Source organism: Calothrix sp. NIES-2100, from assembly GCF_963875285.1.
Classification (GTDB): Bacteria; Cyanobacteriota; Cyanobacteriia; order Cyanobacteriales; family Nostocaceae; genus Aulosira.
This window is the reverse complement of the sequence record NZ_CAWNLA010000001.1, coordinates 6,385,659-6,501,001: the sequence shown is the minus strand read 5'-3', so window position 1 is coordinate 6,501,001 and position 115,343 is coordinate 6,385,659. Positions and strand designations below refer to the sequence as shown.

Annotated in this window: 72 protein-coding genes and 2 pseudogenes (2 of these 74 cut by a window edge); 31 read left to right on the top strand and 43 right to left on the bottom strand. The window is 41.2% G+C overall.

Annotated elements, in window-relative coordinates:
- The 9 genes from AACU32_RS26320 to AACU32_RS26280 all read right to left on the bottom strand — a co-directional run.
- Window positions 1-1,155: the 5' portion of a glucose-1-phosphate adenylyltransferase gene (locus tag AACU32_RS26320; RefSeq protein ID WP_096604122.1), read on the bottom strand. The gene continues 135 nt to the left of window position 1, outside the view; 1,155 of the gene's 1,290 nt are visible here — the first part of the coding sequence; the start codon lies at window positions 1,153-1,155; the stop codon falls past the left edge of the window.
- Between the two features lie 406 nt (window positions 1,156-1,561).
- Entirely contained in the window at window positions 1,562-1,861 is a 300-nt protein-coding gene (locus AACU32_RS26315) for a hypothetical protein (protein ID WP_096604121.1), read from the bottom strand.
- A gap of 156 nt (window positions 1,862-2,017) precedes the next feature.
- Window positions 2,018-4,129, bottom strand: a complete 2,112-nt coding sequence (locus tag AACU32_RS26310; RefSeq protein ID WP_096604120.1) for an O-linked N-acetylglucosamine transferase, SPINDLY family protein — start codon at window positions 4,127-4,129, stop codon at window positions 2,018-2,020.
- A gap of 183 nt (window positions 4,130-4,312) precedes the next feature.
- The gene (locus AACU32_RS26305) at window positions 4,313-4,552 is read right to left on the bottom strand and encodes a hypothetical protein (protein ID WP_096604119.1); all 240 of its coding nucleotides are present in this window, start codon (window positions 4,550-4,552) and stop codon (window positions 4,313-4,315) included.
- A gap of 376 nt (window positions 4,553-4,928) precedes the next feature.
- Entirely contained in the window at window positions 4,929-5,159 is a 231-nt protein-coding gene (locus AACU32_RS26300; RefSeq protein WP_339378288.1) for a hypothetical protein, read from the bottom strand.
- 330 nt (window positions 5,160-5,489) lie between these two features.
- Complete coding sequence (locus AACU32_RS26295) at window positions 5,490-6,293, bottom strand: DUF928 domain-containing protein (RefSeq protein ID WP_096604117.1); 804 nt, start codon at window positions 6,291-6,293, stop codon at window positions 5,490-5,492.
- Between the two features lie 52 nt (window positions 6,294-6,345).
- On the bottom strand, window positions 6,346-8,691 hold the full coding sequence (locus AACU32_RS26290) for a CHASE2 domain-containing protein (RefSeq protein ID WP_096604116.1): 2,346 nt from the start codon (window positions 8,689-8,691) through the stop codon (window positions 6,346-6,348).
- 234 nt (window positions 8,692-8,925) lie between these two features.
- Entirely contained in the window at window positions 8,926-9,894 is a 969-nt protein-coding gene (locus AACU32_RS26285) for a DUF1822 family protein (RefSeq protein ID WP_096604115.1), read from the bottom strand.
- A gap of 429 nt (window positions 9,895-10,323) precedes the next feature.
- The gene (locus tag AACU32_RS26280) at window positions 10,324-13,023 is read right to left on the bottom strand and encodes a CHAT domain-containing protein (protein WP_096604114.1); all 2,700 of its coding nucleotides are present in this window, start codon (window positions 13,021-13,023) and stop codon (window positions 10,324-10,326) included.
- A gap of 167 nt (window positions 13,024-13,190) precedes the next feature.
- Here AACU32_RS26280 and AACU32_RS26275 point away from each other — a divergent pair, with 167 nt between their 5' ends.
- Genes AACU32_RS26275 through AACU32_RS26265 form a run of 3 tightly spaced genes read left to right on the top strand, consistent with a single transcriptional unit; the run spans window position 13,191 to window position 18,861 of the window.
- A complete protein-coding gene (locus AACU32_RS26275; RefSeq protein WP_096604113.1) occupies window positions 13,191-16,130 on the top strand; it encodes a PAS domain-containing protein in 2,940 nt (979 codons plus the stop codon).
- Entirely contained in the window at window positions 16,124-16,573 is a 450-nt protein-coding gene (locus AACU32_RS26270; protein WP_445223193.1) for a response regulator, read from the top strand. Before AACU32_RS26275 ends, AACU32_RS26270 begins: the two co-directional genes overlap by 7 nt.
- A 5-nt stretch (window positions 16,574-16,578) precedes the next feature.
- The gene (locus tag AACU32_RS26265; protein WP_096604112.1) at window positions 16,579-18,861 is read left to right on the top strand and encodes a hybrid sensor histidine kinase/response regulator; all 2,283 of its coding nucleotides are present in this window, start codon (window positions 16,579-16,581) and stop codon (window positions 18,859-18,861) included.
- Window positions 18,862-19,021: 160 nt separating this feature from the next.
- Here AACU32_RS26265 and AACU32_RS26260 read toward each other — a convergent pair whose 3' ends face one another.
- From AACU32_RS26260 to AACU32_RS26215, 10 genes are all read right to left on the bottom strand, one after another.
- Window positions 19,022-21,043 carry an ABC transporter ATP-binding protein/permease gene (locus tag AACU32_RS26260; protein WP_096604111.1) on the bottom strand — a complete coding sequence of 674 codons (2,022 nt, stop codon included), beginning with the start codon at window positions 21,041-21,043 and terminating at the stop codon, window positions 19,022-19,024.
- A gap of 88 nt (window positions 21,044-21,131) precedes the next feature.
- Window positions 21,132-21,968: a pyrroline-5-carboxylate reductase gene (gene proC, locus AACU32_RS26255; protein WP_096604110.1), complete on the bottom strand. Its 837-nt coding sequence runs from the start codon at window positions 21,966-21,968 to the stop codon at window positions 21,132-21,134.
- A gap of 37 nt (window positions 21,969-22,005) precedes the next feature.
- Complete coding sequence (locus AACU32_RS26250) at window positions 22,006-22,881, bottom strand: cupin-like domain-containing protein (RefSeq protein ID WP_339378287.1); 876 nt, start codon at window positions 22,879-22,881, stop codon at window positions 22,006-22,008.
- A gap of 36 nt (window positions 22,882-22,917) precedes the next feature.
- Window positions 22,918-24,021, bottom strand: coding sequence for a zinc-binding dehydrogenase (locus tag AACU32_RS26245; RefSeq protein WP_096604108.1), 1,104 nt, complete (start codon window positions 24,019-24,021; stop codon window positions 22,918-22,920).
- A 47-nt stretch (window positions 24,022-24,068) separates the two neighbouring features.
- Entirely contained in the window at window positions 24,069-24,866 is a 798-nt protein-coding gene (locus AACU32_RS26240) for a 2OG-Fe(II)-dependent halogenase WelO5 family protein (protein ID WP_096604107.1), read from the bottom strand.
- 81 nt (window positions 24,867-24,947) lie between these two features.
- Window positions 24,948-35,462 carry a non-ribosomal peptide synthetase gene (locus AACU32_RS26235; RefSeq protein ID WP_096604106.1) on the bottom strand — a complete coding sequence of 3,505 codons (10,515 nt, stop codon included), beginning with the start codon at window positions 35,460-35,462 and terminating at the stop codon, window positions 24,948-24,950.
- Window positions 35,463-35,516: 54 nt separating this feature from the next.
- Entirely contained in the window at window positions 35,517-39,791 is a 4,275-nt protein-coding gene (locus AACU32_RS26230) for a type I polyketide synthase (RefSeq protein ID WP_096604105.1), read from the bottom strand.
- Complete coding sequence (locus AACU32_RS26225) at window positions 39,788-49,810, bottom strand: non-ribosomal peptide synthetase (RefSeq protein ID WP_096604104.1); 10,023 nt, start codon at window positions 49,808-49,810, stop codon at window positions 39,788-39,790. Before AACU32_RS26225 ends, AACU32_RS26230 begins: the two co-directional genes overlap by 4 nt.
- On the bottom strand, window positions 49,807-53,244 hold the full coding sequence (locus AACU32_RS26220; protein ID WP_096604103.1) for a non-ribosomal peptide synthetase: 3,438 nt from the start codon (window positions 53,242-53,244) through the stop codon (window positions 49,807-49,809). The genes AACU32_RS26225 and AACU32_RS26220 overlap by 4 nt, the downstream gene beginning before the upstream one ends.
- The gene (locus AACU32_RS26215) at window positions 53,241-57,488 is read right to left on the bottom strand and encodes an SDR family NAD(P)-dependent oxidoreductase (protein WP_096604102.1); all 4,248 of its coding nucleotides are present in this window, start codon (window positions 57,486-57,488) and stop codon (window positions 53,241-53,243) included. Before AACU32_RS26215 ends, AACU32_RS26220 begins: the two co-directional genes overlap by 4 nt.
- 685 nt (window positions 57,489-58,173) lie before the next feature.
- Here AACU32_RS26215 and AACU32_RS26210 point away from each other — a divergent pair.
- From AACU32_RS26210 to AACU32_RS26170, 9 genes are all read left to right on the top strand, one after another.
- Complete coding sequence (locus AACU32_RS26210) at window positions 58,174-58,323, top strand: microviridin/marinostatin family tricyclic proteinase inhibitor (protein ID WP_096604101.1); 150 nt, start codon at window positions 58,174-58,176, stop codon at window positions 58,321-58,323.
- A gap of 305 nt (window positions 58,324-58,628) precedes the next feature.
- On the top strand, window positions 58,629-59,621 hold the full coding sequence (locus tag AACU32_RS26205; protein ID WP_096604100.1) for an MvdC family ATP-grasp ribosomal peptide maturase: 993 nt from the start codon (window positions 58,629-58,631) through the stop codon (window positions 59,619-59,621).
- Window positions 59,622-59,710: 89 nt separating this feature from the next.
- Window positions 59,711-60,688, top strand: a complete 978-nt coding sequence (locus tag AACU32_RS26200; RefSeq protein WP_096604099.1) for an MvdD family ATP-grasp ribosomal peptide maturase — start codon at window positions 59,711-59,713, stop codon at window positions 60,686-60,688.
- Window positions 60,689-60,899: 211 nt separating this feature from the next.
- Window positions 60,900-62,990, top strand: a complete 2,091-nt coding sequence (locus AACU32_RS26195) for a patatin-like phospholipase family protein (RefSeq protein ID WP_096604098.1) — start codon at window positions 60,900-60,902, stop codon at window positions 62,988-62,990.
- A 127-nt stretch (window positions 62,991-63,117) separates the two neighbouring features.
- Window positions 63,118-63,522, top strand: a complete 405-nt coding sequence (locus AACU32_RS26190; protein ID WP_096604097.1) for a hypothetical protein — start codon at window positions 63,118-63,120, stop codon at window positions 63,520-63,522.
- Window positions 63,523-63,679: 157 nt separating this feature from the next.
- Complete coding sequence (locus AACU32_RS26185) at window positions 63,680-65,701, top strand: ABC transporter ATP-binding protein/permease (protein ID WP_096604096.1); 2,022 nt, start codon at window positions 63,680-63,682, stop codon at window positions 65,699-65,701.
- A gap of 129 nt (window positions 65,702-65,830) precedes the next feature.
- Entirely contained in the window at window positions 65,831-67,525 is a 1,695-nt protein-coding gene (locus tag AACU32_RS26180) for a GUN4 domain-containing protein (protein WP_096604095.1), read from the top strand.
- A gap of 778 nt (window positions 67,526-68,303) precedes the next feature.
- A complete protein-coding gene (locus AACU32_RS26175; RefSeq protein ID WP_096604094.1) occupies window positions 68,304-69,023 on the top strand; it encodes a class I SAM-dependent methyltransferase in 720 nt (239 codons plus the stop codon).
- 162 nt (window positions 69,024-69,185) lie between these two features.
- Window positions 69,186-71,066: an ABC transporter ATP-binding protein gene (locus AACU32_RS26170; RefSeq protein ID WP_096604093.1), complete on the top strand. Its 1,881-nt coding sequence runs from the start codon at window positions 69,186-69,188 to the stop codon at window positions 71,064-71,066.
- A 37-nt stretch (window positions 71,067-71,103) separates the two neighbouring features.
- Here the strand turns inward: AACU32_RS26170 and AACU32_RS26165 are convergent, their stop codons facing one another.
- From AACU32_RS26165 to AACU32_RS26145, 5 genes are all read right to left on the bottom strand, one after another.
- Window positions 71,104-71,835 carry a PoNe immunity protein domain-containing protein gene (locus AACU32_RS26165; protein ID WP_096604092.1) on the bottom strand — a complete coding sequence of 244 codons (732 nt, stop codon included), beginning with the start codon at window positions 71,833-71,835 and terminating at the stop codon, window positions 71,104-71,106.
- A 75-nt stretch (window positions 71,836-71,910) separates the two neighbouring features.
- Window positions 71,911-72,042 carry a hypothetical protein gene (locus tag AACU32_RS26160; RefSeq protein ID WP_339378286.1) on the bottom strand — a complete coding sequence of 44 codons (132 nt, stop codon included), beginning with the start codon at window positions 72,040-72,042 and terminating at the stop codon, window positions 71,911-71,913.
- A 209-nt stretch (window positions 72,043-72,251) separates the two neighbouring features.
- Window positions 72,252-72,824: a signal peptidase I gene (gene lepB, locus AACU32_RS26155; RefSeq protein ID WP_096604091.1), complete on the bottom strand. Its 573-nt coding sequence runs from the start codon at window positions 72,822-72,824 to the stop codon at window positions 72,252-72,254.
- Window positions 72,825-73,473: 649 nt separating this feature from the next.
- Window positions 73,474-74,403 (bottom strand): cyclase family protein, encoded by a 930-nt coding sequence (locus AACU32_RS26150; protein WP_096604090.1) that lies wholly within the window; start codon window positions 74,401-74,403, stop codon window positions 73,474-73,476.
- 75 nt (window positions 74,404-74,478) lie between these two features.
- A complete protein-coding gene (locus AACU32_RS26145) occupies window positions 74,479-74,904 on the bottom strand; it encodes a DUF1877 family protein (RefSeq protein ID WP_339378285.1) in 426 nt (141 codons plus the stop codon).
- Window positions 74,905-74,988: 84 nt separating this feature from the next.
- On the opposite strand from AACU32_RS26145, the gene AACU32_RS26140 reads away from it, so the two are divergent.
- Window positions 74,989-75,378, top strand: a complete 390-nt coding sequence (locus AACU32_RS26140) for a VOC family protein (protein WP_096604088.1) — start codon at window positions 74,989-74,991, stop codon at window positions 75,376-75,378.
- A gap of 59 nt (window positions 75,379-75,437) precedes the next feature.
- A complete protein-coding gene (gene ylqF, locus AACU32_RS26135) occupies window positions 75,438-76,319 on the top strand; it encodes a ribosome biogenesis GTPase YlqF (RefSeq protein ID WP_096604087.1) in 882 nt (293 codons plus the stop codon).
- A gap of 142 nt (window positions 76,320-76,461) precedes the next feature.
- On the opposite strand, the gene AACU32_RS26130 is transcribed toward ylqF, so the two are convergent.
- The gene (locus AACU32_RS26130; RefSeq protein ID WP_096604086.1) at window positions 76,462-77,934 is read right to left on the bottom strand and encodes a serine/threonine-protein kinase; all 1,473 of its coding nucleotides are present in this window, start codon (window positions 77,932-77,934) and stop codon (window positions 76,462-76,464) included.
- A 247-nt stretch (window positions 77,935-78,181) separates the two neighbouring features.
- Here AACU32_RS26130 and AACU32_RS26125 point away from each other — a divergent pair, with 247 nt between their 5' ends.
- The 4 genes from AACU32_RS26125 to AACU32_RS26110 all read left to right on the top strand — a co-directional run bounded on the left by AACU32_RS26125 (window position 78,182) and on the right by AACU32_RS26110 (window position 84,567).
- Window positions 78,182-79,807, top strand: a complete 1,626-nt coding sequence (locus AACU32_RS26125; RefSeq protein ID WP_096604085.1) for an adenylate/guanylate cyclase domain-containing protein — start codon at window positions 78,182-78,184, stop codon at window positions 79,805-79,807.
- Between the two features lie 298 nt (window positions 79,808-80,105).
- Entirely contained in the window at window positions 80,106-80,990 is an 885-nt protein-coding gene (locus AACU32_RS26120; protein WP_096604084.1) for a DUF4351 domain-containing protein, read from the top strand.
- Between the two features lie 430 nt (window positions 80,991-81,420).
- Window positions 81,421-82,788: an NAD-dependent succinate-semialdehyde dehydrogenase gene (locus AACU32_RS26115; RefSeq protein ID WP_096604083.1), complete on the top strand. Its 1,368-nt coding sequence runs from the start codon at window positions 81,421-81,423 to the stop codon at window positions 82,786-82,788.
- Between the two features lie 135 nt (window positions 82,789-82,923).
- On the top strand, window positions 82,924-84,567 hold the full coding sequence (locus AACU32_RS26110; RefSeq protein ID WP_096604082.1) for an acetolactate synthase large subunit: 1,644 nt from the start codon (window positions 82,924-82,926) through the stop codon (window positions 84,565-84,567).
- Window positions 84,568-84,978: 411 nt separating this feature from the next.
- On the opposite strand, the gene AACU32_RS26105 is transcribed toward AACU32_RS26110, so the two are convergent.
- A complete protein-coding gene (locus AACU32_RS26105) occupies window positions 84,979-85,290 on the bottom strand; it encodes a TRADD-N-associated membrane domain-containing protein (protein WP_096604081.1) in 312 nt (103 codons plus the stop codon).
- 189 nt (window positions 85,291-85,479) lie between these two features.
- Between AACU32_RS26105 and AACU32_RS26100 the strand changes: the two genes are divergently transcribed.
- From AACU32_RS26100 to AACU32_RS26090, 3 genes are all read left to right on the top strand, one after another.
- Window positions 85,480-86,583 carry an ATP-binding protein gene (locus tag AACU32_RS26100; RefSeq protein ID WP_096604080.1) on the top strand — a complete coding sequence of 368 codons (1,104 nt, stop codon included), beginning with the start codon at window positions 85,480-85,482 and terminating at the stop codon, window positions 86,581-86,583.
- 2 nt (window positions 86,584-86,585) lie between these two features.
- The gene (locus AACU32_RS26095; protein WP_096604079.1) at window positions 86,586-86,804 is read left to right on the top strand and encodes a hypothetical protein; all 219 of its coding nucleotides are present in this window, start codon (window positions 86,586-86,588) and stop codon (window positions 86,802-86,804) included.
- Window positions 86,805-87,036: 232 nt separating this feature from the next.
- Window positions 87,037-87,324 carry a GIY-YIG nuclease family protein gene (locus AACU32_RS26090; protein WP_339378284.1) on the top strand — a complete coding sequence of 96 codons (288 nt, stop codon included), beginning with the start codon at window positions 87,037-87,039 and terminating at the stop codon, window positions 87,322-87,324.
- A 532-nt stretch (window positions 87,325-87,856) separates the two neighbouring features.
- Here AACU32_RS26090 and AACU32_RS26085 read toward each other — a convergent pair.
- The gene (locus AACU32_RS26085) at window positions 87,857-88,225 is read right to left on the bottom strand and encodes a hypothetical protein (protein WP_096604077.1); all 369 of its coding nucleotides are present in this window, start codon (window positions 88,223-88,225) and stop codon (window positions 87,857-87,859) included.
- A gap of 119 nt (window positions 88,226-88,344) precedes the next feature.
- Here AACU32_RS26085 and AACU32_RS26080 point away from each other — a divergent pair, with 119 nt between their 5' ends.
- On the top strand, window positions 88,345-90,819 hold the full coding sequence (locus AACU32_RS26080; RefSeq protein WP_339378283.1) for an nSTAND1 domain-containing NTPase: 2,475 nt from the start codon (window positions 88,345-88,347) through the stop codon (window positions 90,817-90,819).
- A 116-nt stretch (window positions 90,820-90,935) separates the two neighbouring features.
- Here the strand turns inward: AACU32_RS26080 and fahA are convergent, their stop codons facing one another.
- Window positions 90,936-92,255 (bottom strand): fumarylacetoacetase, encoded by a 1,320-nt coding sequence (gene fahA, locus AACU32_RS26075; RefSeq protein WP_096604075.1) that lies wholly within the window; start codon window positions 92,253-92,255, stop codon window positions 90,936-90,938.
- Between the two features lie 214 nt (window positions 92,256-92,469).
- Here fahA and AACU32_RS26070 point away from each other — a divergent pair, with 214 nt between their 5' ends.
- Complete coding sequence (locus tag AACU32_RS26070) at window positions 92,470-92,775, top strand: hypothetical protein (protein WP_445223192.1); 306 nt, start codon at window positions 92,470-92,472, stop codon at window positions 92,773-92,775.
- 72 nt (window positions 92,776-92,847) lie between these two features.
- Here AACU32_RS26070 and AACU32_RS26065 read toward each other — a convergent pair whose 3' ends face one another.
- The 8 genes from AACU32_RS26065 to AACU32_RS26030 form a co-directional block, all read right to left on the bottom strand.
- On the bottom strand, window positions 92,848-93,237 hold the full coding sequence (locus tag AACU32_RS26065; RefSeq protein ID WP_096604074.1) for a response regulator: 390 nt from the start codon (window positions 93,235-93,237) through the stop codon (window positions 92,848-92,850).
- 29 nt (window positions 93,238-93,266) lie between these two features.
- Complete coding sequence (locus AACU32_RS26060) at window positions 93,267-93,749, bottom strand: response regulator (protein ID WP_096608180.1); 483 nt, start codon at window positions 93,747-93,749, stop codon at window positions 93,267-93,269.
- A gap of 287 nt (window positions 93,750-94,036) precedes the next feature.
- The gene (locus AACU32_RS26055; RefSeq protein WP_096604073.1) at window positions 94,037-94,450 is read right to left on the bottom strand and encodes a response regulator; all 414 of its coding nucleotides are present in this window, start codon (window positions 94,448-94,450) and stop codon (window positions 94,037-94,039) included.
- Window positions 94,451-94,565: 115 nt separating this feature from the next.
- Window positions 94,566-94,934 carry a response regulator transcription factor gene (locus tag AACU32_RS26050; protein ID WP_096604072.1) on the bottom strand — a complete coding sequence of 123 codons (369 nt, stop codon included), beginning with the start codon at window positions 94,932-94,934 and terminating at the stop codon, window positions 94,566-94,568.
- Window positions 94,935-95,038: 104 nt separating this feature from the next.
- Entirely contained in the window at window positions 95,039-95,416 is a 378-nt protein-coding gene (locus tag AACU32_RS26045; RefSeq protein WP_096604071.1) for a response regulator, read from the bottom strand.
- A 145-nt stretch (window positions 95,417-95,561) separates the two neighbouring features.
- Window positions 95,562-100,679: a PAS domain S-box protein gene (locus AACU32_RS26040; RefSeq protein ID WP_096604070.1), complete on the bottom strand. Its 5,118-nt coding sequence runs from the start codon at window positions 100,677-100,679 to the stop codon at window positions 95,562-95,564.
- A 3-nt stretch (window positions 100,680-100,682) separates the two neighbouring features.
- Window positions 100,683-102,545, bottom strand: coding sequence for a response regulator (locus AACU32_RS26035; protein ID WP_096604069.1), 1,863 nt, complete (start codon window positions 102,543-102,545; stop codon window positions 100,683-100,685).
- A gap of 443 nt (window positions 102,546-102,988) precedes the next feature.
- Window positions 102,989-104,338, bottom strand: coding sequence for a cytochrome P450 (locus tag AACU32_RS26030; RefSeq protein WP_096604068.1), 1,350 nt, complete (start codon window positions 104,336-104,338; stop codon window positions 102,989-102,991).
- 244 nt (window positions 104,339-104,582) lie between these two features.
- Between AACU32_RS26030 and AACU32_RS26025 the strand changes: the two genes are divergently transcribed.
- Both AACU32_RS26025 and AACU32_RS26020 read left to right on the top strand, forming a co-directional pair.
- A complete protein-coding gene (locus tag AACU32_RS26025; RefSeq protein ID WP_096604067.1) occupies window positions 104,583-105,215 on the top strand; it encodes a ParA family protein in 633 nt (210 codons plus the stop codon).
- Complete coding sequence (locus AACU32_RS26020; protein WP_339378282.1) at window positions 105,215-105,883, top strand: hypothetical protein; 669 nt, start codon at window positions 105,215-105,217, stop codon at window positions 105,881-105,883. Before AACU32_RS26025 ends, AACU32_RS26020 begins: the two co-directional genes overlap by 1 nt.
- 515 nt (window positions 105,884-106,398) lie before the next feature.
- On the opposite strand, the pseudogene AACU32_RS26015 reads toward AACU32_RS26020, so the two are convergent.
- From AACU32_RS26015 to AACU32_RS25990, 6 genes and pseudogenes are all read right to left on the bottom strand, one after another.
- A pseudogene (locus tag AACU32_RS26015) lies at window positions 106,399-107,507 on the bottom strand (ISAs1 family transposase).
- A gap of 274 nt (window positions 107,508-107,781) precedes the next feature.
- Window positions 107,782-108,465 carry a Crp/Fnr family transcriptional regulator gene (locus AACU32_RS26010; RefSeq protein ID WP_096604064.1) on the bottom strand — a complete coding sequence of 228 codons (684 nt, stop codon included), beginning with the start codon at window positions 108,463-108,465 and terminating at the stop codon, window positions 107,782-107,784.
- A gap of 342 nt (window positions 108,466-108,807) precedes the next feature.
- On the bottom strand, window positions 108,808-110,028 hold the full coding sequence (locus tag AACU32_RS26005; RefSeq protein ID WP_096604063.1) for a GspE/PulE/PilB domain-containing protein: 1,221 nt from the start codon (window positions 110,026-110,028) through the stop codon (window positions 108,808-108,810).
- A 278-nt stretch (window positions 110,029-110,306) separates the two neighbouring features.
- Entirely contained in the window at window positions 110,307-111,494 is a 1,188-nt protein-coding gene (locus tag AACU32_RS26000) for a HetZ-related protein 2 (protein WP_096604062.1), read from the bottom strand.
- Window positions 111,495-112,312: 818 nt separating this feature from the next.
- Complete coding sequence (locus AACU32_RS25995; RefSeq protein WP_096604061.1) at window positions 112,313-112,666, bottom strand: carbon dioxide-concentrating mechanism protein CcmK; 354 nt, start codon at window positions 112,664-112,666, stop codon at window positions 112,313-112,315.
- A gap of 85 nt (window positions 112,667-112,751) precedes the next feature.
- Window positions 112,752-113,063, bottom strand: a complete 312-nt coding sequence (locus AACU32_RS25990) for a carbon dioxide-concentrating mechanism protein CcmK (RefSeq protein ID WP_096604060.1) — start codon at window positions 113,061-113,063, stop codon at window positions 112,752-112,754.
- A gap of 220 nt (window positions 113,064-113,283) precedes the next feature.
- Here AACU32_RS25990 and AACU32_RS25985 point away from each other — a divergent pair, with 220 nt between their 5' ends.
- The 6 genes and pseudogenes from AACU32_RS25985 to AACU32_RS25960 all read left to right on the top strand — a co-directional run.
- Window positions 113,284-113,535, top strand: a complete 252-nt coding sequence (locus tag AACU32_RS25985; protein ID WP_339378281.1) for a hypothetical protein — start codon at window positions 113,284-113,286, stop codon at window positions 113,533-113,535.
- A gap of 252 nt (window positions 113,536-113,787) precedes the next feature.
- Window positions 113,788-113,979 carry a hypothetical protein gene (locus AACU32_RS25980; RefSeq protein WP_339378280.1) on the top strand — a complete coding sequence of 64 codons (192 nt, stop codon included), beginning with the start codon at window positions 113,788-113,790 and terminating at the stop codon, window positions 113,977-113,979.
- The gene (locus tag AACU32_RS25975; RefSeq protein WP_096604058.1) at window positions 113,969-114,442 is read left to right on the top strand and encodes a PIN domain-containing protein; all 474 of its coding nucleotides are present in this window, start codon (window positions 113,969-113,971) and stop codon (window positions 114,440-114,442) included. The genes AACU32_RS25980 and AACU32_RS25975 overlap by 11 nt, the downstream gene beginning before the upstream one ends.
- On the top strand, window positions 114,426-114,692 hold the full coding sequence (locus tag AACU32_RS25970; RefSeq protein WP_096604057.1) for a BrnA antitoxin family protein: 267 nt from the start codon (window positions 114,426-114,428) through the stop codon (window positions 114,690-114,692). The genes AACU32_RS25975 and AACU32_RS25970 overlap by 17 nt, the downstream gene beginning before the upstream one ends.
- Before the next feature lie 111 nt (window positions 114,693-114,803).
- Window positions 114,804-115,013 carry a toxin-antitoxin system, antitoxin component, Xre family protein gene (locus AACU32_RS25965; RefSeq protein WP_096604056.1) on the top strand — a complete coding sequence of 70 codons (210 nt, stop codon included), beginning with the start codon at window positions 114,804-114,806 and terminating at the stop codon, window positions 115,011-115,013.
- Between the two features lie 109 nt (window positions 115,014-115,122).
- Window positions 115,123-115,341, top strand: a pseudogene (locus AACU32_RS25960) (type II toxin-antitoxin system PemK/MazF family toxin); the annotation flags it as partial.
- Here the strand turns inward: AACU32_RS25960 and AACU32_RS25955 are convergent.
- On the bottom strand, window positions 115,318-115,343 hold the final stretch of the coding sequence (locus tag AACU32_RS25955) for a type II toxin-antitoxin system prevent-host-death family antitoxin (RefSeq protein ID WP_096604055.1). Its footprint extends 247 nt past the window's final position; only the last 26 of its 273 coding nucleotides appear in the window; its start codon lies off the right edge, out of view — the gene reads right to left on this strand; its stop codon occupies window positions 115,318-115,320. The pseudogene AACU32_RS25960 and the gene AACU32_RS25955 overlap by 24 nt on opposite strands.

The window sequence follows — 115,343 nt, the reverse complement described above, 5'->3', positions numbered from 1 at the left end:
GCGGGCGTTTTTATCAACAATGGCACGGCGAATTATTGTATCTGCACAAATGCCTACAGAAACCTCATCGCTGAACAAGTCACATTGGCGTTCGACAGATGGCTGGTAAAAATCAGCACCCATAATTAGGCTATCTTCGATGATGCTACCAGATTCAACTCGCGATCGCACGCCCAATACTGAGTGAGCGATGCGGCAATTTTTGAGCATACAACCTTCACCAATCAGTGATTGGGTGATTTGACAGTCTAACATCTTCGTGGGAGGCAAGTAACGAGCGCGGGTGTAAATTGGCGCTTCTTCATCATAGAAGCTAAAAGGCGGTTGGGGTTGCTCAGTCAAGGCTAAGTTGGCATTATAAAATGCCTCTATGGTTCCGATATCTTCCCAGTAACCATCAAACAAGTAGGCTTGAACGTTGTAATCTTTAGCAGCATCAGGAATGATCTCTTTACCAAAATCTGTACTTTCTACAGATTCTCGCAATAACTTGACCAAAACATCTTTTTTAAAGACATAAATCCCCATCGAAGCGATGTAGGGTTGGAATTGGGCTTGTTCTTTGCTCAATCCCAGAATGGTGGTATCGACGCGCATTTTTGCTAAAGCTTCGCCTTTGGGTTTTTCACTAAAGTCTATTACCCTACCGGATTGATCGATTTTCATCAAACCAAAATCGGAGGCGCGGCGGTCGTCGATGGGGATCACAGACAGAGTAATATCCGCGCCTGTTTCTCTATGGCGTTGGACAAATTCGCGGTAATCCATCCGATAGAGATGATCGCCTGAGAGAATCAAGTATTCTTCTGCATCCCATTCCTCTAACAGCCAGATATACTGACGCACGGCATCGGCTGTGCCTTGGAACCAGTTGGGGTTTTCCGGGGTTTGCTGTGCTGCCAATACTTCGACAAAGCCTTCGCTGAAGCCACTAAAATTGTAGGCACGAGCAATGTGACGATTCAGGGACGCTGAGTTGAATTGTGTCAGGACGTAGATTTTAAATATTTCGGAATTTATGCAGTTGCTGACAGGGATATCGATTAAGCGGTACTTCCCTGCAACTGGTACGGCTGGTTTTGCACGTAGTTTAGTTAACGGGTAAAGGCGAGTACCTGCACCACCACCGAGTATGATTGCTAAAACTTTTTTCACAAATTGTCTCCCGACTGCCTTTCAACTCTCACCTTCAGTTTATGACTGTATGTGGCAGCTGATAAGGGGGGATCGCAGATTCTGAAGCGTGAATTTTACAGAATGCTGTCGGTAATCAATGTCGCTGCCAATAAATACAGCATTAAGATTTGTGTATGATTCAGCACGTAACTAATTTAAGCGATCACTCCAGAAATTTCACTTATAAGTAAGCAGCTAAATCTAAAAACTCAGTTTATTTTCAGAAAATCGAACTTCGCACTTAGGACAAAATGCTGTTTTTATAGCTATAAAGAATACATAACCTTTACTGAGATTATTAAGAATAATTCTCAAATTCTCTGCACAAGTTTTAGGCTAAAAATTTAAAATTTAGGTGAGTGAACAAGTGCGATCGCCAAAAACATTAAACACTCAATTTCCGAAAATTTAACCGGGAATTAACTAAATGCAATTTTTGTGATAACTTCAGATGTTGCACCCAAGGTTGCTCAGATAGCTGGACAATAGCATTTGCAGAAAGAGTTGCTGTAAAAATATCTTTTCCCGGAGTCACACCACTGACACCTAAATTTTCCAGCACAGCAATAGCAGTTGAGTCTAAAACAGGTTCAGTATGGATAAACACTGTCAAACTTGGTGTTTCTGGGTTTTGGACTTCATTGAGTGCTGTTGCCAGGGCTGCGTCTAGTTTCTGATAATTCATAAGCAAATCCTTGGAAAGTGTGGCGGGTGATTCTTAACCACCCTATCACCAGGCTATCAAATTTATCGGTTTTCCTTAACTATCTTCGTACAGACGTAATCTACAGGTTACTACGTCTAATTACATATTTGCTGCGCTTAATGCATTTAAGTGGATTCATTTTTTCAGAGCGATCGCCTGCTGGAAAAATGTTTCTAAATGTTGTGTAGCAGTAGGATTGTCAAACAGAACGTTGCTGGAAAGTTTGAGCGCTTGACGAACTGAGTATCGCCAATCAATATCTAGCCCTAATCGCACAGCAATCTGAATATATTGCAAAGCATCATCGGCAATTGTCTGTGTGACACCGATGGCTTGCAAGAAACCATAGGAGTGACGCCCGCGCATAAACTCACCCGGACAAGTGACAATTGGTAAGTTACAGGCGATCGCATCCAGGGTTGTGTTCCCACCTGCCCAATCTAATGTATCTAAATATATGTCTGCTAAAGAAAGTAAGTCAAAGTAATCTTCACGGGGTAAAACCGGAGAAAATACACAATATTTTTGACTGTCTAATCCTACAGTTGCGAATGCGTGTTTAAGACGTTCTTGCGGAATCCCAGAACGGAGAAACATAAACTGAGCATTGGGAACTTGACGGGCAATTTCTGCATAAATGTAATCGTGTTGCGGTAGATATTTATAAGCAGCTTGACTAGAGATATAGACAATAGCATCTTCTCGTAATCCAAAAAATAATCGGTGGCGGCGAACTGGGTTGACTTTAATAGGAGGATAGGAAATTCCCACACCAGGCAAACGCACAAGCTTTTCGGTGTAGTGATCTTGTCCATTCACCGGTTCCATCAATTCGCTGGATAAAAAATAGTCAATGGTGGGTAATCCAGAAGTCACCGGTTGTCCCCAAGCCATACATTGAATCGGTGCTAAACGGAGTCCAGCAATACAAAGTGTTGTGGCATCCATTCCGATTTCGGGAAAAATTAACACATCAATTTGGTCATCAATAACTTGTTGACAAACTTGTTCTAAATTATTCGGCAAATGATAGAAATTTTGACTATATGACTGAAATAATTCAGTAGCAGCATCAATTTCATTTCCTATGTGGTATGAATAAATTGAAAATTTTTCCTGGTCTGCATATTTCAGCCAGTTTAAAAATAAAATTGTTCCGCTCCAACTACATAAAAAATAGGAAAGATAGCCAATTTTAATTCGCTGATTATTGCTACTAGCAGAAATCGGACGCGCCTGAATCCACTGTGGATAATTTGCCGCCATAATTTTGTGGACAAGCTGTCCATATTGCTGCTGTAGTAATACATCATTCTTTCCCTGATAAGCTAGAAAAAAGTTTGTATGATGGCTGATGCCGATGAAGGCTTTTTTATGGTCATCGGGGCTATTGAGAGTAATGTCTTGAATGAGTTTTTCTAGCCCATCCTCAAACCATCCTCGGTAAGTATCAATCTCCTCAGGAGTATGATAAATTCGTGGTAGCATCAGATGGCTTAACATCTTAAATATGTAATTATCAGGAAACTTCTCCGTAACCTGTTGAGCGAATTTCCGAGCTTCCAGATAATTTTGGCTGTGCTTGAGGTGAAGAATTAACCAAAAATAAAGCTCTTCTGCTTGCGGACAATTGTTAATACCGTTTTGTAATGTTTGAGTAGCTGATTGTATCTGACCAGTTTTAGAAAAAACCTCACTAAGTTTTAGATAATAGTCAATCTGGTGCGGACAACTAGATAAATACTTGCTGTAATATGGAATAGCGTTTTCGGGGAATTCACTAGCTGCGAAATAGTCACCCCATCTCTGCCAAGATTCTATCCGCGCAGCTTCATAAACATTTGGCTGAAAAATTTCTGACAAATTACATGTAGGGATGTGTGCAATTTCTAGCTGCTGGATGAGGTAGCTATTTTCGTTGTTAATGGGGATGCGAAAGTTAATTAATGATTTAATAATAGACCATTCATTTGTGGTTAACTGACCCGTAAGCCCGACATTTAGGTCTTCAGAGACAGTTTCCTCTAAGCTAAGTTGCAGAACTGTCTCAAACAGCAATGAGTTAGCATTATCTTGGAGTTCATCCCCTAAACTTTGGCTGTCGATTAGCAGTGTGATATCTTGTCTAGCTGGATGTGTGAACAGAGTTCTTAGAACATTTATCAAGTCTTCTGCGATCGCTGTTTCCAGATGAGACCAGTCAGGAAAAATAATAAAATTAATATCTCTTAATTCATTAATTAACATAGGGTTGCCATGACTAATAGCCAGTTGTCTTGCAGACAGCCACTACTATAGCAACCCGATATGATTTGTGAAAATTCGCGTTGTTGAAGAAGCCGACATCTCGCAGGCGGTTGCCTTTTTTGAAAAGCGATCGCCAGAACACCAAAAAATTGAAAACCCCCGGTTTTGATTTTGGGCAATTGTTTAATCTTGTTGACGTAACTGCCAAGCTACACCGCAAGCTGCTCCTGCGCCGGCTACCAAGCCAGTACTCATTCCTTGTATAGTTTTTTGTATGGGGTCTTGGGTCAAGCAATCACTGGTGACTGTTTTGGCTTCTAAGCACATATTGCTTTCTGCCCAGCTAGTAGTTCCTCCTAAGATTACACCTGCCAGACTACAGAAAACAACGAGTAGCAACAGGCGTTTAGTTTTTCTCTCCATATCAGGATGTGTTGAATAATTGCAGTTAGTAAATAATCCTCAACTACTTTACACATCTTCCGAGAGATTGTCAGCTGTCTCAACTTGTGTATTTAGAAGTATTAGTGACTGAAGACTGGGATAAATAAATACCTATGGGTCATTTTATGTTCATATAGAGGCGGCGATCGCTCTGATAAACGGTGGTTGGTAATTAGGGCAGGGAAACCCCTACAGGATCTTATTTTTAGGATGAGAGGAATTGGGCGATCGCATGAGTAGTCATTAACTATCTCATCAGCAACAAAAATCCCCAGCGATTTGAGCTGAGGCGAGAAGGAGAAGTCCAAATAATATGATGGGAGTTCGATACCGATGATAAAAATCTATATATCTCCTATGCAGAACGTGCAAAAGCTAAATCGCGTATTAGCTGTGTTCTGGAGAATAAGTAACTGTTTACAGAATTCATTTCTTCACTGCTAAGTGCTTGTTTGCTATCAAGCTGTCTCAGCAACTGGTTGACTAAATCTGAATCGCTGAGTCCAACAAGAGCACTTGTCTGAGTTTGCTCAACCACAGACCAAAGTTGACGCAATATTTTTGAGTTTACCAGGCATACGTTCATGACCACCACTCCAACTCTTGTGAATCCAACACAGTGTTGTGAAGAATCTAAAGAAAATATTAAATTAAAAATCTAAAGAAAATCTTAAATCTTACAAAACTTTACTATTTAGATGCAGATCTAAATTTATTGCCAATGGGGCATGGGGCATGGGGCATGGGGCATTGGGCATTAGGCAATAGTTATTTCTCCCCTGCCCCCTCATCCCCCGGTTGGTGAATCTCGACTCCGCTCGATTACCGCGAAGTCGTACTGCGTTCGCGCAGCGTCTCGTAGAGAAGCAGAACCCGCAGGGTACCACATCCCCCTCATCCCTAGCCCCTAGCCCCGCTAGTCAAACGTTGCTGGCTGTGAAACAATCGGTTCTGTGGCTACATCAGGCAAACCGATGCTGGTAATTAAATTACGCCATTCTCCCTGAAGCTTGCTATCTTCAGGATTTTTTAGACGCAGTTTTGCTAATGTTGTGAGTGTCTCGTACCAAATGCCATTTTGGGCATAAATGGCAGACTGTTGTTGAGGTTTAGCAGTTTCTAGCTGCTGGGCGATCGCATCTGTTAAATTAACTCGCTGGATCACTCCTTCCACATAAATTGGGGGCGATTGTTTTTCGCGATCGCACCAGATGTTGAAAAACCAGCGGTAGCGTTTACCCTGCGCTAATGGGGCAACGGTTTTAGGTAAAGCAACGCCGATGACTCCTGGTTGATCTGCCAGAGCGATCGCCGTTTCGTAAATATGGTTTTCGGCTTCATCTTGCAGGACAAACTCAGCAGGGAATGCCGAATTTTTTGCTAATGGTACATAAAACCAGAAAGTGGGGTGAGCCGCTGTCGTCAATCCCCAAACATCCATTTCTGTGGGAGTTTTCTGAGTAAAGGGTGCTAGGGCTGTGAGTTCAGGTTTAACTGCTGGACAAGTACCCCGCTTGGCTCCTCCTAAAACCCGTCCTCCAGGAGGCGGGTCTGGTGGCGGTGGCGGTGGAATGTATTGTATGGTTGTGTTGGAAGTCGCTATACTGCTAGGCTGTGCATTTACTGAATCTTTCCAGCTCGATATTTGACTAGCCAGCACAGTTGTGCATCCCACAGCTAGTACTATAGATAGCTTTACCGATTTTGAAATTGATTTCATAAAATTTACCGGGAATAAGCAGATGAAATCTCGGCACAATTTTGGTAATGCCTTAAATATTTTCCCGGATTAATCTGGAATTTGGAATTTTAAATTTAGAATTTGGTATTGAGATAGCACCAACTGTGCCGATCAATGATAAAGCTGAGGGTACAAAAGGCACCCAAACGCCCCAAATTAACAAACCAAAGCAGAATAAATATAAAACGCCGCCGCTGACGCTAACTGCTATGATTAACCCGGAAAGGGAAGGTAAGCGCCAAGCTAGCAATCCTCCAATTAAAGCCCAACTCCAAATCCAAATCAATTCCAGCCATAGTGACCAAACCCTTAACAACGGACGCCCATCTAGGACAGCACTGAGGATTTGGCTGATCATATGGGCTTGTACTATTACCCCTGACATTTGGTCATCTAAGTTATTTCCGTAGGGTGTAGCCCAGTAGTCTGGGAAATCGCCTTTGGCTGAGACACCAATTAAGACAATTTTGTCTTTGACGGCGCTGGGGTTTACCTGTCCGGATAACAATTGTGTGAGCGTCACCTGTTCGGCAATCTTTTTAGTGGAGCGATAGTTGAGTAAAAGTTGACCGCCATTGGCATCGATGCTTTGATAGCCACTAGCACGAGATGACAAGCGTGGCACAATAGTATTGCCCAGTTGCAACTGATTTTGGGCTGTGTATTTGGGCTGAAATCCTAATGGTACGAGGTAGCGAAATGCTAGTTGAGTACTTAGGGCATAAGACGCAGGACATAATGATGCGGCTTCTTGATTCATGAACAATAGATGGCGACGCACTACCCCATCGCGATCGTGAATGAAGTCGCTGAATCCTAAGCGATGTTGGGGAATTTCCTTTGGTGGGGCAATACCTTTTGTCTTTTCTGTGGTATCACTTCCCTTACAAACTCCAATCAAGTTTTCGGTCTGCTGTAGCAAGGGAATTAAATCTGGCTGTTCGGCGGGAAAATCGCGGTAGATATCTAAACCAATGACACGGGGTTGATACTCTTGCAGTTTGAGCAGTAGTTGCTTGAGAGATTGATCGGACAGAGAGGTTCCTTTTAATTCTTCGCGGTTGTGGCGTTGAATTGCCAGATCGCCATCGTCTATGGTTACCAATAGTAATCGGGAATCTGGGCCTTCATCAGGACGCGATCGCATCATCTGGTCATAGGCGATCAATTCTACATTTTGCAACATTCCCACAAATCTGACACCCCAAACTAAGGCACTCATCATCAGACTGGTAAATAGAACTCCCCGAAATCCGCGTTTGCTAAACAGAGGGGAAATTGTACTGAATTGTTTTTTGACACTTGTTATCCCCTGCCACGTTGATGGTGGTTGTCCTGGATTTTGGCAAATCACTGGTAACCAAGTCGCACAGGGAAATCGATCCTCCAACCCTTGCAGACGTTCCCGCGCTTGTCGCACTGATCGGTATAAAGATTCACCGCCAGCAAAACTACCGAGAAAATACTTTAAAAACTCCTGAGCTACCTGATCGGGTACAGGTTCTCGCATGATGATCATTTGGGGTATTTGCAAATCAGCGAGTTCTTGCGCCAGTCCCAATCCATCACAAGAGTTAAAAATTGCTAATTGTAAGCCGCCCTCAATCGCTTTTTTTAGGGCATATTTTAATTCGCTAATCGTCAGGCTATCGGTTTTATTTAAATAAATCCGCCCACTTGCATCTCTTCCCTGACTGGAACTGTGTCCGGCGAAGAAGAGAATATCCCAGTTTTTCTCCCACAGATGGTCAGTTAATTCTTTGCGTTCTGGTTCTACCAAGAAACAGACATTAGCATTTCGACAACGTTGCAATAGATCTTGGTCAGCCTTGGTGTCAATTCCCTGGCTATTACCGACAATTGCCAAAATATTCACCAATTTATTGGGGGTGCGTGGCTTTTGAACGCGCTCATAGCTTGGTGATGATAAGGCAATTTCTGCCTTTGGGTAGCGTTCTAACAAGTCCCAAAGATGCCAAGGTAATCGCTGCAATTGACTGTTTTCTGCTTGCAATATTACCCGCACCTCATCTGAGGGCATTAATTTTTCCAGCCATTTCTCCCTGAGGAGACGAAATTCCTCTGCTCGCAACCAGGTATTAAAACGTGCTCGTAAAATATGGGATGTGTTAAGACAGTCTTGTGTCATGGACACATTCGTTATCTGGACTTTATCTGCATCTAGACGATAACCGTTACCTAAACGCCGATAACTAGATTGCCAGTGGCTGTAGTATAAGGGTATTTCCGGACATGGAGGTAGTTTTCCCGTGATTTCTGTGGCGGGGCGATCGCATTCATCACCAATTTGCAGGGACACACCAAACCCTTGCTCAAAACTACCGTCTGCAAATTTCAGAATCACTAACTTACTCATGACAGTGGCTACCCTTTTACTGAAAATTCAAAGTCAAAATTCACAATAGTCAGCCTTGAATTTTGCTTTTTGAATTTTTAAACTCCCTTCTAGTATTCTGCCAGACAAATTTTGCGTAGTATGTAAGTACGTGCTTTAGCTTTATACTGACTACCTACTAGACAAAGTTCTTTTGGCTAAATAAAAGTATAGAATGTTACACTTGTACTGACAAGTGAGGAAGTAGCTGCACCTTTAGATCACAAACTGTTCTGTAATACTGATATCATTAAATGCGACCCTAACGCTAAATATTTCTCCAGCGTCACCTCGCAATTGCAACTGAATATAGTTATCGGCACTGCGAGCTTGAGCTTCTAGAAATACAGATCCGGAATCATCTAAAACTGTGAGTTGCACTCCTTGCGGTAGATAAATTTGATTACCTGTGGGGTGCAACTGGAGACGAATGCTAGTTTTTTCGTCAGTTTGGGGGCTAATATCCACAATCAACATTAAGGGTTTGTCAGCAATTTGGATTCCCAAATCGAGCAGCTTTGCCCTTCTTGTACCGGAATGAGGCTTGTTAGGCGCTTGTTGTTCAAAAAGTTCTGCACTCCGAAACGCGTAAGCTAGCCCTGCTTCTTGGGAATTTTGCAAAGCTTCAATACTTTGCCAACCTGATTCAAATATACCAGTCAACCACTGACGTAAATTTACACTTGTGCTGGTTGGAGATTGCCTAAGTTTACCTAGATGATCGATGAAAGCTTCTGGGGATTGCAGTTGACTCAAAGGCAGTTCTTCTGTAGTAACACTAGGAACAAAACCCAGTAACTTTGCTTCTTGTAAAGATTCGTCAATTTGTACAACTACATAACCTATCCGTTCTTCCCAAGTTTCTGGGGGAACGAAGCAGGTGTGTGCATAATTATCTACAGGGCGACATTCCAAACGACCAAGAGAAGGTATTGCTAAATCTGCGACATCTGCACATAGGCGGATCACAGGGTTCCAACTATCACTAGCTGTGAGTTCGGTAGCAATTTCCATCATTTGCAAGTATTCATTGACCACCCACACGGCTAGGGTGTTCAGTATAACTTGCTTTGCTTTTTCCGGAGTAGGCTGCTGATTGGCAAACATGAAAGCAGTTTTGCGTGCTAGTTGCGCGATTGGCAAAGGTACAGCGAAATTTTCTGGCTGATAGATAGCGTGAGTCATAAGTTTAGTTCCCAGTGATCGATGCTGCCATACACATATCGGCCGCATTCTCGTAATTTATGCCAAAAATCTAGAATTCTTAAGTTTTTGTGATCAAATATAAATTTTCATAATTTATCCTTGATAATACCCAGTTTTTTCGGTTGGGGATGAGGGGCTAGGGGCTAGGGCGTGTTTTCAAACCCCAAACGCCTTCAGGCTAAAGCCTGAGGCTACACGAACAAAGCCCACCTGCGTGGGCTAAAAAGCCTTATTTTTCGTAGTCCGCGCAGGCGGACTTTGTTGATATAGCCGCACCCTTTAGGGTGACGGCGACTTTGAAAACACGCCCTAGGGATGAGGGGAGTGTGGGGAACAGGAGAATGACAAATGACCAATGACAAATGACAAATGACAAATGACAAATGACAAATGACAAATGACAAATGACTAAAGCCAATTGCCAATTAAAACATAGGCAGACCAAAAACTGGGGGCGTTGTAGTTGGGATGTTGCAGCAATTGTAGCTGGGCGTAGCGCAGAGCTTGGGCTTTGGTAACTTTACCGCTTTTGAGCTGTTTATAGAAAGCACCGACAAATAAAGCTGTTGATTGATCGTCAATTTGCCACAGAGATGCTAAGGTACTGCGTGCGCCGGCTCTGACTGCGGCTCCGGCTAAACCTAGGGCGGCTCGGTTGTCTCCGGCTGCGGTTTGACAAGCACTTAACACTAATAATTCTACGGCTTGGGGTTTGCTTTCATCGCGACTGCGGAGCAGACTATCAAATTGGGTGACGTTAATCGGGCCATCAGCCGCTAAGATAAATGTATCTTCGGCGCGGGAACTAAACTGACCGTGGGTTGCCAGATGCACTATGTTGAAGGGAACGGTATTAACTTCTTTTTCTAGTGCTTTGCTGGTGAATTGCTCATCTAAAATACTGGTGGTGGAGACTCCAGATTTGGCAATTAAATCGACTTCAGATTTGATTGCTCTGAGGGCTGAAAAATTAGAGTACCCTGGTGGAGGTTCAGTGAGTCCGGCGGTGAGCGCTCGGATTTGCTGTTGGACTAGTGGTTTGGGATCGAGTAGTTGTAGTCCCACACTGAGAGCGATCGCATATTTCTCGATTAAATATTGCTTACCATCATAAAGAGATGCCATTGGTAAATTGCGTAAAGCTCCATCCAGTACAAACACCAGCGTATCTACCTGTTTGGAAAGTAATTCAGATTCAATCGGTTTGATCAACCAGTTATAAACTTGTTGCGATCGCTTTTTGATGGTGCTTTTTGCCGCAGGATTAACAATATTTCTCCGTAGTTCTAGCAGGGTGTTGTTGACTTCTGTTTCGGAAATTGTTGTGCTGTAATGCTGTAGAGGTTTTTTGGGAATTTTGACAATTACTTGTATCTCATTTTTTAGTATAATAGGATATATTACTGCCGCAGTAGCATTATCCTGGTCTACTATTTTATCTAAAGGCACACTATGACCAGAAAGACAAGCTTCGCGAAAGAAGTTATCTAATTCTGCTAACTGTAAAGCCTCAATGCGCTGGCGTGCTTTATCTAATGTTTGTTCATCTGGTTTTCCGCCTTGGGATTGCAGCAATAATTCTACTGACTGTCGATAGACTGGTTCTACACTGTCGCGGAAACTGAATTGCACATCTTGATTGATTGCAACTAAGTCAAGGCGCAGAAGTTGGAGAGTATCTACTGCTGCATCATAAGCGGCAATGGCTCCTTTGATATCTTTTTGCGCCCAGAGTAATCTTCCTAGTTGCCAATCTACCCGATAGACAATTTCCGGTGCATTACTTGTCTGAGCTAATACTAAAGCTTGCTGAGTCAGCTTTTGCGCCTCTGACCACTGTTTTGTCTGCTCATATAAATTCCCTAAACTCAAGAGTGCATAAGCCTCTGTTTGTTGATCCCCCAAACTGCGAGATTGTGCAATGGCTTGAGCAAGTATTTTGGCGACATCTTGAGAATTAATTTCTAAGTAATGAATACTCAGGATTGAGCCTTGAGAACTCGTTGATGAGGATTGAATTGTTGATTGAGAATAGTTACTCAGTAATTTGTTGAGGCTTTGAGCAAAGTTAATTTCGGCGTAGATAGTAGCGCGGCTGGTGGGGAGTTGTGCCAATTGTGATTGAATTGATGGTATGAGGGTGAGAGCTGCTGTTAATTCGCCATCTTCGATCAGTAAACTGAGGTGATTGAGCTGTGCTTGGACTTTTGTTAGGGGTGAGGGCGATAATTCAACAGCTTTTTGATAAAAGGCGATCGCATCTGATTTTTGCTTCTGTGTTTTGGCATTGTTCCCCAAGCTAAAATAAGTTGCGCCGATATCTGCATTTGCTGGCATACTTTCCGCAATCTTCAGGCTTTGCTGTAAGATAGTCCGAGACTTTTCCCCATAGCCCATTGCTAACAGCGTATCTCCCAGCGATCGCAATCCCACCGCCTTAGCGATTGAGCCTGGATCTAATTGTAGCTTTTTTTCTAGATATGTCAGTATTTCTACAGAACGACGATAAGACCCTTTACTCCGCCACGCCTGTGCTTGGTTAATCAGCGATTTCACCACGCCATCTTGATTTTTTAATTGAGTATAAAATTTTTCTGCTTGCTGCCAAGTTACTAAAGCCGCCTCCGCTTGTCCTGTAGATATTTGCCAGCGTCCTTGAATCTCTAGCAATTGGGCAAATAATAACAAATTTTGGTTTTTTGGGGATTTTTGCAGCAAATTCAAGCTATCTGTAATTGCTTGCTGAGCTTGGTTCCATTTACCGAGTTGCTGGTAAGCGAGGGAAAGATTACCCAAAGTTGCAGCTAAGCCCAGAGTATCGCCTTGATTTTGGTAAACTTTCACTGCTTGCTGTAAAATCTGCACCGCCTCAGCAAACCTTCCTGCATTGTAAAGCAATTTACCCTGCTGAAATAAAGAATCAGGGGTAGCAATTTGGTTAAGTATGGTTTGAGGGGAAGCATTGAATCCGGGAACCGCCGCTATAATTGGAGTATTGAGGCTACACAGCAAAGCCATGAGAAAGTAAAACAGCAGCCGGAAAAATTTGCAATTGTGCCTGTGAATTTTGATCAAATTTGGCAACGACAATTGAGATACTTTCACCATAGGATCAATGTCAGCCTATTCAAGGGGAGTCTGCATTCAAATCCTACCGGAGCCGATGCGATCGCACAATCTTGAGAAATTAGATCCCCACAAGCAAACGCACCCACAATTAAGAGATAAAAATCCCTAGTTCCCCTAACCCCTAGTCCCTAGCCCTGGTTCCCCTCATGTTCCCTAATGACGAATTAGCAAGACTCCAAGCCCTCCGCGAGTACCAAATTCTCGATACAGAACCAGAAAAAGCCTACGACGATATTGCCCAGTTAGCTGCATTTATTTGTGGTACTCCCATCGCTTTAGTAAATTTCATTGCGGAAAACCGTCAGTGGTTTAAAGCGAAATTAGGTCTGGATGTACGGGAAATGCCGCGAAATGTGGGTTTATCTTACCTTTGCTTCCAGAAACAGGACATGGTGGTGGTAGCGGATACATTAGCTGATGCAGAGTTAGCAAAAAATCCAATAGTAGCCGCCTATCCATTTGTGCGATTTTATGCAGGAGTACCGCTGGTCACTCCCAAAGGTGATATGCTAGGCACACTCTGCGTCATTGATCATGTGCCACGAGAACTAAACAACACACAAGTAGAAGCACTTCAGGCTCTCGGTCGTCAGGTAATCGACCAATTAGAGCTAAGACGTAACTTAGCTGAGTTATCCCGTGTTTCCGAGGAACAAAAACAAGTAGAAGCCGCACTGCGGCGCAGTCAGCAAGAACTTACAGATTTTGTCGAAAATGCTACTGTCGGGATGCACTGGGTAGAGGCAGATGGCACAATTGCTTGGGCAAATCAGGCAGAACTTGAGCTTTTAGGCTACACCCGTTCTGAGTATATCGGACACTCTATTACTGAGTTTCATGTTGATCAAGATGTGATCGACGACATTCTGCAAAGGTTGAGGAGAAATGAAACTTTACATAATTATGAAGCCAGATTACGTTGCAAGGATGGATCGATTCGTTATGTTCTGATTCACTCAAATGTGTATTGGGAAGAGGGAAAGTTTATCCATACGCGGTGTTTTACGCGAGATATTACCGAACGCAAACAAGTAGAAGCCGCTTTGAAAGAAAGCGATCGCCGACTAAAATTAGCATTGCAAGCCGCTAAATTTGGCTCTTGGGAGTTGAATTTAGCTACAGGAGAGTTAACTTCATCTCAGCAATGTAAAGCTAACTTTGGTCTGCCGGAGTCAGTTGAGTTGACCTTTGATAAATTAATACAATGCATCCATCCTGATGATCGCACCTACATGCAAGATTGTGTACAACAAGCTCTCGCAACCGATAGCGATTATGAGGCAGAGTACCGCAATATTTGGCCTGATGGTAGCATTCATTGGGTATTAGCCAGAGGTGTAGGAATATACGATGATGATGGTAATCCCACGCGGATGATTGGTGTGACACTCGATATCACCGCCCGCAAGCAAGCAGAACAAGCATTACAGGAGAGCGAACAACGTTGGCAATTAGCCTTACAAGGTAATAATGATGGTATTTGGGATTGGAACCTGCAAACTAATGAAGTATTCTTTTCTACTCGCTGGAAAGAAATGCTCGGTTATGAAGATCATGAAATTGCCAATCATATCGATGAATGGTCTAAACGAGTCCATCCGGAAGATTTAGACTGGGTCTTAGCAGAAATTCGGGATCACTTTGACAAGAAAACGCCTTATTACGTCACTGAGCATCGAGTTCAATGCAAAGATGGCAGCTATAAATGGATTTTAGATCGGGGACAGGCGCTGTGGGATAGTACAGGTAATGTCGTGCGCATGGTAGGTTCTCATACCGATATTAACGATCGCAAGCGAGTAGAAGAAGAAATCAAACGGCAAAATCTGCGATCGCAATTGTTTTCAGAAATTACCTTGAAAATCCGTGAATCTTTACAAATAGATGATATTCTTCAAACTACGGTAAATGAAATTCAAAAATTACTCCATGCTGACCGAGTTTTGATTTTTCGCCTTTGGCTAGATGGTTCGGGAACAGTGGTACAAGAAGCTGTGTTACCAGGTTGTTCTGTAATGCTAGCACAGAATATTCTTGAACCCTGCTTTGGACAAGATTACTTAGAAAAATATCGTCAAGGCAGAGTCAGTGCAATTACAGATGTTGCCAAAGCTGATATTGGAGAATGCCACCGTGAATTCCTACAACAGCATGGTGTCCAAGCTAACCTGGTAGTGCCAATTTTAATTAGGGATGGAATTTGGGGCTTATTGATTGCCCATCAATGTCATCATCCCCGTGAGTGGAACAGTTTTGAACTAGATTTGTTGCAACAACTAGCCAATCAAATTGGTATAGCCCTATCCCAAGCACAACTCTTAGAGCAAGAAACCCGCCACTCTCAAGAACTAGCTCGTTCCAATGGCGAATTAGAACAGTTTGCTTATATTGCTTCCCATGACTTGCAAGAGCCATTGCGGATGGTGATTAGTTATTTACAACTATTAGAGCAAAGATACAAAAATCAATTAGATGCTCGTGCAGATGAGTTCATTAGCTACGCTGTCGATGGGGCACAGCGGATGCAAACCTTAATCAACGATTTGTTGAATTATTCCCGCGTCAGTACCAGGGCACAACCTTTTAAATTAGTAGATTGTAATACAGTTTTAGCCAGAGCGATCGCCAATTTGCAAATAGCCATCCAAGAAAGTCATGCAGTTATTACCAGCGATGCTCTCCCCGAAGTTAGAGCCGATACTACTCAATTAGTACAAGTATTGCAAAACTTGATTGGCAACGCCATTAAATTTCGTCGGCAAGAACCACCTCAAATTCACATTACAGCCATTAGGAATACTTTAGAATCAAATCAAGAAAATTCCCATCTCACCCCAGTAGAAAACGAATGGTTGTTCTCAGTCCGCGATAATGGAATTGGTTTAGAATCTCAGTATGCTGAAAGAATTTTTGTCATCTTTCAGCGGTTACATAGTCGAAGTAAGTATCCGGGTACTGGAATTGGTCTGGCAATTTGTAAGAAAATTATAGAACGCCACGGCGGTCGCATCTGGATGGAGTCGAAACCGGGTGAAGGCTCGATTTTCTACTTTACCATTCCAGATCACACAGGAAAGCAATGGTGAACAATCGATCAGCGTTTATGCCTATCGAGGTGTTGTTAGTAGAAGACAATCCCGGCGATGCGCAACTGACGCGCATCGCCTTGGAAGATAGCAAAATCTCGGTGAATTTGAATGTCGTTGAAGATGGGGTAGAAGCTATGGCTTTCTTGCGGAAACAAGATAAATATGCTAAAGTACCACATCCCGATATTGTGCTACTTGATTTAAACCTACCAAAAAAAGATGGTCGGGAAGTCCTAGCAGAAATCAAAGGTGACGCAAATCTCAAAAGAATTCCTGTAGTTGTGCTGACAACTTCCCAAGCCGAAGAAGATATTCTCAAAGCCTATAATTTAGCTGCCAACTGTTATATAACTAAACCAGTTGACTTCGATCAGTTCGTTAAAATTATCCGCTCTATAGAAAACTTTTGGTTTGCGATCGTCAAACTGCCACCGGAGTAATTAACATGACAGGTGAAATTATCAAAGTCCTGTTAGTTGAAGATAACCCCGGTGATGTCCTCTTGTTACAGGAATTTTTACAGGATGTCACTCCATCTGTGATTGAGTTAAAACCTGTTGAACAGCTTGACGAAGCACTCAGCTATCTGGCGCAAGAAAACTTTGATGTCATGCTTTTGGATTTGTCTCTCCCAGATAGTCAAGGATTAGAAACCTTTATTAGAGCGCACAATCAGGTAAAATCAACTCCGATTATTGTCCTCACGGGGATTGCTGATGAAAATTTAGCCCTCAGGGCGATGCAGGAAGGCGCGCAAGATTATTTAGTCAAGGGACAAGTAACAGGCGACTTGCTAGTACGCTCTATGCGTTATGCTATTGAGCGTCAGCGCATAGAAGACGCACTCAGGCAAAGTGAAGAACGGTTTCGCGTAGCCTTAAAAAATTCCCCGATTTTTGTCTTCAACCAAGACCAAGAATTACGCTACACCTGGGTTTATAATCCCGCTTTTGGTTTAACAGTCGAAGAAATGTTGGGTAAACGTGACTCTGAATTAATTTCCTTAGAAAGTGCCCAATATTTGACTGCGCTGAAACTGGGCGTACTAGTTACTGGTGTGGGTACGAGAAAGGAAGTATCTATTACTACCGCTAAAGGAACTCAATATTACGACTTGACTATAGAACCATTGCGCAATGAGTCACAACAAATTATTGGCATCACTTGTGCTTGCATTGACATTAGCGAACAGCAAGCCGCCTTACAACAGCGCAAGTTAGCTGATGAGACAATTCGCGAACAAGCCGCATTACTAGACATTGCTACTGATGCGATTCTCGTCCGAGATTTACAAAACAAAATTCTCTTTTGGAATCAAGGTGCAGAAAAACTTTATGGCTGGTCAGCAGCAGAGGCGAAAGGCAAAAACGCCAGCGAAATATTATATGATGATGACCAACCATTAGAAATTAAAGCCGCACTTTTAACCGTCATCAGCACAGGTAAGTGGGAGGGTGAGCTAACTAAAATTACTAAAGCTGGTAAAGACATTTTAGTTGCTAGCCGTTGGAGTTTGGTTTGTGATGAAAAAGGTAGACCCAAATCAATACTTACTGTTGACACAGATATTACCGAGAAAAAACGCCTAGAAGCACAATTATTTCGTGCCCAAAGATTGGAAAGTATTGGCACTTTAGCTAGCGGAATTGCCCATGACCTGAACAATATCCTGACACCGATTTTAGCAGGAGCGCAACTACTACCGCTAAAATTTCCCGATGCAGATCAGCGGACTAAGCATTTGTTAGAAATTCTGGAAATCAACGCTAAACGTGGTGCTGATTTAGTCAAGCAGGTACTGTCATTTGCTAGGGGTGTAGAAGGTAAACGAATTAATCTGCAAATTAGACATCTAATTATAGAAGTGTCCAAGGTCTTAAAAGAGACATTGTCTAAATCTATTCAAGTTTCTGTCGATGTCCCACAAAACTTGTGGATAGTTTTGGGAGATGGGACGCAAATTCATCAGGTGTTAATGAACCTCTGCGTGAATGCTCGTGATGCTATGCCCAATGGTGGTAGTTTATCAATCTCTGCAAAAAATCTGTTTATTGATGAGAACTATGCCCGGATGAACTTAGAAGCTAAAGTTGGGCCATATATAGTTATTACTGTCAGCGATACTGGTGTGGGAATTCCTGAAGAAAATTTAGATAGAATTTTCGAGCCATTCTTCACTACCAAAGAGGTGGGACAAGGTACAGGATTAGGACTGTCTACCGTCCTGGGGATTGTCAAAAGCCACGGTGGTTTTGTAAACGTGTATAGCGAGAGAAATTCTGGTACGCGGTTTCAAGTATATTTACCAGCAACAGAAGGTATAGAAACACATAGCGTAGATGAATTAAAAGTGCTAACTGCACAAGGAGAAATGATCTTGATTGTAGACGATGAACCTGCGATTCAGGAGATTACGCAAACATCCCTAGAAACACATAACTACAAAACCATTATCGCTAGTGATGGCATTGAGGCGATCGCAGTTTATGCTAAACACATGGATCAAGTCAGCGTTGTCCTGATGGATTTGATGCTTCCTTCTCTCGATGGTGTAACTGCCATCCGCACATTAAAGAAAATCAACCCGAATGTGAAAATTATTGCCACTAGTGGCTTGATTTCTAGCCAGAAGATGGAAGCTTTAGCTAGCACTGGTGTCACCACATTTTTGCCCAAACCCTATACTATCAACGAATTATTGCTGACTTTACAACAAGTAATGTCTTGATTTCCCATCTGCTTGAATCTTATCTTAGTGCCATTCGGATATGGGCCTTATGTGTTGAAAAAAAGCGTACTCTCTGCCTTTGCTTGTGATACTTGCGTAAGATTATTCAGCTATAATCTGAGTAAGCACTTATGGGTAAAAGCACAAATATAAGTGCCTGCTAGACTCTAACCCATTTCAAGACTTTTGGATCTTTATCATAACGGTAGGTAAAGCCATCCCTGGCCGGGATCGATTCTCCTTTGCTTGCCTTACTTCTAATAGTATTAATGGAATATAAAGTTAATTCGCTCATTTCCTTATGAGAAAAACCTTCAGTTGTAGTTTTCTGAGCTAATATTGTTGATTGACTTTGTGTTTCACTCTTAGGAGAATCATCTATAGTAATGTCAGTAGTTTCAGGAGAGTTAGAGGTAATTGTTTTTTGATTTCGATATTCCTGCACAGTCACAAGTTGCCAACTGGAATCTTGTGAAAGTTCCAAAACCCATTGATGATAATCAAATAGACTTTCTCTATGCCCTACACTAATAAATGTTGTTTTCGTTGCTTGTAACCGTTGATATAAACTTGCTTCATTTTTCAAATCTAAGGCACTAGTTGCTTCATCTAATATTGTGAACCTGGGATGAGTAACTAATAGGCGTGCGAAAGCAAGGCGTTGTTGTTCTCCTAATGACAATATATTCTCCCAAGGAACTTCAGTATCAAAGCCTTCAACTCGACTTAGTAAATTTTGTAGATTAACTTGTCGCAAAACTTCTTTAAGTTCTGCGTCGGTCATTTGACGATTAGTTTTAGGATAGAGTAACTGTTCGCGCAAAGTACCCAAAATGATATAAGGACGCTGGGGTAAAAATAGGACTTCTTTTAGGAGAGGACGCACTAGACGACCAGTTCCCGCGTTCCACAAACCAGCGATCGCTCTTAATAAAGAACTTTTACCTCGACCACTAGGCCCTACAATTAATAAACCTTCTCCAGGCTGAACGTTCAATGACAAGTTTTCAACAATTACCTGCTCATAGTTTGGCGTTTGTAAGGTAACATGCTCAAAAGCGAAATGATTCTCTTCTATTGTTTTAATAGTACTAACATCTTCGGGTTCTTTTGCCACTGCTTCTAAAGCATCTGAGAACTCAGATAAACGTTCAACATAACTGGAAAATCTGCCGGAAATGCCAAATTCAGCTATTAATTCTTCTACAGCACCAGCAAAAAAATAGCAAGCTGTAGTAGCTTGTCCAATTTCTCCAAAATCAATATCACCTCTAATAAATAAAGGTGCGAGTACTAAAAGCGTGAAAAATTCGATAGCAGCACGATATCCTCTATTAAAGATTGCTTGAGTTCTCTCCCAATTAACCTTGTCTTTAATATTTTTGATAAGATTACTAAATCGCTTGCCAACTATTTTTAATTCCTGTTCTTCCCCTTGAAAAAAGGCTATAGACTCAGCGTGATTGCGGACATGAGTTAGAGAATAACTATAATCGGCTTTAGATTCTAGTTCTGCCTGATTAATTTTAATAAACTCTTGATTTAAATAAACAGCAATCAAGTTACCTACAATTGTATAGGCAAGCAGAGCAATAGCTACTTGTTGGGAAATTGACCAGACAATTATTAGAAAAATCGACATTTCCAGTAGTTTTTCTAAGAAAGTAGCTGAAAAGTTGAGAGCGCTACTGGTAATAGGTTCAATTTCTTGAGATAAACGTTGATCTGGATTATCAATATCTGCTTGAAAATTAATTTTATAATAAGCACGTTTATGTAAATATTTATTTAAAATGTGATTGTTGAGCCATTGATACCAATCAAGAGCAATTTGTTTTCTAATAAATCTAGTAAATCCTACTAAAAGCGTTATAAATACAAGTCCAACAGCGTAAATTGATATAGTATAAGTGAATTTAGAATAATCTTTCTCTTGAATAATGACATCAATTAAATAGCGGTGGATAAAAGTATTAAAAGTATTTGCTCCTACAAGGGCAAGGATTAATATTATTAGGAAAATAAGCATTACCCAGGCGCGAATAACGTCTGAAAATGCTCTGTCTCCTGGCTTGGTCGGATACCAATAAGGTCCGGCGATCGCTGCTACATCTTTCCAAAATCGGAAAAAGTCTGTAAATGCATTTGTTGAGGGTTTAGCTTGAACAACTTGGGTTGTCATATTTGAGAAATAAACTGATATTTTTGAGAGTTCAATTTAAAAGTTATTAGTGCTGAAAATCAGTAATAATTATCGATATAAATTCTTACTAGTCACTCATGTTCCAACTGATATTACCTAATTGTTGAGTGCGACTCAAAGCAGTAAGCACTGCATTAGAAATGATAGTTCGCATACCACCTTTTTCTAACTCGTAAAGACCAGCAGCAGTCACGCCTCCAGGACTTGTGACTTTGTTGCGTAAGACGGCTGGATGTTCGTGAGTTTGAAACATCAGTTCTACACTACCAGCGATGGTATGCAATGTTAATTCTTGAGCTTGTGCGCGAGTTAAACCCATTTGAACGCCAGCATCAATCATCGCTTCAATATACAGAAATATAAATCCAGTTCCGGCGCTACTCAAAGCTGTGGCCATATCAAGGTAGTGTTCATTTTGGGTAGCAAATTCCTTACCCAATGCTTGTAAAATGATTTGGGTATGCGATCGCTGTATTTCGGTCACGCTTTGTGATGCACTCCACACCGTAGTTCCATGACCAACTTGTACGGCAATATTCGGCATTGTCCGAACAACAGCAGTATGATTCAACCCTTGGCACAGAGATGAAATACTTGCTCCACTTACAATACTAATTACTAAAGCATCAGGTAAAATTTTGTCCTTTAGCATAGCCATAACCTCTGCCAAAACCTGCGGCTTTACCGCCAAGATTACAATCGATGCACCTTGCACTGCTTCTATGTTGCTCTTTGTAGTACTTACTCCATATTCTTTTTCTAAATAAAGGCATCGCGCAGATAGAGGATCGCTGACAATAATTAACTCAGATTTTTCAACAGTTTTTGTTGATAACAATCTACTAATTATCATTTCGCCCATCGTACCACCGCCGATAAAAGCAATTTTTAAATTTTTTAGCATATCTTCATCTCTATTTATAAAAATTAATCTTTTGGCTTTATTTGTTTTCCTGGAAAATCTTGCGTCTAAAAAACTTTTTAAATTTTGTATTCCAAACGAAACTAACAGAAATATTTAGCTCATCAAGAGAGTAAACTTGATGCCACCAAAAAGAGGGAAAAAATAGTATTTCACCTGCTTCTAGGATACACTCTATATATTTTGCATTTCTAAATTGAGGAAATTTATCAATGTCAGGTTTATCAATATTTAATTGACTCATGAATGGTACTTTTGAATTTTTAGGGAAAGGATATAGAAACGAACTTTGTTTTGGTTCAAAAAGTAAAATTCGCTTTCGTCCGCGTACTTGACATAAAACACTTTCTACTGGATCGTGATGTAATTGTGTAATATTGCCATTGTTACTCATCCAGAAAATAGTAATCAAAGATAAGTATTTATCAATAAAGTCTGGAATTTCTATCTCTGGAATACCCATCCATCGAGCGGTATTGATGGATAAGTTTTTGTCAATAATATCTGGAATTGTAATATCTGGAAGTAGTTCAGGGAATGTAGTATCAATTGGATATTGCTGAATGTAATAGTATTGATTATCTTTTTTCTTATTTACAATCAAATCTGTGAAGTCAGTAAACTTCATTTTTTTGGTAGGGTAGACTCCAACTTCTGCATCGTAGGTAAATATTTGATTGTCAGAAACGCGAACAGTAATTTCTTTATTACCTAAAACAGTATTTAAGTAATCCAATGACCATAAAGTAAACGCTTTCCATTCAGGTACTATCCCAGTAAAAATTACAGGATGTTTATAAGAGAGGACTGTGCTTTTAAAGTCTTCTGGCGTAGGTTTATGAATACGTTCAATTTGACTTACTGTAGTTTGATTAAATTTATTGTCTACAGTCATATTCATACCCCTCATGTTTGTTGGTGATGAAATCATTTACAAATTAGGCTGAATCGCTGCTTTCAATACAGACCCATGCTCTACATCTGCCAGTGCTTGATTAATTTCTTCTAATGTGTATGAACGACTAATTAGATTTTCCCAAGGAATATTTTTGCTAGCATCGCTGTGGCGTTTTAGTAATTCAATCATTCTATAAAAATGGCTGAAATCAATTCCCCAAGTTCCACGAATATCAATATGTTTGAGATTAATTTCTAAGTGGGGATTGATGAGAATTTCACCCGTATTTGTGTAATGTCCGACAATCACATAACGACCTCCACTTCTGGTCATATTCAAGCCTTCTTTAACAGCAATAGGAACACCTGTGGCTTCAATAGTGACATCAGCACCATGTCCGTTTGTTAATTGCAAAACTCGCTCAATATGCTGTCGTGGATCATCAGCTTTAATTGCAAGGGTTTCATCTACACCGAAGGATTGAGCAACTTTTAATCGACTCTCAAATTTATCAATGACAATTACTTTACCTGCACCTGAAAGCAAAGCGAGAATCGCCGCACTTAAACCCACAGGCCCACAACCCTGGACTACAACAACATCACCAATTTGAATCTGCGCTCGGTCGATAGCGTGTAGTGCAGTTGGTAAAGCACATCCCCCCGCAATAAATTGCTTTGGTGAGACTTCTTCGGGTAAAGCGAGAACTTTCACCCCTGGTTTGAGGTAAATCAGTTGAGACCAACCACCCAACAATCCTTCTTTCGCTGAGTAGGTGACACCATAAACCTTACGTTGGGGACAGCGAGTAGATGCTTTGGCTACTAGACAATACCAGCAGTTGTAACAAGTTTCGTGGACATCCAAAAAAGTAGCGATCGCTCCTGCCTGAAGCAATTTACCATTGATATCAGTAACCCGTCCACCTGTTTCTACTACACGACCAACCGAGAAGTGTCCGGGGATGATGGGATAGGGTACTCCTTCTAAACGCCCATGTAGTAAATGTACATCAGTTCCACAAACCTCACTATATAAGGTTTCAATAATGATTCCACCGTTTTCTAGAATTGGGTCTGGTAATTGTTGCACTTCAACTGGTTGGTTAGGTGCAGTCATTACAGCTGCTAAGGGCATAGATTATTCCTCAATGTATTTTTCCAATTACCTATTAATTATCAGGCTCAAGACCACAAAATAATTTCACCATTAGGAAGTAAACCGATCGCTGACGTAAAAGTTACACGTTGTCCATCCATCGGCTCAACAATGTGAAAATTGCGTGTATTGAAAATGAATACATCTCCCACATAAGGTTGAAAGGTAATCATGTCTGCATCTGCAATTACTGTATCACTATATCCGTAGGAATCGAGCTTATATTGATTGTCTCCTGGTTGCCACTGGCGATCGTAGATACGTGTTTTGCCATGACTATTAGGAGAAAATTTCAAGTACAAATTCCAAGAAAGTTGAGCAGTAATTGTACAAACTTCCCATCCCAATTGCTCAAATGGAGCATAATCAACATGAAGTTGAGTACCTTGCTCTATTTTTCTGATCAGTCCTGCATAATAACTTCCATAATGAGGTTCCGACGCAATTCTTACAGTCGCGCCTGTACACTCTCGAATTTTCATCATTAAGCGTTCTAATGGATTAAAAGAGGCTGCCAGAATTGAGTCTCTTAATTGAGTGGCGCGTTCTACTGCTTGGAAATAAGCTGCTTTACTAATTTGATTATATTCAAACACTGTGATGCCAATTCGCTCAATTTTAGGATACACATTTTGATAACTGTTAAAGTTGAACGATTGAGCTTGAGCAACTAAGCTTTCACACTCTTGGGGTGTGGCAAATTCTTTTAACCGAATTAAAGGAATTTGATTTTCCAAAAGCATTCTTAAAGACTCTGTAGTTAAGGAATACTCTTGCTTGTTTTCCCAAACCTTGGATTTGATTTTGTTAGAAATGGCAGTCATAATGAAGTTCCTTTTTTGCAGGTGTTTACTGACAGTTTAGAGACGCTAATTAGCATCTCTAAAGACTTATTAAATGAATGTTTATTGATGAGCCTGAGCTTGTTCAATAAATTCTTGAAGTTTTTGACCTAGTGCCTGGACATGAGGTGGTAACACCATACTTTCATGATTGCCAGGAACTACAACAGTTTCTATATTTGCCACTAGTTCATGCCAGTAATATTCAAGTTTATCCCAGTGATATTCAAGGCGATCATCATTAAATTCACTGGCTTTCAATAGAACAATTGAACCTGAATAATATTGAGGTTTGTAATTTTGTAAAGCTTGAGTGTTGAGTTGGAAAAGTTCCAGAAGATGGGGAGCTTGATCAAAGTCAAAACCATTTATAACTATATTTTTCTGTTTGGCTTGTTCTCTGACATATACTATCTGTTCCTCTATTTCTAATTGCCGCAGTTCCTCTAAACAAAGGTCTAAACCTTCTTTGAATAACTCTACCAATAGATAAGCATAATCTATTGTTTCTGTAGGAGTTAAAGAAGGAAGAGGAGCATCTAGTATAGCCAACAGAGCTATCTGTTCGCCTTGATGAGAAAGTTGTTGAGCCATCTCAAAAGCTACTAAGCCGCCAAAAGACCAACCAGAGAGAAAATAAGGGCCATGAGGTTGAACAGTTTGTAACTCTTGGATGTAATGAGTTGCCATTTGTTCAATACTAGTATGAGGCTGATTTTCAGGATTTAAACCAACAGATTGTAGTCCATAAAATGGTCTGTCTGAACTCAAATAAGAGGCAAGATGATGATAACAAAGAACATTTCCTCCACCAGGATGAACACAGAAAAGCGGTGCTTTATTGCCATTAGTTTTGATAGGAACTAGGGCAGACCAAGGTAAAGAGTCTCTTGAAGAATCCAGAAAATGAGCTAGTTGTTTGATGGTGGGATATTGAAACAAAATAGCTAAAGGTAAATTTACCTGGAAACGTTTTTGAATCTGGGTCATCAAACGCAGAGCAAGAAGAGAATGCCCCCCAAGTTCAAAGAAATTATCTCCTATACTAATAGGATGAATTTCCAGAATTTCTTCCCAAGTTTGTAACAGTTGAAACTCAGATACATTTCGTGGAGCCTCAAAGTCATTACGTAATTTCTTTTGAACAACTTTCTGAGGCGGTCTAACTTGGGGAATTTTATCTGCTGAAATTGTTTCAATTAAGATTTTCAAGTCCTGTTCTGGAAGCTCAACAATGCTGTTTAATAAAACCTGAAAGTGATCCAAAATTAGAGTGATAGCCTGATTGTCATAACGCGATCGCTGATAAATGATCCGAAAGTCTAGCTCTGAACTTGGGCTAACTAGAATTGTCAAAGCATATTTTGTTTGCGCGCCTATAGCACGGTCTTGAGATTGATTTTGGTCATGGTTTGCAGATTGTTTTGCTGATGAATCGACTGGATAGTTTTGAAAAACTAAAAGACTTTCGTAAAGGGGTAACGATTTAGGTACTTCACTCCATTCGTGAATTTGTCCTTGAGAGCAGTATTCGTAATCGCGTTGGGTGAAATTTTGCTCCTGAATATCTTTTAGCCAAGACCAAAGTGATGCTTGAGGAGACACCAAAAGCCGCATTGGTAGGGTATTAATGAATAAACCTAACATCGATTCAGACCCTACCAACTCTGGAGGACGACCAGAGAAAGTCGCGCCGAATACCACATCTTCCAGACCGCTATAACGACTTAACAGCAAACCCCAAATGCCTTGAACTAAAATACCTAGGCTCAGGTGATGTTGGCGCACCAAAGTCTGTAAAGCAGCTGTCGCTGAAGCTGTCAAACTAGCTCTTTGTTCGCCATAACCCTCTTCCAGGTCGGAAACATCCACAGGATCAGTTTCTATTCCCACTAGGGTTGGGCTTTGGAAACCTTGAAGTTTATTCCGCCAGAATGCCTCTGCTTGGTACAAATCCTGCTGTTTTAACCAGGTAATATAATTTCTGTAGGGATAGCTGGGTTCGAGTAATAAATCTTGACCTTGACTAAACGCTTCGTAGAATGCAAAAACCTCTTTGAAGATGAGAGGCGTAGACCAACCATCTATCAGAATGTGATGAGAAGTCCAGACGAATTGATAAGCATTCGCGTCTACTTGGAAAAGTGCTAAACGTATTAGCGGTGCTTCCGTCATATTGAAACCAAGCAGTCGGTCTGCACTCAGATAAGTTTCTAATTTTTCTTGCTGTTGGAATAGAGAAAGTCCGCGCCAATCTTGCTGTTCCAATGAGATTTCTGCTTCCTTCAGCACAACTTGCAATGGCTCATTTTGATTTTCCCAAACAAAGGCCGTTCTGAGAATTGAGTGGCGATTAACAACACTTTGCCAAGCTCTTGCAAAGGCTAATGAGTCAAATTCTGCAATTTGCAAGTTTAAAATGCACTGTTCGAGATGTATCCCAGACTCAGAAGCAGCTAGAGTCTCAAACAGCATTCCTTGTTGCGAAGGAGAAAGCGGATAAATTGATTCAATGTTTTTATTTGGGAACCGAGTCAATAATTCATCTAGCTGTAATTGATTCAACTGTACATCTGGAAAATCGCTCGGCGTATATCCTCTATTTTCTACTAACTGACAATGCTCTATGATTGAGGCGATCGCCTGAATAAAGTTCTGTGCTAATTTCTCTACTGTGGCACGAGTATGCACATGACTATTGTAAGTCCAATCAATTTTTAATTCGCCTCCTACTACCAGAGCATTAATATCTAATAGATGGTTACGAGTTTGCTTTAAGCTGTGAAGATCTCCAGCAGATTCAGGCGCAAATCTCCAACCAGTTTCTGATTGTACTTGGTCAAACTGCCCCAGGTAATTAAAACTAATTTCGGCAGCAGGAATAGTCTGTATTTGTTCCTTAACAGTCTTATCTTGGCACAAATAACGCAGTATCCCGTAGCCAATGCCACGATTAGGAATTGCGCGTAATTGCTCTTTGATTGCTTTGATAATTTCTCCGGTTTTGTTGATTGCAGGCAGTTGCAATAATACCGGAAATAAACTGGTAAACCAACCTACCGTCCGAGATAAGTCTACATCTGAAAATAGTTCTTCTCTACCATGTCCTTCTAAGTCAATTAGTACCGTTGAATTTTTCGTCCAATCTGCTATTGCAACAACTAATGCACTTAGTAAAATATCGTTGATTTGTGTATTGTAAGCTTCGTTGACTGATAGCAGGAGAGTTTGAGTTTTTTCTTGACTTAATTTTACTGACACAGAAGCAGTATTACTAACTGCATTCTCTTGTTGAATGTCAGCATAATTTGATGGTAATGGAGTTATTTTAGCCCAAGGTTGGTTTAGCCAATAATCTAACTCCAGTTTGATGGTTTCCGATTGAGCATAATTATTTAACTTTTCTGCCCAGTCAATAAATGCTGTTGTTTTTGCATTTAGCTCAATCGGTTTTTGGGCAATTAATTGTTGATAAATGCTTTCTAAGTCTGGTAATAAAATCCGCCAACTTACACCATCTACTGCTAAGTGATGAACAATAATTAGTAACCTAGCATCACTATCATCACCCAAGTTGAACAGGACTACTCGCATTATTGGCCCTGTTGACAAGTTTAAACTTGCTTGATATTCGGTAGCGATTTTTTCTAGGGCTTGTAGTTGTTCGTGTTTGGGCGTTGATGATAAGTCAACTACAGCAAATGGTACGCTATCATCTAACCCTTGATTGATTTGTTTGTATTCATCTGCAACTGATGTGAATCTTAAACGCAAAGCATCGTGATGTTCTAGTAATTTTTTCACGGCTATTGCAATTAATTCACTTTGTACATCATGGGTAACTTGCAATAAAACTGATTGGTTATAGTGATGTGGTTCTGGCTTATTTTGCTCAAAAAACCAGTGTTGAATCGGTGTTAGCGGTGCAAATCCTGTCACTAAACCTTGTTTAGACTCAACACTTACTGTTGTATTAGCAACCTGAGCAAGTTCCGCGATGGTTTGGTTTTGGAATATTTGTTTGGGAGTAATTTGTATTCCTGAGTTTTTAGCACGAGAAACTACTTGAATACTCAAGATAGAGTCGCCACCAATTTCAAAGAAGTTGTCGTGGATGCTAATTTTTTCTTTTAGTAAAAGTTGTTGCCAAATATTAGTTAAAGTTTGTTCTATGGCTGTACGTGGTGCTACGTATTCATTTTCTCGGATAATTTCTGCATCAGGTGTTGGTAGTGCTTTGCGGTCTATTTTACCGTTGGGTGTTAATGGTAGGGTGTCTAAAGTGACAAAGTCACTTGGTATCATATATTCCGGTAGCTGTTGCTTGAGGAATTGACGCAGTTGGTTCGTTGTGAGGGATTCATCACTCTTGACTACATAAGCAACTAAGCGTTTACTTCGGCTTTGCTCAGTACAAGTGTCACCGGGAATATCTTCTCTGACAATGACTACAGCTTGTTGAATTTGGGGGTGGGTGTTGAGGACTGCTTCGAGTTCTCCCAGTTCGATGCGGAAACCGCGAATCTTCACTTGGTTATCGATACGTCCCAGGTATTCAATGTTGCCATCTGCTAAATAACGTACTAAATCACCAGTTTTATAGAGGCGAGAATGTGGTTCATCGCTAAAAGGGTTAGAGATAAATTTTTTGTTTGTCAACTCAGGACGGTTGAGGTATCCTCTTGCTAATCCCGCACCGCCAATGTGCAGTTCTCCTGGTACACCAATCGGAACTGGTTGCAGATATTCATCTAAAATATAAACCTGCGTGTTAGCGATCGCACGACCGATGGGAACAATTTGCCGTTTAATTTCTTGTTGGCAAGTCCAGAAGGTTGCATCAATACAAGCTTCCGTAGGCCCATAGAGATTGTGCAAGTTGACGTTGAGATTATTTAACACTTTCTCTTGCAAAGCAATAGGTAAAGCTTCACCGCCGCAGAAGATATTTTTGAGAGAATGACAATTTTCGAGACCTCCTTGTTCTGCGAGTATTTGTAACAAAGAAGGTACAAATTGAACGGTAGTGATCTGCTGTTGAGAAATTAACTCTAACAGGTAAGCAGGGTCAGCATGACCTCCTGGTTGAGCTAAAACTAACTGTCCGCCTACTAACAAAGGCGCGTAGAATTCCCAAACTGAAGCATCAAAGCTAAAAGGTGTTTTTTGCAGAACTTTGTCTGTTTCAGTCAAGGGGAACTCTATTTGCATCCACATCATGTGGTTGTAAATAGCACTGTGAGGAATTGCTACTCCTTTGGGTTGACCTGTAGAGCCTGAAGTATAAATGACATATGCTAAGTTCTCAGGCTTAACGCTGTAAGCGGGATTTTCATCACTTTGTTGACGAATGATTTCCCAGTCTGTATCCAAAGCAACTACATCTGCTTTAGTAGAAGGCAATTCTAGGATAATTTGTTTTTGGGTTAATAACACTTTCACCTGAGAATCACCCAACATATAACTCAGGCGTTCAACTGGATAATTAGGGTCAAGAGGTACATAAGCACCACCAGCCTTAAGTATCCCCAACAGTCCCACTACCATATCTAAAGAACGTTCCACGCAAATACCTACCAGCACCTCTGGTTTTACACCCAAAGACTGCAAGTAATGTGCTAACTGGTTAGCGCGAGTATTCAATTGCTGGTAAGTCAGTTGCTGATCCTCAAATACAACTGCTACAGCATCCGGGGTGCGCTGAACTTGCTCCTCAAACAACTGATGGATGCACTTATCAGCAGGATAATCTGCTTGAGTGTTGTTCCACTCAAAAAGTAACTGTTTTTGCTCAACTTCTGTCAGCAGGGGCAAGTGTGAGATTTGCTGTTGCGGGTTAGCCACAATACCTTCTAGTAAGGTGACAAAATGCCTTGCCATCCGCTCGATAGTCCGCTCATCAAACAAGTCAGTGTTATACTCCCACGCACCCACTAGTCCAGTGTCAGTGTTCTGCATAACTAAGGAAAGGTCAAACTTTGCCGTTGCACTTTCTGTTGTCAATGGGCTAATAGTTAGCCCATTCAGTTCTATTGCAGACATAGGTGCATTTTGCAGAACAAACATTACCTGGAACAGTGGTGTATGGCTCAGATCCCGTTCTGGCTGCAATACTTCTACGAGCATTTCAAATGGCAAGTTCTGATGCGCGTAGGCATCCATCGCCATGAACCGCACCCGACCGAGTAATTCACTAAAACTGGGGTTGCCTGCTAAGTTAGAACGCATGACTAAGGTATTGACAAAAAAGCCAATTAACCCTTCTATCTCAGAGCGATCGCGGTTAGCAATTGGCGAACCCACCAAAATATCTTCCTGCCCTGTGTAGCGATAAAGCACGGTATCATAAGCGGCTAACAGCGTCATAAATAGAGTACAACCTTGCTGTTGGCTGAGTTTTACCAATCTATCAGTTAACTCGGCTGACAGTGAAAACTCGTGATATGCGCCAGAGAAAGTTTGCACAGCAGGTCTTGGTCTGTCTGTGGGGAGCAACAATAAAGCTGGTGCATCTTTTAGTTGTTGTTGCCAGTAATTTAATTGGCTTTGCAGTACATCGCCTTGCAACCAGTCTCTTTGCCAAATTGCAAAATCTGCGTACTGAATTGGCAGTGGTGCTAAAGGTGACGGCTGACCTTGAGAATAAGCATTGTATAGCGCTGTTAGTTCTTGGATAAATACATTTATTGACCAGGCATCAGAGACAACATGGTGCATACACACTAATAAAGCGTTTTCTGTCTGTGACAGCACTACTAATGTCGCTTTGACTAATGATTCACTGGCCAAGTCAAACGATTGAATCGCTTGTTGTTGCGCTAATTGCTGTAAAGCACTCTCTTGTTCGATTGTAGATAAATGCGTTAAATCAACAACCGATACTATTCCCTGTTCCCTGTCCCCTGTTAAGAATTCCCTAATAATTTGTGTTGGTTGCCCATTAACAGTAACGAAATTAGTACGTAAGGCTTCGTGGCGATGAATAATTTCTTGTAAGCTTTGCTCTAAGGCTGCTTGATTGAGATTTCCTACCAGACGCAAAGCCACAGGAATGTTGTAAGAGGGGCTGTTCGGCTCAAACTGGTCTAAAAACCACAAACGTTGTTGAGCATAAGACAGTGGTAAGTCTGTATTCTTGGCTCTTGGTAGAATTGGTGGTGCAGATAGTTCTAAGTCCTGTTGCTGTAACTGCTCTATCAAATGTGCTAATTCTGCTAGTGTGGCTGTAGCAAACAAATCACGCAATGGTAATTCTACTTTGAAAACGTTGCGGATGCGTGAAACTAGTTGCGTTGCTAGTAGGGAGTGTCCCCCTAAATCAAAGAAGTTATCATGAATGCCGACTGGTTTTACTTTCAGCACTTGCGCCCAAATTTGTGCTAAAAGTTCTTCAATCGGAGTACGAGGGGCGACATATTTATCTGTGATTTCGCTATATAAATCTGGTGCGGGTAAAGCGCGGCGGTCTACTTTACCGCTAGGAGTTAGTGGCAAAGACTCCAATAGCACAAAAGCATTGGGAACCATGTACTCTGGCAGCTTTGCTTTGAGGAATTGACGCAGTTCGCCGATTGAAGGTGTAAAATCCCGATGTCCTACTACGTAAGCGACTAGGCGTTTACTTCGACTTACTTCAGTACAAGTATCACCCGGAGTGTCTTCGCGAGCAATAATACAACATCCTTCCACATCTTCATGCTGGCTTAGTACTGCTTCAACTTCTCCCAATTCAATACGGAAGCCTCGCACCTTAACCTGATTGTCAATGCGTCCCAAAAATTCAATATTTCCATCCGGCAAATAGCGTGCTAAATCCCCAGTTTTATATAATTTTAGATTTTGGATTTTGGATTTTGGATTATTGAAGGGATTGGGGATAAATTTCTCTTGTGTTAACTCTGGTCGGTTGAGGTAGCCCCGCGCCAAAGCAACACCACCAATATACAATTCTCCTGGTATACCGACGGGTACAGGCTGTAGGAACTTGTCTAGGATGTAAATTTGCGTGTTCGCAATGGGTCGTCCAATCGGAGGAAGTAGCGGCCAAGTCTCTACGGGATTAGTCAAAGTAAAAGTGCTGATTGCATGAGTCTCCGACGGCCCATAATGATTGTGTAAAGTGCGATCGCTTAGTTTGCTAAACCACTTAGAAATAGCAGGAGTAATCTGCAACTGTTCCCCAGCTGTAATGATTTCTCGGAGATGACTATTAACTAATTCACTATCAACAGCGACTTCGGCTAATTGCTGTAAAGCAACAAAGGGAACAAACAGTCTCTCCACAGCTTTTTGTTGGAGAAAACCTAACAAAGCTACTGGATCTCGGCGCAATTCCTCTGTAATTAAGAATAATGTGCCTCCTGAACACCAGGTAGTGAAGATTTCTTGGAAGGAGACATCAAAGCTGATAGGAGCAAATTGCAGCGTTCTTGCTCCATTAGAAATTGTAGTATTTTGCAGTTGCCACAAGATCAGATTGCTAAGAGCAAGCTGATTCATGGCTACACCTTTAGGTTGACCTGTAGAACCAGAGGTATAAATTACATAAGCTAAATTAGTTGTTTGTACGCCGGAGATTAAATTGTCTTGACTGGACTGGGAAATTACTTGCCAATCAGTATCTAAAAAGACTTGGTTTGCTTGATTTGGGGGCAATCTGTCAAGAAGGGATTGTTGGGTCAACAACACTGAAACTTGAGCATCTTCTAACATGAAACTCAGGCGCTCAGTTGGATACTCTGGATCAAGCGGTAGGTATGCCCCACCTGCTTTGAGAATCCCTAATAGCCCCACAACCATTTCTAAGGAACGTTCGATACACAACCCCACCAATACATCGGGTTTCACTCCTAAAGACCGCAAATAGTGCGCCAAAGAGTTAGCGCGGCAATTTAATTGGGAGTAAGTCAGTTGTTGATTGCCAAACTCCACAGCTACAGCATCGGGTGTACGCTCTACCTGCTCTTCAAATAACTGATGGATAGATTTATCGCGGGGATAATCTACCTGAGTATTGTTCCATACTAATAACTGTTGTTGCTCAACTTGTGTCAGTAGAGGCAATTGGGAAATTTGCTGCTGCGGGTTGGCAACAACACCTTCGAGTAGAGTAACAAAATGACCCGCCATCCGCTCTATGGTGCTGGAATCAAACAAGTCTGTGTTGTATTGCCATATAGCTACCAGCCCTGAGGGAGTGTTTTTAATGAATAAAGTCAAATCAAACTTGGCTGTTGTTCTTTCTGTCGCTAATGGACTGACAGTAAGCTTAGTCAGTTCTAATTGTGATGTTGGCGCATTTTCCAAGACAAACATCACTTGAAACAACGGTGTATGGCTGAGGTCGCGTTGTGGCTGCAATGCTTTTACCAACTCCTCAAAGGGCAAATCTGGGTGGGTATAAGCTTGCAAAGTCACCTGCCGCACTCGACTGAGCAACTGCTTAAAAGAGGGGTTGTCAGACAAATCGGTACGTAGCACTAAAGTGTTGACAAAAAAGCCAATTAACCCTTCAAGTTCCACGCGATCGCGGTTAGCAAGAGGTGTACCCACTAAAATGTCATCTTGTCCTGTATAGCGATAAAGCAAGGTGACATAAGCTGTAAACAGCGTCATGAATAGAGTAGCTCCCTCTTGCCTACTAAATTGGGCAAGTGCTTGACTCAGTTGGTTTGATAATTCGACATAGTGAATTGCGCCCCGATATGTTTGAATAGCTGGTCTTGGTCTGTCTGTGGGTAATTCTATTAATGTAGGAGCGTTTTTGAGTTGTTGCTTCCAGTAATCAAGCTGCGTTTGCAGTACTTCCTTTTGCAACCATTCCCGTTGCCAAATAGCAAAGTCTGGATACTGAATTGGTAACTCAGGCAGATTTGGGGACGAATGATTACAGATTGCTGAGTAAATCGTTGCTAACTCGCCCATCAATACGCCCATCGACCAAGCATCAAAGACGATATGGTGTATTGTTAGTACCAAAGCGTGTTCTACCTCTGTGAGTTTAACCACACAAGCCCTGATTAAAGGAGAACTAGCAAGGTCGAACGGTCGAGTAGCTTCAGTTAGGGCTAATTTTTGGCAAGCGATTTCTTTTTCACTTTCAGGTAAATGAGTTAAATCTACTACTGGCACACTTAAGGTTAAGCTGTCAGCAATTACTTGAACTGGCTGCTCATTGATAGTGCGGAAATTAGTACGTAAAGTTTCGTGGCGAGAGATAATTTTGTTGAGACTTTGCTCTAGTGCCACGATGTTTAGTTGACCGTGAAGTTTTAGAGCTACGTGTTCGTTATAAAAGGGGTTATCTGGTTCTAACTGGTTTAATAACCAGAGTCGTTCTTGGGCAAAAGATAGAGGTATGTTCTGAGTGCGATCGCCCTTTTTCAGTAATAAATCTGTAGTGGTGTTTCTGTTTTTATCCTGTAGCAAAGAAATAACTTTTGCTTTATTTTTAGCTAATAAATCACGAGTTTCTAGGGTCAATACACCCTTGGGAGCATTAGCACGTAACTGCTCACCTTCAACCCACAACTTTACACCCTGTTGAGTAAGATTAGCTACTAATTGCTCGATGTTCACAGAAATATTACCTCCACTCGGATAATTCGTAATTCGTAATTCGTAATTTATTAATTAAAATGCTATTTCTTCTCTTTCATCTTCACCTAAATTGGTGTTTGATTCTGATTTATTTTCTAGCTTTGGTGCGATTTCAGCTATTGTTGGCAACTCAAACAAACTGGCTACATTTAATCGGTTAGGAAAACTATTTTTGAGCCTAGATATAACTTGAACAGCTATTAAAGAATCTCCACCTAATTCAAAAAAATTATCATGAATTCCTACTTGTTTAATTCCTAATAAATCTTGCCAGACATCAGCAACTTTTTGCTCAATTGCATTACGAGGAGCTATATAAGAGTTGGGCAAGTTAGGTCTTGAATGGAGTGCAGATAATTTTTCTGTCTGAGAAATATCTTGCTTAATTGGCAAGGAAATTTCTGATTGCCGTTCGGTTTCTTTTTGCCCAGATTTTGTACTAAATGCAGCTGATGCAGAAGCAACAGCCATAATAATTTGATGCTCAATTGCTTCAGTTTCAGGAAAAGCAGCAAATTGTACAAAATCTTGAGTGCGTAGTGCTTCAAACCACTGGTTTTTGAGGATAAAAGGCTGACCTGGGTTACGTCTTTTATCATCTAAAGGTTTTAAAAGCAGACCCCAACTAATATCAAAATCTATTTTCGGCTGAGTGATTTCCCACAGTAATAAAAAGCCACCAGGAGCTAATAAAGAGCGTACATGCTGGAGTGTTTGAGCTATGTTGCGAGTTGCGTGCAACACATTAGAAGCTAATACTACATCAAAGCTATACTTTTCAAATCCTTGCTGAGTTGGTGAGTTGTCTATATCTAGTAATCGATATTCAACAAATGGATAGTCCTTAAATTTCTCTTGGGCTTGAGTTAGGAAACCGCTACCAATATCAGTAAAAGTATAGTTGGTTTGTTGGGGCGGTAACACAGGTAATAATGCTTGGGTAGATACACCAGTACCTGCACCGATTTCTAGAACTCTTAGCTGAACAGATGATGGCAATGATTTAACTACCTGTTCTAAGCTTGAGCGCAAGATAGAGTTGTAGTAACTAATTAAGGGAGATTCTGAATATGAACCTGTATTTTCTTTTTTGTAAACCAGTTCATTGAAAATTTCCAATGGTTCTTGTTCACCAACAACAATAGCAGCTAAATTTTCCCCACAGCGTTGTACTAAATCTAAATCTACTAAAGATGAAGCAGCAAACCTCGCTCTAACTTCTGCTAAATGTTCATTAATATAATCTTGTGAACATGGTACAAACCCAGTAAATAATTCCTCATGTAGCTGTAGTTGTCCTTGCTCAACTAATATTTGCAACCACCTAGAAATCAATTGTTGATAGCGCGGAGAAATATGGCATTGTGCCACTAAATTTTCTAAAGAATCCTTTTGTTTAGGATTGCTAAAAACTCCTAATTGTTGAAATGCAGAGTTTATGTAGGCTGTACATAAACGATCCAACCACTGTCTATTCTCGTGATATGTTAACTCGTCAAGTTCTGCATTTCTCAAACTTGCTTGCTTTTGACCTGCTTGTGTAAGCAGTGTCCACAATTGTGATGTTGGGGGTATGTTTTGCAACTGTCCAGCAGCCGCTTTTTGTGGGGGGTCAATCCAATAGCGATCGCGCTCAAAGGGATAAGTTGGTAAGGGAAGACGATAATACTCATCCTGGCTATAGAATCCGAACCAATCTACCTTGACCCCAGCCAGCCATAGTTGACCTAATGTATTGATTAAAACACGACTATCAGATTGCTTTTCTTTAGGATGGCGTACCGAACTCAAGACTGTTTGTGTGGCGGCTTTGTCTGGATGTCTCTTAGCTAATGTAGCTAGTGTGTGTCCTGGCCCTACTTCTAGTAAGACTTGTTCAGGTGTTGCCAATAATTTCTCTACACCAGAGGCAAACAGCACTGTAGAACGTAGATGTTGAGCATAATATTCAGGATTTATGGCTTGGCTGACTGTAATCCAAGTACCAGTCAGGTTGGAGATATAAGGAAGTTGTGGAGGATTTAAATTAACTTCTTTAACTCGCTCTGTAAATGCCTCTAAAATTGGCTCCATCATCTGCGAATGGAAAGCGTGGGAAGTATGCAGACGACGGCATTCAATACCTTGAGCAGCCAGCTGATTTTGTAGTGCGTCTACTGCGGCTGTGGAACCGGAAACTACACATTGCGATCGCTGATTAATCGCAGCTACAGAAAGTTCTGTACCTAATAGGGATTGTACCTTGTCTGCGGGTAAGGGAACAGAAAGCATTGCTCCAGTGGGAAGCTGCTGCATCAACTGTCCGCGTGCTGCTACCAAAGTTAAGGCATCTTCTAAAGAGAAAACTTCTGCGAGAGTTGCTGCTACATACTCGCCAATACTGTGACCGATCGCAGCTTGTGGCTGCACTCCCCATGACTGCCATAATTGAGCTAAGGCGTATTCAATTACAAAAATAGCAGGTTGAGCAATTCCCGTTTGTTGGAGTTGTTTTGCGGCTTCATCAATATTTTCTTCATTAGGATACAGAATATGGCGTAAATCTAGCTCTAGTAAGGGTTTAAGAAAATCTGAGCAATAATCAACTTGTTCTTTAAATACTGCCTCGGTTTCATAAATTTCCCGCGCCATATTGATATACTGAGAACCTTGACCAGGAAACATAAAGACCACAGGGCGTTCTGTAATCTCTGTATAGTTAGTAAATACTTGTTTTGACTCTAGACTTTGAACAGCATCTTCTAAGTCTTGACAAACTAACATCCGTCGGTGATTAAAACCCCGGCGACCACTATTAAGGGTATAAGCAACATTCCCCAAGTCAAGCTCAGGATGCTCTTGTAAATGCTTATTTAAATTAGCTGTCGCCTTCTCAAGCGCACTCGCAGTCTTAGCCGACAAACACAACAGAACATCTTTACTGTTAACTGTTGACTGCGCTGCACTGAGCTTGTCGAAGTGTTGACTGTTAACTGATATTGCTTCTTCTAAAATCACATGAGCATTAGTACCACCCATACCAAAGGAACTAACACCAGCACGGCGAGGAATATTGTTATTTGTTTTCCATTCCTTTAGTGTTGTATTGACATAAAAAGGACTGTTAGCAAAATCGATTTTGGAGTTAGGTGTCTCGAAGTGCAAGCTCGGAGGCAGCATTTTATTTTGCAGTGCTAATACAGTTTTAATTAAACCTGCGACACCTGCGGCTGTATCCAAATGTCCTAAGTTACTTTTGAGCGAACCAACAGCACAGAAACCTTTTTTATCTGTAGTTTGCCTAAAAGCTTGAGTTAAAGCTGCAATTTCAATCGGATCTCCTAAAGGTGTAGCTGTACCATGAGCTTCGATGTAAGAAATTGTTTCGGCATCGACACCAGCTATAGCTTGAGCTTCACCAATTACGGCGGCTTGACCGCTTACACTAGGTGCAGTGTAGCCGACTTTCATTGCACCATCGTTATTAATAGCCGAGCCTTTAATGATGGCATGAATGTAGTCGTGATCGCTTATCGCATCCTTCAATCTTTTCAATACCACAATCCCAGCACCGCTACCAGCAATTGTGCCTTGTGCTTTGGCATCAAAAGCGCGGCAGTGTCCATCAGGAGAAAGAATCATTCCTTCTTGATACAAATAGCCTACTTTTTGGGGAATGCTAAGACTAACTCCACCAGCTAAAGCTATGTCACATTCACCATTTAAAAGACTTTGACAAGCTAAATGAACAGCAACCAAAGAAGTAGAACAGGCTGTTTGTACATTTACTGCGGGGCCAGTCAAGTCGAGTTTATATGCAACTCGTGTAGGTAAAAAATCTTTATCGTTGGAGAATCCTAACTGGAGAGGGTCAACTGTTTCTAATAATTGATGATTAGGGTAGAGGTTGTTGAGTAAATACCTACTCATCCCAACGCCACCATAAACCCCGATTAAACCATTGTAAGTTTGCGGGTCATAACCAGCTTTTTCTATCGCTTCCCAAGCCAATTCTAAAAATAGGCGTTGTTGAGGATCTATTAACTCAGCTTCTTTGGCACTATAAGCAAAGAAATTTGCATCAAACAATTCAATGTTTGATAGAACAGCACTAGCTTTTACATAATTAGGATTATTCAGTAAATCAGCAGAAACGCCAGAATTTATCAATTCTGCATCTGTTAGCCAGGAAATAGATTCTACACCATCTCTTAAATTCTGCCAAAATGATTCAATATCTTTTGCGCCTGGAAATCTACCAGCAACAGCAATAATTGCTAGTTCAGAACCGTTAAAATCATTATTGTTATGTTCTAAATCTACTGTCATTTTCCACCTTTTTGCTGAGAACGGTATTGCTGTCTGGATTGTAATTGCTTGCTCTTTAATGTTTTAATTTCGCTATGAGCTTGAGAACGATAAGTATTTTGTTTTATTGTATTTTCTTTAGACAATTTGGTATTTAAATATTGGCTCAAACTATGTACTGTTGGGTAATTAAACATATCAACTATTGACAGTTCTGCCCCAAATTCTTCTTGTAATTGCTGATTGATTTTTACTAGTAATAACGAATGCCCTCCTAGCTCGAAGAAGTTATTGTAAATTCCTACTTTTTCTACTGCTAATGCTTTTTGCCAAATGCCAGCAATAATTCTTTCTACTTCTGTATTTGGCATTACATAATCTGATGGTTGATGTAAATCTGGGTCAGGCAAAGCGCGACGGTCTACTTTACCGTTGGGTGTCAGGGGTAAGGATTCCAATATCACAAAAGCAGCTGGAACCATGTACAGTGGCAGCTTATCTGTAAGGAACTGCCGCAATTCATCTGTTGTGAGTTTTACATCTTTTTGTAGCACTACATAAGCAACTAAACGCTTGTTATCACCAGTTCCCTTGTGAGCAATAACACAACAGTTCTGCACATCACTATGCTGTGCCAAGAGACTTTCTATTTCTGCCAACTCGATGCGGAAGCCCCGAATTTTTACTTGATGATCGATGCGCTCTAAGTATTCGATATTGCCATTAGGTAAGTAACGGGCTAAATCTCCAGTTTTATAGAGGCGACCAGAACCAAACGGGTTGTTGATAAATTTTTCTTGAGTCAGTTCTGGACGGTTGAGGTAGCCTCTGGCTAACCCTACACCACCAATATGTAGTTCTCCTGGGACACCCACAGGTACAGGCTGTAAATTTTCATCTAAGATGTAGACCTGTGTATTGGCGATCGCTTTACCAATATTTATTTTCTCATCATCAGTGCATTTGGCGATCGTCGCACAGACAGTAGCTTCGGTTGGCCCGTAAGCGTTGAAGAAGTTTCTGCCAACAGACCATTGCTTAATTAATTCCGCAGCACAAGCTTCTCCAGCGACAATAATTGTTTGCAGTGTCGGCAGTTCTTCTTGTGGCATAACTGCTAACGCCGATGGTGGTAGAGTGATATGGGTAATGCCATAATTTCTTAGTAGCTCAATTAACGGCTTCCCTGGTAATAAAGAGTCTTTTGTTCCCAAATAAAGCGTTCCCCCTGAGCCAAAAGCCATAACAATTTCCCAAATAGAAGCATCAAAACTGAAGGAAGCAAACTGGAGAACGCGACTATTTGAAGTTAAGCCAAACGTTTGAATTTGAGCTTGAGCTAAGTTACATAGTCCTTTATGCTCAACCATGACACCTTTAGGTCTACCTGTTGAGCCAGAGGTGTATATCAAGTTAGCTAAATGAAAGGCTTTTACTCCACTGCTGGGGTTATCTTGATGATTTTGGGCAATTTGTTCCCAAGTTTCATCTAAACAGACAAGTTTTGCTTGATGTTTAGGCAACCTCTCAATTAGATGCTGTTGAGTTAGCAGCACTGAAACTTGAGCATCTTCTAGCATGAAACTCAAGCGTTCAATTGGATACTCTGGGTCAAGTGGTAAATACGCACCACCTGCTTTGAGAATCCCCAACAGCCCAACCACCATATCTAAAGAACGCTCTACACAAAGACCCACCAGCACATCTGGTTTTACACCTAATGAACGCAAGTAATAAGCTAATTGGTTAGCACGACAATTTAATTGGTGGTAAGTCAGTTGTTGATTGCCAAAAACTACAGCTACAGCATCCGGTGTTTTTTCAACCTGCTCCTCAAACAACTGATGGATACATTTATCCTGGGGATAGTCTGCTTGAGTATTGTTCCATTCAACGAGTAACTGCTGTTGCTCAACTGCTGTCAATAGAGGCAATTGAGAAATCTTCTCCTCTGGGTTAGCAATAATACCTTCAAGCAAGGTGACAAAATGACCAGTCATGCGCTCAATGGTACTAGCATCAAACAAGTCAGTGTTGTAATCCCACACTCCTACTAGTCCATTTTCAGTGTTCTGCACAATCAACGTTAAATCAAACTTCGTGCTTGTACTTTTTACCTTGAGTGGACTGACAGTTATCCCAGTTAACTCTACTTGAGAATTGGGAGCATTCTGGAGGACAAACATTACCTGAAAAAGTGGTGTATGGCTGAGATTTCGTTCTGGCTGCAATGCTTCCACCAGCATTTCAAAAGGTAAGTTCTGATGAGAGTATGCTGCCAAAGCGATTTCTCGAACACGACTTAATAGTTCACTAAAACTGGGGTTGCCTGACAAATCGCTACGCATAACTAAGGTATTGACAAAAAAGCCAATTAACCCTTCTATCTCAGAGCGATCGCGGTTAGCAACAGGAGACCCTACCAAAATATCTGATTGCCCTGTGTAGCGGTAAAGTAAGGTATCAAACACTGCTAGCAGCGTCATAAACAGAGTACAACCTTGCTCCTGGCTGAGTTGTACCAACCTATCAGTTAACTGGGCTGACAGTGAAAACTCGTGATATGCCCCAGAGAAAGTTTGCACAGCAGGTCTAGGTCTGTCTGTAGGCAGGGGCAATAAAGCTGGTGCATCTTTTAGTTGTTGTTGCCAATAATTCAGTTGGCTTTGTAATACATCGCCTTGCAACCACTGTCTTTGCCAAATGGCGAAATCTGCATATTGAATGGGTAATGGTGCTAACGATGGAGATTGACCTTGAGAATAACCGTTGTACAGTGCCGCTAGTTCTTGCACAAACACATCCATTGACCAGCCATCAAAGACAATGTGATGTATACAAACTAATAAGGCGTGTTCTATCTCGGACAAAATTACCAACGTTACCCTGACTAATGCTTCAGTTGCCAGGTTAAAGGGTTGTTGCGCTTGTTGTTGCGCTAATTGATGCAAAGCAGTTTCTTGTTCGGTTGTGGGTAAATGCTTTAAATCAACAACAGATACTAATCCCTGTTTCCTGTCCCCTATAACCTGAGTTGCTTGTCCATCAACTGTGACGAAGTTTGTACGTAAAGCTTCGTGGCGGTAAATAATTTCTTCTAAGCTTTGTTCTAAAGCTGCAACTTGTAGAGTTCCAACTAGACGTAAAGCTAAGGGTATGTTGTAGAAGGAACTATTGGGGTTGAGTTTGTCTAAAAACCATAGCCGTGTTTGGGCATAAGACAGCGGTAATTCTGCATCTTTTGCCCGCCTTAAAATAGCTGATGCTTTCAGTTGTGAGCTTTGTTGCTGCAACTGTTGAATTTTTTGAGACAATTGGGCAACTGTGGGTGCAGCGAACAAGCTACGCAATGGTAGTTCTACTTTCAAGCTGGTACGCACGCGGGAGATGAGTTGCGTTGCTAGTAACGAGTGTCCTCCCAATTCAAAAAAGTTATCATCTATGCCAACTTGCTCTACTTTCAGAACTTGCGCCCAAATTAGCGAGAGGATTTCTTCGATTGGGTTACGAGGGGCAACATATTTGTCTGATAATTGACTGTGTAAATCAGGTGCAGGTAAAGCGCGACGGTCTAGCTTACCGCTGGGCGTAAGTGGTAAAGCTTCTAAAATGACTATTGCACTTGGCACCATATACTCTGGTAACTTTTCCCTGAGGAAGCTACGCAGTTCGCTAACTGTGATTATCTGCTGTTTTTGCGGAACAACATAAGCGACTAAGCGTTTGCTTCCAGGAATCTCTTCGCGGGCAATGACACAAGCTACCTGCACATGAGGATATTGACTCAGGACTGTTTCGATTTCGCCCAATTCAATCCGAAAACCACGTATTTTTACTTGATTATCAATACGTTCTATGTATTCTATATTGCCATTGGGTAAATAGCGCGCCTTATCCCCAGTTTTATATAATCTACTACCTCCAACCTTGTCAAACGGATTAGGGATGAATCTCTCTTTTGTTAACTCTGGACGGTTGAAGTAGCCAGGGGCTAAAAGCACACCACCAATATGCAATTCTCCTGGTACACCAACGGGTACAGGTTGCAAAAACTTGTCTAGGATGTAAATTTGCGCGTTGGCAATGGGACGACCAATGGGAGGAATTAACGGCCAAGTTTCTACTGAATTATTTAGAGTAAAACAAGTGGCTAAATGGCTCTCTGATGGGCCGTAATGATTGTGCAAAGTACAATCAGTTAGTTTGTTTAACCACCGAGAAATAGCCGGAGTAATTTGCAACTTTTCCCCAGCCGTAATAATTTCTCTCAAATGACTATTAACTAATTCACTACTAACAGCAACTTCTGCTAATTGCTGTAAGGCAACAAAGGGAACAAAGAGTCTCTCAACAGCTTTTTGTTGGAGAAAACCTAACAAAGCTAAGGCATCGCGGCGTAATTCTTCGCTGATTAAGAATAATGTGCCTCCAGAACACCAAGTAGTAAATATTTCTTGAAAGGAAACATCAAAGTTAATTGAAGCAAATTGCAGGGTTTTTGCTGCACGAGCTATTTTCAGATTTTCCCCATGCCATAAGATCAGATTGCACAAGGCAAGCTGATTCATCGCTATACCCTTGGGTTGGCCTGTAGAACCAGAAGTATAAATTATATAAACTAAGTTATTAGGTTGTACGCCGGAGATGAGATTGTCCTGGCTGAACTGGGAAATTACTCCAGCGTCAGTATCTAAGCAGACAAGTTTTGCTTGATGCTGGGGCAGTCTATCAAGGATTGACTGTTGGGTAAGTAATACTGAAATTTGAGCATCTTCTAAAATCAAGCTCAAACGTTCAGTCGGATACTCAGGGTCAAGTGGCGCATAAGCCCCACCAGCTTTGAGAATCCCTAGTAGTCCGATGACCATCTCTAAAGAACGCTCGACACAAAGACCCACCAGCACATCTGGTTTTACACCCAAAGACCGCAAGTAATGCGCCAAAGAGTTAGCACGGCAGTTTAATTCATAGTATGTTAATTTTTTATCTTCAAACTCCACTGCCACAGCATTGGGTGTAAGTTCCACCTGATCTTCAAACAACTGATGGATGGACTTATGAAGCGGATAATCTACGTCTGTATCATTCCACTCGACAAGTAATTTTTGTTGTTCTGGTTGTGTCAGTAGTGGCAATTGTGAAATTTGCTGTTGCGGGTTAGCAATAATACCTTCAAGCAAGGTGACAAAATGACCAGTCATTCGCTCAATGGTACTAGCATCAAACAAGTCAGTATTATATTCCCAAATTCCTACCAGCCCAGTGGCAGTGTTGTACATGATTAAAGTTAAATCAAACCTGGCGTTTGTGCCTTTCATGGGGAATGAACTGACAGTTAGCCCACTCAGTTCTACTCCAGATATGGGCGCATTCTGGAGAGCAAACATTACCTGAAATAGTGGTGTGTGGCTCAGATCCCGTTCTGGCTGCAATGCTTCTACCAGCATTTCAAATGGCAAGTTCTGGTGGGCGTAGGCATCCATCGCCATGAACCGCACCCGACCGAGTAATTCACTAAAACTAGGATTGCCTGCTAAGTTAGAACGCATAACTAAGGTATTGACAAAAAAGCCAATTAACCCTTCTATCTCAGAGCGATCGCGGTTAGCAATTGGCGAACCTACCAAAATATCTTCCTGCCCTGTGTAGCGATAAAGCAGGGTATCATAAGCAGCTAACAGCGTCATAAACAAAGTACAACCTTGTTCTTGGCTGAGTTTTACCAATCTATCAGTTAACTCGGCTGAGAGTGCAAACTCGTGATATGCGCCGTTGTCGGTCTGTACAGCAGGTCTGGGTCGGTCTGTGGGTAGCGACAATAAAGCTGGTGCATCTTTTAGTTGTTGTTGCCAGTACGAGAGTTGATTTTGCAGTACATCACCTTGCAACCACTGTCTTTGCCAAATGGCGAAATCTGCATACTGAATTGGCAGTGGTGTTAAAGGTGACGGTTGACCTTGAGAATAAGCATTGTACAGTGCCGCTAACTCTTGAACAAACACACCTATTGACCAACCATCAGACACGATGTGGTGCATACACAGTAACAAAACCTGTTCTGTTGGTGACAGAATCAATAATGTTGCCCTAACTAATGCTTCATCTGCCAGATCAAACGGTTGAATAGCTAGCTGTTTCGCTAATTGCTGTGTGGCGATTTCTTGTTCGCTACTTGGCAGATGTTGCAACTCAACAATTGATACTGTCCAATTCGTCTGTTTGTGAATGATTTGAGTTGGTTTTCCATCAACTGCGATGAAGTTGGTGCGTAAAGCTTCGTGACGAGCAATTATTTCTTGTAAGCTTTGTTCTAAGACAGGTATATTTAACGTTCCTACAAGACGCAACGCTGTAGGGATATTGTAGAAGGCGCTGTTTGGGTTTAACTGGTCTAAAAACCATAAACGCTGTTGAGCAAAGGACAGTAATAAATCTGCGTTCTCTGCCCGCCTGAAGATAGGTGCTGTAGAAAATTCTGAGTCTTGTTGCTGCAATTGCCCAATCAGATGTGCTAATTCGGCTACTGTAGCTGCGGCAAACAACTCACGCAATGGCAATTCTACTTTGAAAACATTGCGGATGCGTGAAAGCAATTGCGTTGCTAATAGGGAATGTCCACCAAGTTCAAAGAAGTTATCATGAATCCCCACTTGCTCTACTTTGAGGACTTGCGACCAAATTTGTGTCAGCATCTCCTCGATGGGAGTGCGTGGTGCGACATACTTTTCTAGCCGTGTGTCGTCTAACTCTGGTTTGGGCAGGGCGCGGCGGTCTACTTTGCCGTTGGGAGTCAAGGGTAGGGATTCCAGAAGTACTAGAGCACTTGGAATCATATACTCTGGAAGTTTTTCCTTGAGATACTGCCGCAGTTGGTTGATAGTAAGTGATTCAGCACTCTTGACTACATAAGCAACTAAACGTTTGTCCCCTGGTTCATCTTCTCGAACTACTACTACGCTTTCCCACACATCTGGGTGAGAAGTGAGTAATGCCTCAATTTCTCCCAATTCAATGCGAAAACCGCGAATTTTTACTTGGTTATCTATGCGTCCCAAATACTCTAACTCGCCGTTGGGCAAATAACGTGCCTTATCTCCTGTTTTGTATAAGTGCTGAGGAGCCACTGCGTTGCGGGGGCTCCCCCCGTTGTAGCAAGTGGCGTTGCTGAGGAGCCACTGCGTTGCGGGGGTTCCCCCCGTTGTAGCAAGTGGCGTTGCTGAGGAGCCACTGCGTTGCGGGGGTTCCCCCAGCAAGTGGCGTTGCTGAGTATACTTTTCTCTTTTGCCTTCTGCCTCCTCAAAAGGATGAGGGATAAACCGTTGTTGGGTCAGTTCCAGACGGTTGAGATAACCACGTGCTACTCCAGCACCACCAACATACATTTCACCCGGAACACCAATCGGTACTGGCTGAAGATGTTCATCTAGCACATATACTTGTAAATCGGGTATCGGGCGACCGATGACACTGGCTGTGCTTTGCAAATCTGCTTTGCTCAATGGGCGATAGGTGACGTGTACGGTGGTTTCGGTAATCCCGTACATATTCACCAGTTGGGGCTGCTGGTCGCCATGTCGCTCAAACCAAGGCTGTAAACTCGAAAGTTCTAAGGCTTCCCCACCGAAAATTACTAGGCGTAAGTTTAACTCGCCAGTAGTTGTCATTGACTGTTCGGCTTGAATTAATTGGCGGAAGGCTGAAGGAGTTTGATTGAGAACTGTAACTTTCTCTTGTACTAATAGCTGGTAGAAAGATTCAGGCGATCGCGTCACTAAATACGGTACTACTACCAGTCGCCCACCATACAGCAATGCACCCCAAATTTCCCATACGGAGAAGTCAAAGGCGTAAGAGTGGAACATTGTCCACACATCATCTTGATTTAATTTATACCAAGCTTCCGTGGCTGCAAATAGACGAGTTACATTACTGTGATTAACTAAAACGCCTTTAGGCTTACCTGTGGAACCTGAAGTGTAAATAACATAAGCCAGATTATCGGGTGTAGCGGTGTTTTCTGGGTTTGATTCGCTGTTTTGAGCTATTTTTTCCCAATCGGTATCTAAGCAAACAACACGCACTTGATGTTTAGGTAGAGATTCTATTAATCGCTGTTGGGTTAATAGCACCGAAAGTTGAGCATCTTCTAGCATAAAGCTCAACCGCTCTTGGGGGTAGTCTGGATCGAGTGGTACATAAGCTCCACCTGCCTTGAGAATCCCCAAAAATCCTACAATCATTTCTAGCGATCGCTCTACACACAAACCGACCAGCACATCGGCTTTTACGCCTAAAGACTTGAGGTATTGTGCCAAAGAGTTAGCGCGAGTATTTAACTGCTGATAAGTCAGTTGTTGATTACCAAATACTACAGCTACAGCATCAGGTGTGCGCCGAACCTGTTCTTCAAACAATTGATGAATACATTTATCAGAAGAATAGTCTATTTGAGTGTTGTTCCATTCCACCAACAGTTGATGACGTTCTGCTGTGGTTAAAAGTGGTAATTGAGCAACTCGCGAGTTGGGGTTGGTAACAATGGCTTGGAGTAAAGTTTGAAAATTTTGCGCTATGCGGGTAATTGTAGTCGCATCAAATAAATCAGCACTGTAATACCAAACCCCCTCCAAACCTTCGGAAGTTTCGCAGTAGTTCACTTCCAGGTCAAATTTGACCATTTCATCAATTGGCAAAGAGATGTTCTCGATAGTTAAACCAGGCAAATCACCAAAAGACAGTGAAGCATCTTGGAGGGCAAACATCACCTGTACTAAAGGATTACGGCTCAAATCTCGCTCTGGCTGTAACCTTTCTACCAACATCTCAAAAGGTAAATCCTGGTGGGCGTATGCTGACAAAGTTGTCTGCCGCACTTGTGCTAGGAAGTCGGCAAAGCTGGGGTTGCCAGAGATATCGCCCCTTAATGCTAAGGTATTGGCAAAAAACCCCATAATCTGCTCGACTTGGGAGTTATTGCGGTTAGCGATGGGGGAGCCGACAATAATATCTGACTGACCGCTATAACGAGAAATTAACACCAAAAATGCAGCCAGTAGAGTCATATATAACGTTGCGTCTGACTCTTGGCTCAACTGTTTGAGGCGTTGCGTCAGGTCACGGTCTAGTTGAAAACGCCCAATTCCACCCCGGAAGGACTGAACTGGAGGCCGTGGTTTATCAGTAGGCAATTCTAGTACACCAGATACACCAGCTAACTGCTTTTGCCAGTAAGCTAGTTGGCGTTCTAAAACTTCACCTGTCAGCCATTGGCGTTGCCAAACTGCAAAGTCTGCGTACTGTATGGGTAATTCTGGTAGTGGGTTAGGTAATCCTTGAATGAAAGCTGTATATAGCCCAGATAACTCACTGAAGAAGATGTTCAAAGACCAGCCATCATAGATAATGTGGTGCATCTTCAACAGCAGTATATGCTCCTGTTCACTCAGTTGGAGTAAGGTGAATTGTACTAACGGCCCAACAGCCAAATCGAAAGCCTGGGATGCCACAGATTTCGCTATTTGTTGAATCTGGTCAGTTTGCTGGGGCGCTGACAACCCCTGCAAATTATGAATGGGCAAAGTTAAGGCAGAAGGGGGAGCAATAACTTGGACGGGTTTTCCATCAACTGCGGGAAAAGTAGTTCTTAATACCTCGTGGCGACGAATAATTTCACTTAAGCTCTGCTCTAGTGCAACTATATTCAATGACCCATTCAGTCGCAGAATGAGCAGCACATTGTAAGAACGGCTGTCTGGTGAAAACTGGTGCAAAAACCAGAGTCGTTGCTGGGCAAAAGATAGAGGTAGTTCGCCGTCTCGTGGTACTGCTTTAATCGGCAACTGATGAGCAGCTTTAACTTGCTTTGCTTGTTGTAAAAATAGCAGAATTTCTGTTTTGCGATCGCCTATTTGCTGACGTAGTGTTGAAGTTAAAGCCTCTTCCGGCGCATAACAATTCAAATCATCACCATCAGCCTCTAGGTAAATACTCAAGCTTGCTAGATGACGAAGAAATTCAACAGTGCTGTTAGCCTTGATCATAACTTCACCACCTTGCTACTCACTTTTTTAATTGATAAATCTTGTGTGACTAAATTAAATACTTCTATATAGTTTGCTATCCCAGCTACGGTAGGAGACTCAAACATCATCTGTACAGATAAATTAAGCCCAAAAGCTGAGTTAATCCGTGAGATTGCTTGAGTAGCTAGTAGAGAATGTCCACCCAAGCTAAAGAAATTATCATGAATGCCTACTTGCTCTAACTTCAGCACTTGAGACCAAATCAGTGCTATTTTTTCCTCAATGGGTGTACGCGCAGCGACATATTTTTCTAGAATTATGCTGTCTAAATCTGGTTTTGGTAAAGCACGGCGGTCTATTTTCCCATTAGGATTTAGTGGCAAAGACTCCAAGCTCACAAAAGCATTAGGAACCATGTAATCTGGTAGCTTTGCCTTGAGGAATTGCCGTAGTTCGTCCATTGTAGGTGTACATTCTTGGTGTGCTACCACGTAGGCGACTAAACGTTTATCTCCAGGGATATCTTCACGCATAATCACACAACATACCTGCACATCACTATATTGGCTGAGAACTGTTTCTATTTCGCTCAACTCAATCCGAAAACCACGTATTTTTACTTGATTGTCGATGCGTCCAATATATTCAATATTGCCATCCGGTAAATAGCGTACTAAATCCCCAGTTTTGTAAAGGCGTTCAATTTGATTAAATAATTCAATTTCAATAAATTTTTCGGCAGTAATTTCAGGTCGATGAAAATAACCTTTTGCTAGCCCAGCACCACCAATATGTAGTTCTCCGGGTACACCTACAGGTACGGGCTGTAGTTGGGAATCTAGCACATAAATTTGAGTATTAGAAATTGGTCGTCCGATGGGAATAGTTGTTGCGCTTTGTGGAACATCCTCAACCAAGTAGTAAGAACTAAATGTGGTGTTCTCTGTCGGTCCATAAACATGAAGTAGTCTCTGCGGCGCACCATTTTTGATGACTTGTTTCACCCATTTAGGATCTACAGCCTCGCCACCAAATAGCAGATACCGTAGTGAATTGAAAGCCGAAGGGACTTCTTGGGCAATTTGATTGAATAAAGCAGTTGTTAAGAATAAGACACTGATATTTTGGGCTTGGAGAAATGCTGCAAAATTCTGGGGTGAAAGTGCTAAATCTTTGCTCACCCCAACTAACCGCGCTCCATTTAGTAAGGCTCCCCAAATTTCAAAAGTTGCCGCATCGAAGGCACAATTGGAAGCTTGAGCAATAATATCTTTTGGTTCTATGTTGATGTAATTTGTGTTCTTCACCAAGCGGTTCACGGCTCGATGATTCACGGCTACGCCTTTGGGTTTCCCGGTTGAACCTGAAGTGTAGATGACATAAGCGAGGTTATCAGGTTTTACTTGGGCTGTGGGGTTTTGTTTGCTGAAAAGAGCGATCGCCTCTGCATCGGTATCAAAACAAACAACACTCGCTTGGTGTATGGGGGTAGCATTAGCTAATTTCTGGGTTGTCAAAAGCACCGATAGCCCAGTGTCTTCAAGCATAAAGCGCAAACGTTCTTGGGGATACTCTGGGTCTAGTGGCACGTAAGCCCCACCCGCCTTGAGAATACCCAGTACGCCCACAATCATTTCTAAGGAACGCTCTACACAAATCCCCACCAGTACATCGGCTTTCACACCCAATGAGCGTAAGTAATGCGCTAATTGATTAGCTTGGTCATTCAATTGTTTATAAGTCAGTTGTTGATTACCAAACACCACAGCTACAGCATCGGGGTTGCGCTGCACCTGCTCTTCAAACAACTGATGGATAGATTTATCTTGGGGATAGTCTGTTTGGGTGTTGTTCCATTCCACCAACAATTGATGATGTTCTGACTGGGTTAGCAGAGATAATTCGCTAACTCTCTGATTGGGATTGCTAACTATTGCTTCTAACAAAGTCTGGAAATGACCAGTCATCCTCGCAATTGTATCTGCCTCAAACAGATCGCTGTTATATTCCCACGACCCAATTAATCCCGTTTGTGTCTGCCACATCGAGAGGCTCAAATCAAATTGAGATGTACCTCGTTCTACCATCTCTGGAGTCAGACTAATATCAGGTAACTCTAAAGTATCGAGGGAAAAGTTCTCTAAAACAAACACCACTTGAAACAAAGGGTTGTAGCCTAGAGAACGTTCTGGCTGTAGTGCTTCTACCACTTGCTCAAATGGTACGTCTTGGTGTGCGTGAGCATCCCAAACAACAGAACGGACTTGTTGCAGAAATTGAGAGAAACTCGGATTATCTTCGATTTGAGTACGCAACACCAAAGTATTGACAAAACAGCCAATTAACCCTTCAATTTCTTGACGATTGCGGTTAGCAAAAGGCGAACCAATACAAATATCATCTACACCGCTATAGCGATTGAGTAACACTGCATAAGCAGCCAGCAGGGTCATAAATAAAGTGACACCTGACTGTTGACTAAGCCTTAATAATTGAGAGGTTAAATGCTCTGTTAGTTGAAATCGAATGGTGCTACCAGAGAAAGTTTGCACTGGTGGACGCGGATAATCAGTTGGCAACTCTAATAAAGGTGGCGCATCGGCTAACTGTTGTTTCCAGTAATTAAGTTGTTTTTGTTGAACTTCTTGCGTTAACCACTGGCGTTGCCAAAGGGCAAAATCAGCGTATTGTATCGTTAATTCTGATAAGGGATTTGGTTCACCTTGAGTATAAGCATGATAAAGAGCTTCTAACTCTTTGAAGAATATCCCCATTGACCAACCATCAGTAATGATGTGGTGTATGGTCAAAATCAACAAGTGAGATTCTGCATCCTGTCGTAGTAGAGTGGCTCGTAATAAAGGAGCAATACCCAAGTCGAAGGGTTTGCGAACCTCTTGAGTCACTATTTGTTGCACTGAGTCTGGTGATAAACCTTGCAACTCTACTACGGGTATGGCGATGGCGCAGAGCGCCCGCTTCTCTTCGAGACGCTTCGCGAACGCTAACGCAACAGTGGGTGATATCGTCTGAAAAGGGATGCCCTCTCTCACCGTAAAGGTAGTTCGTAAAGCTTCATGACGGCGGATAATTTCGTTGATACTTTGTTCTAAGGCTGTCAGTGAGAGCTTGCCAACAATCCGCACTTGTAGACTTTCATTATAAAATGGGCTTTCCTTATCTAGTTGATAAAGAAACCACATCCTTTGTTGAGCAAAAGATAGAGGCAACTCCCCACCCCTGGCAACTGGCACTAGAGGCAAAGAGGTAGATTGTGTAGCTATTTGAGCTTCTTTGAGGAAAGCAAGAATTTCTGTTTTTCGCTCTTTGAGTTCCTGCTGGATGGCTGCTGTCATCACTCCTTTGGGAGCGCGACAGCCAAGTTGATCTCCGTCAATCCAGATTTTGACACCCTTAGTTTGCAAATTAGCTAAAAACTTTTCTATACTCATATCCTTACTTCCTCATATTCTTCTGCGATCGCCTCAATAGATGGACTTGTATCCTGAGTTACTCCTAAAATCGCCTCAATACTCTGGGCTAAAAGGGCGATCGTGGGTGCTTTAAATAATCGTTGTAGAGACAACTCAACAGAGAAATCTTGGTGTAACCGAGAAATCACTTGGCCAGCCAGCAAGGAATTTCCTCCTAACTCAAAAAAGTTGTCGTGAATGCTTAAAAGTGGTACTTTCAGAACTTCTTGCCAACATTGAGCAACTTTGAACTCTATCTCGTTGCGTGGTTCTATTCGCTCTCTATTTTCCTGAGTGCTAATTCTCTTAATTAGGCTGGCGCGATCTATTTCACCATTTTCTAGACAAGGCATTTCGGGTAGTTGTACTAATTTGCAGGTGCAAGAAGTTCCAAAGCGATCTTGCACTTGCAAGTTTGGTAATTGCACAACCTCATTACTAGCAGTAGTGAAATATGCAGTTAACTTCTGTAAATTAAAGGCTTGAGATTGCCAACGTTGAATGTTTTGGTTGCGACCATCCAAACCTATCAATAGATGCGTTTGCTGATGTTGTAAGCTGGCAAGCATCGAAGATATTGCCTGGGAAACAGACATCACATAAAAACCTTTGGCGCGAATCAGATTCTTCATCTGATATCCTTGGCTCATTCCTGTCTCATCCCACATACTCCAACTGAAACAATAGCTTGTTAATTCACTGTAGGAATTTTGGTAATGAGAAAAGCAGTCTAGAAAACTATTAGCAGCCGCATAAGCTCCAACAGCAGTGCTACCAAAAAAACCATGTGCCGAAGAAAAGTTGATAAAAATACTGCCCTTGATATCTTTTACCAGTTGATGTAATGCCCAAGTCCCTAACACCTTGGGATGCAGTATTTCTGTTAATTTTTCCTGAGTTTCTTCCAGTACAAGTTGTTCGTGAAAATTTCCAGCTAAATGAAGTATTCCATCTAGATTTTTACCCCATTTGGATTGGGCTTTTTTAACTATTGTTCGTAACTGTTTCAAATCACAAATATCCACAGCTTCGTAAAATATCTCTCCTCCAAGCTGTTTTAATTCTTGATAAGCTTTTAGACGTTGTGCAACAATATCACTTTTATCTGGTAAAGGAGTTCTGCCAATCAACAGTAATTTAGCTTGGTAATGTTTTAACAAATACCGCGCAATTTCAATACCTATACCACCAAGTCCCCCGGTAATTAAATAAGTTCCTCCTTGCTTGAAGGTGATTGAAGATTTAGGTGCGTTGCTCCAATCAACTTTTTCCAAACGAGGGACGAAACGCTGTCCATTTCTGTAGGCTACTTCTCGTTCTTTTGAGGAAACCTGCATCTCTTGGAAGATATAATCTCCATTTATTACAACTTCAGCGAAAGGCAAATCAATGTGGCGACAGTTCAACCAAGGTAATTCTTGAGGAATGGTTTTCAGTAGACCTAATACTGCTGATTTCTCGTAAGCTATAGGGTCATCTGCAACAATAGATTGGATATGAGAAGAAATAAATAGTAATTGAACCGAATTATCAGCACCCTGAACTTTGGCTAAAGCTTGAGTCAAGAACAATAAACTATAGATGCTATGTTCTTGTGCTTGTTCGAGAGTATCAATGCTTTTTATTTCGCCAATATATTTTTCATAAGTCCATAAATGGAGAATCTGCCCAATCATAATATTATCTGCTGCTAAGGATTCCATTAAAAGTTGGTAATCCTTAGCTGCTCCTGGAGCAATTGTGTAGTGTGAGCGATTGATTTTTTGGAAATCTTCTCCAGGTGCAACAGTTATATATGGCAGGTTCTGTTCTGACAAGATTTGACATAAATAAGACCCTAACCCACAAGAATCTAGAAATATTAGAGTGAAATTAGTAATAGTAAAATTACAAATAATAGGTTTTTTGGGCTGCCATACTTGACAGTAGAACCAGTTGGGAATGGTATTGGCATTACCCAGTAATATATCAATTCGTCTAATAATTGATTTAAACTCACCTGCATTGAAGCGCTGGCTAAGTTGCGATCGCTGAATTTTACCAATAGCAGTTTTCGGAATAATTTCTTGCTCTACTGGAATTAAATAATCTGGATTTATCCCCACTTTCTTGACAACAGCAGTGCGAATTTCTTTAAGCAGATTAACTAAACTGCCATCATCAGAAAGAGGAGTCTTGAAAAAGATAGCTAATTTATCAGTATTAATTCCTGGTTGTCTGACTGCACAGGCGGCTGTATATGAAACTTCTACATCTTTAAGTTCCTCAACCGCACCTTCAATTTCATGGCAGTAGTAGTTGAGTCCATTGATGATAATGATGTCTTTGAGTCTTCCAGTAATAGTCAAACATCCTTGATGCAGAAATCCTAAATCTCCGGTATTAAACCAGCCATCGGTGGTAAAAACTTCTTGGTTTGCCTGTGGATTCTGATAGTAACCACTAGTAACAGATGCACCTTTTACTTGCAGTCGTCCAATTGTACCTTCTAGGACTATTTGTTCATTTTCATCAACAATTCGCAATGAAGCACCAGCAATAGGAGACCCCAACTCTACAAATGAAGCATCATCAGATGATGATTCTAGGGAAAAACTATTAGAGTAAGTAATACCTGAAGCGGTTTCGCACATTCCAAAGGCTGGGTGAATCGAGTTGGTTGGTAAACCATAAGGGCGAAGCAGCTTTAAAAAATTCCTAGCTGTTTTAGTGACAATCGGCTCTCCAGCGTTGATTATAAACTTCATTGAGGATAAATTCCATTTCTGGCGATCGATATCAAAAGCCCGATATTGTTCGCGCAGCGTTCCGTAGGAAAGGTTGCCAAGGGCATCGCATATCAGGGAAAAAGCAAAGTTAGGAGCCCAACTAATAGTAGCTTGATGTTTATCAATCAAATCTAGCCACTTGAGCGGATTTTGCACAATTAAGTCAGTGGGTACATGGATTTGTTGGCAACCTATACTAACAGCCATGATGCTTAGAGATACCAATGCACCGACATGATCCAGAGGCATCCAGTTTAAAACGCTTTCCTGGCTGGAGAAATGACCCATTGCAACTAAGCCAGCTGTCATACTCAATATATTGTGATGATTTAACGTCACACACTTGGGTATGCCAGTACTTCCAGAAGTTAACAACAAAATCGCTAAATTCTCTGGCTGACTTTGATGCAATTTGAAATCCGGTTCGCACTCACGCAAATTTTCAATAGTGGCAATTTGAAAGTTTTCTAAATTTAAAAGCCGAAAAAAACCATCAATGCTGGGAGCTAAAGAAGCACTCGTCAGTACAATCGGTTTTCCTAGCATTTGCCAAGCATTGTGGAGTTTGCTTGCGGTAGTGTTGACTGGTTCGTAGGTAGGGGCGATAGATACTGGCACAGGCACAAAGCCCCCTAACACACAACCCCAAAAAGCACAGATGAAATTTTGATTATCTTCTAGTTGAAAAATTACTTTATCTTGGGGCTTGAGTCCCTGCTTTCTCAATCCCGCTAAAATTCTTTGAGCATCTTGCAATAATTCCCTATAAGACTGAACTTCCTCACTACCATCAGACTGAATGTAGATGATACCTGTAGTTGAATTTTCAGCAGTTTGTTGCAGTACTTCTTGTAAAGTTTTAGAAGTGTTTTCGGAATATTTTAGAGGTTCCCCGTGACTAATGGCTAACCTTTTCGACAAGGATGGGTTCTTATTTTCTATCTTTTGGCTAAATGTGTTCGCTTGTATATTTTGCTGACTATGTTCGGGAGTGATCTGAATATCACCTAGCAAATCCTCCAAATGCACAGGTGGAATATTTTTAACAAACGGTTCAACAACCACTGCAACACGTTCAATTTCTGAGCATGACTCTAATTGCTCCTCTGTGCGATGCATTAAGTTAGACTCAATAACTTCTAAATTAGCTAGAGCAGCTTTGTCTAACTGTCCTGTAACTGTTAGAGGTATGGTGGAAACTGGTACAAGTGCTGTGGGTATAAATTCGCTAGGCAGAATTTTTTGCAGGTGAAACAACAATTGTTCTGGTGCAAATAAACCGGATGGAACTACATAGGCAACTAGCTCCTGTGTTAGCTTTTGGGTTTGTCTCTCTATGACTGCACAATCATCTACAGTTAAGCTTGACCGGATAGCAACTTCTATTTCCCTATATATAAAATTTTTATTACTTGAATTTGATAAAAATTGGCTATTGCTATTACCTAACCGCATTAGTTTCTATATCCTTCTTAGGTTATGCTTTTTAGAAATATACTCTATATTAGTGTTAATTAAAACTAAAATTTATATCTGTACTTAATTTACTATGTTTCTGCAATTGCTCAAATATAACATAGATAATCTCAGCTTTATATAGAAAATGTAGTAGCATTAAAAACATTTTCATTGGACAGTTAAGAACGTTAAGAAGACAGTTAAGACAGTTAAGAACGTTAAGAGGACAGTTAAGACAGTTAAGAACGTTAAGAGGACAGTTAAGACAGTTAAGAACGTTAAGAAGACAGTTAAGACAGTTAAAACGCTGAAATTTTAATGAAAAATAATTACTGGCTGGTGTCGCCTAATATAGGTTCAATGCCTGAAAATCTTGCTACATGGGCTTTACATTAAATATTAAGGTTTTCAAAACTTGCATGATGTGGGTTTTAACTATCTTCTTATTAATTTTTTAAGTGTTTTAACTTTCCTTGCATACACACTTAATTAATGTTATATGTTTAATGGCTAAAACAATAGGACTTGCAAAACTAGTAAGTTAACTCAAGTAAAAGTTGTCAATAGTCCATAAGATAGAGTTTTTGACTATTAAGAATTGACTATTGGCAATCTAAACTCAACTATAAATTTACTAAACATAGCTTGAGTCCTGACAAATTTTACCAAAGGAAAAATAACAATGTATACAAATACAGTCGAAGTATTAGATATCCAAGTATTGCCATTCTTCGCACGCTTCTTGCAAGAACAATCTGCATCTGAAAATCCAGATACTACCCCTCCTCCTCCTTTCACTTTCAAGTATCCTTCTGATTTGGAAGACCGTTAAGGGGTTGACAACTAAAAAATATCATACAGATGTGTAAGCAGAGGAGACAGTGCAGTTGCCACTCCTGTGCTAGTGATGCTCCTGCGTAGCTAACGCTCACTAGAAAGCCATCCGCGCGGCTGGCTTGGCTTGAGTAACCAGCCGCTTTCAGAACGTGTAGCTTGCTTCCCGGTGGGGCTAAGCTTAGAGCGACTATTGCAGTATTGATAATATACAGGCGATCGCTTTTATTTTTTAGATTACCTACTTTTTTAAAAACTTAAGTATCCAAACAAAAACTTCTTTAGGTAGCCACAAAATTTTTTATGCACCTGTCACGTGACGTTGTTTTATTAATCACCCACAGTGGTGATTTTTTCACAATAGATAGAGTGGCACAAGCCTTGTCAAAAAAAGGGGTAAAACCGATTCGCCTTGACACCGATAAATTTCCCCAACAAGTGCAATTAGTAGCACACTTTGACGAATCCAGAAGCTATCACACTATAGAATATGGCAATTACTCTATTAGCACAGAGCAGGTGCAAGCTGTATGGATGCGGCGCATTTGGGAACCAGAACTAAGTTCACAATTAGCTTCACAGTTCCGAGAAGCCTGCATCAGAGAATCAAAAGCAACCTTAAATGGTTTTTGGGATAGTCTTAAAGAGGCTCGTTGGATAGACGATCTAGCGCGGATAAATTATGCAAATAATAAGTTGCGGCAACTACGGATTGCGTCTGAGGTAGGTTTTATGATTCCCCGGACTCTTGTCACCAATAAAGCTGAGTCAGCACGAGAGTTTTTCCATCAAGTCAACGGCAAAATGGTGAGCAAGCTATTAACTACTCTTTCTCACAGTATGGAAGCTAACTCCTCTTTTTTTCTTTACACCAGTATTGTCAAAGAGGAGGACTTACAAGATGCCGAGTCACTGCGCTACTGTCCAATGGTTTTTCAAGAGCAAATTCTTAAGCAGCGAGAATTGCGAGTCGTGTATGTGAATGGCAATGTCTTTGTGGGGGCTTTAAATGCGGATGTATATACAGCAGCCAAAGTTGATTGGCGTAAACCTGGGGTTGAGGTTGGTGGATGGCAACACCACCAGCTTCCTGATGAAATAGTGCGTCGTCTCAAAGCCTTTATGGGCAGATTTGGGCTGTTATTTGGAGCTTTAGATTTTATCCTGACACCATCGGGCGAATACGTGTTTTTGGAAATCAACCCTGTGGGAGAATGGGGAATGCTAGAGAAAGATTTAGACTTACCTATTGCAAGTGCGATCGCACTTGCTCTGATTTCTGAGAAAGCCGGATAAGACTTTTAGTTAGGACTTTAGCTCCAGTCTTAAGCACTAAAATCCTGATTGCGAAATATAAAAATAAGCACTTTAGTTAAAATTTTTACATGACCGTATTAATAGTTACGTTTAGCCAAGACAACGAAAGCATTCCGCTAGTAATTAAAGAAATTGAAGCTAGAGGAGAAAAAGCCTTTCGGTTTGATACAGATAAATATCCCACCGAAGTCAAGCTAGATATTTATTGCGGCGATACAGAACGGGTAATTATTACTGATGGTGAACAGAAGCTTGATTTGAGTGAGGTGTCCTCAGTTTGGTATCGGCGGATGCGCTACGGGCAGAAAATTCCCGACTCAATGGACAAGCAATATAGAGATGCGTCAATTAATGAATGTCGCGCTACTGTTAGAGGTATGATTGTTAGCCTTCAAGGATTCCACTTGGATAAAATGTCAAATGTGGATCGGGCTAATAATAAGCAACTACAGTTGCAAGTCGCACGAAAACTCGGACTTTTAACTCCACGTACTCTGACTTCAAACAATCCCGAAGCAGTTAAAGAATTTGCTCAAAAGTGTCAACAAGGTATAGTCACAAAAATGCTTTCTTCCTTTGCCATATATGATGAGCAGGGGCGAGAAAACGTTGTATTTACTACTCCAGTGACAGATGACGATTTGGAGAATATGGCAGGACTGCGTTTTTGTCCGATGACATTTCAAGAAAACGTACCGAAGGCGCTGGAGTTGCGGACAACTATTGTTGGACACCGCGTATTTACTGCGGCAGTAAACTCTCAAAGCTTGTCAGGATCTAATTATGACTGGCGCAAAGAAGGAAGAGCTTTGGTTGAGAATTGGCAACCATACGACTTGCCAGAAGATATTGAGAAAAAACTGCTCAAATTGATGGCTTATTTTGGCTTAAACTATGGAGCAATTGATATTATTCTCACTCCCGATGGTCGGCACGTATTCCTCGAAGTTAATCCAGTGGGGGAATTTTTTTGGATGGAAATATATTCGCCACATTATACTATTTCGCAGGCGATCGCAGAAGTATTACTAACTAATAAAAGTTAAAACATTGAGTATTATTTATTTTTCTTGCCCTCTATCTTATAGCTATCCATTTAAAAGCCATTTTCGCCATAACTTTCTAGAATTAAGTAGCAACCACGTTTATGATAGACAAAGTTTAAAAGTTAATAGTGAATTATCTGATTAAATTTATTAGATATTTAATACCTTATTTTGAAATTACTAATTATTTATATTTGGAGATAAAATTCTTGTGACAAACTTAGCAGAGACACAAATAGTTTTAACATTTGATGGAGTAGATGATTATATAGATTTTGGTAGAAACGATATTGGCGGCGTTTTCGCTCAAGGAAGTTCAGCGTTTACTATTTCTGGATGGATAAATCCATACGAACTAACAAATAAAGCCACTAGTTACGGAACACGTAATGTATTTTTTGCCCGTTCTTCAGAGCGATACAGTGATAATTTTGAATTCGGTATCAGTGAAACTGGAAGCCTAGATGTTTTTATTGATGAAACTGTTAGTAAAGGTATCAAAACCTTTGGTCAAGGAGAATTAAGTATAGAACAATGGCACTTTTTTGCCATTGTTTTTAATAGCGGTCAAATCACAGTATATCTTGATGAAAATGAATATCACGATTCTCTTAGAGGTTCATCTTTAAACAAAGCAACAAGTTCTGTAACTCTGGGTGCAACTTTACACAAACAAGTTTATTTTAAAGGGCAATTAGCAAATATTAGTGTTTGGAATTATCCATGTACTCAGGCACAAATCCAAACCCATCGTTGTGGGCTAATAGCTGGGGATGAAGAAGGATTAATCGCTTACTGGAAATTAGATGACGGCGAAGGAACAACAGTTAAAAACAAAACTGGCAAGTCCTATCAAGGCAATTTTCGTGGTAATCCTAGTTGGGAGTTAGCACAAATTCCATTTGCAACCCAATCATTCAATCCGGTGCCATTTGTAGAGGAATTATCCAATCAAGAGGATATCCAACAAGAGATCCAAATTGAGAGACCAGTTATTCCCGAAGAAAATATATCAACAATAACCACAAATTTATTAGCAGCAACAATACCCTTAATAAGCAAGGACGAAGACGCACCAAAGGAAATTCAACAGCTACAAATAAACAGCGAAGAATCCGAAATTGTCCCAACCTTGGTAACTCTCCAGTCAGAGGAGGAAACTAAAAAAGACCAAACCGAAGAACCCGCCAATATCCAACAAGCACAAACATTAACTCAGGGGGAACCGCCAGAAACTATGAATACACAAGCCCAGCCCAAATATAAAATACTTTCCATTGATGGAGGCGGTATTCGGGGTATTATTCCTGCACTTATCCTAGCAGAAATTGAAAGGCGGACACAAAAGCCTATATTTAGTTTGTTTGATTTAATTACTGGCACTTCCAGCGGTGGAATTTTGGCACTGGGACTAACTAAACCCCGATTAAGTTCTGATGTATCTGATTTGCCACTAGCCCAATACACTGCTGAGGATATGGTACAACTATTTCTTGAGTATGGGGTAGAAATATTTTATGAGCCATTATTTGAAAGACTAATTGGCCCAATAGAGGATATATTTCTCCAACCAAAATATTCTTCCAAAAACAGAGAAGAAATTCTCAGCCAGTATTTTGGCAATGCCAATTTAGAAAATAATCTTAAAGAAGTTTTTGTAACTAGTTACGATATAGAACAACGAATTCCGGTATTTTTTACAAACAAACTAGAAAAACAAGAGCTAGAATCTAAAAATTTTCACAAGTTATGTAGTGGTTTTACGCTTTTAGATGCAGCATTAGGCACTACTGCAACTCCGACTTATTTTGCTCCCCATCGGCTTGTAAATCCTTACAATAGTGGCAGCGTCTATACTTTAATTGATGGAGGGGTATTCGCCAATAATCCAGCCCATTTAGCTATTTTAGAAGCACAAATTACTAGTAAACGAAAAGCAAAAAAAGTTCTTAATATAGAAGATATTTTAGTAGTTTCTTTAGGTACTGGTTCGCTGACAAGTACGTACCCTTATAAAGAAGTCAAAAACTGGGGGCTATTGCAATGGGGAAGACCACTTTTAAATATTGTGTTTGACAGTGGTAGTGAAGTTGTCTCTGGAAAATTAGAACAGTTGTTTGAACCTAGCGATGAAAAAGCTAAAAGTTTTTATTATCGCTTTCAAACATTTTTAGATGCGGAACTAGAAGAAATAGACAATACCAAACTACAAAATACTCGTCAGCTGCAAGCTGTAGCCCATAAACTCATTTCTGAAAAAAGTCAACAAATCGATGAACTTTGTAGTCTTTTATTGAGCTAAATTAGGTTTATTGTATCTTGCACTCTTTTTCTGGTGCGATATATAAGATTCTAATTTCTTCAAAAAAGAAATTAGTAATCATTCTATTATTCATGTTTTCATCTTATAAGGATTGTAGGTAAATACAATGGATGAACTAGTCAAAAAAATTGCTGGTTTGGGGCTTCCTGGCATACTTTTCGTGATTGCAACGTCTACATCAGGGGGTAGTGTCGCCGCCGTTGTCGCTATGCTTTCATCACTGGGCGGGCCTTTAGGCTTGTTAGGAGGTTTAGGACTACTTGGTCTGGTAGGCATTCTAGGGGAATATATAGGAGCATTTGGGATTGAAACCATTCTCAAGTTCATTTATACAGAGCGTAGCAAAACTGAATCTGTGAGATTTCTCCTTAAAGAAATTCAAGAATTACCGATTACAGATGACCTCAAGCTCAAACTGAAACATCATATTAGCCCAGTAGTTATTACTGAGCCTGAACAAGGGCCTACTCCCAGAACGGTCGAAATTGTAGATGATGAACCAGTAATCTAGTGCATTTGATTTTCTGCCCCCTAAACCTTTTTTTAGGATTTAGGGGGATATAAAAATCTTCAATTTCTAAAACTAAAAATGGCCTCTGAGTTTAACTTAATTCTCAAAGGCCATTTCAAAATTAATAGTCTAATTAATAACGGCTCATCTTTAAAATATGCAAACTCCATCTGCACGTGAGCAAAACACAACAAATCCTTTTTCAGCGTTAACTCAATTTTGGCAGGATGTGAAAATAGTTGCCGGGCCTTATTGGTATCCAACAAAAGCAGAAGGAAGAGCATTCGCAGATGTGATTCGTTCGTGGGGAATGCTGATTATTCTAGTATTATTAATAATCTCAGTGATAGGTGTAAGTGCTGCAAATAGTTACTGGAATCGCTATGTAATTGATATTGTTATTGAAGAGAGAGACCTTGATAAATATAATAGTACTTTATGGCTGTCCTCTCTCATTATTCTATTGACAGTCATCTTAATAACTTTTTTGAGATATTTCCGCAAAAAAATCACTTTAGATTGGTATAAATGGCTAAATAATTATATTTTAGAAAAATATTTGAGCAAGCAAGCTTATTATAAAATCAATTTTAAATCTGATATAGATAATCCAGATCAACGTCTATCTCAAGAAATAGAACCTATTACTAGTAGTGCCTTGAGATTTTCAACTGTTTTACTAGAAAAAGTTTTAGAAATGGGGAGTGCTTTAATAATTCTTTGGACAGTTTCTCCACCGATCGCACTCTATTTAGTTATTTATACAGTTATTGGTAATTTAATAGTTGTTTACTTGAACCAAGCAATAAGTATAGTTAATCAGCAAGAACTTGCATTTAAGGCAGACTTTGCTTATTGCCTAACTCATGTTCGTAACCATGCTGAATCGATTGCTTTTTTTCAGGGAGAAGAGGAAGAATTCAATATAATTCAGCGTCGATTTAATAATGTTCTAGAAACTGCTGAACGAAGGCTGAATTTGGAGAAAGGTCAAGACGCTTTTGGCAGAGCATATCAGTCTGCTATTAGTGTATTTTCGATGTTTATTCTCACGCCTTTATTTATTCAAAATCAAATTGATTATGGAGAAATTAACCAAGTTAGTTTTGCTTGCTTTATGTTTTCCAATGCCCTGGGAGAGTTAATAGGTGAATTTAATATTTCCGGGCGATTTTCTAGTTATGTAAAGCGTTTTGCTGAGTTTTCAGATGCACTACAAGCTGTTAGTAAACAACCGGAGAATATCAATACCATTCAAATCATAGAAGAAGAACGTTTGGCTTTTGAACGTGTCACTTTACAAACACCAAATTATGAGCAGGTGATTGTTGAAGATTTATCACTTTCTGTTCAACCAGGCGAAGGGTTATTGATTGTTGGCCCTAGCGGTAGAGGTAAAAGTTCTTTGTTGAGAGCGATCGCAGGTTTATGGAACGCAGGAACTGGTCGTTTAGTACGTCCTCCCCTAAAAGAAGTCTTATTTTTACCCCAAAGACCTTATATCATTTTAGGTACTTTGCGCGAACAATTACTTTATCCGCATACAGACCGAAAAATGAACGACAAAGAACTCGAACAAATTTTACAACAAGTTAATCTGCAACACTTGCTTACTCGTGTAAATGGCTTTGATACAGAAGTTGCTTGGGAAAACATATTGTCGTTAGGAGAACAACAACGCCTCGCTTTTGCAAGGCTATTAATTACGCATCCAAGTTTCACTATTGTAGATGAAGCAACTAGTGCTTTAGATTTGAATAACGAAGGTAATTTATATAAACAGTTACAAGAAACGAAAACAACTTTTATCAGTGTTGGTCACAGAGAAAGCTTATTTAATTATCATCAATGGGTATTAGAACTTTCACAAGAAACTAGTTGGCAGCTTGTTTCTATAGAAGATTATAGGCAGCAAAAAGGAATTGCTGTTAAACCAGTTGAAAAAGAGCAAATTACAATAGATGCTTTATCTCATAATGAACTTCAATTAGAACCAGAAAACTCAACAGCACCAACTACAATTGTAGGACTTTCTCATAAAGAGATTCAAGCATTAACAGACTATTCTCTTACCACTATTAGAAGCAAGGCAAGTCAAGGGAAGACTATTATTACAAATGATAAAGTTACGTACCGTTATAACAAAGACCCGAAGGTATTGAAATGGATACGGAATTAAGACTACTCATATTGTGAAGTAAAATTGTCTACTTCAAAAAGAGTAGTTTGACTTTAGACCATGACAAACATCTTCAGGTATTGAAATGAATCATAATTTAGCAGCTACTTATATATCTTAGAATCACTAATGTTAGCTAGAAAGCAGCAACTAATTACTTGTACCTCGATTACAATTTATGAAAAAAAATATAAATTTCCTATTTTAAAGAATCCAAAAATAAAAAAAATCCAAAAAAAAATTCAAAAATGTCAAACTTTGATTAAAAGTGGAACTAAAACGCATTCTTATATTTGGGGGATAATTAAACAAAAACAAAAAATTAGCCAAAGAGAGATTTTTGTAGAAGTTAAATTACTAATCAAAGATTATACTCAACTTCTTGATTTTATAGAAAACTATAAAGATAGTTATCAAGATTTTTTATTAAAATTTATAGATGATTGGATAAATCTGTTTAATCAAAAATATATTGAAATCAAAAAAATTAATGAAGAAAGAAACAACCTAGAATTAAAAAATGCTTCTAATTTTCAAGTCATTGAAAGGCTAAAGTGGGAAAAAAAAGAAAATTTAAAATCAATTTTACTGTTAAGCAAGACGAATATTTTAATATTAGAAAAGGTTAAATTGCTCAGTGAAGGAATTAAAAACTTATCAGAAGATACCAAAAATCAAAAGCGAGCTATTCAGCAAATAGTCAAAGATATAGAGGTATATCAAGAAATTTATGAATATCAAATCCGAGCTACAAAAGTTCGTCAAGAAATAGCAAAAATAGCTGAAACCGCAATCAATTTGGAAAATTATCTACAAGAATACTTTAGTCCGTTTCAATCTTTGATAGATGAGGTAGTCAAAGTAGATGCAAGTTTTTACGCAACTGTAGAAGAAATCCAAAATTTAGCCAATAGTAATTCAAATCCTCAATCAAATTTATTAACCATACAAGAGACTAATACAATTTCTCATAACATACTCGATTTATTAGTAGCTAGCTATGAGAAAAAAGATAGATTGCAAGATGCTTTTTTTCAGCCACACTTATTAGATGGACAGGTTTATGATTTTGATTTGCTTAAGAATGAAATCAATGTAAATCAAACGATTAGCTTGATATCTAGCTATATGTCTACTCAACTAGCTGCTCAAAAAAAAGTGCTAGGGATAGTGGAAGCAGATTTTGTGTCTTCTCATTCTCAACCTGATATTGAAAAAACGGAATTAGCAGAACTATCTAATAATTATACCGAGTTTACTCAAAAAGCGGAAAGTAACTGGAACATTGATTACAGCAAATTGCAAAATTTACTTGCTCAGTACAAATGGCAAGAAGCTGATATTGAAACTGCTAAATTAATGTTACAACTCATGGGGAAGAATTATTGGAATGAAGTTTATAAAGAAGACATTCTTAACTTTTCTTGTCAAGCTTTTCGTAAAATCGATCAACTTTGGCAACATTACAGTTATGGTTATTTTGGCTTTAGCGTGCAGCAAAGCATTTGGGATGCAATAGGTGGTCAAATAGATTATGAAACCCAAAAGAGACTAGGCGATCGCCTTGGTTGGCGAAAAGAGGGAAACTGGTTAAACTACAACCAACTAACTTTTAAATTATCTCCGATGACACCGATGGGGCATCTGCCAGTTAAATGGTTACACTATGACCAAGATATTGTTGACATATCTCCAAATTCATGTGCGGAACCCCTTTCAATGGCAGCATGGCGAGTAGGGACTTGGCTAGTATGGCAGATGCACTTATTCTTTTCTCGCGTCCAAATTTGTAACGAAATGTTAGAAGTTAATAGTATAAAGTAGAGCTAATAAATAATATGAAGCATTCTGATATAGAAATAGAAGTTTTGCTTACTATGGATTAGAGTCTTTGAGTGATGGGATTAGTTTTAAATGTGGTTTATGGGAACTAGATTTTAATTCAACTAATCCTCAAGAAGCACCACTGATTTTCAACACTTACGATTACCGCATCTTCCGTCCACTAGTGGCATACTTTAAACTCGGGCCAGGAGATCATCGTTTCAATGTCTTTTATACAATTACGCCAGTTAATGAAGATGAGTGCTCAGCACAATATTGGTTAAAACTAAATAATCCTCAATTTTGCTTCTTTACCTCCATACTTTACAAAAATTGCATACTACAGATCCATAACTATGTTTTGGTGGGCGCGTTACCCTTAACTTTTTAGGTGATTAATTAGTTTTGTTTATTGATGGCTGCTCAAGGAGTTTTCTAAAAAATGTATTTAATAATACGGTTTTTTTGACAACAGTCAGTTTTACAGGTATCGCTCTGTTCGCGATCGCAGAACTTTTAGGTCTACTGACAATACTTCCAATTTCTCCATTCCCTGCTGAATTTCTACCTCCAATTTCGCTAATCAATTCCGTGCATTCACTTAGCAAGTTTGTTCAAGTCATTTTCTCTGAAAATCCCTCCACTGAGGTCAAATCCTTGAAGATACTTCAAGAGTTATTACTATTTTTCACCTCTTGCAAGCGTCCTGATTACGAACTGCTAATACTTTGTCTAAACTAGAACTTAACTAAAGTCCTGAAAAATTATTACAGCCTTAATGTCTAAAAATCCTTCCCAAACGCCTTACAACATCCCTAGCCATAACTCAGAAAAATGGCAAGAAAGAATAGCCCAAGTTGCATTTAGGTTTAACAAGCAATATCAAAATCAACCCTTCGACTTACCGACAGAAGTACAGGAAATGCCAATCTATCGAGATTGGATTACCGGTACCTTACCAGGTAGAATTGCTTCTTGCTTCTGGGAAATTGGCAAACCGCAAAAGAATCAACACTGTTTAGATATTGGCTGTGGTGTCAGCTTCTTAATTTATCCTTGGCGTGATTGGCAAGCATACTTTTACGGTCAAGAAATCAGCATCATAGCTAAGGATACCCTCAATTCTCGTGGTTCCCAGTTGAACTCCAAGCTATTCAAAGGAGTGGAGTTAGGCGCAGCCCATCAGTTAAAGTATGCCGCAGATCAGTTTGATTTGGCGATCGCCACAGGATTTAGTTGCTATTTTTCTCTGGAATATTGGAATGCTGTATTGCTGGAAGTCAAACGAGTCCTCAAACCCGGTGGACAGTTTGTGTTTGATATCCTCAACCCCGAACAACCCTTAGCAGAAGATTGGGCTGTTCTGGAAACTTATTTGGGTGCGGAAGTATTTCTCGAATCTCTAGCTGAGTGGGAAAAAACAATTAAAGCCACTGGCGCTAAGATTCTGGCGCGACAATCTGGAGAATTATTTAACTTATATAAGGTGCAGTTTTGAAATAGCGTTTCCCCATTGAAGGGGGATGAGGGGCAGAGGGGGATGAGGGAAGTGTGGGGAGTTTTCTTACCCATGCCCAATGCCCAATGCCCAATGCCCAATGACAATTCCCCTTTAGGTAGGTAGCAATGTGCGTAGGTAGTTCACTATAATGCTTGTACTATGAGCAGCTACCCATCCCTGAAAAAATCTTACACACAATACCGTCGGCGTGAAAATGACTGGCGGTTATTTTTGCGCTTAGTACCTTATGCCCGTCGTAGTGGAAAATTGCTAGCGCTGTCAATGTTATTACTTGTACCCATTGCCATAGCTAATGCGGTACAACCACTATTAATTGGACAGGCAATCTCTCTAATTCGTAAGGAACCCAGCGTTTATGAGTTTCTGAGAAATCGTCCTTTGTTGCAAGGGCTAAATATTCTAGAAGGTTTATTACTGATATCTATTACGATCAGACTGCTATTTACAGGTTTTCAAGGTTATCTCGTACAAAAGCTAGGACAACAAATCACAGCGGAGATTCGTGAAGACTTATTTCATCATGTAACATCTTTATCTGTGCGTTTTTTTGACCGGACACCTGTTGGTAAATTAATTACCAGACTCACCAGCGACGTGGAAGCCTTGGGAGATGTTTTTTCTACTGGGGCAGTAGGCATTGTCTCAGATTTATTTTCCATGCTGGTGATTATTGGTTTGATGTTTTCTCTGCAATGGGAACTTGCATCTTTGTTGTTGGTGATACTTTTGCCAATTAGCTTGATAATTGTTTACTTGCAAAAACAGTATCGCCAAGCAAATTACAAAGCACGAGAAGAACTTTCGGTGCTAAATTCTCAGCTACAGGAAAATATTGTTGGTATTAATGTCGTACAGTTATTCCGGCGAGAAAAATTCAATTCTGAACTGTTTCGCACTACCAACGAACGTTACAAGCAGCAAATAGATAAAACTATCTTTTATGATTCAGCAGTTTCAGCTATTTTAGAGTGGATTAGCTTAGTAGCGATCGCGGGAGTTCTGGTAGTAGGTGGTTGGTTGTTACTGGGCAAAAGTATTACTTTTGGGATTTTAGCATCATTTGTTTTATATGCTCAACAATTATTCGACCCTTTGCGGAATTTTGCGGAAAAATTCACTGTAATTCAAGCGGGTTTTACCGCTATTGAACGAGTAACCAACATTTTAGATGAACCAATAGAAATTCGCGATCGCTATAATTCTCGCATCTCCATTTATGATGCAAAATTTGGCTACATAGACGAGGTAGTTGCTAATCTCGAATCTCCCGATGCTAACCCCTCACCTGAATTAGGCGAAATCCGGTTTGAACATGTCTGGTTTGCCTACAAGGACGATGATTATGTGATTAAAGACTTAAATTTCACTATTCATCCAGGGGAAAAAATCGCATTAGTGGGCCCTACAGGTGCAGGTAAAAGTTCAATTATTCGTCTTTTGTGCCGTCTTTATGAACCCACCCAAGGACGCATTCTTGTTGATGGTATAGATATTCGCGACTTACCTCAAGCAGAATTACGACGTTATTTAGCAGTAATTTTACAAGAGGGATTTTTATTTGCTGGTGATGTTAAAAGCAACATCACCCTAGGCGATAACTACAGCTTTGAAGAAATCCAACAAGCAGCACAACAAACTAATATCGATCAGTTTATTGAACTATTACCCCAAGGATATGATACTCAACTAAGAGAAAGAGGTACAAATATTTCTAGCGGACAAAAGCAACTTTTAGCCTTTGCTCGCGCTGCTATTCGCAATCCGCAAATTTTAGTATTAGATGAAGCAACAGCTAGCTTAGATGTAGGCACAGAAGCTTTAATTCAGGAAGCCTTAAACCAGCTTTTGGTAGGACGCACCGCGATTATTATCGCTCACCGATTATCCACAATTCGCAACGTCAATCGAATTTTTGTTTTAAAACGAGGCGAACTCATTGAACAAGGAAGCCATGAGGATTTATTGCAACAAGGGGGAATGTATGCTACATTACATCAATTACAAATGTTAGGAACTTAAGTTGTGTATAGGGGCTAGCCCCTAGCCCCTAGCATGATTATCTAGCTAAATCTCGAGGATAAAAGATGTTTTCATAGAAACTACTGTCATCTATTTTTAGCATTTTCACAAAGGCAGCTAATTCAAAACACCAATAACCAAAAAAGCCAGCATCTTCTCCCAAATGAGAATCATACCAATAGGCTTTTTTCATACCTTTATAGTATTGTGTTAAAAACTTCTTGATTAGGTTTATTTGCTCTGTTCCTGTAGAATTTAAAGCATCAAAAAGTAAATTATAAGGTTTAGGGTAAAGAATTTCGGAATTTTCTGAACGGCCTGATACACGTAAAGCTACAAGACTTTCATACATCGCATCTCGTCGATTATTATTCAGTTCTCTAATTAGTTTATTAAAATAGTCATCGTCTATATCCAATAGGATAGCCAAAGAAACTAACCACAAAGCGTATATATATGCATCAAAATATTTAAAATTATAAACTGCGTGACCGGGTTCTTCATGATAGGCAATTAAGGCATCAACAATCTGTGGAAATGACTCTTTTAAAGACTCAATTTTTTCACCACGAGAATAGCGAGTAATCAGCTGTTCAAGCTGTCGTCGGAAGACGGTATGACGCAGATTTGTCCGATGTTCTAATCCTGTATCGGGGTTCTCAATTACGTCATTAAATTTTTTCAGCATCTCCGTATTGTAACGAACCTGCTCGTCAAAATAAGCTTGCTCTTTAAAGGTTTCCCGCTTTGTTAATTTTTGCTCTTGCATGTTACCCAATCCTCAGAGAAAAGTGAATTATAATTATTTTCCACGGGATAAATTTAACCAAATTTACCATTATTGTTACCAATTAATTTTAGTTTTTGTCACTTTACCACCGGGATCAACGCGCAATTCCCAACATTGATTGAGTGCAAATTGACGAGTGCTGGCATCAAAAAGGACACCTGCGAGTGCGCCTGCACCAATCAACACAGTAGTACTAAGCTATTCTGCTTTTAAGTTGCACAATCAATCGTCAGGGCTGTTGGGAGTTGACCGCGCCGCACTGAGAAACTCAAGAAGTGTTATTTAGATCATTGTCGATCAATGAGGATATCTGTGAACCCGCTCGTACAACAGTTAACAGCCCTTATTTTGATAGAAGAAAGGCAGAGACTCTGCCTTTTCATTACCTTGTGTGCCTAAATAAACCCAATCCGGTTAAGAGGCCAAAAGCGGAATGTTGCTCGACCAATAACATATTTTTGCGGCAAAAAACCCCAGTAGCGAGAGTCGTTACTATCGTTACGATTATCGCCCATAACAAAAAACTCGCCTTCTGGAACTGTGTGTGCTGGGTAAGGACTATTCGGTGGTTCCGCAATATAGTCTTCTTCTAAAGCTTTACCGTTGAGGTAAACTTTACCACGGGCAACGCTCACTATCTCTCCCGGCTCACCAATGACGCGCTTAATAAAAGCTTGGTCTTGAGGATATCCGCGACGTTGCAGTTCTTCCGGTGGCTGAAAAACAATAATATCTCCAGTTTTAGGAGCGTGAAACCGGTAAGAGATTTTTTCCACAACCAGGCGATCGCCTGTATGTAATGTGGGTAACATCGAATCAGACGGTATATAGCGGGGTTCGGCAATAAAAGTCCGGATCACAAATGCCAAACATAGAGCGATCGCAATCAGAATGAGATTTTCTTGCCAACTACGCCATATTTTTGACGCCGCTGGAGTATCTTTTACATCACTTTCGTGAACATCCATAGAATTTTTCAGCCAGTTAAAAAAGTGGAACAAATACCTTGATTATTTTGACGCTCAAGGTATACTTGTAATCAAGCTGGGTTTTCACCAATAACCCTTACAAGTATTAATAATAGGGCTATCGCATCTACCAATTATAGGCAATAACGCTGAGAATAACCTATAGCCTGTTAAGTACGATACAAGGCAAATATTAGGTATAGTAAGTAGGTAATTACAATACCATTACCTAACTTTTGCAATTATAAGGCAAGGTTTTAGAACATTCTCCGTTTAATTGTCTTCTCTGGAAAAGTTAGCTATTTGCCGACTGGTAGAGCGATACAGCCAGTCGGTTTTTTTTATTGGTCATTGGTCATTTGTAATTGGGCATTGGGGAGGCAGTGCGTTGCGGAGCCAGTCGCGTGGGCGGGTTTTCCGACTTGAGCGAACTGGCGTGAGGTCTCCTCCGTTGTAGCAACTGCCGTCATGGGGGAAGCAGTGACGGGTACGCAGGAGTCTATTGTGGGCGAACTGCCGTCATGGGACAAAAAGATTTCGTGTGAATTTTGAATTGTTTGTCTCCCTCATCCCCTCTACCTCGTTGTCAGCACAAAAATAAATCTAATGACAAATGACAAATGACAAATGACAAATGACAAATGACAAATTATGAATTATTTCTCACGCGAACACCAAGCTGTTTATCCCAGTAAAGTGGTTTATCTGCTTTCTTTAGTGGAGATTCTGGTATTTGACCTACTGATACACCATATGACCAGTTGGGGGGACAGATAGCAATATAGCGAGCATAGCCACCCAAACCACCTTTAAATTTGGGATAACCCATCGCCACTAGTGCGCCTGTTTCCGGGACTTGATCGAGATTTGTCACACCTTCGGCTTGAGTATATCCGTTCTGCAACAACCAGGCTTCTCCTTCCAAAGTTGGGGTACTATCTGTATCAAGGGGTTCATGCCCATGAAACAAGATATGGCGTTGCAAATGTAAGAACTTGAGAGCATCAAGACTCACCCCAGGAAACTTAGTTCTAGTAGCCAGTTCTGGATTCGGCCATTCCTTAGACCAATCAGAGCGCACAAATACAACTGAGCCTTCGGGAATCTTACCATTTCTCTTTTCCCAAGCCTGAATGTCCTTCACCGTGAGATGATAATTGGGGTTTTGAGCTACTTTGTCTTGCATGGAAATCACCACTAAAGGACGTACAGCAAAAGTTGCAGGTAACTCGTCAATAGCGGGATAGTCAGGGTTCCAGTGCGCCGGTGGATCTAGCTGAGTACCTAACTGATCGGTAGATAGGTCATAATGGGTAGCTTCAAAGCCATCTTTTTTGTAATTGTATGCTTGAAGAGTCTGAGGATTAATTGTTGGTTCAAACTTAGAAGCACTGAATCCTGACCATACAGGAATAGTAGGAGTAATTGTATGGGTAAGGTCAACATATTTGGCTTTTTTAAGAGACTGTTGATATACCTGCCATAGAGGAGGCCGAGGATGCGGTTGTGCAGCATTAAGGGATAAGCACAACAGAAGGGTAAAGAAGATTGCTAAACACAAAAAGGCAAATTTTTGCATACAGTTTGCTCTCAATTATCAGCAATACACTCACTCAACTGAATTTTCATGCAGCTTATAATTTGCCATAAAAACTTAGTCAAATGACAAAAGTATAATATCGCCTTCTTGAGATGCTTTAGTAAAAAAATGGCGGCAGCGAGTATATAAATTGAGATAATGTGGCTTCATATAAGCTCTGCTTTCTTGATCTGCCAATAGCTGATTAATACGCTGTTGTAAGTTATTGAAACAGATATGACTTAACACTTCAGCTATTTCTTGAACCTCGCTTACTGTGAAATAACGCACCATTCCATAAGTTGCTTCCCAATGTGTTGCTGTTCCTCCCATAAACATCTTGTCAAGCCAAGTTTCACTGTTCGTTTTGTGTGCGTCATATGGGAAGTCGCCTGTGAATACGAAGTAAAGCGACTGCCAGTACTTATCAAAGTCTAGATAGCGATCGCTAGTTTCTAATGCTTCAAAGTAAGCATAAATTTCCTCATCAGTAGCGAGCAAGATGCTCGCACTACGGAATAGGGGTAATTTATTTCTTGTAAGTCCCCTATCAGCGCATCTTCATCCAGAATTGGCATGACCGTTATGATTTTTCAATATACTGATGCTTTTGTGACTCTAGCAACTGTGAATTTTGACACTTTAGTGAATTTCTATACACAGTTTTTCGGACAAAATCCCACAAATCTGATGCCCAAGGTGTATGCTGAGTTTCAGCTTTCGGGTTTGCGGCTAGGTATTTTTCAACCCAAAAGCACACATGAGGCTGAATTTGAAACTACAGCTAAAAGTAAGATAAGTTTGTGTTTAGAGGTGAGTAACCTGGAAGCGGCGATCGCTCACCTGATATCCTTGGGTTATCCCCCACCCGGAAATATGACAATTGCTTCCCACGGTAGAGAAATCTATGCTTACGATCCTGATGGCAATCGTCTGATTCTACATCAAGCACCTACACAGAGTCATCAGTCCTGAATCAAGAATTATTAGTATGGACGAATGACCAATGACCAATGACAAAGGACAAATGACAAATGGCTTTAACTCAAAACTATAAATTAAACGTTATCCAATGGTATCCCGGTCACATTGCTAAGGCTGAAAAAAATCTCAAAGAACAGCTAAAGCGGGTAGATGTGGTATTGGAAGTACGAGATGCGCGGATTCCCTTGGCGACACACCATCCCCAAATTGGCGAGTGGGTGGGAAATAAAACACGGTTGTTAGTAATGAACCGATTAGATATGATTTCTCCCCAAGTGCGATCGCTGTGGATAGACTACTTTAAACGCCAGGGAGAAGTAGCTTATTTTACCAATGCGCAACATGGTCAAGGTGTAACAGCCGTGTTAAAAGCAGCACAAGCAGCTGGAGTAGAACTTAATCAAAGAAGAAGCGATCGCGGGATGTTACCCCGTCCAGTTCGTGCGGTGGTGATTGGTTTTCCTAATGTGGGGAAATCAGCCTTAATTAACCGACTGCTGGGAAAACGGGTAGTGGAAAGTGCCGCCCGTCCGGGAGTGACTCGTCAATTGCGTTGGGTGAGAATTTCCGAACAATTGGAATTATTGGATGCGCCTGGTGTAATTCCTCTAAAGTTAGAAGACCAAGATGCTGCATTAAAATTAGCTATTTGTGATGATATTGGCGAAGCATCTTATGATAATCAGCTAGTAGCATCAGAACTCGTAAATGTACTTAATTATCTTCAAGATGTAGCCACTAATTTATTACCAAAAAAACCTTTAGAAACTCGATATGATCTCGACTCCTCACCCCACACAGGAGAAGCATACTTGCACGCTTTAGCCGAACATCGCTACAAAGGTGATGTCGAAAGAGCTGCAAGGCAACTTTTAACAGATTATCGTAAATGTTTATTGGGTGAAATACCTTTGGAGATACCACCAAACTAATTCGTAACTTTTCTCTGTGCTTTTGTGGTTAAATAAATGAATTTTAAACCGCAGAGGGCGCAGAGATCACTCCAGAAAAAACATATTTTACAAGTCACTTTGAAAAGGCTATTCCTAGCCCCTAGCCCCTTTTTCATGACGACTACTTAGCAGCACAAGTGTTTTTTGTCCGACTTTTCCAAATCCAACCTGGCTCTGGAGAACTAATTTCTACCCAGCCACCATCGATTTTACCTGTAGTTATCACCTGAGTACCTGCTTGAATCACTTTACCTGTTCTTCTCTGTCCCGATCCAGATGAAGAGCGTAAGTTTGAGGAACTAACAACAATTAGACAACTTTTTTTCTGTTCAGGCGTATTTGGATGATTATTTGCTACTGGCTTAACTTCATTTTTAGCAGTCGTTGAAGAAAGTTTTTGTGAGTGATTAGCAGACATGATCCCAAAAGCAGCTACAGCGATCGCCGCACCACCCCCAATCAGCAATCGCAATTTTTGCTTTGATTGCGGAATCGAACGCCAGCGAGATGGGAAACTGCTAGGCGATCGCGTAGGAATAGAAGTAGTAGCTGAGAGCGTACTTTTCACCTCAGTGGCTCTGAGGGTAGATGCAGCAGTTAGTGGCTGTGCCGTAGAACTAGAGTTAGTTTCGTTATCTGGTGGAACATAGCAAGGCTTTGCTAGTTCCTGAAGATATTGCATGACTTTGGTTGCAGTCACATAGCCATCTTTCAAATAATGACCTACCACTTGGGTGACGACAGATGCTACAGCAGCTGGTGTACTGGCGTTAGTTATAGAAGCGAGTGATTGCAGTACCTCGGTGGCTGTTTGGTAGCGGTATTTGAAATAATGGCGGATCATCTTATTCAACAGAGATGCCAATTGGTTACTAACTTGGGCATGATGTTGCCATAATATCTCGCCAGTGACAGCATCTTCTCCTAACTGCTTGGGATTCAAACCTGTAAGCGCTTGGATACAAGTCATCCCTAGGGCATAAATATCACTACAAGGACGCGGTCTACCTTGTCCCTGTTCACTTGGCATATAACCTGGGGTTCCCACAGCCACAGTATCATTTTTGAGTTGTTCTGTGGTCATCAATGAGTAGCTTTTAATTTGCTTGACAGCCCCAAAATCCACTAAGACTATTTTATTGTCGGCAACACGACGGATTAAATTTTCGGGTTTGATATCGCGATGAATTACCCCATGACTATGAATAAATTCTAGAATAGGTAACACATCTTGCAGTAGTTGGATGACCTGCTCTTCACTCCACCTACTTCCTGGAGCCATTTCCCAGGAAAGGGGATGTCCCTCAACTAACTCTTGTACCAAATAAAATTCTTCGTTTTCCTCAAAGTAAGCTAAAAGTCGGGGAATTTGGTCATTATGTCCCAACTTTTCTAACGTTTCGGCTTCCCTATTAAATAAACGCCTAGCTAAGGGCAAAAAGTCAGGGTCGCTAGTAATAGGCTTGAGATGTTTAACGACGCAAGTGGGGTTTCCAGGACGGCGAGTATCTAGGGCTATATAAGTATGACCGAATCCGCCTTTGCCTAAGAGTTCGTCCACTTGGTAACGTTGGTCTAGTAATCTGCCGATCATCGTATAGCTGGACTGAGGTTAACTGTTAACTAGAATACACTTTCTCATCAAAGAAAAAGTTTATTGCGAATTTCACCATTATGGTGATGTATATCTAAATATAATTGTTCCGTAATATTCACTATCCCCTAGTTGTCGAAATGCCGTTCATAATGTCATAAATATAAAGCCAAAGGCTGGCCCTTTGAGTATCTCCAATCTCAAACATGCTTGAACCTCCAGATTCCAGGACAGATATTTCATACTCATGACTGAACTCAAACTGCGTCTACAAGAGGGAGATACTGAAACCGTTGTTTCAGTCGATCAAGATGTATTCACTATCGGGCGATTACCGGAATGTCACTTGTATCTACCTTTTGGGGGAGTTTCCCGGAACCATGCCAAAATTGTCCAGACTGCTGATGGTGTGTGGACGATTGAGGATATGGGCAGTAAAAATGGCACACAGGTGAATGAACGTATCCTTACCCGTCCGCAACAGTTGCATAACGGTGACGTTGTTTGGTTGGGTAATGTGAGTTTACTTGTGTTGATCGTCGATGAAGCTGCACAACAGTTGATGACTCAGCAGGAGATAAATAGGGATAATGCTGAGCAAAAAACGATTTTACGTAACGTCAAACAATTGCAACAGCAATGGATACAAGCGGATGGTAAAGATGGTGAACTGAGTAATAAAGATAAAACTATTGCCAGACTCAAAGATTTAGTTGATATTGCTAAAAATCTTTGTGCAGCCACATCAATAGAAGCGATTTTCTCCCAAGTGCAAGAAGTAGTTTTTCGCTACCTCGACAGCATCGATCGCTTGGCATTATTAATTGATGTTAGTAGCTGCGGTCATCTGGAATTAATCAATGCTGCTACGAGAAACGCTTCCCAACAACTATCTCTACCAGCTGATGGCAGTTGGATTAGTCGTAGTATTTGTCAAAAGGTATTTGACGAAAAAGTGGTGATTCAATCGGCTGATACCCATAAAGATGACCGCTTTTCTGGAGAACACAGTGTTTTAGTCAAGGGGATTCGCAGCGTCATGGCTGTGCCATTATGGGATGAAAATAAAGTTGTTGGTGTTCTCTATGCAGATGCACATTTATCTTCTTACCATTGGGCAAATGAAGGTGAAGAAGAACTCAGCTTTTTTTCGGCTTTAGCCAACCTTGTGGCTTCCAGCGTCCAACGCTGGCTATTACTAGAGAAACTGAAAAACGAAGAGGTAATTCGTCATCGCTTAGAACGTTATCACTCTCCGGCTGTAGTTCATCAGCAGTTGATATCTGTAGGTAGGTTACCAGATGGACGTTTACCTCCCGCAGAAAGCGAAATCAGCATTTTGTTTGCGGATTTAGTTGGTTTTACTGCTATTTCTGAAAGGGTAACACCAACTGCGATCGCCGAATTACTCAATAATTTATTTGAAGAGATGTTGCAAGAAGTGTTTGCTTATGGTGGCACTTTAGATAAATATATTGGTGATTGTATTATGGCGTTCTTTGGCGCTCCCGAACCGCAACCAGATCATGCCCACCGCGCCACAGCAGCAGCTAAGGGGATGCTAACTCGTCTAGAACGTCTGAATATGAATGGTTTTTGGCAAGAACCTCTACAATTACGCATTGCAATTAATAGTGGGAAAGCAGTTGTGGGAGATGTTGGTAGCTCCCAACGGGTAGAATATACAGCTTTAGGCGCTACTATTAACCTAGCTGCACGCATGGAAGCAGTTTGTCCTCCTGGTGAATGCGTAATTAGTGAAGTAACTTACAAAATGCTGGCAGAACCCTCAGACTTTCAAGAAATGGGAAGTTATAGTTTTAAAGGTATTAATCGCTTAATTAAGGTTTATCAAACCACAATGCATCAATGAATAATGTAGTCCATTGGGCATTGATGCTTATTATTCCCTGTTGGCTACTTTTAAGCTAAATTGGGATTTTCGCAGACAATATTATTTGGTGAATATGGTTCAAATTTACCAGTTTTGCGATTAATTTTCTTAGCTTGTTTGATATCTGGTCACCAATCTTTTTTTTCCAGAACTGCGATCGCAATCACATCTATAACAGAAAAGACTTAGTATCTTCCCAAACTCAACCATAAACAAAGGGTGTAAACTTACCTATATTTGTGTTTTTTGCTTGACATAAATCCAGCCTTGAAATTCAATGACCCGCTTTATACATGACCAATTTGCCAAAGACTATCTTGAACAATTACTCAAAGATTACGGAGAAGTCAAAGCTTCGGAAAAAGTTTCAGGGGAGATTAAAGAAATAGATGTTTTCTTCACGCCTGCTCAACAGCAAAGCTCTAATTTACAAGTACTGGGTTTACTAGGAAGATTTGCTGAACATCCGGCTATCATAGAACCATTCCGCAATCCAGCTTCTACTGATGAAATATGCGACTGTATTTTAAAATTATTAGAAGTCAAAGCTGCGCTGCGACGAGAAGCTAAAGCCAATAAAAGCAAACTCCAGGATTCAGAAATTCCCAAATTGTGGGTGCTGACACCGACTGTATCGGAAACTAGATTGTCTAGCTTTGGAACTATCCAAAAATCAGCTTGGTTATCGGGAGTACATTTTCTACCAGATGCTTTACGGACAGCAATTGTGGCGATACATCAACTACCGCAAACACCGGAGACTTTGTGGTTGAGACTGTTGGGAAGGGGAAGTGTGCAGTCACAAGCGATTGTTGAGTTGCAGGCGTTACCATTAGATTATCCATACCAACAAGCAACACTCGAATTAGTTTACAACTTGCGGGAAAACTTGAGAGTAAATCAAGAATTAGAAGTAGATGATAGGGAGTTAATTATGCGACTAGAACCACTTTATCAAAGAGATAGAGAACAAGCTGTACAGTCAGGGGAACAACGTCTAGTTATACGTCAACTGAATCGCCGTCTTGGTGACATTGATGCATCATTAACTGAGCAAGTTAAAGGTTTATCTATTGAACAATTAGAGAATTTAGGAGAAGCATTATTAGATTTCTCTAGTTTGGCTGATTTATCAACTTGGTTAAACCAACAATCAAGATGAATAATCGCTAAACTCTAGTGGTTTATCGCCAAATTTTTGATAAATTCGTAGTCAGCAGAGGGAGTGATTCAAGAACCAAGACTGAAGTCCTGGCTACGAATTCATTCTCCCCAGATAATTAATGCGATATGCGATAGACCACTAGTAATCCGGTTAAATTTTGTCAAAAATTCACTTGCTCTCAACTATTTGGCACAGAAGACAGGACTATCTGCAAAACCAAAATTACTTGTCTTTCCTGATGCCTTCGGTCTTTTTCAGGTATAAATACAGAAGATATTGTATAGTTTATTTCTATTTTTATTTTGAAATCGTAATATTAACCCACGAATTCTTAATGAAAATACTACAATTTGGGTGGTAGCTTCCACAATGGATCTGTGTAACACTAAGAAGCTGCTCAAGTTATTTTTAAACGGGAGGTCAGGTAATGGCTATCGCCACCATTAATCCCGCCACTGGGGAGACTCTCAAAACCTTTGAGTCGCTGAATGAGATAGAAATCGCCAAAGCCCTGGATTTAGCAGGTCAAGCTTTTGAGGATTATCGCAAAACTAGTTTTCAGGTGCGATCGCAATGGCTGCAAAAAGCTGCCGATATTTTAGAGCAAGAGAAGGCAGAATTTGCTAAGGTAATGACTCTAGAAATGGGTAAGCCTTTAAAAGCAGCGATCGCGGAAGTCGAAAAATGTGCCCTTGTCTGTCGCTACTACGCCGAACATGCTGCTAGTTTTCTGGCTGATGTACCCGTAGAAACCGATGCAAGTAAAAGTTTTGTCCGCTACCAACCATTAGGTGTAATTCTGGCTGTGATGCCGTGGAATTTCCCCTTCTGGCAAGTGTTTCGCTTTGCTGCACCGGCGCTGATGGCGGGGAATGTGGGTTTACTTAAACACGCTTCCAATGTGCCCCAATGCGCCTTGGCAATTGCAGATATTCTGCAACGGGCGGGTTTTCCCAAAGGTGTGTTTCAAACTCTGTTAATCGGTGCTGCGCAAGTTGCTGATTTAATGGCTGACGATCGCGTTAAAGCTGCTACCTTAACCGGAAGCGAACCGGCTGGTATATCTTTAGCTGTGGCGGCGGGAAAACAACTGAAAAAAACAGTTTTGGAATTGGGCGGAAGTGACCCCTTCATCGTGTTAGAAAGTGCTGATTTAACAGCAGCAGTTGTCACAGCAACTACAGCACGAATGTTGAATAACGGGCAATCTTGTATAGCAGCGAAACGTTTTATTGTTGCAGAAGCGATCGCTGACAAATTTGAAAAACTGTTGTTAGATAAATTCCTGACCTTAAAAATTGGCGATCCCATGCAACCAGACACCGACTTAGGCCCATTGGCTACCCCTGGTATTCTCCAGGATTTAGACCAACAAGTACAAGTTGCTGTCAACAGTGGCGGGAAAGTGCTTACAGGTGGACATTCTATATCAGATCGACCGGGAAATTACTATGCACCGACGATCATTACAGATATTCCCCAAGATAGTGCGATCGCCCAAGAAGAATTTTTCGGGCCAGTCGCCTTATTATTCCGTGTCCCAGATATTGATGCAGCCATTAAACTAGCTAACTCCGTACCCTTTGGCTTAGGCGCAAGTGCTTGGACAACCAACGACCAAGAACGCGATCGCTTAGTTGAAGAAATCGAAGCTGGTTCGGTATTTATCAACGGTATGGTGAAATCCGACCCCCGCTTACCTTTTGGCGGTATTAAACGTTCTGGGTATGGCAGAGAATTGAGTATCCAGGGGATACATGAGTTTGTCAATGTTAAAACTGTGTGGGTCAAATAAATAGTCAAGGGTCAATGGTCAAGAGTCAATAGTCATTAGTCAATAGTCATTGGTCAAAAATCAAATGACTATTGACAAGTGACAAGTGACAAGTGACAACTGACAACTGACAACTGACAAAATTGAGGAAATCAAATGAATACAGCAGATTTGTTAGTACAGTGTTTAGAAAATGAAGGTGTAGAATACGTTTTTGGACTTCCTGGTGAAGAAAACCTGCATGTTTTAGAAGCGCTAAAAAAATCTTCCATTAAATTTATTACTACCCGTCACGAACAGGGTGCAGCATTCATGGCTGATGTCTATGGACGCTTGACGGGAAAAGCTGGAGTTTGTCTTTCTACCCTTGGTCCTGGCGCAACAAACTTGATGACTGGGGTAGCTGATGCTAACCTCGATGGTGCGCCTTTAGTGGCAATTACTGGACAAGTGGGAACAGATAGAATGCACATCGAATCCCACCAATATTTGGATTTGGTGGCAATGTTTGCGCCAGTTACTAAGTGGAATAAACAAATTGTTCGACCTAGTATTACACCAGAAGTTGTCAGGAAAGCCTTTAAGCGATCGCAATCTGAAAAACCAGGTGCAGTGCATATCGATTTACCAGAAAATATTGCTGCTATGCCTGTAGAAGGCAAACCCTTGCGTAAGCATAATATTGAAAAAACTTATGCATCTTTTGCTAGTATTCGCGCAGCCGCAGCCGCAATTTCCCAAGCAGTAAATCCCTTAATCTTAGTAGGAAATGGCGCGATTCGTGCCCAAGCTAGTGATGCTGTCACCCAATTCGCCACCCAGATGAATATTCCCGTTGCCAATACTTTTATGGGCAAAGGCGTGATTCCCTATACTCATCACTTAGCCTTATGGTCAGTAGGTTTGCAACAACGAGATTTTATTACCTGTGGCTTTGATAACACAGATTTAGTAATTGCTATTGGCTACGATTTAATCGAATTCTCCCCGAAAAAATGGAATCCTGACGGCAAAATTCCCATTATTCATATTGGACTCAGTTCTGCGGAAATTGATAGCAGTTATATTCCCCATGCAGAAGTAATTGGTGATATTTCTGATTCTTTGATGGAAATCTTAAAGCTAGCAGATAGACAAGGTAAACCTAATGCCTACGCTATCAGCTTACGGGGAAATATTCGTGCTGACTACGAAGAACTAGCCCATGATGATGGATTCCCGATTAAACCGCAAAAGTTAATTTATGACTTGCGCCAAGTCATGGGGCCAGATGATATTGTCATCTCTGATGTTGGCGCACATAAAATGTGGATGGCTCGCCATTATCATTGTCATAGTCCCAATACTTGCATTATTTCCAACGGCTTTGCCGCAATGGGGATTGCGATTCCTGGTGCTTTAGCTGCAAAACTCGTCTATCCAAACCGCAAAATCGTCGCCGTAACTGGCGATGGTGGCTTTATGATGAATTGCCAGGAATTAGAAACAGCTTTGCGTGTGGGTACTCCCTTTGTCACCTTAATATTTAATGATGGTGGCTATGGGTTGATTGAGTGGAAGCAAGAAAATCATTTCGGCCCTGGACAATCAGCTTTTGTCCGCTTTGGTAATCCCGATTTTGTTAAATTAGCCGAAAGCATGGGTTTGAAAGGTTATCGAGTTGAAGCGGCTACCGATTTAATTCCTGTACTTAAAGAAGCCTTGGCTCAAGATGTACCCGCCGTCATCGATTGTCCTGTAGACTATCGTGAGAATCGCCGCTTTACCCAAAAAGCCGGCGAGTTAAGTTGTGCGGTGTGATATCAATGTTTGGTTGATTACTTACTAAACCCGAAGAACCCCACCCCGACAAAGCTGTGCTTTGTATCCCCTCCCCGCAAGCGAGGAGGGGGTTATACCATTTCACTTTAAATCTCATTAATGAGGTTTTTATCTTCATTAATGAGGCTTTGATCCTCGTGAATCAGGCTTTTATCTTCATTAATGAGGCTTTGATCCTCGTGAATCAGGCTTTTATCTTCATTAATGAGGCTTTTATCCTCATTAATGAGGCTTTTATCCTCGTGAATGAGGCTTTTATCCTCATTAATGAGGCTTTTATCCTCGTGAATGAGGCTTTTATCCTCATTAATGAGGCTTTTATCCTCGTGAATGAGGCTTTTATCCTCGTGAATGAGGCTTTTATCTTCATTAACAAAGTAAAATTCTCACTCAGGACTCGGCTTCTAATGCTCTTGCAGCTTCATCTAGCCGATCATTGCTATCTTTTGCCAGTTTTAGCCATGAAGCTGTAACACTACCATAAATTCCACCACCAGCGGCTGTGATTGTGCCGGCGGAAATGTTACCAGAAAATAGTAGCATAATCCCCGCAAAACCCGCGATCGCACTAATCGTTGTCATGGCAAAAGCCAGGTTAAATGCTGCACTAGCTTGGCGGAGTCGCTCCTGATAAATACTGTGGCGTTCCTGGTAAATTAGATCTGTTACCTGTTGTGTATTATCTTGGTCTTGGTTATCCATATTGCTTGCTCTGGCAATGAACTCTACAATCTATTGAAATCGGGCAATAGGCGAGAACATAGCTGAGTGATAGCTGAGTTTTAGTTGATTTCTGAGGTAATTTGTAGTCTTGGTAGAGTTTAGTGCATGAAGCTGTCGCCCTTGCTACTCTACAATTAACTTTAAATTGGTATGAATAAATGAGGCGTGATGGCGCGATCGCTTCGGGTAGCCCCAGAGTATATTAAAACAGTTAAGTCAGCACTTTTGCGTAATGGCTATCCCAGCCAGCAGTCATTAGCTATTGAAGCAGGGATTTCTCTATCCACTGCAAAAAGCTTTCTTAGTGGTAAACCTGTTGATTATCTCAATTTTGTAGAACTTAGCAGCAAGTTGGGTTTAGACTGGCAAGAAATTTCATCCAAAGAACCAGAAACTCAACCGCGTCAACCCCAGCGACACAACGGGGAAGCCTCACCCTTCATCACTGGTTCACCCATTACTCAACCACGTTACTTTTTTGGACGCGAGAAAGAACTAAAACGCCTCTTCAACCTACTCAAACGCCATCCCCTGCAAAACGCCGCCATCATCGGTAAAAAGCGCAGCGGTAAAACATCCCTGCTGCACTACCTCAAAAACATCACCACCACCCCAGCAGAACAGTTGCGTCCCAATCAAAAGTCAGATTGGCTACCACAGCCAGAAAATTACCAGTGGATTTTCATAGATTTGCAAGACGCACGAATGCAGAATCGGGAGGGGTTGCTAAAGTACATCCTGGAATCCCTGAAAATGCAAGTACCAAACCCTTGTGACTTAGATTATTTCATGGATGTAGTCAGCGACAACTTGCATAAACCCACAGTCATCTTGCTGGATGAGATTGGCGTGGGATTACAACGCTGTCCAGAATTAGATGATAGCTTTTGGGAAAGTTTGCGTTCCTTAGCAACTAACTCTACAGGCGGAAATCTCGCGTTTATCTTAGCTACCCCCGAATCACCAATTGAACTAGCGCAAAATACAGGACATAGTTCACCATTTTTCAACATTTTCGCCTACACCGCATATTTAGAAGCATTCACTGAACAAGAAGCACGGGAATTAATAGCCAGTTCCCCCATTCCTTTTGATGATGAGGATGTAGAGTGGATTTTAAAACAAAGTCAGTGTTTGCCAATTTTATTACAAATTCTGTGTCGGGAAAGATTATTTACTCTAGAAGAAGGAGAGGATGAAAATTGGCGAGAAGAAGCTTTAAGACAGATGAAGCCATTTTCTCATTTATTAGATTCAAAAATAGCAGAGTAACAATGAAAGCACATCGAATTGAAACAACATTAACTGAAGATGGAACTTTGATCCTCAAAGACTTACCATTTCAGGCTGGGGAAACCGTTGAAATTATCATTCTCGAAAGCCAAACTCATCCCCAAAAAGCGAATCCTTATCCTTTGCGTGGCACAGTGTACCGTTATGATGATCCTTTTGAACCTGCTGTTCCTTTAGAAGATTGGGAAGTCTATAAATAGGTCAATTTATCATTACTTGCGTCGATGAGGAGATTGCTTCACTGCGCTGGCGCTCCGTTCGCAATGACAGATTTGTTGTCATTGCGAGCGAAGAGTAGCAATCCCAGCTTTTGCGATTGCTAAAGAGCGGGAACGCTTGAGAGCGAACGCTTCACTACGTTAGACTCACGATGACAATAGATTGTTTACTCAGTTAAGATTGTGAAAATTATCCAATAGTTTGCAGAAATTAATGAGTAAACACTATTATCTATACATTATGACTAATAAATATAACAGTGTGCTTTATACAGGAGTAACCAACGATTTGCAAAGAAGGGTTTACGAACATAAATCAAAATTGATAGAGGGATTTACCAAAAAATACAATATTACAAAGTTGGTTTATTACGAAATTTTTGATGATGCCTATACAGCGATTAGTAGAGAAAAGCAGATTAAATCTGGCTCTAGGCAAAAGAAGATTGATTTAGTTAATAGTATCAATAAAGAATGGAAAGATTTATATGATGAATTGTAAATGATTCAACCTGTCATTGCGATCGCACTGGGAGGCGATTGCTTGGTCGTTCAAAAAAGCAATGACTGACACACACTGTCATTGCGACCGAAGGGAAGCAATCCCAACCGCTGACAATTCACCGCGATCGCACTGGGAGGCGATTGCTTGGTCGTTCAAAAAAGCAATGACTAATCACTGTCATTGCGAACGGAGTGAAGCAATCCCAACCGCTGACAATTCACCGCGATCGCACTGGCAGGCGATTGCTTGGTCGTTCAAAAAAGCAATAACTGACACACACTGTCATTGCGACCGAAGGGAAGCAATCCCAACTGCTGACAATTCACCGCGATCGCACTGGGAGGCGATTGCTTGGTCGTTCAAAAAAGCAATGACTGACACACACTGTCATTGCGACCGAAGGGAAGCAATCCCAACCGCTGACAATTCACCGCGATCGCACTGGGAGGAGATTGCTTTGTCGTTCAAAAAAGCAATGACTAATCACTGTCATTGCGAACGGAGTGAAGCAATCCCAACCGCTGAAAATTCACAGCGATCGCACTGGAAGGAGATTGCTTGGTCGTTCCTCCTCTCTTCGAGACGCTTCGCGAACGCAATGACCCGAATTCAATAAACGACTACCCAAATTCAATAAACGACTACCCCAATTCAATAAACGACTACCCCAATTCAATAAACGACTACCCCAATTCAATGAACGACTACCCCAATTCAATAAACGACTACCCCAATTCAATAAACGACTACCCCAATTCAATAAACGACTACCCCAATTCAATAAACCAGAAGCGATCGCCTTAGTGGTTTGTCCCATGATTAAGTTGACACCTATGAGCAATCCCAACCCCCCGGATGTCACAGCGATCGCTTCGTCTTCCTCCTCGTAATGACTCACCCTGTCATTGCGAGCGGAACGAAGTGAAGTGAAGCAATCCCAGTCTTTGCACTTTATTGCACTAATGCTACATTCACAATGACATAGTTAATTTCAGCGTCAACCCCAACCGGGAAACTATGCCATCGCCAAACATATTCCACAACGCCTACACCGATCCACCGCAACAGCACCCCAACTTGATACTAGGTAGCCTGCAACTGCTGTTCTGGCTCTTTTTCCGTCCTGCTGCTTGGCGTAATCACTTAACATTTATTTCCGCTGCTTTGGATCTCGCGTCTGATAGAAAAAGCCGCTTGCTGTTAGAACTGCGAATACAGATATACCTGGTCTTACCTTTCCTTGCTAATTTAACACTTGGCTTGATGTTCTGGAGATTGGGAAAGTCAGCAGCAGAAAACATTGCTGTTTGGTTAGCGTATGGTGTGGCGTGGTCTGTATGGTGGCATATAAACTTGCTCCTAACACGATTAAACCCGAAGTATAGCAGTATGTGGCGATGGGAGTGGTTCGTGGGTTCGGTGTTAGCAGTAAGCATAGCAGGCGTACCAGTATTAACTTTGGGCTTATCAATATGGAGTCCGTCCTTAGTATGCAGTCTGTTCTTAGTTATAGCCTTAAGGATTTTGCCCTTAAAAAGCACATTGTTTGGACAACATAGGGGTTCGTTATTAGGTCTAGCCTTATACATGGTGTTGCTTTTTTTATTGGCCGTAATATTATTAACTTCAGATTTATCACTATGGAGTCTGGCCTTAGTAGTATTTTTAGAGATTTTCATTTTAATCAGCGGAGCGTTTGGACAATATAGGGCTAGTTTGGGTCTAGCTTTCTACATGATTTTGGTCATCATATTGCCTAATTTAGGTTTGGGCTTGGCAATGTGGATTCTGGGAGTCACTATAAACCTGTGGCGACCTGTGATTTTTTACCCCTTCGTGACACTAAATAATATCCTGCTTTATCAGCTCGATAAACAACGTAAAGATAATAAAACCTTATTTTACTGGAATTCAGCCTTTTGGGATGAGTTGCAATACATACCTTTAATTGGCTTAGAAAAACACCTAATCTTAGTGATAGAACATAACCCAGTTGAAGGAAAAGCAGCGCTGCAATACTTGAGTACCAGTCCCCAACGCTGGGTAGTTAAACCAGCCCAAATTGAATTGGATGCACAGAGTTTAGAACGCTTCACAGATGTGGAAGCTATCCGTCAGGCTCATCCCAGTCTAGTAATTAGCGAACTTGAAAGCCCAGTTCGCACTCTACTAAACATTTTCAGTCGCATCAGCGAAGATGTGGATGTTGCACTGAATCAGGCAAGTACTTACAACCAACGCCTAGCCCTCAGATCTGTTACCGACCGTTTAGACAGATACTTGCAAGAATTTACTCGCAGTAGCGACAAATACACAATTCGTTTCCGCCCCATCGCCAAAAGTTGGCGTGATATCATAGCCGACTATGCAGAGGAACTGGCAAAAGCTACCGAACTCCGCCAAGAAATTGATTCGCCTTACATCATTGGTGTACCCCTCACACAAGAACAAGAGATTTTCACAGGTCGTAATGACATCGGTACACGCATTGAGCAGTTACTCCTAGACCTGCGTCGTCCACCTTTGCTACTTTACGGTCAGCGACGCATGGGCAAAACTTCTCTTCTCAACAACTTAGGAAAGCTGCTACCTAATACCATCATCCCCATGTTTGTAGACTTGCAAGGCGCACCCTCATCAGCTAGCGACCATGCTGGTTTTCTATACAACCTTGCTAAAGAAATGGTGAAATCATCAGAGAAGCAAGGTGTTACTCTACCATCCCTCACCCGCGACACCCTAACCGCTGACCCCTTTACCAGCTTTGACGAATGGCTAGATACTGTAGAACAGGTACTTGAACAAAATACCGCCTTATTAATGCTAGATGAGTTCGAGGTACTAGACAGTGCCATAACCAAAGGACGTTTTGATGAACAAGATATTCTGGGAATGCTGCGTCACCTCATCCAACATCGTCCCCGCTTCAAGGTTTTGTTAGCAGGTTCCCATACGATCGCAGAATATCAACGCTGGGCTAGTTATCTCATAAATGTGCAGGTAGTGCATATCTCATACCTGAAAGAAGCCGAAGCGCGACAACTAATTGAACGCCCTGTGAAAGATTTTACCCTGCGCTATGAACCTGACGCAGTTGAGCGAGTGTTGCAACTTACCCGTTGTCACCCGTTTTTGATACAACTACTCTGTGCGGAAATTATCGTCCTCAAAAATGAGCAAGACCCCTCAATGCGGAGGTTGGCGACTTTAGCCGATGTAGAAGCAGCAATTCCCGAAGCTTTCAAAAGTGGTGGTTTCTTCTTCGCTGATATCGAAAATAACCAAGTCGATGATAACGGTAGGGCGATTTTACGCTTTATTGCTGCTCAAGGGGAAAGCGCGATCGCACTTCATCAAACCATATCACAACAGTTTCCCCATGCTGCAACCACCCGCAAGTTGCTATTACAGCGAGAGTTAATAGAAGAAGTTGATAAAGGCGATCGCTTTCAGGTAGAGTTAATTCGCCGCTGGTTCACCTTGGAGAGATGAGGAGATGAGGGAAGGGGGACAAGGGAAGGGGGACAAGGGAAGGGAGACAAGGGGGACAAGGGAGACAAGGGAGACTATTGACTCTGGACTATTGACTATTGACTATTGACTCTGGACTATTGACTATTGACAATCTTACCTCGACATTCTCCAAATCCAATGCGCTGGTAACCTGCGGTTTCACAATATCCGCGCAGAATCACTTCATCGCCATCAACCAAAAATTTTCGCTCTTCCCCTGTAGGCAGTACAATCGGTTGAGAACCACGTTGAGTAATCTCGAGTAAGCAACCTTGGGAACCTGCTTGTGCCCCTGAGACTGTCCCACTCGCCAGTAAATCGCCTGGACGCAGGTTACAACCATTACTTGCGTGATGGGTAAGCATTTGCGCTATTGTCCAATACATCTGCTGGAAAGAACCACGACTTAAACAAAATGGCTGTATCCCTTGTTGTTCCATTTGGGCTGAACGAATCCAAACTTCTAGCGTGATGTCGATTCCACCCAAACTGCTATCCAGTGACGAAGACAGATAAGGTAGTGGTTGAGGATCGCTTTGCGCACGATCAAAAGCTGGACAGCGAAAGGGTGCTAAAGCTTCTAAGGTGACTACCCAAGGAGAAATTGTGGTTGCAAAACTCTTGGCTAAAAATGGGCCTAGGGGCTGATATTCCCAAGCTTGGATATCCCTTGCTGACCAATCATTGACCAAGCACAGCCCAAATATATGTTCTTCTGCTTTATCTATATATATAGGTTGTCCTGGTTGATTGCCAGTACCTACAAAAAAGCCAACTTCTAATTCATAGTCCAGCATTTGCGATCGCGCAAATCTCGGAACAGATTCTTCTGCTGGTTTGATTTGACCGCTGGGACGCTTGATTGCAGTATCACTAGGCACAATTGAAGATGCGCGTCCATGATAGGCAATGGGTACGTATTTGTAGTTGGGAAGTAAGGGATTGTCAGGTCTGAAAAGCTTTCCTACGTTGGTAGCGTGAAATATGGAAGCGTAAAAATCAGTATAATCCCCAATGCTTGCAGGTACTAAAAGTTCGATATCAGATATAGATAAGAGAATTTCTGTTTCTGGGGGATGCTGTTGTGTGTCGGCTCGCAACAATTCGCTTAAGCTATGACGCAAGGCTAATCTAGGTTGAATTCCCATCCCCATCAATAAATTTAAATTAGGGGCTGTACATGCTATTTGCAGCTGTTCGGGAAGTCCGGGAAATAAGCCAAGTTGGTAACATCTAGTCAAATCCAAAATTTTGTCGCCAATTGCAACTCCAATTCGCGGCGTTTCAGTGCTGCCCTGAGGGCGGAATACACCAAAAGGTAAATTTTGGATCGGAAAATCGGTGTCTTGTTGATTTGCTGATTCAACCCAACTGCGTAAATTGGGATTATGAGTGGCGTCAAGGGAATGAGTCATAAGTGGGGGATGTGGGGCAGGGGGGCAGCGCCTCTGGTGCTTCCGCTGCGCGTAGCTTGCTTCCCGTAGGGTACGGCTCCGCTCGGCGATCGGGGCAGGGGAGAAACTGCTACCTTATTTTCTCTATGTTCTTAAAGTACTTCAATATTGGTTTTACACTTATTTCATGGGAGCGATCGCTAATTGAAAGCTGATTTTATCCCAAATCCTCACTATGACCTTTTTTGCCCATATGGTATCAATACAGTTATTTAAAGTCATTGAAGACGCAATTACAAAACCGCCAATTCCTCACGAACCATATAAGCAGTCTTTGAAAGCTTGGGCGATGTATTGCTTAAGAGATAGAGGTTTTAAAGTCGTTTATGCTCAAAATGCGGATTTTGCTATTGAACCAAAGAATGGAGACAAGCTGTATTTTAAGGTGACAAATAATGCCTCGGAGGTTGACAATTCTTGTAGCTGGATAATTTGGGATAGTACAGCCAGAAGCGCTAGTCTGAAGCCACTACAATCTTAACTTTGCTTTGACAAGAACTCTTATAGTAGAGGCAATTCATAAATTGCTTCTACGCTTTTTACTTTTTCAGTTTTACTGTTTAATTAAAAAGTTATCGTAAGCCGACTGAATCATCGTCAATAAATCTTGAATATCAAATGGTTTATTGAGAAAATGGACAATGCCTAAAGATGAAGCTAATTTCTGTAATTCAAATTCGGAAGAAACTAGGACAACTGGTAAATTGATGCCATTTAATTGGAGGTATCGGTAAACTTGCGCTCCTGTTAATCCTGGCATTCTATAATCTAAAATTAATAAGTCTGGTTGGAGTGACAATACTTTTTCTATTGCTTCTTTGCCATTGCTTGCTTGACTTACTTTCCAGCCTTGATTATCTAGTATTAAAGTCAGCAAATTGCGATAATTTTCTTCGTCATCGGCAATTAGTATCCTAGGGCGTTCTAAGTTTTGCTTTTTCATAATTTAGGCAATCCCAATACTATTACAAATCAAATAATGACTGTGAGTTTAAGTTTAATACAAAGTTTATAAATGATGGCAATAGATTGATTGAAACCCAGCCACATCCAGAACAAAAAGATAATCATGCTTTGAATAGCACGGTAAATTTTTTGCTTAGTAGCAGGTTTAATAATGTAAGGAAAAGGATATGTTTGTGTAGCTCTAGCTAAAATATTTTCGTCAGAATATCCCGTGATATAAATAATAGGAATCCGCCGAATTTGCCAGATTATTTCTGCTGCTTGTATACCATCCATTGCGCCAGATAGGCGAATATTCATCAAAATTAAATTTGGCTGTAGCTGATTTGCTTTTTCAATTGCTACTTCTGCCGAATCAACAATATCGATGACTGTATATCCCAAGCATTCTAAAATTTCTTGGAAGTTGAGAGCAAGAATATAATCATCTTCAACAACCAGAATTCTCACATCCTGATTTCTCGCTGTATCTGAGAAGGGGCTGATCATATTCATCTCTCGGATTGGCGAGTGTTTATTTTCGATTCTCTTTGCTGTTTAGCAAATAATTCGTAATTCATAATTCCTGAAGGATAGCGCAACCACCATAATCTTGGATTTAGTGGTCTTTAATCAGTAGGGAATCCTAAATAATGATTTAAATTACGAATTGCAGCAAAGTAATTTGACTTGCCAATTTTATATTTTAGATTAAAAATTATTTCGTTTCATCCCCCCAACAAGTTAAGAAAAAAATCCAAAATCCCCAATTTAAAAGCCAAAATCGATTAACTTTATTAAGTATGAATTGGTAGAGCAGGCCATTTAAGAATCTCACTCATTTGAATAGGAAGTGTAACTGGATCGAAAGGCTTGAGAATTATACCTGCGACTTTGTAAGTTTTGATAAATTGCGGATCTAACCAACGTGCTGTAGCGCTCAGTAGCACAAGAGGAATTGTTTTAGTTTCAATATGATTTCTTAATTCTCTTAAAAACATAAAACTGCCGCGCATTGAAAGATCCAATACAATTGCATCAGGATGAGCAATTTTGGCTTTTTCTAATCCAGAAAATGGAGAATCAACTGTTAGTACATTCCAACCACCTAAATCTATGAGACAGAGTTCGACTAGCTCGCGCACATTGGCTTCATCGTCGATGAGCAAAATGGTTTTGGTTTTGATAGCTAACTCCTGCACAATTTTCATTTTACTAAGCTCCTAAAATTTATATTTTTTGGCAAAAATAACTAATTGCTTGACTGTGACTTGTTAAGACTTTTTGAAAGCCAGTGAATTTATTAATATATATTGAAGCGATGTATTAATCCACTAAGCCAGAACGCAGAGCCAATACACAAGCCTGAGCGCGTTCGCTAACATTGAGCTTGTAGAAAATATGTCGAATATGCGCCTTGACAGTGCCAATGTTGATGTATAGTTTTTTGGCAATTTCCGGATTGTTATTACCATCAACAATCATTTTCAGAATACAAAGTTCTCGCTGAGTCAGAGGATGATCTAGGATTTGTTTTCGCTGTTTGGAAGAAATAGCACGAATCATCACGGTTTCTGGAGACACAACCGCAGCACCAACCCAATTCTCTTTAATTTCCTGGATAGCACAACTTTGTAGTGGGAATAAAGTAAAGTTTGTAACTTCTTCAGATTGTTCAACTTGACAGGCTTTCATTTACCTTTGCTGGGATGTCAGAGATTTTTATCTATAGCCAATAAAGGTAAAGTAAAAAAATAAAGAACTAATAAAGAGCGAGATGTGGTTACAGAATTTAATAATTAGTCATCCCAACCCAGAATCTCAGCCACCTTCTGGGAAATTGTCAGCGGTTCAAAAGGTTTGGTAATCACTCCTGCAATTCCCATCTGCGCAAAGCGGGCGCGATCGCTCGGCTGAACTTTTGCTGTTAGAAAAATTACTGGTATTGATTTGGTTACGGAATTAGCCTGAAGTTTTTCACAGACTGTAATGCCGTCCATATCAGGCATAGACACATCAAGCAGAATCGCATCAATAGATTCTGTCTGTGCGATTTTTAACCCTTCTTTTCCAGATCCAGCGGTTAGCGTCGCCCATCCTCCCAATTCTTCCAAACAAGCTTGTACTAGTTCCCGGATACGGTCTTCGTCATCCACAATTAATACTTGTTTAGTCATTAGTCAGTTGTCAGTTGTCAGTTGTCAGTTGTCAATGGTCAATGGTCAATGGTCAATTGTCAATGGTCATTTGTCATTAGTCATTTGTCATTGGTCATTTGTCTTTTTTTCATCTCTACCCAAACTCCCCACACTCCCTCATCGCCTATCGCCCAGACAATGGCAGAGTGAAGAAAAATGTGCTACCAACACCAAGAGTACTTTCAGCCCAGATTTTCCCATTGTGCTGATCAACAATACTATGACAAATTGCTAATCCTAAGCCTGTGCCGCCTTTATCGCGGGAGTCAGAAGCATCTACTTGTTGAAATCTGCCAAAGATAACTTCTAACTTCTCTGTGGGAATTCCCCGCCCTTGATCGCTGATTTGGAAGAGTACACAATCTGTTTGGGGTTGGACACTTAAGGTAATAGTGGAATCCGATGGTGAGAATTTGAGGGCATTACTTAAGAGATTGGTGAGTGTTTGAATAATGGCATCAGCATCTGCCCAAACTTGAGCATCGGTAATATCAATATTAAAGCTAATATTTTGCTGCTTGGCGATCGCTTTTACTCCCTCCACTGCTTGTTGAATTAAATCAGCAGCTTCGCAGGTGGTTTTGTCGAGGATGGCTCTACCAGATTCTAAGCGTTCTAGGTCGAGAATATCGTTGACTAGGCGCACTAGGCGATCGCAGTCGGTGGCTGCAATCTCTATCATCCGCTTAGATTTTTCTGGTCTGTTGTCGTAAATACCAGAGTTTAATAAGCCTAGTGCAGCTCGAATTGCGGTTAAAGGCGTGCGGAGTTCGTGACTGACGATACCGATAAACTCACTCTTGATTTGCTCAACTTTTTGTAGTTCTGTGATGTCTTCAGCAATACCAGCAATCCTCGTAATTTCCCCAGTTTCATTTTTGATGGGGAAAGCGCGATCGCGAATCCAACGGATTAAACCATCGGGGCGGATGATACGATATTTGGTATCAGAGTACCCTGTTTTTAATTGTTCGCTGAATGCCAGATCAACAAGCCGGCGATCTTCAGGGTGAATCGCATCTAACCAATCGGCAAAATTTTGATAAACTCTTTCACAACGGCTTTGCCAAATGGTTTCATAGGCTTTGCTGACGTAGATAACTTGCTGAGTTTGCAGATCTGTCATCCAAAATACTGCTTGGATGTTGTCTGCAAGTTGGCGAAACTTTTCTTCGCTGTGGCGTAAAGCATCTTCGATATTTTTGCGATCGGTGATATCTTGGTGAACTGCGACTAGAACATCGCCGTAGTCGGGATGGTTAAATACAGAGCAAGTTGCACTACACCAAAATGGAGTACCATCTTTTTTGACATTATGAACTTCATAAGTGGCTTCACCCTGTTGTAAGACAGTAGAGCGAATGGCTTGATCAACATCTTCAGGATTTACCGATTCATTGCCATAGTTGACAATCGAAACGTGCTGAGAGTTGAGTTCACCAGGGTCATAGCCAAACATTTGCTCAAATTTAGGATTGGCATAGACAATGATGCCATTATCGGCTCTCACTAAGCAAATGCCTTCTGCCATGTTGCGGGTAATGACAGCCTGAAGTTCCAGCATTTGTTGTGCTTGTTTGAGTTGCGTCAAATCGCGCATACTCACGATCACGCCAGAAATCCTGCCGTCTGGTTCACGATAAGGTGTATAAGTAACGCTGATAAATTGCGGTACTTGATTAGGATAGTTAAACCACTGTTCATATTGAATTGTCTCTCCAGCTAAACAGCGATTTAATCGAGACTGGATGACACTATCAAATAACTTTTCACCGAGAACTTCCCGCTTGGATTTTCCTAAAACTTCGCTATCGGGTTTGTTGCACCAATCCAAGTAAGCTTGATTAACGATTTGATAAATGTAATTACTGTTCACCAAGGCAATGCCATCTTTGGTACTGGAGACAATGCGCTCATATTGACGGAGAATGGCTTCAGCAAGTTTGCGATCGCTAATATCTAACAATACACCGAGCGATCGCAAAGGTTGCCCAGATTCATCGTAAATTGCCCTTCCCCGTCCCATCAGCCAATGCACTGAACCATCTGGGTAAATTACTCGATACTCGCTGGCGTAATCGCTGTGAGTTTCAATAGATTCCAAAAACTGTTGTTCAACTAAATCAATATCTTCAGGATGAATTGCATTGCGCCATAGTTCATAACTTGGCTCAATTGAATAGGGAGCTAAACCCAGTAAAGTGAAGTGATTATCGTTCCAGACCATATCTGTGCTGGGTAAATACCAATCCCAAAAGGCGGTATGAGTCAAATCTAAAGCCAGTCGGCGGCGTTCCTCACTTTGGCTGAGGGCAAATTCTGCTTGTTTACGCTCGGTAATGTCATTGTTGATTTCGAGGATCTTAATCGGTTTACCAGCATTGTCTTTTTGTAACACCCAACGACTCGCTACAGTCAGGGGTTGATTGTCCCGGCTGAAATGGGTAACTTCTCCTTCCCAGTAACTCTTTTCTAAAAGTTCTGCTTCAATTTCTGCTATTGGTTGGGGAAATTGAGTTTGCAAGAGAATATCGGAGATTTGCCCCAAAGCTTCGGTTTTGGGAAAGCCATACATATTTTCGGCTCCCTCATTCCAGAAAGTGATCCGCCGCTGCAAATCCAGCGTCATGATCGTGTCATGTGCCAGATCCAGTAGTTGCGATTGTTCTAAAAGAATGATTTGGGTTTGTTGCTGTTCGATGACTTTGTCCAGCAGGCGATCGTTTACATCTGCCAGTTCTGCTGTTCGCTCTGCTACCCGTTGTTCAAGTTCGGCGTTTAGTTGTTGTAAAGCAATTTCCGCTTGTTTGCGTTCGCTAATATCGCGACAAACGCAGAATCGCATAATTTCCCCTTCCCATTCTACAACGCTAGTGCTGATTTCTACATCGTAAATTGAGCCATCTTTGCGGCGGTGGCGAGTTTCCAAAACTCCACTGTGAAAGCTGATATAGTCGCTTATTAATTGCCGAAGTTCTTCGGGGCTAAACTGAGCATCCCAGTCAAAAACGCTGAGTTTTGCGGTTTCTGCTAATGTATAGCCCAGCATCTCGGCAAATCGCGCATTAGCTTCGATGACATTTCCGGATAAATCTAAAATGACGATGCCATCGAAGGATGTATGGAAGAGCGTTTTAATCCGCAGAGCTTGTTTTGCTAAAGTTTGTTCTGCTTGTTTGCGTTCGGTAATTTCTTCGCATACAGTACTAATACCAATGATGCGTTCCCCATCTTTTAACGGTAAAAAGCTTTCTAACCAAATTCGTTGCACCCCTGGTTGAGCGGGGGTTTCGCCTGTGATTTCCACATTGAGCAGCGGTTTCCCTGTTTCTATGATGGAGTTTAACAGTGGTTCGGCGACATCAGCTAGGTCGGGTAGTAACTCACGCACTGTGCGGCCAATATGCTCTTGGACGGAAAAGCCATTGATTTCTGCGAGACGTTGGTTAATACGGACAAAACGCAGTTCGGTGTCTAGGACGTTCAAGCCAATTGGGGCGGATTGGTAGATGGTTTCAATTTCCGCCAATTGGCGCTGAAGCTGGATTTGACTTTCCCTGAGGGCTGCTTCTGCTTGTTTGCGCTCGGTAATATCTGTGCAAGTGCCGATCCATTCGCTAATCTCACCATCAGCAGCAAGAATCGGCACAGCTCGAACGGCAAAATCGCGGTAATTGCCATCCTTCATGCGTAGGCGATATTCAGTTTCGTATAAAGTACGGTTTGTGTAAGATTCTTGCCAGGTCGATAAAGCGCGATCGCGATCATCAGGGTGAACAAAATCGAGCCAACCTAATCCTAAGCTTTGGGCTGTGGATGTTCCAGATAGTTCTTCCCAAATTTCTGGAACGACTGTTGTCATACCATCGCCATCAGTGAGCCAGACAATCTGCGCTGAGGCGTGAACTAATGAGCGGTATCGCTGTTCGCTGTGCCGCAAGGCGGCTTCGATTTGTTTGCGTTCTGTCAGTTCAGTCTGTACTTGGGCATACAAATCTGCTTGTTGAATCGCAATGCTCACTTGAGTAGCTAATTGGCGTAGCAGCTCAATTTCGGCAGTTTGCCATTCACGAGGAGCCTCACAGTGATGAGCAATCAGTAATCCCCACAATTCTTCTCGATGCAAAATCGGCACTACCAAATTAGCCCTAACCTGGAAATTTGCCAGGAGTTGGACATGACAGGAGTCTATACCTGCAATATAAATATCAGATTTGGCAGTAACTAAACCTGCTTTAAAAGCTTCTACGTACTTTTCACCAAAGCAAGGATCGGAGATCTGGGCAGATAAAATAGCTGTCCAATTTGCACCCACGGATTCTACAACTATTGTGCCACTCCAGTCAGGAGAAAATTGAAAAATAGTGACGCGATCGCACAAGAGAAATTGCCGGACTTCATCTACAGTCGTTTGCAAAATATCTTGTAAATTCAGCGATCGCCGGATACGCACGGTCATATCCATCACTAAACGTTGTTGGGCAAATTGCTGTTCTAGGGTGATTTGAGCTTGCTTGCGATCATCAATCGCCATGACGGTTCCTGCCATCCGCACAGGCTCACCCGCTGCGTTATAAAACCCCTGTCCCCTGCCCTCAAGCCAGTGGATGCTACCATCTGCCCAAATAATGCGATACTCATGTTGGTAAATAGTGTGAGTTTGCAGTGCCTGTTGTACTGCTTGGGTTAGTCCTTGGCGATCTTCAGGATGCAAGCAGGCATCAAAGGTTTCATATGTCCCATCATAAGTACCAATAGCCAAACCAAATAACTGTTCTGTTTCTGGCGACCATTTGACCTCTCCGTTTAGAATATTCCAATCCCACATCCCCATGTTGGCACCAGTCAAAGCCATCCGCAGTTGTTCGGCATTTTCTTGAGCTAATTTTTGGCTGAGTTGTTGAATTTTGAGTTTGCTGTTGAGAAAGCTGCTGGTGAGTCGGTTAATTATTAAGCCAACCACAAGAAAAATGAATAACTGGAATAGACTTTGTGGTTGAAATACCCAAAATTGATATCGTGGGTAAAAAAAGAAATATTTGATTGCTACCGCCGAAAGCACGAGTGATACCAACCCAGCATGATAGCCTCCGTACCAAGTAGTGATGAGGATGGCAATATAAAAACAACCACCAACAGTTTCTGACAGCAGCGATTCTAGCCACAGTCTTAGCAACAAGGCGATCGCCGTTGAGCCAATCGCCAGTCCATAGGAAAATAATCGCGGATAATTTCTCATCATTTTTTACCTCTGGCTGGCTCTACCTCCCTGCAAACGCGATCGCACTCGCTCAATTCGGCTGATTACCCTAGTTACGAGTTCCGGCCCTAGTACTGGCTTAGTGATAAAATCATCGGCTCCTGCGGCAAAAGCTTGCTGCAAGGATGCCGCATCGGTATGGGCTGTTACCACTAAAATTGGTAAGTCCCCCCAATGGGCATCCTGTCGTACTACTTGACACAACTCTAAACCATTTACTATTGGCATTTCTAAATCTAGCACCACTAAATCTGGTGATGTTGCCATCAGCACTTTCCAAAATTGCTGTGGTTCGCTCAAACTTGTGACCTCGATTCCCCAAGGAGTGAGCAACGCCGCTAAGCCGGTCAGAATTACAGGGTCATCATCAACAATTAATACTTTGGCATCTGTGGTTTGGTGTTGCGGGAGAACACGCGCGATCGCCCCAAAAATTTGCTCGGTTGTGGCGGGTTTGTGCAGATATTGTCTTGCGCCTAAACGTGACACAGCCAAGCGATCGGCTAGGCTGTCACGCCCAGTGAAAACGACAATCGGTAAAACAGGCGATCGCTCACTCACCTCCCGCAGCAGCATTAATCCATCTTCTTCTGTACCGGGAAAGCTCAAATCCAGTAGCACTGCGTCCGGATTTGTCAAAGCCAACCCCGCGCGAGCAGTTGCCAAATCCGGGGCAATTTTCAAGCGCATTCCCCAAGCATCTGCTTGGGCTAGCAACCGCTCGGTCAGCATAGTATCATCATCAATTACCAACACAAGATAAGTTTGGTGCAGCGCCACAGGTTGAGAAGTTAGGGGAACAGGCGGTTTTGTTAACTCTTGTTGCAATGCCTTTACTAACTGAGAAAACTGCGTAATTTCATCATGGCTCAGTGGTTGCTCTTGTAGCAATAAATTCTCAATTGACCTAGCCAGCTGAGAACCTTCTGGATACCCAAACGCTCCCATTGAACCTGCGAGTTTGTGAGCCTCATGCTTTGCTTGCTGCTGTAACTCCGGGGATAAAGAAAGCGCCAAAACAGCAGTTTTTGCTTCCTCTAACACCGCTACCTGTTGACTAAAAGAATCGCGAAATCGTTCTAAGACTCGATTAACGGCGGTTAAATCTGCGGTATGGGGTGGTTTTTGGTGTGGCGCATCTAAATTGGCTGAAGGAGTTGCAACACAGCGATCGGGTGCAGGCTTTAAGCGATAACCAATACCATACACGGTTTCGAGAATATCTTCTTTGAGACCGCCGGCTTTGAGTTTCTTCCGTAAGTCTTTAATATGAGTCGTAACTGCATGTTCCACTGGAGCATCATCAAATCCCCAGAGGCGATCGAGAATCACCTGACGGCTAAAAATGCGATTAGGGTTCTGTAAAAACAATTCCAGTAAATTATATTCTGTAACCGTCAGTGAAATTACTTGGTCATCATAAGTAACTTTGCCAGAGATTTGGTCTAAACAAAGATTTGCCCAGGTTAAAATAGACGACGCGATCGCCCCCTTGCGTCGCAATAAAGACCGAATTCTCGCCAGTAACGCATCCGGATCGTAAGGCTTGATCACATAATCATCTGCCCCAGCATCTAAACCTGCGACAATATCTGCATTGCAATTCTTCGCACTCAGTAATAAAATCGGTGTTTGGTAACCTTGCGATCGCAATTGCCGACACAGGCTAATACCATCGAGTTGCGGGATGAGCCAATCGAGTAAAATTAAGTCATATTCAACCGCGATCGCTAAATCAAGCCCTGTCTTGCCATTGTGAGCTAAGTCGATATTGTAATGATTTGCTGACAGCAACTCTGCCAGTGCCTGACTGAGTAATGTATCATCCTCTATCAATAATATTTTCATGATCGGCATCCAAATCAGATGCGTAGGGAATTACAATTAAAAAAATACCCTTTTTCCAGTTTTATTTATCATATTCTACATAGGTTAGTGGATTGCAAAAATCAAATACTAGTACAACAAGGCAAAAGTAAAATGTGAGCCACTACGGTGGACGGCTTACCCGCCATACAGCAATTGGCGATCTTCTCATCGGTAGGGAGGTACTAGCGTTGGCACAAGCATAAAAATTCAAAACAAAGCAGGTTTATCTGACCAGCTTTTTACGGATTTGAGATAGTAGCTGAAGGGCACTCCAAAAAATAAATTATTCCGCTTAAAGTTGTTGACGGTTCACAGTTAACAGTCAACAGTCAACAGTCAACGGTCAACATGAACAAGGGAATATTTTTTTACTAGAAAGTCCCTTATTTCCACCACGATGTACTAGTTATATACGCAATTAATTACCGTAGTCTGGCAATCATCCGCATTCCTGCTGGCGGGGCAACTGTGAAACCACGCCGCACAGGATATACAGGACGTTTATTCACCAGCGATAGTTGAAAATGAGACAGAATTGTTGCTAAAACAATTTTCATTTCATACTGAGCAAATGCTAAACCGATACAGCGGCGATTCCCACCACCAAAAGGTAAATATTCATAGGGAGAAAATTGTCTTTCTAAAAAGCGTTCTGGTTTAAATTGTTTGGGATTTGGATAAACCTCTGGACGATGGTGCGCTAAGTAAATACTGCTGATAATTACATTGCCCTCGGGGATTTTGTAGCCCATAATTTCAATAGGGGTTTTGACAATTCTGGGCACACCGTTCATCACAATTGGATAAATCCGCAACGTTTCCTGACAAACTGCTGTTAAATAGGGTAATTTGGCAATGCTACTCGGATCTGAATTAATCCCAATAGTATCCAGTTCTTGCAACAACTTTTCACCCACTTCTGGTAACCGATCAATCCAGTAAAAAGCCCATGTTAATGCAGAAGCAGTAGTTTCATGTCCTGCAACTAACAATGTCATTAATTCATCACGCAATTCTTGATCAGACATTGGTTGACCATCCGCATCACGGGCAGCCATCATTAAACTGAGGATATCTTGCCGATTTTGCTGAGTTTCACTGCGTCGTTCTGCAATTAGAGCATAAATAAGTCGATCAATTTGCTGGAGTAAGCGCATCACTTGACCCCAAGGACTCCAAGCGCCTAAATCTTTGCGTAAGAAGCCAAAAAATAAAGCTCCGGACATCAAAGGAGAACCCATGAAATCTAACACAGAAGATAGCAAATGCTGAAGTTCTTGAAAACGCTGTCCTTGATCTAAGCCAAATACCACCCGTAAAATCACCCGCAAAGTGATTTCTTGCAGCGAATTACGGATATTGAAAGGTTTACCAATCGTCCATTCATTACTGACATGATCAGCGATTTCACGAATATCTTGACCGTAAGCTCGCATTCTTTCGCCATGAAATGGAGGAGTTAAAAGTTGACGTTGGCGTTGATGGCGATCGCCATCCAGTAAAATTAAAGAGTTGTCACCCAGTAAAAATGCCAAACCTCCACTAGCCGTCCCAGACCTAAAATGCTGAGGATCAGCGGTAAAAATTTGCTCCAGTGCTTGCGGTTGGCTAAAGTAGATAATATGAGTATCTTTGCTACCCCAAATAGTAAAGCGATCGCCATAAATTTGGGCAAAATCTTCTACATATTTCACTGGCTGAGTAATAAACTTAACCAACCGCAGAAAGCGCGATATTTTGGGGCCATCAGGTAGGCTGTTAGTGAGTGTCATCTTAACGGTGAGGATGAGTTTCGCCTTTTAATTGTGACAAGTTTTTCCCTGATTGACAGTCAATGGTCATTAGTCAATGGTCAATAGTCATTAGTCAGCTGTCTCCCTCATCCCCCTCATGCCATACCCAATGCCCAATGCCCCATGCCCCATGCCCCATTCCCAATTGTAAGCAAGTGTTAGTAAAATAACTCTATGAGGTACAAAGCATTATATTCTTGTATGGCAGCGTCGGAAGTGAACCGTGCCAAAAATCATCGCTATACTTAACGGTAAGGGAGGTGTCGGTAAAACGACTACCGCAGTCAATTTGGCTGCAAACTTTGCCCAAAAACAAAAGGTGATTCTGATTGACGCAGATATTCAAGGATCTGCCAGTTGGTGGTTTGGGCGCAATCAGAATAGTATGGGATTTGATCTGTCTCAAGAAAATAATCCGCAACTTTTAAGTGAATTAACAAAGCTAACAGGTTACGATTTAGTAGTAGTGGATACGCCGCCGGCGCTGCGCTCTGAAGCATTGGCGACGGTAGTAGCGATCGCAGATTATCTGATTTTACCGACACCCCCAGCAGCAATGGATCTAGCTGTCCTAGTTGAGACAGTCAGAAAAGCTGTCACTCCTGTGGGCGTTCCCCATCGGGTACTGCTAACCAAAGTTGATACGCGGAGTTTGGGGGAAGCAATTGAGGCGCAAAACACTCTTATGCGATTAGGAATTCCCGCTTGTAAAACTTTTATCCGTGCTTATAAAGCGCACGAGAGAGCAGCGCTTGAGGGTGTACCAATTACTCAATGGCGAGGAAAACATGCACGGGAAGCGGAATCTGACTACCGCCGCGTGGCAGATGAATTACAGCGTGATTGGAGGAAATAATGGTTAAGAAACGTCTCTCTGACTTATTACAAGAAGAAGCACAAAAATTTACGCCAGCAGAAGGTGAATCAGCTATTGAAGTGACTGCACAAGAAGTAGCAGAGGAAACCCCGACGCAAACACCAGAGCAAACACCAGAACAATCAACTGCGGCTAAGCGTACAACTCCTACTAAAGCTGATTTAGAAGCAACTATCAAAGAATTAAAAGAATCTCTCGAACAATCTCAGCAAAACGAAGCCAATCAAAAGCAGCAACTTGCAGATTTACAATCGGCTGTATCTGAACAAAAAGCATTAGCAAAACGGTTGACGAAAGAGCTTGAAGAAGCTAAAAAAGCCGCATTGCATCTTGCAGAATCTAACTCCAAGCTGATAGAAGAAATTAATTCTTTAAAACAAGAAAAGGAAAGCTTTGCCGAAGCTAATGCCAAGCTTGTAGAACAAAGTAATTCTTTAAAACAAGAAAAGGAAAGCTTTGCCGAAGCTAATGCCAAGCTTGTAGAACAAAGTAATTCTTTAAAACCAAAACAGGAAACTTATAAACCAGTAAAACAAACCTATCACCAAGATAACTACAGAAAATCTTACCGGACATCGGAAAGGCTAGCGACAACACAACCAGAGGAAGCTGAAGATAGTTCTTCTCAGATGTGGTTACTTGACTAGGACTTAACTAGATAATTTACATTGGGTTGCGAGGGATATTGCAGCCCATCAAAATTAACGTTGATGAATCTTGTGGTTTCTTAGCGCATGAATCCCCAACTAACTTTCGGTATAGTTGGGGTGCGTTCAAATAGTGCGATCGCATCCCTAACAAAAGTATAAAAATCAACGTTTTTTAATTTTCAATTCCTCATCCCTAGGGCGTGTTTTCAAACTACTCGTTTAGCCTTCTAAATTTCTCAATCCCCCTAAATCCACGCCACTTGCTACAAGTCGGGAAACCCGCCCAACGCAGTGGCTCCCCTTAAAAAGGCAGGGCTAATTCATTGTTATGAGAGAAAATTAGGGGAGCCAGAAGTTAGCGTACACTAAATCTTTGAGCGGCTAATTTGATTAGTCCACTGTGCTGTTGCCAAGTCTCATTTCTAAATGGTGTTTGTTTTTGCTCCACAGGACGAAAGTAGAACTTGTTCTTTGCGATCACTGTGATTTTTCGGTCTACTGAGTTGAGTAACTTAAGCTTCGCTTGCGCGCTTGCCGATCAGGAGAAAAATTTGCTCAAGGTTATGACCAATCATCCTCACGGCCGTGGTGATCGAAGAATAACCGTTGTAGCGGAAAATTGCGATCGCTAAATTACGGATAATGGAAAGATTAGCAGGCGCATTACCAAGTCGTACAAGAGAGCTATCCTCCTCAAATACCACGTCTTTGACCCAATGTAAGCGGTTTTCAATTTCCCAATGACCACGAATGCCTTGGGCAAATTGTGCAGCATTGAGGCTCTGAGTGCTAATGTAGTAGGCTATCTGATGATAAGGTTTACCGGCTCTTGTACCAAAGCGTTCCACCTTCACCAGACGTGCTAGACCTACCCACTCAGAACTGATATCACTCAAGTCGTCAAAAACAGATACAGTTCTAGTCGTGACCCGATCGCTTCTGTGTTCGGTGGTGATGTCTACACTAACAGGTATCGCTTGCGCAGTAGTGAGTTGGATTTGTTCGTAGAGACGTTTTTGATTAGCCTTGACAGCCATCACATAATCATTACCACTCTCAACAATTAGTTGTACAGTTTTTTTTGACAGTGTAACGAATCAAAGGTAAAGATCACTCCTTGTAGCTTTAAAGCAGCCAAGAGTGACTGGACAACGGCAATTTCACTACTTTGTTTATTGTGGAACTGTTGCAAGGCGATCGCTACTCCATAACGAGTATTGAAAACGGAAACCACATTGATAAAATCTTGGTAAGCCTGGTCATAATTGCTGACAGTAGCTTTGATGCTTTTGCCATCGACTCCTAACCAGTCTAGCTCTTGGGTTGGCATCCAATCATTTGCCCAGTTATTAAACACCTTAGCTAAATCAGTAAAATCAATACCCATCATTATGCGTCGAAACGTCGAGTCTGATGGGAAACGAGTTGGAGGTAATTGTAAATTGACAACTAAAGCTTCATGATGCCGACGAGCAAAATCTTCTAAGGCACGATAACCCAGACAACCGCTCATAGTCCCCATAATCACCACCAGCAGCAGCAACCACAATGGATAACGCTGTCCTCTTGTCGCGCGAAAATCTTGCACTTGGGTTAAGGCTTCTAGGAGATTGGCTTTCATAGGGGAGAGTGGAAAAATCAAATAAGCCGCTAACAGATTTAGTGTACGCTAACTTCTGGCTGCTCTAATTTTTCTCTCATCACAATGAATTAGCCCTGCTTTTTAAGGGGGGTAGGGGGGATCTAAGACGCAAGAAAACAAGCCCTAGCCCCTAATACCGTTTGACTTAAAGGTTGATACAAATAGGGAGAAGAAGAAGCAGAGGAAGCAGAGGAGGCAGAGGTATTTTATTTGTATCTTTCATTTAGTGAAATAGTATAACACCTAGCCTCTCTCACATTTTATTAGCTAAATTCATCAACTGTTTGAAGTTGACCAAATGAATGATATTATCAGTGCTGTCAATTTCGATCCAGCCTTTTTCATCGAGCTTTTCCATGATTTTGCTAGTTTCGTCAACACTAATTTCTGTCACTTCTGCTAAATCTTTAAAGGGAATGTTAAAAATTTCTCTTCCCTTATCTGTTTTTTGACCATAGTTTTCGCCTAAACTCACTAGAGTCTGAGCTAGTTTGACAGCTGGTGGTGAAGAGCGCATTTGAAGGCGCAGGTTGATTTGTCGCAATCGCCGCACCATCAGTTGTAACATCCTGTGATGTAAATGCGGGTCTTTAAACAAGATTTGAATAAAACGCTCTCGAGAAACACTAAGTAATTTTACAGGCGACAGAGCAATTACATCGGTTGAGCGTGGAGACTCATCTAAAACTGCCATCTCTCCAAAAAAATCGCCTCTACCTAAAATTGCTAGAGCAACATAATTATCTCCGGATGTGCGCCGGACTTTCACCCAACCAGAAACCACGAAGTAAACTGCGTTACCCCAAGCATCTTCCATTAAAACGGCTCGTTCAGCTGGGTATTCATGCTCAATCGCCACATTCAGCAGCCATTCTAAAGTTTGGGGATTGGCTGTACTCAGTAAAGGAAAAAGTTCACTAAAAACCTCAGTCTGCATGAAATATCTGTAAAAAATGGATTCAATAGGAAAAAATTAGGCCGAATGCTATAAGTTTTAAAACCGCTATCATTTGCTGAATACGGTATCAATACGGTTACAAATTAATTGGTAATTTTCAGCTTTTTATACCAATTCTCGACAATCCAGAAACACATTTAAACCCGGCAACCTAGATTAAATCTAAATTTCTGAATTACTAATTAGTATTAGGTCTGATATCCCTAGTACAACATAACAATTATGTATGGGAACGCAATCAGCGGTTTCACTGACACTCTTGTAAACAAATTTTCGATATCTGACACACCCTACTAATGCACCAGTTGCGTAAGTCCAATATTAGTTATTATTTTTTGGTAGCTGGCTATCCCTAGCTAAGACGTTGAGCTGTTTGTTTAAATTTTCCACTAGTTGAGATAGGGCAACCACAGCGTTTAATTGCTCAGATTGCAAGCTAGAGTTGAGAACTAGCCGTTGTTCTAGTTCGTGCAACTTGAAGCTGAGTTTTTGAGCCATGACCAAGGTATCGCGGCTGAGGCGATGCAACTGTTGCTGTTGATAAAATTTTAATGCTGCTCCCCGTAATACTTGTAGTGTCGCCTCTTCACCGTAGATTCCCGGCATCACTCGTAAGCGTAACAATAAATTGTTGTTTTGATATTGCCATTCCTTCTCTACTTGTTTTGCTTCTGCAAGTATTTCCACGGGTAAACCAGCAAATTGCTTGAATTCATTGATGATTCCCTGAAAAACCGAAAGGGGCAGATTTTCGATGATTGACTGCAAGACTCCATTATCACTCCAGAGGATTCTGCCTTGGTCAAACTGTCTCTCCAAATACAAGCGACCAATTCCTCCAAGCAAGACTCTAGATAATAACTCTTCTAGTAATTGCTTCGGCGGTAGGGTTGTCAGTGATTCTAAGGGTCTTATTTTCTCTGAAGTTTGCTCTGGCAAAACAGTAAAATTTTTTGGCTGTTGACTGCGATCGTGGTTAGTTCTACTAGTTCCCGACAGGTGATTATGATTGAATTGTAAAGACGAATCTGAAGAGCTAACATCAGGTGGCAGAATTTCTGTTCGGTTCTCAATGTAGGTAGTGGCAGAGGTATTCAGTGGATCTATCGAATCTATAGGGGGAACTACGCTGTTTTTTGCGGTGAAGTTGACTTTTGGCTGATGCTTTTGTTTGGGATTTGCAGGGTATGTGTTTTTGTAGTTAAGATAAGCTTTGAGAGTATCTTGGTGAATATCGCTCTTAATTGGCTGATTGACTATAGTGTACTTAATTGAAGACAAAATCCGACGCAGGTAATCTAATGCCTCGCTTTCTTGTGGATTCACCATAGCCAGTAGAAGTTTATTGCCCTTGTATTCCAAGGGTAAAATTTGGTGATAAAGGCAAACTTCTAAGGACAAAAGACTATCAATTAACGAAAATATCTGTTCGCGATCGCCAAGTAACTCTTCAAGATTCTTTAAATCTGGTTCCCCCGTCCCTGCATTTGCATCTGGTACATTTTTTTCGTTATCAGTAAATTTGCCTTCTGAAGACAACATATGTGTAAATATTAATATTTTTTTATTTGCTTCTCATTCTATTGTGCTTCCAAGTTATTGTGTAGTAAATAAAGATACTTTATATCTATTAGAAGAAGTTGTTAAATTTAATACTAATATTCTAAGATAAATCTAGGATTGTGGATTGGGGATAAATCCCAAATCCAAAATCTCACACTCAAAACTGTTGGGTACTGAAATACTTACTCCCAGTAATCCTATGTAACATCTTTGCTGAGTTACTTAAATGGATATACCAGGCTCAGATTTAGATTGTGTTACTCCTGAGTTCTTAGAGTTTGGGCGACGAGATAGACTTTTGTCCATTCACCCATCACCTGATGGGTTTTAAGTTTTAATTGTTGTGCTGTGGCTTCGATTGAGTTGCCAGCTTTGCGTAAATCCAAAATCTGCTGCCCCACATGAGACAATTGCCCATAGAGTTGCTGCCATTGGTTTTGTGTTAGCCCTAAGTTATGTTCTTGCAAGGAAATTGCCAGCCAATTATCCACAAGTTCCGGTTTACCTTTGAGCGCAAAGACACGTACAGCATGGTAGCTGATTTTTTCACGCAATCTGTATACTTCTTTAATCTGCTTGTTGAGTCTTTTGGCGATTTCGTCTTGAGACTTTCCTTGCAAATACAGTCGCAGCCACTCTACGGCTTCTGTGCCGAGATTTTCTTGTAAATATTCGGCAAATTCTTGTTGTACAGTCTGACGCAACATCTGTTGCTCTTCAAGTTCTTGCGCTTCTTGATATTCTGCGATCGCCTGACTATCAACCAAGTTAACCCGGTTGTCACTGTCATCGGTGAGAATTTCTTCCGAAACTAGCCGAATCAAGTCGCTGCTTGGTACTTGAGTTAAGCCGCCACGTTGAGTTCGACGCAGGTAGTTTACGAAGCGATAAACTAGTAAAGGTTGATTGCGGACTGGGCGCAAACAGTATTCTTCTATACTGGCAAACAATAGAGTATCTCGTAGCCGATGATCGGTGGTAATTTCGCCGATACAAGCCATTTGATCTTGAATGTAGGTATCGCTTTGCAGTAATTCTTGGATAATTTCTTGTAATACATCCATAACACTGCGCTGGCGATCGCGGCTGAGAGATACCCAAGTCTGAATTTTGTTCCGTAATGTCATCAAACTTGCCAACCGAGTTATTAGGTTGCGGTAAGCGCGTTCTCGTGCTGTACCCAAGTAACGTTGCAGCAAGATCCGGTAACGATATTCCATCGCTTGCTTGGCAATCTCAAGTTCCTTGGGATTGAGCAGATCAAACCGTTGCAAGTCACGTCCCAACAACCAGAGAATTATACTTTCTTTGGCTGCATCACTTTGTTGGGGACACTCACTTACAAGACGTTGTCGCCAATATCGCGCCAGTTTTTCGGCTTCTGTTGCCATAACGAGATTGCGTTCCTCGAAACCCTGTTTTAAAGTTTGCATCACAACCCCCATGTGTCGCACTTAACTTATTAACTGGCAGCTGCCCCTATATTGAATCTTCATTTGATGAAGACTTTATTAGTGATTCCACTTTTATTACGTTTGGAATAGCTAAACTTATGCAAAAATTATCCCCTGCTATTCTTAATTTTTATTTTCCAGTAACTGGAAACCCCACTATTTCAAGCATTTTTCGCAATTCGACAAATTTTAAATTTTTGTAAACTTAATTTATTGGCGACCGAGAAAAATGACCTGCCCAGCCTTAAGTAAATTATGATACACTCGTGCTGCACAGGGGTTAAGAAAAGCTGATATTTTGCAAGCAACCGACAAAGCTAATATAATTCACCTTCATCCAGACGTACTTTGATTGATATAAGTTTCACATCAAGAGAGTCTGTCTGTAAGAAAATCACCATTTTTTTCACTTCCTTCAAGGCTAGATATCAGATTTTATTTTGAAAAGACCACTGAAAATTTTCTAGTACCCATCCGGGTAATATTTTGATCTACTACTTCTTTTTGATCAATGAAGAATAGATATCTTACATAATTATTTTGTACTCTAATTAATAGCGTTTTAATAAATTAAATCCAAATCAAAATTTGCTATGTTTGCTTGAAATCAAAAGTAAATTTTGCCAAATTATCATCTTACCATGAACTATTTTGGCAACATGTGTATTTTCTCAATATTTTTGTTAAAAAGTTTATACTTTAAAGTAACCAGCATTTGCCAGGTAAATGCAATTTTCCCAATGCCCAGTAATTTTGGTAAGCCTGTGCTGTAGTAGCGGCAGACTCACCACCGGGAGATGTCTTTAAATTTAGCGCCCGCCGTTTGACGATCTGATAATGGGGTTTTCTACAGAGTCTCTATACTGTTGAACTGCGTCAGTGTAGGCAATGGGCAGAACAGCCTCAACGTTTTCATGAGGTCTAGGGATAATCACCCAAGATTCCAGTGTACCACCATAAACATTTTCGGCTGCTTCTACACCCGCAGCCATAGCAGTCTTGACTTCAGAAACATCACCACGAATATTAACTGTAAACCGAGCGCTACCTACTCTGATATAACCAACAAGGGTAACTCGACCTGCTTTGACCATCGCATCTGCTGCGGCTAGCACAGCGGGAAAACCCTTAGTTTCTAGTGCTCCAACTGCTTGTAGTGACATTAGCAATCTCCTGTATGAATAAACTTAGGTGGCGCTACAAATTAATTGTACGAAGCTTCGCTACAAATTTTATTGATGAACTTGTTTAGAAGATGCGGAAAGGTTCAGATTCCTCTGTAAAGTGGATTGGGAGAATAGTTTCTATATTTTCTGGGGGATTGGGAACTATATAATGGGTAATAACTGTACCCTCTTTTACTTGTTCTCCAGCAAATATTCCTGCTTCCACAGCTGTTCTAACTTCCGCAACTTGTCCCCGGACAGCGACTAACAAGCGAGCGCTTTCTGCTTGACCATAATACACAAGTGTGACTGCGGCAGACTTTACCATTGCATCTGCTGCTGCTAACACTGAGGGAAAACCTAAAGTTTCAATGACGCCAACCGCCATTGGCATAGCTTAACTCTCCTGAGTAAAGGATAAGTGATATCAATTGTACGAGGCTTCAGTCCCAATTTGGACATTTTACTCAACTTTCTTGGATACGAGTAGCGCTTTGGGGCAGTCAAGCTCATTTCTCATGGCGCTGCGAATATGAAAAACTCCACCCACGGATCGGAGTTTTTGGGTATGGGGAAGAAATTAGGACTGACGCACTGTACAAATTGATTCTCTTGTGAATAATCCTTGGATAAATAGCGATCGCCTACAAGCAGTCGAAAAATCAAGTTTCATCCCGGGAATCCATAGCCTATATTTGGATTTTCCTGGCGTAAGTTCTATGAGTCAGGAATCTGAGTTTCCTTTTGTGAGAGCAAGACGAGTTACACCAGAAGAAAACCAAATATTCACAGATGCGATCGCAGATCAGTTTGGGATTACGCCAAGAAAACGCGGACGACCGACTAAAGATGAAGAGGTTTGTTAAAACCTTATCTTTTAGACATTATTTTGGGCGGCTAGATGCGATCGCTACTTATATCTAGAGTAGATACGAACGACTTACATCGCTCAAGCTTCCCATAAAACAACCGTGCATTGAAAAGCGCGACCGCACTTCCCAACATCACAAAAGCGTAGCCGTAAGGCTTGTCGTTAGACATCGCTTTGGGACTTTAGATATAGTGAAAATAGAAAGAACTAGCCAAGACAAATTGAATGCATCACAAATCGTGAACAATTGATCCAGGAACTCGAACAAGCTCCTGATGATATAGTCCAGTCAGTACTAGATTTTGTTCGTAGGGTAAAAGCAACACGCAAAACTCATCCTCTCGCAAAATTTGCAGGTATTTTAAGTGATGTCGAAGCCCAAGAATTAAAACGGGCGATCGCCACAGAATGTCGTCAGGTGGATGTGAATGAGTGGTGAGATTGCTCTGGATACCTCCGTGGCGGTGCGTTTTTTGAATGGGGACAATGGGATAGTTGCACGAGTACTAGCATTACCAGAGGTGGTTTTACCTACCGTCGTAGTGGGGGAGTTACTTTTTGGCGCGGAAAACTCTACTCGTCCATTACAAAATTTACCTCGCTATCTGGAGTTTATTGAGGCTTGTGTAGTTCTACCATTAAGTCGACAAACAGCAGCAGTCTATGCTCAAACCCGACTGGCTTTGAAGCGGAAGGGACGGCCAATTCCAATGAATAATGTTTGGATTGCGGCACAATGTTTAGAGCAGGGTTGGATATTAGTGACAGATGATACAGACTTTAACTATGTTGATGGCTTAATTGTTGTGGTTGTTTTTACCATGCGAGGTGAGGGAATTAGGATAATTAGTGCGAGAAAAGCGACAAAAAGTGAGTGTCAACAAGATGAGTCAGGAATCTGAGTTTCCTTTTGACAAAGCAAGACGAGTTACACCAGAGGAAAACCAAAAATTCAGAGATGCGATCGCAGATCAGTTTGGGATTACGCCCAGAAAACGCGGACGACCGGCTAAGGATGAAGAGGAAAAGTATGAGCCGATTTCGATCAGATTTCATCCTAAAATCATAGCCTGGGCAAAGGAAGAGGCAGAAAAACGAGGGATAGGCTATCAAACGGTTATTAATGAAGCACTATTGGATAAAATAGGCTAAAAATGAACGAACGACTTACTTCGCGCCAGCTTCGCATAAACTCATCGTCTAGTAAAAAGTGCGATCAGCTATCATAAAGGCATAAATAAGTAAGCAAAGGTGGTGTAAATAATGCAGACTGATAATATACCACAACAAAGATTAATCGGTAAAATCCGTCAGCTAGTTCCGGAGCAAGTGGTATTAGTTGAAAAATTCATTGATTCTTTATCCCAGAAAAATGAGGAATATAATTTGACTTTAGCTGCAACAAAGCTTTCTGAACCAATTCTGCAAAGAATTTGGGACAACCCCGACGACGCAGAATATGACAAATTATAAATTCGGGGATGTTATCTTAGTACCCTTTCCCTTCACCGACTAAACAAGTACTAAAAAACGTCCATCTGTTGTTGTCAGTTCTACCGATTATCAACGTCAGCGTTCCGATTTAATATTAATAGCTGTCACAAGTATTACTAATCCCGCAACTTCTTTTGCTGAAATGGTAATTACTGAGTGGAAAGCAGCAGGTTTGTTAAAACCTTCTATTATCAAACCAGTTTTAACTACCATTGATAAGATGCTGGTAATTAAGAAGTTAGGAGAACTCCAGGAAGTTGACGCTCAAGCGTTACATAATCTTTTACAGATTATTTTGGGCGGCTAGAC

What these genes read in the sequence shown, in the direction of transcription:
- AACU32_RS26315 (WP_096604121.1), bottom strand. Translation starts at nt 1,861, where the DNA reads ATGAATTATCAGAAACTAGACGCAGCCCTGGCAACAGCACTCAATGAA.
- AACU32_RS26310 (WP_096604120.1), bottom strand. Translation starts at nt 4,129, where the DNA reads ATGTTAATTAATGAATTAAGAGATATTAATTTTATTATTTTTCCTGAC.
- AACU32_RS26305 (WP_096604119.1), bottom strand. Translation starts at nt 4,552, where the DNA reads ATGGAGAGAAAAACTAAACGCCTGTTGCTACTCGTTGTTTTCTGTAGT.
- AACU32_RS26300 (WP_339378288.1), bottom strand. Translation starts at nt 5,159, where the DNA reads ATGAACGTATGCCTGGTAAACTCAAAAATATTGCGTCAACTTTGGTCT.
- AACU32_RS26295 (WP_096604117.1), bottom strand. Translation starts at nt 6,293, where the DNA reads ATGAAATCAATTTCAAAATCGGTAAAGCTATCTATAGTACTAGCTGTG.
- AACU32_RS26290 (WP_096604116.1), bottom strand. Translation starts at nt 8,691, where the DNA reads ATGAGTAAGTTAGTGATTCTGAAATTTGCAGACGGTAGTTTTGAGCAA.
- AACU32_RS26285 (WP_096604115.1), bottom strand. Translation starts at nt 9,894, where the DNA reads ATGACTCACGCTATCTATCAGCCAGAAAATTTCGCTGTACCTTTGCCA.
- AACU32_RS26280 (WP_096604114.1), bottom strand. Translation starts at nt 13,023, where the DNA reads ATGGTGAAAGTATCTCAATTGTCGTTGCCAAATTTGATCAAAATTCAC.
- AACU32_RS26275 (WP_096604113.1), top strand. Translation starts at nt 13,191, where the DNA reads ATGTTCCCTAATGACGAATTAGCAAGACTCCAAGCCCTCCGCGAGTAC.
- AACU32_RS26270 (WP_445223193.1), top strand. Translation starts at nt 16,124, where the DNA reads ATGGTGAACAATCGATCAGCGTTTATGCCTATCGAGGTGTTGTTAGTA.
- AACU32_RS26265 (WP_096604112.1), top strand. Translation starts at nt 16,579, where the DNA reads ATGACAGGTGAAATTATCAAAGTCCTGTTAGTTGAAGATAACCCCGGT.
- AACU32_RS26260 (WP_096604111.1), bottom strand. Translation starts at nt 21,043, where the DNA reads ATGACAACCCAAGTTGTTCAAGCTAAACCCTCAACAAATGCATTTACA.
- proC (WP_096604110.1), bottom strand. Translation starts at nt 21,968, where the DNA reads ATGCTAAAAAATTTAAAAATTGCTTTTATCGGCGGTGGTACGATGGGC.
- AACU32_RS26250 (WP_339378287.1), bottom strand. Translation starts at nt 22,881, where the DNA reads ATGACTGTAGACAATAAATTTAATCAAACTACAGTAAGTCAAATTGAA.
- AACU32_RS26245 (WP_096604108.1), bottom strand. Translation starts at nt 24,021, where the DNA reads ATGCCCTTAGCAGCTGTAATGACTGCACCTAACCAACCAGTTGAAGTG.
- AACU32_RS26240 (WP_096604107.1), bottom strand. Translation starts at nt 24,866, where the DNA reads ATGACTGCCATTTCTAACAAAATCAAATCCAAGGTTTGGGAAAACAAG.
- AACU32_RS26230 (WP_096604105.1), bottom strand. Translation starts at nt 39,791, where the DNA reads ATGACAGTAGATTTAGAACATAACAATAATGATTTTAACGGTTCTGAA.
- AACU32_RS26225 (WP_096604104.1), bottom strand. Translation starts at nt 49,810, where the DNA reads ATGATCAAGGCTAACAGCACTGTTGAATTTCTTCGTCATCTAGCAAGC.
- AACU32_RS26220 (WP_096604103.1), bottom strand. Translation starts at nt 53,244, where the DNA reads ATGAGTATAGAAAAGTTTTTAGCTAATTTGCAAACTAAGGGTGTCAAA.
- AACU32_RS26215 (WP_096604102.1), bottom strand. Translation starts at nt 57,488, where the DNA reads ATGCGGTTAGGTAATAGCAATAGCCAATTTTTATCAAATTCAAGTAAT.
- AACU32_RS26210 (WP_096604101.1), top strand. Translation starts at nt 58,174, where the DNA reads ATGTATACAAATACAGTCGAAGTATTAGATATCCAAGTATTGCCATTC.
- AACU32_RS26205 (WP_096604100.1), top strand. Translation starts at nt 58,629, where the DNA reads ATGCACCTGTCACGTGACGTTGTTTTATTAATCACCCACAGTGGTGAT.
- AACU32_RS26200 (WP_096604099.1), top strand. Translation starts at nt 59,711, where the DNA reads ATGACCGTATTAATAGTTACGTTTAGCCAAGACAACGAAAGCATTCCG.
- AACU32_RS26190 (WP_096604097.1), top strand. Translation starts at nt 63,118, where the DNA reads ATGGATGAACTAGTCAAAAAAATTGCTGGTTTGGGGCTTCCTGGCATA.
- AACU32_RS26185 (WP_096604096.1), top strand. Translation starts at nt 63,680, where the DNA reads ATGCAAACTCCATCTGCACGTGAGCAAAACACAACAAATCCTTTTTCA.
- AACU32_RS26180 (WP_096604095.1), top strand. Translation starts at nt 65,831, where the DNA reads ATGTTAGCTAGAAAGCAGCAACTAATTACTTGTACCTCGATTACAATT.
- AACU32_RS26175 (WP_096604094.1), top strand. Translation starts at nt 68,304, where the DNA reads ATGTCTAAAAATCCTTCCCAAACGCCTTACAACATCCCTAGCCATAAC.
- AACU32_RS26170 (WP_096604093.1), top strand. Translation starts at nt 69,186, where the DNA reads ATGAGCAGCTACCCATCCCTGAAAAAATCTTACACACAATACCGTCGG.
- AACU32_RS26165 (WP_096604092.1), bottom strand. Translation starts at nt 71,835, where the DNA reads ATGCAAGAGCAAAAATTAACAAAGCGGGAAACCTTTAAAGAGCAAGCT.
- lepB (WP_096604091.1), bottom strand. Translation starts at nt 72,824, where the DNA reads ATGGATGTTCACGAAAGTGATGTAAAAGATACTCCAGCGGCGTCAAAA.
- AACU32_RS26150 (WP_096604090.1), bottom strand. Translation starts at nt 74,403, where the DNA reads ATGCAAAAATTTGCCTTTTTGTGTTTAGCAATCTTCTTTACCCTTCTG.
- AACU32_RS26140 (WP_096604088.1), top strand. Translation starts at nt 74,989, where the DNA reads ATGATTTTTCAATATACTGATGCTTTTGTGACTCTAGCAACTGTGAAT.
- ylqF (WP_096604087.1), top strand. Translation starts at nt 75,438, where the DNA reads ATGGCTTTAACTCAAAACTATAAATTAAACGTTATCCAATGGTATCCC.
- AACU32_RS26130 (WP_096604086.1), bottom strand. Translation starts at nt 77,934, where the DNA reads ATGATCGGCAGATTACTAGACCAACGTTACCAAGTGGACGAACTCTTA.
- AACU32_RS26125 (WP_096604085.1), top strand. Translation starts at nt 78,182, where the DNA reads ATGACTGAACTCAAACTGCGTCTACAAGAGGGAGATACTGAAACCGTT.
- AACU32_RS26120 (WP_096604084.1), top strand. Translation starts at nt 80,106, where the DNA reads ATGACCCGCTTTATACATGACCAATTTGCCAAAGACTATCTTGAACAA.
- AACU32_RS26115 (WP_096604083.1), top strand. Translation starts at nt 81,421, where the DNA reads ATGGCTATCGCCACCATTAATCCCGCCACTGGGGAGACTCTCAAAACC.
- AACU32_RS26110 (WP_096604082.1), top strand. Translation starts at nt 82,924, where the DNA reads ATGAATACAGCAGATTTGTTAGTACAGTGTTTAGAAAATGAAGGTGTA.
- AACU32_RS26105 (WP_096604081.1), bottom strand. Translation starts at nt 85,290, where the DNA reads ATGGATAACCAAGACCAAGATAATACACAACAGGTAACAGATCTAATT.
- AACU32_RS26100 (WP_096604080.1), top strand. Translation starts at nt 85,480, where the DNA reads ATGGCGCGATCGCTTCGGGTAGCCCCAGAGTATATTAAAACAGTTAAG.
- AACU32_RS26095 (WP_096604079.1), top strand. Translation starts at nt 86,586, where the DNA reads ATGAAAGCACATCGAATTGAAACAACATTAACTGAAGATGGAACTTTG.
- AACU32_RS26090 (WP_339378284.1), top strand. Translation starts at nt 87,037, where the DNA reads ATGAGTAAACACTATTATCTATACATTATGACTAATAAATATAACAGT.
- AACU32_RS26080 (WP_339378283.1), top strand. Translation starts at nt 88,345, where the DNA reads ATGCCATCGCCAAACATATTCCACAACGCCTACACCGATCCACCGCAA.
- fahA (WP_096604075.1), bottom strand. Translation starts at nt 92,255, where the DNA reads ATGACTCATTCCCTTGACGCCACTCATAATCCCAATTTACGCAGTTGG.
- AACU32_RS26070 (WP_445223192.1), top strand. Translation starts at nt 92,470, where the DNA reads ATGACCTTTTTTGCCCATATGGTATCAATACAGTTATTTAAAGTCATT.
- AACU32_RS26065 (WP_096604074.1), bottom strand. Translation starts at nt 93,237, where the DNA reads ATGAAAAAGCAAAACTTAGAACGCCCTAGGATACTAATTGCCGATGAC.
- AACU32_RS26060 (WP_096608180.1), bottom strand. Translation starts at nt 93,749, where the DNA reads ATGATCAGCCCCTTCTCAGATACAGCGAGAAATCAGGATGTGAGAATT.
- AACU32_RS26055 (WP_096604073.1), bottom strand. Translation starts at nt 94,450, where the DNA reads ATGAAAATTGTGCAGGAGTTAGCTATCAAAACCAAAACCATTTTGCTC.
- AACU32_RS26050 (WP_096604072.1), bottom strand. Translation starts at nt 94,934, where the DNA reads ATGAAAGCCTGTCAAGTTGAACAATCTGAAGAAGTTACAAACTTTACT.
- AACU32_RS26045 (WP_096604071.1), bottom strand. Translation starts at nt 95,416, where the DNA reads ATGACTAAACAAGTATTAATTGTGGATGACGAAGACCGTATCCGGGAA.
- AACU32_RS26040 (WP_096604070.1), bottom strand. Translation starts at nt 100,679, where the DNA reads ATGATGAGAAATTATCCGCGATTATTTTCCTATGGACTGGCGATTGGC.
- AACU32_RS26035 (WP_096604069.1), bottom strand. Translation starts at nt 102,545, where the DNA reads ATGAAAATATTATTGATAGAGGATGATACATTACTCAGTCAGGCACTG.
- AACU32_RS26030 (WP_096604068.1), bottom strand. Translation starts at nt 104,338, where the DNA reads ATGACACTCACTAACAGCCTACCTGATGGCCCCAAAATATCGCGCTTT.
- AACU32_RS26020 (WP_339378282.1), top strand. Translation starts at nt 105,215, where the DNA reads ATGGTTAAGAAACGTCTCTCTGACTTATTACAAGAAGAAGCACAAAAA.
- AACU32_RS26010 (WP_096604064.1), bottom strand. Translation starts at nt 108,465, where the DNA reads ATGCAGACTGAGGTTTTTAGTGAACTTTTTCCTTTACTGAGTACAGCC.
- AACU32_RS26005 (WP_096604063.1), bottom strand. Translation starts at nt 110,028, where the DNA reads ATGTTGTCTTCAGAAGGCAAATTTACTGATAACGAAAAAAATGTACCA.
- AACU32_RS26000 (WP_096604062.1), bottom strand. Translation starts at nt 111,494, where the DNA reads ATGGGGGTTGTGATGCAAACTTTAAAACAGGGTTTCGAGGAACGCAAT.
- AACU32_RS25995 (WP_096604061.1), bottom strand. Translation starts at nt 112,666, where the DNA reads ATGTCACTACAAGCAGTTGGAGCACTAGAAACTAAGGGTTTTCCCGCT.
- AACU32_RS25990 (WP_096604060.1), bottom strand. Translation starts at nt 113,063, where the DNA reads ATGCCAATGGCGGTTGGCGTCATTGAAACTTTAGGTTTTCCCTCAGTG.
- AACU32_RS25975 (WP_096604058.1), top strand. Translation starts at nt 113,969, where the DNA reads ATGAGTGGTGAGATTGCTCTGGATACCTCCGTGGCGGTGCGTTTTTTG.
- AACU32_RS25970 (WP_096604057.1), top strand. Translation starts at nt 114,426, where the DNA reads ATGAGTCAGGAATCTGAGTTTCCTTTTGACAAAGCAAGACGAGTTACA.
- AACU32_RS25965 (WP_096604056.1), top strand. Translation starts at nt 114,804, where the DNA reads ATGCAGACTGATAATATACCACAACAAAGATTAATCGGTAAAATCCGT.